Origin of the sequence: Adlercreutzia sp. ZJ138, assembly GCF_011038935.1 — a bacterium.
In the GTDB taxonomy this organism is placed as follows: domain Bacteria; phylum Actinomycetota; class Coriobacteriia; order Coriobacteriales; family Eggerthellaceae; genus ZJ141.
In genome coordinates, this window is record NZ_JAAKEA010000003.1 from 1 (window position 1) to 115,343 (window position 115,343).

Annotated in this window: 99 protein-coding genes, 1 rRNA gene, 1 CRISPR repeat array and 3 riboswitches (1 of these 104 running past the window's edge); of the genes, 15 read left to right on the plus strand and 85 right to left on the minus strand. The window is 56.1% G+C overall.

Annotation, left to right across the window (positions count from 1 at the left end):
• The 9 genes from G7Y43_RS01710 to rpsB all read right to left on the minus strand — a co-directional run.
• Nucleotides 1–79 (minus strand): 16S ribosomal RNA (locus tag G7Y43_RS01710); the annotation flags it as partial.
• A 760-nt stretch (nucleotides 80–839) separates the two neighbouring features.
• Complete coding sequence (locus tag G7Y43_RS01715) at nucleotides 840–1,220, minus strand: desulfoferrodoxin family protein (protein WP_165043435.1); 381 nt, start codon at nucleotides 1,218–1,220, stop codon at nucleotides 840–842.
• 38 nt (nucleotides 1,221–1,258) lie between these two features.
• Nucleotides 1,259–2,092: a prolipoprotein diacylglyceryl transferase gene (gene lgt, locus G7Y43_RS01720; RefSeq protein WP_165043437.1), complete on the minus strand. Its 834-nt coding sequence runs from the start codon at nucleotides 2,090–2,092 to the stop codon at nucleotides 1,259–1,261.
• An 11-nt stretch (nucleotides 2,093–2,103) separates the two neighbouring features.
• Nucleotides 2,104–2,394 carry a hypothetical protein gene (locus G7Y43_RS01725; protein ID WP_165043439.1) on the minus strand — a complete coding sequence of 97 codons (291 nt, stop codon included), beginning with the start codon at nucleotides 2,392–2,394 and terminating at the stop codon, nucleotides 2,104–2,106.
• A gap of 67 nt (nucleotides 2,395–2,461) precedes the next feature.
• Nucleotides 2,462–2,692, minus strand: coding sequence for a NifU family protein (locus G7Y43_RS01730; protein ID WP_165043441.1), 231 nt, complete (start codon nucleotides 2,690–2,692; stop codon nucleotides 2,462–2,464).
• A 57-nt stretch (nucleotides 2,693–2,749) separates the two neighbouring features.
• Complete coding sequence (locus G7Y43_RS01735) at nucleotides 2,750–4,117, minus strand: LCP family protein (RefSeq protein ID WP_241158104.1); 1,368 nt, start codon at nucleotides 4,115–4,117, stop codon at nucleotides 2,750–2,752.
• A 141-nt stretch (nucleotides 4,118–4,258) separates the two neighbouring features.
• Entirely contained in the window at nucleotides 4,259–5,539 is a 1,281-nt protein-coding gene (gene murA, locus G7Y43_RS01740) for a UDP-N-acetylglucosamine 1-carboxyvinyltransferase (RefSeq protein ID WP_165043445.1), read from the minus strand.
• Between the two features lie 182 nt (nucleotides 5,540–5,721).
• A complete protein-coding gene (tsf, locus tag G7Y43_RS01745; RefSeq protein WP_165043447.1) occupies nucleotides 5,722–6,582 on the minus strand; it encodes a translation elongation factor Ts in 861 nt (286 codons plus the stop codon).
• A 46-nt stretch (nucleotides 6,583–6,628) separates the two neighbouring features.
• A complete protein-coding gene (gene rpsB, locus G7Y43_RS01750; protein WP_165043449.1) occupies nucleotides 6,629–7,408 on the minus strand; it encodes a 30S ribosomal protein S2 in 780 nt (259 codons plus the stop codon).
• A 407-nt stretch (nucleotides 7,409–7,815) separates the two neighbouring features.
• Here rpsB and yihA point away from each other — a divergent pair, with 407 nt between their 5' ends.
• The gene (gene yihA, locus G7Y43_RS01755) at nucleotides 7,816–8,403 is read left to right on the plus strand and encodes a ribosome biogenesis GTP-binding protein YihA/YsxC (protein WP_165043451.1); all 588 of its coding nucleotides are present in this window, start codon (nucleotides 7,816–7,818) and stop codon (nucleotides 8,401–8,403) included.
• A gap of 162 nt (nucleotides 8,404–8,565) precedes the next feature.
• Here yihA and G7Y43_RS01760 read toward each other — a convergent pair whose 3' ends face one another.
• The 23 genes from G7Y43_RS01760 to G7Y43_RS01870 all read right to left on the minus strand — a co-directional run bounded on the left by G7Y43_RS01760 (nucleotide 8,566) and on the right by G7Y43_RS01870 (nucleotide 34,768).
• A complete protein-coding gene (locus G7Y43_RS01760) occupies nucleotides 8,566–9,732 on the minus strand; it encodes a C40 family peptidase (protein ID WP_165043453.1) in 1,167 nt (388 codons plus the stop codon).
• Between the two features lie 210 nt (nucleotides 9,733–9,942).
• Entirely contained in the window at nucleotides 9,943–11,097 is a 1,155-nt protein-coding gene (locus G7Y43_RS01765; RefSeq protein WP_165043454.1) for an NlpC/P60 family protein, read from the minus strand.
• Between the two features lie 98 nt (nucleotides 11,098–11,195).
• On the minus strand, nucleotides 11,196–11,675 hold the full coding sequence (gene rnhA, locus G7Y43_RS01770) for a ribonuclease HI (protein ID WP_165043456.1): 480 nt from the start codon (nucleotides 11,673–11,675) through the stop codon (nucleotides 11,196–11,198).
• Between the two features lie 2 nt (nucleotides 11,676–11,677).
• On the minus strand, nucleotides 11,678–13,729 hold the full coding sequence (locus G7Y43_RS01775) for a class I tRNA ligase family protein (RefSeq protein WP_165043458.1): 2,052 nt from the start codon (nucleotides 13,727–13,729) through the stop codon (nucleotides 11,678–11,680).
• On the minus strand, nucleotides 13,710–14,831 hold the full coding sequence (gene sppA, locus G7Y43_RS01780; protein WP_370514626.1) for a signal peptide peptidase SppA: 1,122 nt from the start codon (nucleotides 14,829–14,831) through the stop codon (nucleotides 13,710–13,712). The genes G7Y43_RS01775 and sppA overlap by 20 nt, the downstream gene beginning before the upstream one ends.
• A gap of 8 nt (nucleotides 14,832–14,839) precedes the next feature.
• On the minus strand, nucleotides 14,840–16,882 hold the full coding sequence (gene rho, locus G7Y43_RS01785; protein WP_241158105.1) for a transcription termination factor Rho: 2,043 nt from the start codon (nucleotides 16,880–16,882) through the stop codon (nucleotides 14,840–14,842).
• Nucleotides 16,883–16,931: 49 nt separating this feature from the next.
• Complete coding sequence (locus G7Y43_RS01790) at nucleotides 16,932–17,618, minus strand: transaldolase family protein (protein WP_165043460.1); 687 nt, start codon at nucleotides 17,616–17,618, stop codon at nucleotides 16,932–16,934.
• 339 nt (nucleotides 17,619–17,957) lie between these two features.
• Nucleotides 17,958–18,332, minus strand: a complete 375-nt coding sequence (gene hisI / locus G7Y43_RS01795; protein WP_165043462.1) for a phosphoribosyl-AMP cyclohydrolase — start codon at nucleotides 18,330–18,332, stop codon at nucleotides 17,958–17,960.
• A gap of 112 nt (nucleotides 18,333–18,444) precedes the next feature.
• Nucleotides 18,445–19,209 (minus strand): imidazole glycerol phosphate synthase subunit HisF, encoded by a 765-nt coding sequence (gene hisF, locus G7Y43_RS01800; RefSeq protein WP_165043464.1) that lies wholly within the window; start codon nucleotides 19,207–19,209, stop codon nucleotides 18,445–18,447.
• Entirely contained in the window at nucleotides 19,203–19,946 is a 744-nt protein-coding gene (gene hisA / locus G7Y43_RS01805) for a 1-(5-phosphoribosyl)-5-[(5-phosphoribosylamino)methylideneamino]imidazole-4-carboxamide isomerase (protein WP_165043466.1), read from the minus strand. The genes hisF and hisA overlap by 7 nt, the downstream gene beginning before the upstream one ends.
• Before the next feature lie 5 nt (nucleotides 19,947–19,951).
• Complete coding sequence (gene hisH, locus G7Y43_RS01810) at nucleotides 19,952–20,611, minus strand: imidazole glycerol phosphate synthase subunit HisH (protein WP_165043468.1); 660 nt, start codon at nucleotides 20,609–20,611, stop codon at nucleotides 19,952–19,954.
• Nucleotides 20,612–20,758: 147 nt separating this feature from the next.
• Entirely contained in the window at nucleotides 20,759–21,346 is a 588-nt protein-coding gene (hisB, locus tag G7Y43_RS01815) for an imidazoleglycerol-phosphate dehydratase HisB (protein ID WP_165043470.1), read from the minus strand.
• On the minus strand, nucleotides 21,343–22,455 hold the full coding sequence (gene hisC, locus G7Y43_RS01820) for a histidinol-phosphate transaminase (RefSeq protein ID WP_165043472.1): 1,113 nt from the start codon (nucleotides 22,453–22,455) through the stop codon (nucleotides 21,343–21,345). The genes hisB and hisC overlap by 4 nt, the downstream gene beginning before the upstream one ends.
• A gap of 3 nt (nucleotides 22,456–22,458) precedes the next feature.
• Entirely contained in the window at nucleotides 22,459–23,784 is a 1,326-nt protein-coding gene (gene hisD, locus G7Y43_RS01825) for a histidinol dehydrogenase (protein WP_165043474.1), read from the minus strand.
• Nucleotides 23,785–23,788: 4 nt separating this feature from the next.
• On the minus strand, nucleotides 23,789–25,504 hold the full coding sequence (hisG, locus tag G7Y43_RS01830; RefSeq protein ID WP_241158106.1) for an ATP phosphoribosyltransferase: 1,716 nt from the start codon (nucleotides 25,502–25,504) through the stop codon (nucleotides 23,789–23,791).
• A 322-nt stretch (nucleotides 25,505–25,826) separates the two neighbouring features.
• Complete coding sequence (locus G7Y43_RS01835; protein WP_165043476.1) at nucleotides 25,827–27,332, minus strand: sodium:alanine symporter family protein; 1,506 nt, start codon at nucleotides 27,330–27,332, stop codon at nucleotides 25,827–25,829.
• Nucleotides 27,333–27,413: 81 nt separating this feature from the next.
• Nucleotides 27,414–28,991, minus strand: a complete 1,578-nt coding sequence (gene gatB, locus G7Y43_RS01840; RefSeq protein WP_165043478.1) for an Asp-tRNA(Asn)/Glu-tRNA(Gln) amidotransferase subunit GatB — start codon at nucleotides 28,989–28,991, stop codon at nucleotides 27,414–27,416.
• Nucleotides 28,988–30,532 carry an Asp-tRNA(Asn)/Glu-tRNA(Gln) amidotransferase subunit GatA gene (gene gatA, locus G7Y43_RS01845; RefSeq protein ID WP_165043480.1) on the minus strand — a complete coding sequence of 515 codons (1,545 nt, stop codon included), beginning with the start codon at nucleotides 30,530–30,532 and terminating at the stop codon, nucleotides 28,988–28,990. The genes gatB and gatA overlap by 4 nt, the downstream gene beginning before the upstream one ends.
• Nucleotides 30,532–30,954, minus strand: a complete 423-nt coding sequence (gatC, locus tag G7Y43_RS01850; protein ID WP_241158107.1) for an Asp-tRNA(Asn)/Glu-tRNA(Gln) amidotransferase subunit GatC — start codon at nucleotides 30,952–30,954, stop codon at nucleotides 30,532–30,534. The genes gatA and gatC overlap by 1 nt, the downstream gene beginning before the upstream one ends.
• Before the next feature lie 170 nt (nucleotides 30,955–31,124).
• Nucleotides 31,125–31,565, minus strand: coding sequence for a PaaI family thioesterase (locus G7Y43_RS01855; RefSeq protein ID WP_165043482.1), 441 nt, complete (start codon nucleotides 31,563–31,565; stop codon nucleotides 31,125–31,127).
• A 37-nt stretch (nucleotides 31,566–31,602) separates the two neighbouring features.
• The gene (locus G7Y43_RS01860; RefSeq protein ID WP_165043483.1) at nucleotides 31,603–32,751 is read right to left on the minus strand and encodes an ATP-grasp domain-containing protein; all 1,149 of its coding nucleotides are present in this window, start codon (nucleotides 32,749–32,751) and stop codon (nucleotides 31,603–31,605) included.
• A 14-nt stretch (nucleotides 32,752–32,765) separates the two neighbouring features.
• A complete protein-coding gene (locus tag G7Y43_RS01865; RefSeq protein WP_165043485.1) occupies nucleotides 32,766–33,944 on the minus strand; it encodes a phosphoribosylaminoimidazolecarboxamide formyltransferase in 1,179 nt (392 codons plus the stop codon).
• Nucleotides 33,945–34,135: 191 nt separating this feature from the next.
• Nucleotides 34,136–34,768 carry an IMP cyclohydrolase gene (locus G7Y43_RS01870; RefSeq protein WP_165043487.1) on the minus strand — a complete coding sequence of 211 codons (633 nt, stop codon included), beginning with the start codon at nucleotides 34,766–34,768 and terminating at the stop codon, nucleotides 34,136–34,138.
• Nucleotides 34,769–34,855: 87 nt separating this feature from the next.
• A riboswitch (ZMP/ZTP riboswitch) is annotated at nucleotides 34,856–34,941 on the minus strand.
• Between the two features lie 378 nt (nucleotides 34,942–35,319).
• On the opposite strand from G7Y43_RS01870, the gene G7Y43_RS01875 reads away from it, so the two are divergent.
• Nucleotides 35,320–36,849, plus strand: coding sequence for an aminotransferase class I/II-fold pyridoxal phosphate-dependent enzyme (locus G7Y43_RS01875; RefSeq protein ID WP_304518532.1), 1,530 nt, complete (start codon nucleotides 35,320–35,322; stop codon nucleotides 36,847–36,849).
• A gap of 29 nt (nucleotides 36,850–36,878) precedes the next feature.
• Here G7Y43_RS01875 and G7Y43_RS01880 read toward each other — a convergent pair whose 3' ends face one another.
• The 20 genes from G7Y43_RS01880 to G7Y43_RS01975 all read right to left on the minus strand — a co-directional run bounded on the left by G7Y43_RS01880 (nucleotide 36,879) and on the right by G7Y43_RS01975 (nucleotide 58,579).
• Entirely contained in the window at nucleotides 36,879–37,868 is a 990-nt protein-coding gene (locus tag G7Y43_RS01880) for an XdhC family protein (protein ID WP_165043490.1), read from the minus strand.
• Between the two features lie 125 nt (nucleotides 37,869–37,993).
• Entirely contained in the window at nucleotides 37,994–38,608 is a 615-nt protein-coding gene (gene purN / locus G7Y43_RS01885) for a phosphoribosylglycinamide formyltransferase (RefSeq protein ID WP_165043492.1), read from the minus strand.
• A complete protein-coding gene (gene purM, locus G7Y43_RS01890) occupies nucleotides 38,592–39,680 on the minus strand; it encodes a phosphoribosylformylglycinamidine cyclo-ligase (RefSeq protein ID WP_165043494.1) in 1,089 nt (362 codons plus the stop codon). Before purM ends, purN begins: the two co-directional genes overlap by 17 nt.
• 43 nt (nucleotides 39,681–39,723) lie before the next feature.
• Nucleotides 39,724–40,767, minus strand: a complete 1,044-nt coding sequence (srtB, locus tag G7Y43_RS01895) for a class B sortase (RefSeq protein WP_165043496.1) — start codon at nucleotides 40,765–40,767, stop codon at nucleotides 39,724–39,726.
• Nucleotides 40,768–41,422: 655 nt separating this feature from the next.
• Nucleotides 41,423–42,367 (minus strand): tRNA pseudouridine(38-40) synthase TruA, encoded by a 945-nt coding sequence (gene truA / locus G7Y43_RS01900; protein ID WP_241158108.1) that lies wholly within the window; start codon nucleotides 42,365–42,367, stop codon nucleotides 41,423–41,425.
• A 17-nt stretch (nucleotides 42,368–42,384) separates the two neighbouring features.
• The gene (gene dnaE / locus G7Y43_RS01905) at nucleotides 42,385–45,840 is read right to left on the minus strand and encodes a DNA polymerase III subunit alpha (RefSeq protein WP_165043498.1); all 3,456 of its coding nucleotides are present in this window, start codon (nucleotides 45,838–45,840) and stop codon (nucleotides 42,385–42,387) included.
• Nucleotides 45,841–46,085: 245 nt separating this feature from the next.
• Complete coding sequence (gene atpC, locus G7Y43_RS01910; protein ID WP_165043500.1) at nucleotides 46,086–46,493, minus strand: ATP synthase F1 subunit epsilon; 408 nt, start codon at nucleotides 46,491–46,493, stop codon at nucleotides 46,086–46,088.
• Nucleotides 46,493–47,938, minus strand: a complete 1,446-nt coding sequence (gene atpD / locus G7Y43_RS01915; protein WP_165043502.1) for a F0F1 ATP synthase subunit beta — start codon at nucleotides 47,936–47,938, stop codon at nucleotides 46,493–46,495. The genes atpC and atpD overlap by 1 nt, the downstream gene beginning before the upstream one ends.
• Nucleotides 47,939–48,832 carry an ATP synthase F1 subunit gamma gene (gene atpG / locus G7Y43_RS01920; protein WP_165043504.1) on the minus strand — a complete coding sequence of 298 codons (894 nt, stop codon included), beginning with the start codon at nucleotides 48,830–48,832 and terminating at the stop codon, nucleotides 47,939–47,941.
• 12 nt (nucleotides 48,833–48,844) lie between these two features.
• Nucleotides 48,845–50,410, minus strand: a complete 1,566-nt coding sequence (gene atpA, locus G7Y43_RS01925) for a F0F1 ATP synthase subunit alpha (protein WP_165043506.1) — start codon at nucleotides 50,408–50,410, stop codon at nucleotides 48,845–48,847.
• A complete protein-coding gene (gene atpH / locus G7Y43_RS01930) occupies nucleotides 50,407–50,988 on the minus strand; it encodes an ATP synthase F1 subunit delta (RefSeq protein WP_165043508.1) in 582 nt (193 codons plus the stop codon). Before atpH ends, atpA begins: the two co-directional genes overlap by 4 nt.
• The gene (gene atpF, locus G7Y43_RS01935; RefSeq protein WP_370514627.1) at nucleotides 50,978–51,598 is read right to left on the minus strand and encodes a F0F1 ATP synthase subunit B; all 621 of its coding nucleotides are present in this window, start codon (nucleotides 51,596–51,598) and stop codon (nucleotides 50,978–50,980) included. Before atpF ends, atpH begins: the two co-directional genes overlap by 11 nt.
• A gap of 47 nt (nucleotides 51,599–51,645) precedes the next feature.
• Nucleotides 51,646–51,867 carry a F0F1 ATP synthase subunit C gene (locus tag G7Y43_RS01940; RefSeq protein ID WP_165043510.1) on the minus strand — a complete coding sequence of 74 codons (222 nt, stop codon included), beginning with the start codon at nucleotides 51,865–51,867 and terminating at the stop codon, nucleotides 51,646–51,648.
• A 142-nt stretch (nucleotides 51,868–52,009) separates the two neighbouring features.
• Nucleotides 52,010–52,807: a F0F1 ATP synthase subunit A gene (atpB, locus tag G7Y43_RS01945; protein ID WP_165043512.1), complete on the minus strand. Its 798-nt coding sequence runs from the start codon at nucleotides 52,805–52,807 to the stop codon at nucleotides 52,010–52,012.
• Nucleotides 52,808–52,821: 14 nt separating this feature from the next.
• Complete coding sequence (locus G7Y43_RS01950; RefSeq protein ID WP_165043514.1) at nucleotides 52,822–53,139, minus strand: hypothetical protein; 318 nt, start codon at nucleotides 53,137–53,139, stop codon at nucleotides 52,822–52,824.
• A 380-nt stretch (nucleotides 53,140–53,519) separates the two neighbouring features.
• The gene (locus tag G7Y43_RS01955) at nucleotides 53,520–53,975 is read right to left on the minus strand and encodes a cytidine/deoxycytidylate deaminase family protein (RefSeq protein WP_165043516.1); all 456 of its coding nucleotides are present in this window, start codon (nucleotides 53,973–53,975) and stop codon (nucleotides 53,520–53,522) included.
• 1 nt (nucleotide 53,976) lies between these two features.
• Nucleotides 53,977–55,230 carry a serine hydroxymethyltransferase gene (glyA, locus tag G7Y43_RS01960; RefSeq protein WP_165043518.1) on the minus strand — a complete coding sequence of 418 codons (1,254 nt, stop codon included), beginning with the start codon at nucleotides 55,228–55,230 and terminating at the stop codon, nucleotides 53,977–53,979.
• A gap of 6 nt (nucleotides 55,231–55,236) precedes the next feature.
• Entirely contained in the window at nucleotides 55,237–55,677 is a 441-nt protein-coding gene (rpiB, locus tag G7Y43_RS01965; protein WP_165043520.1) for a ribose 5-phosphate isomerase B, read from the minus strand.
• A 296-nt stretch (nucleotides 55,678–55,973) separates the two neighbouring features.
• On the minus strand, nucleotides 55,974–57,467 hold the full coding sequence (glpK, locus tag G7Y43_RS01970) for a glycerol kinase GlpK (RefSeq protein ID WP_165043522.1): 1,494 nt from the start codon (nucleotides 57,465–57,467) through the stop codon (nucleotides 55,974–55,976).
• Complete coding sequence (locus G7Y43_RS01975) at nucleotides 57,446–58,579, minus strand: alpha/beta fold hydrolase (RefSeq protein WP_165043524.1); 1,134 nt, start codon at nucleotides 58,577–58,579, stop codon at nucleotides 57,446–57,448. Before G7Y43_RS01975 ends, glpK begins: the two co-directional genes overlap by 22 nt.
• A 230-nt stretch (nucleotides 58,580–58,809) precedes the next feature.
• On the opposite strand from G7Y43_RS01975, the gene cas9 reads away from it, so the two are divergent.
• Nucleotides 58,810–61,884, plus strand: coding sequence for a type II CRISPR RNA-guided endonuclease Cas9 (gene cas9 / locus G7Y43_RS01980; protein WP_165043526.1), 3,075 nt, complete (start codon nucleotides 58,810–58,812; stop codon nucleotides 61,882–61,884).
• Here the strand turns inward: cas9 and cas2 are convergent.
• The 7 genes from cas2 to G7Y43_RS10585 all read right to left on the minus strand — a co-directional run bounded on the left by cas2 (nucleotide 61,873) and on the right by G7Y43_RS10585 (nucleotide 66,382).
• Nucleotides 61,873–62,184, minus strand: coding sequence for a CRISPR-associated endonuclease Cas2 (gene cas2, locus G7Y43_RS01985; protein ID WP_165043528.1), 312 nt, complete (start codon nucleotides 62,182–62,184; stop codon nucleotides 61,873–61,875). The two genes, cas9 and cas2, sit on opposite strands and share 12 nt — an antisense overlap.
• A gap of 5 nt (nucleotides 62,185–62,189) precedes the next feature.
• Entirely contained in the window at nucleotides 62,190–63,089 is a 900-nt protein-coding gene (gene cas1 / locus G7Y43_RS01990; protein ID WP_165043530.1) for a type II CRISPR-associated endonuclease Cas1, read from the minus strand.
• A gap of 256 nt (nucleotides 63,090–63,345) precedes the next feature.
• A CRISPR array of direct repeats spans nucleotides 63,346–63,973; the repeat unit is 36 nt; unit sequence ATTATACCAAATGGGGATTTGAGTGGGTGCCAAGAC.
• 208 nt (nucleotides 63,974–64,181) lie between these two features.
• Complete coding sequence (locus G7Y43_RS01995; RefSeq protein ID WP_241158109.1) at nucleotides 64,182–64,634, minus strand: HigA family addiction module antitoxin; 453 nt, start codon at nucleotides 64,632–64,634, stop codon at nucleotides 64,182–64,184.
• Complete coding sequence (locus G7Y43_RS02000; RefSeq protein ID WP_165043534.1) at nucleotides 64,546–64,827, minus strand: type II toxin-antitoxin system RelE/ParE family toxin; 282 nt, start codon at nucleotides 64,825–64,827, stop codon at nucleotides 64,546–64,548. The genes G7Y43_RS01995 and G7Y43_RS02000 overlap by 89 nt, the downstream gene beginning before the upstream one ends.
• Nucleotides 64,828–65,146: 319 nt before the next feature.
• A complete protein-coding gene (locus tag G7Y43_RS02005) occupies nucleotides 65,147–65,503 on the minus strand; it encodes a DUF1016 N-terminal domain-containing protein (protein ID WP_165043536.1) in 357 nt (118 codons plus the stop codon).
• Nucleotides 65,504–65,615: 112 nt separating this feature from the next.
• On the minus strand, nucleotides 65,616–66,026 hold the full coding sequence (locus G7Y43_RS02010; RefSeq protein ID WP_165043538.1) for a type II toxin-antitoxin system VapC family toxin: 411 nt from the start codon (nucleotides 66,024–66,026) through the stop codon (nucleotides 65,616–65,618).
• A complete protein-coding gene (locus G7Y43_RS10585) occupies nucleotides 66,023–66,382 on the minus strand; it encodes an argininosuccinate lyase (RefSeq protein ID WP_206215072.1) in 360 nt (119 codons plus the stop codon). Before G7Y43_RS10585 ends, G7Y43_RS02010 begins: the two co-directional genes overlap by 4 nt.
• Before the next feature lie 241 nt (nucleotides 66,383–66,623).
• Between G7Y43_RS10585 and G7Y43_RS02020 the strand changes: the two genes are divergently transcribed.
• Nucleotides 66,624–67,250 carry an L-threonylcarbamoyladenylate synthase gene (locus G7Y43_RS02020; RefSeq protein ID WP_165043540.1) on the plus strand — a complete coding sequence of 209 codons (627 nt, stop codon included), beginning with the start codon at nucleotides 66,624–66,626 and terminating at the stop codon, nucleotides 67,248–67,250.
• Nucleotides 67,251–67,313: 63 nt separating this feature from the next.
• On the opposite strand, the gene G7Y43_RS02025 is transcribed toward G7Y43_RS02020, so the two are convergent.
• The 9 genes from G7Y43_RS02025 to G7Y43_RS02065 all read right to left on the minus strand — a co-directional run bounded on the left by G7Y43_RS02025 (nucleotide 67,314) and on the right by G7Y43_RS02065 (nucleotide 81,522).
• Nucleotides 67,314–68,009, minus strand: a complete 696-nt coding sequence (locus G7Y43_RS02025) for an ECF transporter S component (RefSeq protein ID WP_241158110.1) — start codon at nucleotides 68,007–68,009, stop codon at nucleotides 67,314–67,316.
• Entirely contained in the window at nucleotides 68,006–69,877 is a 1,872-nt protein-coding gene (locus G7Y43_RS02030) for an ATP-binding cassette domain-containing protein (RefSeq protein ID WP_241158111.1), read from the minus strand. The genes G7Y43_RS02025 and G7Y43_RS02030 overlap by 4 nt, the downstream gene beginning before the upstream one ends.
• Nucleotides 69,874–70,782, minus strand: a complete 909-nt coding sequence (locus tag G7Y43_RS02035; RefSeq protein WP_165043542.1) for an energy-coupling factor transporter transmembrane protein EcfT — start codon at nucleotides 70,780–70,782, stop codon at nucleotides 69,874–69,876. Before G7Y43_RS02035 ends, G7Y43_RS02030 begins: the two co-directional genes overlap by 4 nt.
• 13 nt (nucleotides 70,783–70,795) lie before the next feature.
• Nucleotides 70,796–71,704 (minus strand): DUF4430 domain-containing protein, encoded by a 909-nt coding sequence (locus G7Y43_RS02040; RefSeq protein ID WP_165043544.1) that lies wholly within the window; start codon nucleotides 71,702–71,704, stop codon nucleotides 70,796–70,798.
• Nucleotides 71,705–71,716: 12 nt separating this feature from the next.
• A complete protein-coding gene (locus G7Y43_RS02045; RefSeq protein WP_165043546.1) occupies nucleotides 71,717–75,184 on the minus strand; it encodes a DUF4430 domain-containing protein in 3,468 nt (1,155 codons plus the stop codon).
• A gap of 13 nt (nucleotides 75,185–75,197) precedes the next feature.
• A riboswitch (cobalamin riboswitch) is annotated at nucleotides 75,198–75,372 on the minus strand.
• Between the two features lie 238 nt (nucleotides 75,373–75,610).
• Nucleotides 75,611–76,891, minus strand: coding sequence for an SLC13 family permease (locus G7Y43_RS02050; RefSeq protein WP_165043547.1), 1,281 nt, complete (start codon nucleotides 76,889–76,891; stop codon nucleotides 75,611–75,613).
• Nucleotides 76,879–78,654, minus strand: coding sequence for an NAD(P)/FAD-dependent oxidoreductase (locus G7Y43_RS02055; protein ID WP_370514628.1), 1,776 nt, complete (start codon nucleotides 78,652–78,654; stop codon nucleotides 76,879–76,881). The genes G7Y43_RS02050 and G7Y43_RS02055 overlap by 13 nt, the downstream gene beginning before the upstream one ends.
• The gene (locus G7Y43_RS02060; RefSeq protein ID WP_165043549.1) at nucleotides 78,648–79,952 is read right to left on the minus strand and encodes an aminoacetone oxidase family FAD-binding enzyme; all 1,305 of its coding nucleotides are present in this window, start codon (nucleotides 79,950–79,952) and stop codon (nucleotides 78,648–78,650) included. The genes G7Y43_RS02055 and G7Y43_RS02060 overlap by 7 nt, the downstream gene beginning before the upstream one ends.
• Before the next feature lie 178 nt (nucleotides 79,953–80,130).
• The gene (locus G7Y43_RS02065; RefSeq protein WP_165043790.1) at nucleotides 80,131–81,522 is read right to left on the minus strand and encodes a sodium:alanine symporter family protein; all 1,392 of its coding nucleotides are present in this window, start codon (nucleotides 81,520–81,522) and stop codon (nucleotides 80,131–80,133) included.
• 487 nt (nucleotides 81,523–82,009) lie between these two features.
• Nucleotides 82,010–82,207, plus strand: a riboswitch (FMN riboswitch).
• Nucleotides 82,208–82,372: 165 nt separating this feature from the next.
• Between G7Y43_RS02065 and G7Y43_RS02070 the strand changes: the two genes are divergently transcribed.
• The 4 genes from G7Y43_RS02070 to G7Y43_RS02085 are packed head-to-tail and all read left to right on the plus strand — an operon-like array spanning nucleotide 82,373 to nucleotide 86,160.
• Nucleotides 82,373–82,963 (plus strand): ECF transporter S component, encoded by a 591-nt coding sequence (locus G7Y43_RS02070; RefSeq protein WP_165043550.1) that lies wholly within the window; start codon nucleotides 82,373–82,375, stop codon nucleotides 82,961–82,963.
• Between the two features lie 3 nt (nucleotides 82,964–82,966).
• On the plus strand, nucleotides 82,967–84,874 hold the full coding sequence (locus G7Y43_RS02075) for an energy-coupling factor transporter ATPase (protein ID WP_165043552.1): 1,908 nt from the start codon (nucleotides 82,967–82,969) through the stop codon (nucleotides 84,872–84,874).
• Nucleotides 84,874–85,683 (plus strand): energy-coupling factor transporter transmembrane protein EcfT, encoded by an 810-nt coding sequence (locus G7Y43_RS02080; RefSeq protein ID WP_165043554.1) that lies wholly within the window; start codon nucleotides 84,874–84,876, stop codon nucleotides 85,681–85,683. Before G7Y43_RS02075 ends, G7Y43_RS02080 begins: the two co-directional genes overlap by 1 nt.
• 51 nt (nucleotides 85,684–85,734) lie before the next feature.
• The gene (locus tag G7Y43_RS02085) at nucleotides 85,735–86,160 is read left to right on the plus strand and encodes a pyridoxamine 5'-phosphate oxidase family protein (RefSeq protein WP_165043556.1); all 426 of its coding nucleotides are present in this window, start codon (nucleotides 85,735–85,737) and stop codon (nucleotides 86,158–86,160) included.
• A 233-nt stretch (nucleotides 86,161–86,393) separates the two neighbouring features.
• On the opposite strand, the gene G7Y43_RS02090 is transcribed toward G7Y43_RS02085, so the two are convergent.
• From G7Y43_RS02090 to G7Y43_RS02100, 3 genes are all read right to left on the minus strand, one after another.
• The gene (locus tag G7Y43_RS02090) at nucleotides 86,394–88,136 is read right to left on the minus strand and encodes a BCCT family transporter (protein ID WP_165043558.1); all 1,743 of its coding nucleotides are present in this window, start codon (nucleotides 88,134–88,136) and stop codon (nucleotides 86,394–86,396) included.
• A gap of 63 nt (nucleotides 88,137–88,199) precedes the next feature.
• Nucleotides 88,200–88,991, minus strand: coding sequence for a creatininase (locus G7Y43_RS02095; protein ID WP_165043560.1), 792 nt, complete (start codon nucleotides 88,989–88,991; stop codon nucleotides 88,200–88,202).
• 99 nt (nucleotides 88,992–89,090) lie between these two features.
• Complete coding sequence (locus G7Y43_RS02100) at nucleotides 89,091–90,239, minus strand: serine/threonine protein kinase (protein ID WP_165043563.1); 1,149 nt, start codon at nucleotides 90,237–90,239, stop codon at nucleotides 89,091–89,093.
• A gap of 329 nt (nucleotides 90,240–90,568) precedes the next feature.
• On the opposite strand from G7Y43_RS02100, the gene G7Y43_RS02105 reads away from it, so the two are divergent.
• Complete coding sequence (locus tag G7Y43_RS02105; protein WP_165043565.1) at nucleotides 90,569–91,159, plus strand: TetR/AcrR family transcriptional regulator; 591 nt, start codon at nucleotides 90,569–90,571, stop codon at nucleotides 91,157–91,159.
• Nucleotides 91,160–91,272: 113 nt separating this feature from the next.
• Here G7Y43_RS02105 and G7Y43_RS02110 read toward each other — a convergent pair whose 3' ends face one another.
• From G7Y43_RS02110 to G7Y43_RS02130, 5 genes are all read right to left on the minus strand, one after another.
• A complete protein-coding gene (locus tag G7Y43_RS02110; protein WP_165043568.1) occupies nucleotides 91,273–92,547 on the minus strand; it encodes an ArsB/NhaD family transporter in 1,275 nt (424 codons plus the stop codon).
• A gap of 278 nt (nucleotides 92,548–92,825) precedes the next feature.
• Complete coding sequence (locus G7Y43_RS02115; protein WP_165043570.1) at nucleotides 92,826–93,149, minus strand: DUF1292 domain-containing protein; 324 nt, start codon at nucleotides 93,147–93,149, stop codon at nucleotides 92,826–92,828.
• A 17-nt stretch (nucleotides 93,150–93,166) separates the two neighbouring features.
• The gene (gene secD, locus G7Y43_RS02120) at nucleotides 93,167–95,764 is read right to left on the minus strand and encodes a protein translocase subunit SecD (protein WP_165043792.1); all 2,598 of its coding nucleotides are present in this window, start codon (nucleotides 95,762–95,764) and stop codon (nucleotides 93,167–93,169) included.
• A 114-nt stretch (nucleotides 95,765–95,878) separates the two neighbouring features.
• Nucleotides 95,879–97,024, minus strand: a complete 1,146-nt coding sequence (tgt, locus tag G7Y43_RS02125) for a tRNA guanosine(34) transglycosylase Tgt (RefSeq protein ID WP_165043573.1) — start codon at nucleotides 97,022–97,024, stop codon at nucleotides 95,879–95,881.
• Nucleotides 97,025–97,027: 3 nt separating this feature from the next.
• Nucleotides 97,028–97,939 (minus strand): HAD family hydrolase, encoded by a 912-nt coding sequence (locus G7Y43_RS02130; RefSeq protein ID WP_165043575.1) that lies wholly within the window; start codon nucleotides 97,937–97,939, stop codon nucleotides 97,028–97,030.
• Nucleotides 97,940–98,004: 65 nt separating this feature from the next.
• Between G7Y43_RS02130 and G7Y43_RS10630 the strand changes: the two genes are divergently transcribed.
• From G7Y43_RS10630 to G7Y43_RS02155, 3 genes are all read left to right on the plus strand, one after another.
• Entirely contained in the window at nucleotides 98,005–100,014 is a 2,010-nt protein-coding gene (locus G7Y43_RS10630) for an epoxyqueuosine reductase QueH (RefSeq protein ID WP_241158112.1), read from the plus strand.
• Complete coding sequence (queA, locus tag G7Y43_RS02150; RefSeq protein WP_165043578.1) at nucleotides 100,011–101,183, plus strand: tRNA preQ1(34) S-adenosylmethionine ribosyltransferase-isomerase QueA; 1,173 nt, start codon at nucleotides 100,011–100,013, stop codon at nucleotides 101,181–101,183. Before G7Y43_RS10630 ends, queA begins: the two co-directional genes overlap by 4 nt.
• 235 nt (nucleotides 101,184–101,418) lie before the next feature.
• Entirely contained in the window at nucleotides 101,419–104,031 is a 2,613-nt protein-coding gene (locus tag G7Y43_RS02155) for an RNA helicase (protein ID WP_165043796.1), read from the plus strand.
• 141 nt (nucleotides 104,032–104,172) lie between these two features.
• Here the strand turns inward: G7Y43_RS02155 and G7Y43_RS02160 are convergent, their stop codons facing one another.
• From G7Y43_RS02160 to G7Y43_RS02190, 7 genes are all read right to left on the minus strand, one after another.
• Nucleotides 104,173–104,376 (minus strand): cold-shock protein, encoded by a 204-nt coding sequence (locus G7Y43_RS02160; protein ID WP_165043580.1) that lies wholly within the window; start codon nucleotides 104,374–104,376, stop codon nucleotides 104,173–104,175.
• Between the two features lie 224 nt (nucleotides 104,377–104,600).
• A complete protein-coding gene (locus G7Y43_RS02165; RefSeq protein ID WP_165043583.1) occupies nucleotides 104,601–105,002 on the minus strand; it encodes a hypothetical protein in 402 nt (133 codons plus the stop codon).
• 1 nt (nucleotide 105,003) lies between these two features.
• Nucleotides 105,004–106,101: a Holliday junction branch migration DNA helicase RuvB gene (ruvB, locus tag G7Y43_RS02170; protein ID WP_206215073.1), complete on the minus strand. Its 1,098-nt coding sequence runs from the start codon at nucleotides 106,099–106,101 to the stop codon at nucleotides 105,004–105,006.
• Between the two features lie 153 nt (nucleotides 106,102–106,254).
• Nucleotides 106,255–106,857 (minus strand): Holliday junction branch migration protein RuvA, encoded by a 603-nt coding sequence (ruvA, locus tag G7Y43_RS02175; RefSeq protein ID WP_165043585.1) that lies wholly within the window; start codon nucleotides 106,855–106,857, stop codon nucleotides 106,255–106,257.
• Between the two features lie 6 nt (nucleotides 106,858–106,863).
• Entirely contained in the window at nucleotides 106,864–107,460 is a 597-nt protein-coding gene (gene ruvC / locus G7Y43_RS02180) for a crossover junction endodeoxyribonuclease RuvC (protein WP_165043588.1), read from the minus strand.
• A gap of 124 nt (nucleotides 107,461–107,584) precedes the next feature.
• Nucleotides 107,585–108,736, minus strand: a complete 1,152-nt coding sequence (gene mnmA, locus G7Y43_RS02185) for a tRNA 2-thiouridine(34) synthase MnmA (protein WP_206215074.1) — start codon at nucleotides 108,734–108,736, stop codon at nucleotides 107,585–107,587.
• 135 nt (nucleotides 108,737–108,871) lie between these two features.
• Nucleotides 108,872–109,672, minus strand: a complete 801-nt coding sequence (locus G7Y43_RS02190; RefSeq protein ID WP_165043590.1) for a YebC/PmpR family DNA-binding transcriptional regulator — start codon at nucleotides 109,670–109,672, stop codon at nucleotides 108,872–108,874.
• Nucleotides 109,673–109,890: 218 nt separating this feature from the next.
• On the opposite strand from G7Y43_RS02190, the gene G7Y43_RS02195 reads away from it, so the two are divergent.
• Nucleotides 109,891–110,850: an AEC family transporter gene (locus G7Y43_RS02195; protein ID WP_241158113.1), complete on the plus strand. Its 960-nt coding sequence runs from the start codon at nucleotides 109,891–109,893 to the stop codon at nucleotides 110,848–110,850.
• A gap of 71 nt (nucleotides 110,851–110,921) precedes the next feature.
• Here G7Y43_RS02195 and G7Y43_RS02200 read toward each other — a convergent pair whose 3' ends face one another.
• Nucleotides 110,922–111,896, minus strand: a complete 975-nt coding sequence (locus G7Y43_RS02200; RefSeq protein ID WP_165043592.1) for an undecaprenyl-diphosphate phosphatase — start codon at nucleotides 111,894–111,896, stop codon at nucleotides 110,922–110,924.
• A 160-nt stretch (nucleotides 111,897–112,056) separates the two neighbouring features.
• The gene (locus G7Y43_RS02205) at nucleotides 112,057–112,206 is read right to left on the minus strand and encodes a hypothetical protein (RefSeq protein WP_165043595.1); all 150 of its coding nucleotides are present in this window, start codon (nucleotides 112,204–112,206) and stop codon (nucleotides 112,057–112,059) included.
• A gap of 86 nt (nucleotides 112,207–112,292) precedes the next feature.
• Between G7Y43_RS02205 and G7Y43_RS02210 the strand changes: the two genes are divergently transcribed.
• Together G7Y43_RS02210 and guaA are read left to right on the plus strand one after the other, a co-directional pair.
• Nucleotides 112,293–113,531 carry an MFS transporter gene (locus G7Y43_RS02210; protein ID WP_165043598.1) on the plus strand — a complete coding sequence of 413 codons (1,239 nt, stop codon included), beginning with the start codon at nucleotides 112,293–112,295 and terminating at the stop codon, nucleotides 113,529–113,531.
• 265 nt (nucleotides 113,532–113,796) lie between these two features.
• Nucleotides 113,797–115,343 carry the 5' portion of a glutamine-hydrolyzing GMP synthase gene (gene guaA, locus G7Y43_RS02215; RefSeq protein ID WP_165043600.1) on the plus strand. It continues 91 nt past the right edge of the window, so only the first 1,547 of its 1,638 coding nucleotides appear in the window; its start codon is at nucleotides 113,797–113,799; the stop codon falls past the right edge of the window.

The window sequence follows — 115,343 nt, forward strand, 5'->3', positions numbered from 1 at the left end:
AGCGCGTTTCCCGTTCGACTTGCATGTGTTAGGCACGCCGCCAGCGTTCATCCTGAGCCAGGATCAAACTCTCCGTTGAAAGAAAACGCATGAGTGTATGTGTATATATGCTCATGCGCCTGTTCATTTCTTTTCCCACGTACTGTTTGGTTGTATCCTTATATCATCTGGCGTCCGCAAACGAAGAACTTATTTATCGTCTTCGAAATGTCTGCCTCACAGTATCCGGTTCTCAAGGTCCCTAACCTGCATAAGACCTGCTCTCTTTGGTCTTATCAGGGCTTGTGTTTGCTTTCGAGGTCTCCCCCGAAGCGCAAGATAGAACTTTACCCTCCCTGCACCTCCCCGTCAAGGAAAAGTTTTGAAAGAAAGCTACCACTCGCACACTTTATCTCGATTTGAGCGTTATGCGGTCGTATTACCTGGGGATACGCTGCTCTTTGAAATGTTGGAGGAAATGTGAAGAATCGAATGCAATAGAACTGTGATTGACATGTACAACCAGAATTCCTGAATACACACACGTATTCATCTATACGCTTAATACTCTTATGAGTGCATGAATACGTGAGCCTGAATCTCTCGGATTTTAGAGCCTGATAAAACACTCATGAGGGCCGACCGCATAGCACGCGATCAGCCCTCATATTCATTTTAGACGGGGTGAAAAGTTTACGTTAGCTGGGTGCTACGTTTCCTTTTGATAATAGTCACCCCGTCAGCGCCGTCATTCTAGCACGTGATTGAGTCGCGTGATTGAATTCTCCCCAGAAGTCCAAAAACGATAGGCCGAGTGGTTCAATTGAGTCAATTTTCGACAACCCAAACGCAAATGGCTTCTATACCTCGGCTACCCACAGACCGTGCAGGTTGCAGTACTCGTACACACGCAGTGCACGATCACCCTCGGCCACAGCGAAATCAGCAACCGGCTCGCCGTCGGAAGACAGCTCAACAACCTGCCAGCCCTTTTCAGTAACTAAGCAAACGAAGGTGATGTAGTGCTCCGTAGTCATGGGATGAGTAACCTCACCCACCTGTACGTGCACGGCATTGCCTTCAACCGTCACGACAGGAACGTGCTTTTCAGTAGCTGCATCGGTGTCGTTAGCCTTGAGCTCGACCATTTTCTCGCCGCAGCACACCAACGAAACGCCAGCATCAAACGGCTTCACGGCGATGTTGCCGCAATGTATACACTTGAAGAACTTCACATTCATGATAACGCCTTTCTCTCGTCTATTGATCTTCCCATATGTTAGTTTGTTTGTATCATTTCAGGCAAACCCTGCTGCGGTTTCTTCATCACAAGCGCATACGCCAACACGCACGCACCCGCCACAATGAGCGGAACTGATAGAACCTGCCCCATGGTTAGCCAATCGCCCCACAAATACCCCAGTTGAGCGTCGGGTTGACGCACGAATTCGATTAAGAACCTGAAGCAACCGTACATAATGAGAAACACGCCCAAATACGTTCCGCGCGACTTCGGAGGATTTAACCGCGACAGTGCGAATAGCACCGCGAAGATAATCAGACCTTCGAGCACCGCCTCATATAGCTGCGACGGATGCCGTGGGATAGCTCCCGCCGCACCGCCAAACACCACGCCCCAAGCCGCATCAGTAGGAGCTCCCCACAGCTCGCCATTCACGAAGTTTGCGCAACGCCCGAAAAACAGCCCAATCGGTGCGCCGATAACACCCAAATCAGCAAGTGTGAGATACGGGATACCCGTGATCCGAGCCGTAACAACGCCCGACAGAAGCGCGCCGATAAGCCCACCATGAAAACTCATGCCCCCTTTGTTGAACGCGAGTATTTCTCCTGGATGCTGCCAGTAGTCGCCGTCACCATATACGACGACATACCCCAAGCGCCCTCCGACGATAACGCCCACCATGACCCCAAACACAATAGTGAGCAATGCATCTTCGTCAACGCGAATGCGCCAGCGCTTCGCCGTACACCAGATAATCAACGCAGCGAAAATGAACCCTAGAATGTATGCGATGCCGTACCATCGAACTGCAAAAGGCCCAATGACGAAAGCGACCGGATCGAGTGTCTGATACAAGTCGTTCAGCATAATCCCTCACATCAAAACAAGAAGCGGTTCGGGTTGCCCTGACGCGGTGATGCATCGGTTCGTTCGCTCACCGCTGGGCCATGCACCAAGAAGTGCTCGCATACCCGGCAGATTTCTTTCACCGACGCATCATAATCGCGCTCGGGGTTCAAAATAAGCGAGATATCTTCCGCCAGTACGTGAGTTGGTCTAAAACACGCCGCATAATGACAATCGGCCGGACACGGTTCACCCGGCACATTGTGCGGGCAGCGCGACATCATCTCGTCATCACATCCGCGCATCTCCCAACAAAGGGGCATAAAACCTCCCATCATGAAGGCGGCCTGGCCGCAATGCGTCCAGGCCGCCTTCTTTCCTCATAGTTGCTTACGCAGCGGGAACAACTCTCGTCACGCCCGGAATGCGCTCTTTCAGGATGCGCTCAACGCCGTTGGCGAGCGTCATCTGCGACATTGGGCAACCCTTGCAGGCACCCTGCAGCTCAACCGTCACCACACCATCCTCAGCGACATCGACAAGCTTCACGTCACCACCATCAGCCTGAAGTGAAGGGCGAATGAGGTCAAGTACCGCAGCCACATCATTCTTGTCAACCATGATCTGCTCCTATCTTCGATCGTAAACATTGCGAGCATTCTAACACAGCAACGAATACTAGCTCACCGGTGCCCAGTCGCTCCCAAGAACCACTAATACATCGGTGTTGAACTCATAGAACCCGGTGCCGTCTACCACACGCCCCATACCTAACGATTGCACGACCGATTCCGCAGCGTCAGCGTACGCTTCATCAAGGTAGATAACAAGCGTCTCTTTGTAAGCGTAGGTGTCGGTATTACCAGTTTCGGTGACATTGTAACCATAATTGGCCAGCGCTTTCGATATCTCAGCTGCACCACCAGTAACACCCGCTCCGTTGCGTACTGTAATGGTGAAGCTGCCCGGATCAACATTGACCGGTGCAGAATCCTCATTTACGAGCGTATCGCCCGCCTCCAGCCGTCCAATGAGCTCACTAGCATCGGACGATGAGGCTACATACAGCACGTTTCCGTCAATCTCACGTTCGTAACCGGGCACAATCGCGCCCTGAACGGATGCCGCATCAATCCCCCGCAACGCCGAAGCTATGTGCGCAGCGTCTTTCGCCGACACATCCGTAGCAAACGCACCGTTAAGAGAATCAAGGCCAAGCAGAAACGACCAGGTACTGTCTGACATGGCCTGAATGGCAAGAGCGACCATGAACTCGCGTTGGTTTTTCATCTGCAAGTCGATCCCACCCGACAGGTTGGACGCCCGAAGCAAGGTGAGCGCTTGATCCTTCCCAATATGCTGCTCTCCTGCGGGAATGTACTTGTCTCCCGCAGCAGGATCATCGATTTCCTCTTCGAGATTCATCGTAACGCCACCAAGCAGATCAGTCAGGTTGATGATGCCCGAAGCGTCGGTGGTCACGTAGTGAGCGATACTAACACCAGCAAAATTGGCAACGGCGGTGATCAGATCGGCATCACCAAGTGCCGCCACCTCTCGCAGCTGATGAGTTTTTCCATCGCTTCCGGTAACCGTGGTATTTGCCGGAAGAGACACAACGCCAACTTCTCGCTTCCCTTCACAGATTCGCACGAGGGCGAATGCATCAGATCCATCACCCAACGAAGGAGCGTCGCCTGAATCAAGATCGGCCGCCACCAACACGTAATATCCTTCGGCATCCTTCGCCGGCGCGACCAGGGCACGAGCGGCATCATCGGAGGGTAGCCCCATTTTCGAATCGAGAGAGGCATAGAACGCAGTCATACCCGCTAACCCCGCCACGCCAAAAACAAGCGCCACGCAAATGACAGCCACAGCAAGCATACGCACGAGAGAACGTCGCTTGACGTCGCGAGCGAATTCTCGACGAGTACGGCGGGCATTCACGCCATCGGCAGGCGCGACAACAATATTGCTGACATACCCCCGCGCCGCGCGTTTTTTTCGCCGTGTGCTTGAAAAGCCCACGGTGTCAGCGTTCATATGACGTCGTGACGTACTCCCTGCCTTTATCGTACGGGGCGCATGCGTTCCTAGTGTTGCCGTGCGAAGCCGCCGAGAAACGTCCTTCGCGTGAGCGGAGGTGATAGGATTGCGTTTCGTTACCATATGATACCGCCGCTATCACATAGGACCATTGCTGGCTACGCGACGTACCTGGGCCCCCAGCGTTGCAAGCTTGCCCGCATAGTCTTCGTAACCCCGATCGATATGCACGACCTTATGAACGCGAGTTTCCCCTTCCGCAACAATGCCCGCAAGCACAAGGGCTCCGCCAGCACGCAGGTCAGTCGATGACACATCAGCACCCTGCAGCCCCGACACACCGCGCACGAGCGCATGATGCCCGTCGATGGAGATATCGGCACCCATGCGCTTCAACTCAGAAGCGAACATGAAACGGTTCTCGAACACGTTCTCAGTGATGACTGACATGCCATCAGCAAGAGAAGCAAGCAACATAAACTGAGCTTGCAAATCGGTAGGAAAGCCTGGATGTGGAAGTGTCTGGATGTCGGTGGGACGCAGCGGCCTTGTGCGGGCAACCGAGATCCAATCGTCACCCGTTTCCACATCGCATCCCATAGCCGACAGTTTCATGAGCGCCACGCGCAGAAATGCCGGATCGATACTGCGCACGGTAAGAGGCCCGCCGGTCAGCGCGCCTCCTGCGAGGAACGTGCCAGCCTCAATGCGATCTCCTACCGTAACATGGTTGCACGGATGCATGCTCGCGAGAGAAACTCCGCAAACCTCGATGACCGACGTTCCGGCACCCCGCACGTGCGCGCCCATATCATTGAGCATGTTTGCCAAGTCGACGATCTCGGGTTCGCATGCTGCATTTGCGATAACCGTGCGACCGTGCGCCACAACCGAAGCCATGAGCAGGTTTTCTGTCGCTCCCACGCTCGGAAAGTCGAGGATCACCTCGGTGCCATGTAAGCCATGGGGTGTCGTCGCCTCGAGAAAACCATGATCAACGGAGAATTCGACGCCAAGCGCAGTAAGCCCCGCCAAATGCATGTCGATCTTTCGTGCCCCGATCTGACAACCACCCGGCATAGCCACACGCGCACGTCCAAAACGACCCACAAGAGGCCCGAGCACCGAAATACTCGCTCTCATCTTAGACACAAGCTCGTACGGTGTTTCCCATTTATCAACCTTCGATGTATCAACAGCAAGTGCATGGTCTGTTCGCTCAACCGTGGCACCAAGCCGGCGAAGGACTTCGGACATAATTTCGATATCGGAGATGAGTGGAACGTTATGAATAGTGCTTTTACCCTGACCAAGCAACGCTGCGGCGATAAGCTTTAACGCGGAGTTCTTCGCGCCGGATACGTGCACTTCACCCGCAAGCGTGCCGTTGCCTTCAACGACGATGATCTCTTCCGACATACGCATCCCTTTCTCGTTATGCTGTCTTCCATTATAAAAAACGCGGCACCAGCACACGGCGAACGCCCGGCGCTTCACACGATGGGCAAAAGGATGCAATCAGAGTACTCACACAAGAAACCTCCCACAGAGGGGAGGTTTCTTTAATTATGCGGTATGAGTCGACTGGTTTAAGACACGCGTTATTCACCCAGCATGAAGCGCTTGAAGTCGACAATCTTCAGCGTACCGCCCAGGTTCTTGGCAACCTCGTCGACGTACTGAGCCACAGTCTGATCGCCATTCTTGACAAATGCCTGTTCGGCAAGACAATTCTCCTTCAGGAACTTCTCCAGACGACCACTGGCCATCTTTTCCTGAATAGCCTCAGGTTTGCCAGATTCGGCGGCCTGTGCCATGTAGATGCTCTTCTCATGCTCGATGATTTCAGCAGGAACAGACTCACGGTTCGCAGCTACAGGGTTCATGGCCACGGCCTGCATCGCGACATCGCGTCCGCACCTGGCGAACTCAGCACTCGTAGGATCGATACCCTCGACGTCGAAGATAACGAGGGCAGCCTTCTTGCCGTCGGTGTGAATGTAGGAAGCCACGCCAGCGCCCTGCACGAAGGTGACGCGAGCAATCTGGATGTTCTCGCCAAGCACGTGAATAGCGTCGGTGAGGATAGCTTCCACCGTCTCGCCATCGATCTCGGCAGCTTTCAGGGTATCAACGTCGTTAGCCTGAGCGATGAGGGCGGCACGGGCGATACGCTCGGCATACGCCTTGAACTTGTCATTGATAGCCACGAAGTCGGTTTCGCAGTTGATCTCAACGATGGCACCGCAGGTACCCTTGTCGCAAACGACAGGCATGACGATGCCTTCGTTGGTAGCGCGGCCAGCCTTCTTCGCGACGGCAGCAAGGCCGCGGGTGCGAAGGATGTCGATAGCCTTCTCGATGTCGGCCTCGGCCTCGGTCAGCGCCTTCTTGCATTCCATCATGCCAGCGCCAGTGATCTCGCGAAGCTCTTTGACCATAGAAGCGGTGATAGCAGCCATGGGAATTCCTTTCTTAACAACGATGGAAAACTCAAATGAAAACGATTTACTCAGCAACAACCTCAGCGACAGGAGCTTCATCGGCAGCGGGCGCGGGAGCCTCGGCAGCTTCAGCGGTCTCCCCCATTTCATCGGCAGTTACCGGAGCAACACCGCCAGCCAACACAGCGTCGGCGATGAAGTCAGCCAGCAGACGCACCGAGCGAATGGCGTCGTCGTTAGCAGGGATGCCGTACTCGACATCATCGGGGTCACAGTTCGTATCGAGCGTGCCAACAACGGGCACGTTCAGGCGACGAGCCTCACGTACGGCCAACTGCTCACGGTTCGTATCGATAACGAACACTGCATCGGGCGTACGCTTCATGTTGCGAATACCGTTCAGGTTTGCCTGCAGCTTAGCGAGCTCTTTATGCAGCAGGATTTGCTCCTTCTTGGGCAGCAATGCCATGCGTCCGTCAGCATCCATAGCTTCGAGTTCTTCCATGTGCTGCACGCGACCGCGGATGGTGGTGAAATTGGTGAGCATACCGCCCAGCCAACGGGCATTCACATAGGGCATGCCGCAACGGTTGGCAGCATCAGCAACGGCTTCCTGGGCCTGCTTCTTCGTGCCAACGAACAACACCGTGCCGCCCTTGCGCGCGGTCTCAGAAACAAAGGTGTATGCCTCGTCAAGGCCGATGAGAGTTTGCTTGAGGTCGAGGATGTAGATGTCTCCGCGGTTGCCGAAGATATACGGCTTCATCTTGGGATTCCAACGGCGCGTCTGATGGCCGAAGTGGGCACCTGCTTCGAGCAGCGTGCTAATGCTGACTTTCGTCATAGCTCTCTCCATTCGTTAGTCCTCTGCCTGTGGTCATTCCTTAGGAGTCCGCAGCCTTTTTCGGGTGGCCACTGGCGGTCCAGGTCGCACAGACATGTGTGATATAGAAAACTTGTTTATCTTACCACCTAGTGCAAGAAACGCAAGGTGAATCTTTCCTTCCATTCTGTATTTCCTGTGGCGCTGTTTGAAGCTGTTCGGGTACCATGATTGAGCTGGTTTAAGGAAACACTGATTAAAGCCGTCTTGCCTTGCGCTGGCGAGGCGGATACCTGAGGGTTGAAGACCGAATGCGCGCTCTGACGTGCGAAAATGAGGTCTGAAATCCTCAGATACCGGTTCGTCAGTGCAAGGCTGGCGGAATTAATCAGTGTTTCCTTAAGTACCTTACCTTACAAGGAGCGGACATGAACTTCAACAACGTGACCTTTGAGCGGGCGTTCGGCGTGTCATCACAGCTGACACCCTCCACGCTGCCCGAGATCGCTTTCGCGGGACGCTCGAATGTGGGCAAGTCGTCACTCTTAAACAGGCTTTTCAACCGTAAGGGACTTGCGAAGGTATCACAAACGCCTGGAAAAACCGCCACTATCAACTTCTTCTCAACCGGCGATGCACGCTTCGTCGACTTACCGGGCTACGGTTACGCCAAGGTGGCAAAGTCGGAAAAGCACCGCTGGTCCGAACTGATCGAGGGGTATTTCAACCAAGACCGCGACATCGCGCTGGTGGTGTCGCTCATCGATATACGACACGCGCCCAGCGAGCTGGATGAGAACATGACCAGATTCCTGCAAGAAGCCGACTTGCCGTTCGCTATCGTGCTTACCAAAGCCGACAAGCTCAGCCGACAACAGCAGATGAAGCAGAAAGCGGCTATCAAACGCTGCTTGAATCTTGCCGCCGATGTACCCATCGTGGTGACCTCAAGCGAAAAGGGTACTGGTATTGATGAATTGCGAAGCCTGATCAAACGATGCGTCGGTGAACAGTAGCGCCGTGTGACTACCGAAATCGAAGCGCAAGAAGGGCGCGCCACTGCAATGATGCAGTCGGTGTGCCCTTCTTAATGTTGAGCTACAAATAGATTAGGGACAATACCATAAAGCTAAGCAGAGACACCACTGCGTGAGTGAAATAACTCAGCCGAGCCGTTCCTAGTAATACGGGCGAACGTAGACCATGCCTGCCTGAACGGAGGCCACGCACACTGTCTGGCCAGGCATAGGGGCGTGGATCATCTGGCCACCACCAATGTAGATACCCGTATGTTGCGCACCGTTCGGTTCATGTATGACGCAGATATCACCCGGTTGTGGATTCGACACCCGTGGCAGATTAATCAGAGCACCGGTGTAATGAGGAACCGACACGCCAGCCTGCGCATAGCAGTACTGCACCAGACCCGAACAGTCAAACGAATTCGGTCCACCAGCACCAAACACATACGGGCTACCGATCTTGCCACGCGCCACGTTTACCACCGTGTTTGCAACCGAACCACTATATGAAGGAGCGCTCGCCGGTGGTGCCGACGGAGTTGATGGTGCACTCGGAGTGCTCGGCGTTGACGGGGTTGACGGCGCGCTGGGCGACCCACCACCATTACCGCCGCCAGACGCTGTGCCACCTGCTCCGTTATTCGTCGTTCCGGCTGCGGCTTCAGCAGCTGCTTGTGCGGCGGCGGCTTGTGCAGCCTGTTCTTCAGCCAAAAGCTCAGCCGCTTCATCGCTTAAATTGTTGTACGTTTCGGTCATAGCGGCAACCGTGGTTTCGGCTTCGGCCTTCACCGATGCGGCTTCCTCAGCCTTTTCCGCAGCGCGCTGCGACTGCTCAACGTATTCGGCTTGTTCCTGCTCGATTTCAGCACGAAGATCCTTCGATTGCTGCACCAATTCCGCATCATTTTCGTTCATGGTGTTCAGCAAACTCAGACCCGTTGCAAATTCCTGAAACGACGTGGCACCCAACAGCAAGTCGACGAAGTTCGCTTGCCCTGAGCGATACATGGTGCGAGCGCGCGAACCCAAGCGACTCTGCAGACCGGCAATTTCATCGCTTGCTTCATCGATGCGCGTTTGTGCCTCATTGGCACGTTGTTCAGCCTGCGATTGTTCATCGAGCGCGGCATAATAGTTATTCGATGCGCGATCGAGCTCTTGTTGCATAGAATTCAGTGACGCCAGCGCCGCAGCAGCTTCAGCCTGCGCTTCAGATGCGGGTGACGCGACGGCAGTTGCAGGAGCCAACAGGGCCGCAACCAAGCTGATACTACAGAGCACACCTAATGCGTACCGGCTTCGTTTGATGTGCGTTTGACGCATTCAGAAAACCTCCCCAAAACGTTTGAAATCGCAATGCACTTTCCCGAGGGTAACAAACAGCACCGCAAACGGGGAACCTTCTTCGCCAAAAGCCCACGAACGCGTCACGACCTCACAAGAGAATAACCACAACTGCGCGGCGCGCAAACACTACACGGACAACTGCCTAATCTGATTCAGCTAAGGAATACTAATTGATCGGATGCTTACTTACGGACGCACGTAGATATATGACGAGCTGTTCATCCATCCGTCAATCGGCGTACACACCACGCCGATACCCGGACTTGAAGCGTGAATCATCTGACCGCCGCCAACATAGATACCGCAATGGCTGGCGTTGATCACGATATCACCCGGCTGAGGATCAGACACCTGCGGATAGATGCTCATAATATTACCTGTACCACCCAGGCGCGAATAGCTGCCCGTCACGCAATACGCCACGAAACCCGAGCAGTCAAACTGACCAGGACTGCAAGCGCCGTACACATACTGCGCCTTACCGATCCAATACTGGGCGCGATCGAGAATACCGCCGCCAACGTACGGATCGTACGACACGTTGCCGCCACCATTCGGTGACCAGCCACCAACAGCGCCGCCCGCATTGCCACCGTTATTACCGCCACCATTGCCAGCACCCTCGTTGCCACCGCCAGTATTCGCCGCACCATTATCGGTGGTTGCTTCAGCAGCTGCAGCCGCAGCTGCTGCTTGGGCAGCAGCTTGCGCCGCCTGCTCTTCGGCGAGTAGCGCTGCAGCTTCCTCGCTTAAGCTCTCGTATGTAGCCTGCATGGATGAAACGGTTGTCTCGGATTCCTGCTTAATACGCTCGGCTTTCGCGACAGCTTCGTCGGCCGCCGCGCGCTGCGCTTCGTACTCAGCCTGCTCGGCTTCGACAATCGCCCGCAGATCCTTCGACTCCTGCACAAGATCGGCGTCATTTTGGTTGAGAATGTTCAAAAGCGTCAAATTGTTGGAAAACTCCTGAAATGATGTGGCGCCCAGCAACAAGTCAATAAACGACGACGTACCGGTGCGATACATGCTGCACGCGCGGTTACCCAGACGATTCTGAAGCCCAGCAATTTTCTCGTTCGTCTCATCAATGCGCACCTGCGCCTCGTCGGCCTTCGCCTGCGCCTCGTCGCGATCATTCATAGCAACTTCGTAGTCATACGAAGCTTGACGCAGCTTCTCCTGCATGGAGTTCAATGACGCGAGTGCAGCATCAGCTTCCGCCTGCACTTCAGCCGCAGTATCGGCAAACGCAACCATCGGGCACAACAGCATCACGGCGAGCACGATACTGCACACACCCACAATCAGTCCATTTATTTGCGCTTTGGCATTGAATTGCATCCTGCAGCCTCCCTGCTCACGTCACATACACTGCGCAGTCGTCACACAACCGGTTCATTGTAGCAGACAAACACAAGGCGTCCCGCACGGCCCACTGCTTATCCGGAAAAACCCTCGTCTTCAAGCAGACTATCTCCATCAGCCGCCGCCGTGGCCAGCGCATCGCAGCGCTCGTTTTCGGTATGGCCTGCATGACCTCGCACCCACACGAACTCAACCTTGTGCGGCTTCTTCGCAGCAAGCAACCGTTGCCACAAATCGACGTTTTTTACCGGTTGTTTGCTCGCGCTTTTCCATCCTCGCTTTAGCCAACCGTCAACCCAGTGCTGATTGAATGCATTCACTACATACTGCGAATCGGAATGCAGTACAACAGCACACGGACGTCGTAGTGCCTCAAGCGCGACGATCGCCCCCAGAAGCTCCATGCGATTGTTCGTTGTGCGCCGGTACCCTTGCGACAGCTCAAGTTCATGAACCTGACCTGCCGCATCACGAAAGCGCAGCAGTGCGCCATAACCACCCCGGCCCGGGTTGCCCCGGGCCGATCCATCAGTATAGATATCAACATGCTGCATGATTAGCGATACTGACTCGGATGCTTTTTAAAGAAGTCAAAGCGCGGCGGCAGCTCGCGCACGCGATGACGGCCGTCTTCGATCTCACTGGCGCTACACAGCTCATCGTTGCCTTGGAAGTCATAATTCCAGCTGAAGAAATCGCCGAATTCGAAGCTCATGTAGTCGCAGATCTTCTCGCATCCCGACGGAACCACAGGATGCATAAGCAGCGTAGCCGTACGCAACAAGAAGAACGAGTCGAGCAGAACTTGACGGCGAAGCTCATTGTTGTCTTCGAGCTCAGCCGCACGAATGCCTTCGGTCCAATGCTTGTTAGCCCAGCGGATGAATTCATCCATGATCGACATGATGGTATGCAGCTCGACGCGGTGCATAGTGTCGTCATAGGCACGTAACACCTCGTTGACCTTGACTACCACCGCACTCGACGGAGTACCTAACGGCATGTAACCCTCGAAGTTCTTTTGTGCCTCGTAAAAGCAACTACGCGCCAAACGGTTGAAGACGTTGGTGAGCAGCGCACCTTCCTTTAGCACCGGATCGGCGACACGTGGGTCGTCTCGTTTCTTCTCGTCGGGATCGAAGGGCTTCGGCTTGAAGCCAACCGATCTCTGATCGAGACCGAGAGCCAGAAAATGCGCACGCAATTGGTCAACCGTGTAGTAATCGAGCAGTTGATCGGCTGTCGGCGGCTTGACCGCACCCGACGAAGACGCCTTTTTGTTCCCGAACAGGATATGATGGTTCGCAATAAGCTTCGTCTGACGGACGGGCGTATCGGTTTTACCAGGAGCGATGATATCACCGGGCTTCAGTGCCTCGATCATCGCAGGCTGGGCAACGCCGTAGAAGTACAGGTTATCCTGCCCGATGAACTGGTACACACACGCATCCTCATCACACCAGAAATCACGCCAGCTGCCGCGCGGCAAACCCATCTGGTCATTCACCGCCATGGTAAACGACATGGGTGCCCACAAACTTTCAGGCCAGCACCACACGGTCAGCCCCTCAAGCCCGTCGATAACCGGAGCACGCACACCCCATTCGATGTTGCCGGTAATGCGGAATGGCACGAGTGCTTTACCCGTACGGAAGCGAATACCAGCAGCGGCCAGCACGGTGCGGGCTGCGTCACGCGCATCAATGTCGGCAAACTCAATCTCGAAGCTCTGCTTACCCTTCTCGGCTTCGCGCAGCACATGTTCAGGCAAGCGGCTCGCTAGAGCTTCGTATGCTTCACGCGCATCGTTCTTGATAAAGATGATGGGGGCAGCCAAGAATTCCTTGATAGTTTGCGGCACCACTGCACGCACCGTAGGATCGGCTTCAAGGGCGGCCACATGCTGCTTTAAGAAATCAGAGAACGCCGGGAGGTTGAAGTACCAGTTGTCAACCGGACGCATCTCAGGTACCGTGCCAGTCAGTGACGACTTCGGCGCGATCAGATCTTCCGGCGCGTAGCTGTGCCCTAGATCACATTCGTCTGCGTACGCATGTTCCGACTTGCAGCCCTGTACAGGGCAACGCCCCTGCACTTGACGTCCGTTTAAGAACGTGTCGGCTTGGGTATCGTAGAATTGCAGTGTACTGCGACGCTCGAGCCAACCGTTTTCGTGCAGCTTCTGGATGAAGCGCTCGCTAATGAGCTGATGCACTTCGCCGCTGTGACCGATATTGGAACCCTCATAGATAGACAGGCTGATATCGTACGCATCGAGCGTCGCGTGTTGCGCGTCATGGTTACGCTGCACGTAATCGGCGATGGAGCCGCCAAACTCCCCTGCTTCGACCAGTTTTCGGTAGCCTTCGTTGATAGGCGAGCCGAAGCAGTCAGTACCGCAAATGAAGCGTACGTTCTCAGCACCGATTCGATCACGCAAAAAACGTGCGAATGCATCGGCGGGAACAAACACGCCGCCAATATGGCCGAAATGCAGGGGCTTATTCCCATACGGCATTCCTGCGGTGACCACGGCTCGCGCCGGCCACTCGCTTTTAATTACATCGCCCGCCTTGATGCTCGGTTCGTTATTCGGACAGGGTTCCATGTGATTCGAGCTCCTTTATAACCGCTGCAACGTCACCTTCATCGTAATTGTTTTGAGACAACAGCGACAACAAGTCGGTGAAGTCGCTTGAGTAACTGTCAAGCGAAACTGTGGTGTATTCAGCTATTCCTGCCAGCTCGGCAGCCTTCGCCACAGCATCTTCCTTCGTTCCAAAATCATCGGCCAAACCATTGTCAACCGCATCGATACCAGTGAACACCATTCCTGTGGCAAGCGCGCGTACCTCGTCAACTGGCATACCACGCCCTTCTGCCACCGTTTCGATGAATGTCTCATTGATCTGGTCAACCATGGCTTGATAGTAAGCGCGTTCCTCGTCGGTGAGTGGACGTGTGCCATAGCTAGAGTCCTTGCTGTCGGCTGAAGCGATGTTGTCGACGTTGATACCCAACTTGTCAAGCAGCCCCGAGTAATCCATGCTCTGCATGACGGTACCGATAGCACCGATCTCGGTGGTCTTCGCAACGTAGATGAAATCGGCCTGAGACGAGATCTCATAGGCAGCACTTGCGTTAAGGGACGCACTCGATACCACGACCGGCTTGCTGAAATCGCGCAGATAGGAAGCCATTTCCTCGCCAGCCGTCGCCGTGCCACCGCCAGAATCGACACGCAGCACAACAGCCTTAATATGGTCGTTTTCCTCGGCGCGATCAAGCTGTTCTTTCAATCCCTCAGGGCTGCATGTCGTACCGTCGTACTGGATGGTGCCCGACATGTCGATAATTCCGATAGCGTCCTCCGTGAGATAGTCGACGTCGCTATCGGTGGTGCCAAGTGCCCCCATGCCCGAAAATGCCTGCCCCATCGATGACGACACCGCATTCGAGCATGACACCACGCTCACCATAAGAAAAACGAACATCAGAACAACCGCCACCAGCGCAACAATCCATCCGCGGCTCTTCGGTTGTACAGGCACCGGTGTCGGCACCTGTGCAGGAGCGGCGTAAGCCTGCTGCGCGTACGCCTGCTGGTAGGCGCTTGGCTGCTGCCACTGCGCGGCTTGCTGCGGTTGTTGCGGTTGTTGTGGTTGTTGTGGTTGTTGCCACGCACCCGGGTTTCCGTCTTGCTGCATCATGAACCCCCTTAGAACTCAACGATCCCCTCGCCCTTGCTATGCTGGGCTTTCTTCGCAGTACGAATAAGGAATTCCTGATTGGTTTCGGTCTGTTTCAGCGACTTAATGAGCATATCCATAGCGCGTTCGGTGCTGCTCAGGTTTGCCAAAATGCGACGCACTGCCCAAATGAGTGGCGCCTCCTGCGGATCGAGCAACAGATCTTCCTTGCGCGTACCCGACGACACCGGATCGATAGCAGGGAAAATGCGACGATCAGCTAAGCTACGGTCGAGCTTGAGCTCCATATTGCCGGTACCCTTAAACTCTTCGAAAATAACCTCATCCATTTTCGATCCCGTTTCGATGAGCGCCGAGGCGAGGATGGTCAAGCTGCCGCCATGTTCAATGTTGCGCGCCGCACCGAGAAAGCGTTTGGGTGGGTAGAGCGCCGTAGAATCGACACCGCCCGACAGGATACGACCGCTCGCCGGCTGCGCCAGGTTATACGCGCGCGCCAATCTGGTGAGCGAGTCGAGTAGGATGACGACATCATGCCCTTCTTCAACCATGCGCTTCGCGCGCTCGATAACCAGCTCGGCTACAGCGATGTGGTTTTCGCTGGGCATATCAAACGTCGATGATATAACCTCCCCATGCACGGATCGCTGCATGTCGGTAACTTCTTCAGGACGCTCGTCAACAAGCAGACACATCAAATGCACTTCGGGGTTGTTCGCGGTAATGGACGCAGCGATGTCCTTCAAAATGGTGGTCTTACCCGCCTTCGGGGGCGATACGATAAGCCCGCGCTGGCCCTTGCCGATAGGTGCCGCAAGGTCGATGACGCGCGCGGTGATGGTGTTCTTCCCGTGTTCCATCCACAGACGCTCATCGGGATAAACTGGCGTCAGATCGGCGAAGCGTACGCGATTGCCGCATTCTTCGAGCGGCCGACCATTCACGGTGGCAATCTTCTGAATGGCAGCGTACTTCTCATTTTCACGAGCGGGGCGCGTCTGACCGGTAATCAGATCACCCTTACGCAAGCCGTTGCGACGGATGAGCGACAAACCCACATAGCAGTCGGTTTCACTGGGAAGATAGCCCTGTGTACGGAGAAAGCCATACCCATCAGCCATGATGTCGAGCACACCGCTGACTTCAATAAACCCTTCGGCCTTCATATTCGCTTCATACACAGCTTGAATGAGCTCAGCTTTCTTCAGCCCCGTGACGTCGAGTTCGAGTTCGGCTGCTTTGGCGCGCAGTTCGGCAACCTTCATCGCAGCAAGCTCTTCAAGCGTGACACTAGGCACGATCTCGCGACCCCTGTTGGTGCGGTCGCGCTTGCCGCGACGCTGGTTCTGCGTGTTTTGCTTAGCGCCCCTACTACTCTGACCGCCCGAAGTACCCTGGCTGCTTTGACGCTGCTGACCTTGGCCACCCGAACGCTGCGAGGAGGCATCGCGGGACCCTCCTGTACGCACAGATCGGCGTGGCCGACGAACGTTGGTCTCACCTTCGGCTTGCGCGAGCGCTTCGTCGGACGCGGGCTTATCAGGTGCGGTAAGTTTATCCGATGCAGTAGATTCATCAGAGAGAGAGTTATCGGATACAGCCTGATCAGATGTGACAGATGTGGCAGATGTGGCAGCCTTATCGGAAGAAGACACCTCACCCACACCGGTTGACTCATCAACGGAAACCCGCTTCTTACGCACAGTTCGCTTTGTGTGGGAAGCGTTTTCTTCGTCAGTCGATGAAGACGCAGGAGCAGACACTACCTCAGCATCGGCATCAGACACAACCCGCTTCGCACGAGACGAGCGGCTGGGTTTGGATGAAGCTGTAGGTACCTCGGCATCATCTGGCGCGTCGCCTCCACGAGTAGCGGCACGAGAAGACTCCTGAGTTTCGCCAGACGATGCAGCCCGACGGCGTTTGGGCGCTGCTTGCTCGGCGGTCGATTCGGCGTCGTCGCGCTTGACAGTGCGACGACGGGTAGAACGTTTGATTACAGGAGTCTCCCCGGTTGCCGGTGTCTCGCTCGTTGATTCGTTTTCAGTCATTGATCAGTTGCTTCTTTCTGTTTTATTTCGATTGCCACGTCTGGACACTCTATGCGTTGAGCACCTTTTTCCAATCCTTCATAAAGGATTCGAGGCCACGGTCGGTCAGCGGATGCTGCACCATTTTCTTCAGCACGCCGAACGGCACAGTGGCAATGTCGGCCCCCATAAGCGCACATTGCGTCACGTGATTGGCGCTTCGCACTGATGCAGCGATGATCTCGATCTGCTCACCACGCACCGTGTTTGCGGTAAAATCGTAGTTTCCGATGGCCCCAACAATGCTTTCTACTTGATCGAGGCCGTCTTCAGAAATATCGTCAAAACGGCCAATGAAGGGGCTAATGTAGCGCGCGCCGGCACGGGCGGCCAACAGCGCCTGGGGAACACTGAAGCACAGCGTCATGTTCACGCGCACGCCTTGGTCGGCAAGCGCACGCGTAGCAGCTAAACCTTCGACCATGGTGGGAATTTTCACGACGATATTGGGAGCAATTTCTGCAAGCTCAAGACCATCACGTACGATCTCGTCACGCGTCATGGCGACCGATTCGGCAGATACTGGACAATCCGGCCCAACGATCTCGCAGATACGCTTCATGTGAGCATGGAAGTCTTCCAGCTTGCCGCCGATCTTGGCATACAGCGACGGATTGGTGGTAACGCCCGCAAGCGCACCCCAGCTTGCAGCTTCTTCGATCTCGTTCAGATCAGCGGTGTCCAGAAAGAACTTCACCTGTGGCCTCCTTGATGATTTCAGAAATCCACCCCACGGCGCACCGCAGCAGGGGCAACCCACCAATGACACTGTTCACCATGAAGCTGCACAGGGATTCGAGGATTGCGGCGCCATTTGTTCACGCGGGTAAAGCTGAATGTACGCGGGGGATTTGACTCGCTCATACTAACGCATCAAACGCAAGCGCGCAAGAACACAACCAAGCAATATGCACAACTGGCTACCAGGGAGTTGCCTGAAAGTTGGTTGGACGTTGACCGTAATCACAATTCGCACACCGTAAAGCAAGAGGGCGGCCGATTTTCACCAAAGCTGATTACAAGCTGCTCAAATGCGTTATCGCTTCACAGATTCTGTGGACATCTTCTTTTGCTCGTGCGGCAGGCTGCGGAAAAAGCAGGTACGCGCACCGGTATGGCAGGCGGGGCCGGCAGGTTTTACGATCGCCAGTAGACAATCAGCGTCGCAATCGTAACGTATGTCGACCACACGCTGCGTGTTTCCGCTGGTCGCTCCTTTGTGCCACAACTCTTTGCGACTGCGACTCCAAAACACCGTCTCACCACATTCAAGCGTGAGCGCCAAGCTTTCCCGACTCATCCACGCCATCATGAGCACCGTGCCATCATGTGTATCCTGCACGATGCAGGGAATAAGCCCTCGCTCATTGAAGATAAGTTCGTCGATGCGTTCGATATCGGGTATATCCATGCTCGATACTCCTTCTCTTGCAACCGATCGCGCCGATTTCCACGCAGACGAAACATGCTGTGGCTTTCGGTACGTGGCAGCCACCGCCAGCCCATACGTCACCTGTGTGTTGTTACAGGCGCACGGGAATGCCTTGCTTGGCCATGTATTCTTTCACCTGACGAACGGACAACTCGCCGAAATGGAACACACTCGCGGCCAGTACGGCATCAGCTTCGCCGTCGATAATACCCTCGGCAAAGTGTTCGATGTTGCCGACGCCACCGCTCGCAATAACGGGAATATCGACCGCACGTGCCACCGCGCGAGTAAGCGCACAATCGAAACCGTCGCGACTGCCATCTCGGTCCATACTGGTGAGCAAGATTTCGCCCGCACCGCGCTTGGCAGCCTCACGCGCCCATTCGATGACGTCGATGCCGGTCGCGGTGCGCCCACCGGAAACATAAACCTCCCACTTATTGAACCCGCCACGCACCTTCTTCGCATCAATGGCAACCAGTATCGCCTGCGTACCAAACGCACGTGCTGCTTCCGAGATGAGCTTGGGGTTTTTCACAGCAGCAGAGTTCACCGACACCTTGTCGGCACCTGCCGCTATCATGGTTCGGATGTCGGCCACACTGCGAAACCCCCCGCCCACACAATACGGCAGATGCAGCTGCTCGCTTGCACGGCTGGCTAAATCTACCGTAGTAGCGCGATCGTCACTGGTGGCACAAATGTCGAGAAAGATAACTTCGTCGGCTTTCTGTAAGTCATAGGCACGAGCCAACTCGATAGGATCACCCGCATCACGCAGGTTCACGAAGTTCACGCCCTTCACCACACGACCGTCTTTGCAGTCCATGCAGGGGATTACTCGTTTAGTTAGCATCTTGTTCCTTCCGCCGCCATGCACGCCGCGACGCCTTCCTCCACCGTAAGCGAGCCTTCGTAGATGGCGCGTCCGGCAATAACGCCCTCAATGGCGTGCGCCGCTGGGGCAAGCGAACGAATATCATCGACGCTTGCAACGCCACCTGAGGCAACCACAGGGTACCCGAATGCCTCATACATCGCCACGTACGCCTGCGGATCAAGCCCGGTGCGCATGCCATCACGGGCAATGTCGGTGTACACCAGGTGCCGATAACCTTCATCTGCCATGCGACGGGCCAGTTCGAGCGCTGAGATGCCCGACCCTTCACACCAACCCGAAACCGCCACGTCGCCGCCTTTCGCGTCGATGCCCGCCACGAGCGCATCGCCACCAAACTCGCGTACCGCCTCACGGGCGAACGCCAGATCGCGCACGAGCGCCGTACCTAAGACCACACGCGTAACCCCCGCTTGCACAAGCCGTTCGATGGCAGCCATACTGCGCACGCCGCCACCAACCTCCACGTTTAAGTTGGTCTCCTTCAAAATACGTTCGATAACTTCCACGTTGTCAGGGGTACCCGACCGCGCGCCGTCAAGATCAACCACGTGAAGCCATGTGGCACCTTGACCGGCAAACGCACGCGCCTGCGACACAGGATCATCGTTATATACCGTCACAGCGTTGTAGTCGCCTTTCGCCAAGCGAACAGCTTTGCCGTCTAAGATGTCGATTGCAGGAAGCAGGAACATGACAATCACGCCTCTTTCACGATGCGGACGAAGTTACGCAGCACGCATGCGCCCGCATCTGAGCTCTTTTCGGGATGAAACTGCACGCCGAACGCGACGTCGCGATAGCGCACCACCGACGGGATAGCTATACTGTGCGAAGCGATGGCTACCGTGGCCTCGGTAGCTGGCGCGGCGTAGCTGTGCGTGAAGTAAAAGTACTCGCCGGGCTTCACGTCCGTAAGCAGCGCACAATCGAAATCGCTGCCACGCACCGGCTCGATGGAGTTCCATCCCACATGCGGGATCTTGTAGTTGCGACCGTCTTCACCCACGCGCGGCATGGCGTCGACCACGCCAGGAAGTATACCCAAACCGCGGTGTACACCACCCGATGTATCACCAGGATGCGTTTCTGTTCCTTCCTCGAACATGAGATGCATGCCTAAGCAAATGCCCAAAAAGGGTACGCCCGCCAGCACGCGCTCACGCACCACTTCCATCTGGCCCAAGCTTTCCATAGTTGAAGCCGCATCGGCAAACGCCCCCACACCGGGCAAGACAATGCCGTGCGCCGCCCCGATGACGTCGGGATTATCGGTTATACGAGCGTCAGCGCCCGCAGCTACCAGACCACGCTCGACGCTTTTCAGATTTCCCTTCTTGTAATCAACGACAGCTATCACGTTATTCCTCTCATAGCACACGGCACATAACCTACGACCGCAAACTCTACCCAGCCCGCCACGCAGCTCCTATAGCAGTGACTCGTATGACAATCTGCACCCACGCGGCCTTACAGCGTGCTCTCATCGGCGCATCCCATGCGGCTCCTACAATGCACCTTTCGTACTGGGCAGCACTCCTTCGATGCGCGAGTCGATAGCACACGCCTGCGCCATGGCGCGCGCGACAGCCTTGAACGCCGCCTCGATAATGTGATGTGCGTTTTCACCCGCAAAGCTGCGAACATGCAGCGTTACGCCAGCATTCGTTGCGAACGCAATGAAGAACTCCTTGGCAAGCGAGGTGTCGAACGACCCCAACATGCCCGACGGCACATCAAGTGCCCAATGCAGTTGGCCGCGGCCCGATATGTCGACAGCAGCCATCACACACACCTCATCCATAGGCAGAATGATAGAGCCGAAGCGCGTGATGCCGCGCTTGTCGCCGAGCGCACAGGAAAACAATTGCCCTAACACGATGCCCGCATCTTCCACCGTGTGGTGAGCGTCAACCTGTAAATCGCCTATCACCTGCGCGTCTAAGTCGAACAAGCCATGGCGCGCAAAGGCGGTAAGCATGTGATCGAAAAAACCCACACCTGTGTTCACGTTCGATGCACCCGATCCATCGAGGGAAAGACGCATGCGAATATCGGTTTCCTTCGTCGTACGAGTCAGTTCAGCAGTCCTCATACTCGTCTCCTTGCCTGCCGCGTGAGCATGAACGTCTTCAACTCGCGCACAAACGCGTCATTTTGCTCGGGAGTTCCCATGCTCACTCGTAAGCAGCCTTCAAGCATCGGTGAATGTGAGAAATCACGAACGAGAATCCCTTTGCCATAGAGCACCTGCCACGCCTCGGCAGCCGCTTCGCTCGCAGGGCTACCATCGTCATTAAGCAAACGCACTAAAATGTAGTTCGAATCGGACGGGTACGCCTTTACACCGGGTACGACGCGCAGAGCAACCTGCATGCGCTCGCGCTCGGCGATGAGCATTTGAATACCTGGCTCAAACTTCGCACGATTCGCGTACACCACCCGCGCGATAGCCTGTGACACCGCATCGACCGAATAGGGCTGGCGCACCTTAACCAGTTCGCGGATAACCTGCGCATCCCCCAACACGTAACCTATGCGGACACCTGCCAGGCAAAACGCTTTCGAGAATGTGCGCAGAATAACAAGGTTGCGATGCCGCTCCAAATGCATGCGCACCGTACGACGCGAAAACTCGAAGTACGCCTCGTCGGCAACCACCAGTGCGTCGGTCGATTCGAGCAACTGCGCGATGAATTCTTCGCGAGCCAGCCGACCGGTAGGGTTGTTTGGCGTGGTAACGACCACATAATCAATGTCGCCGCGCGCCACACGATCGAGCACTGCTTGCTCGTCGATGGAGAAGTCGGCGGCACGCGGGATGTCTACGACTTCAGTGCCCACAAGCCGCGCATTCGCGGCGTACACTGAAAACGTGGGCGGCAAGTTGATCATCGTACGGTGCGGCCCGCCCCACGCGAGTGCAATATCAAACAAAAGCTCATCGCCGCCGTTACCCAACAGCACCTGCTCGCGATCAAGCCCGTTCGCCTCGGCAATGAGATCACGCAGATCGTTGGCCAACGGATCGGGATAGCGATTGAAGGGGACGCGCTTCACCTCGCGCATGATGTCGTGCAAAAGGTCGTGATCGAGGGAAAGCGGACTTTCGTTCGCCGACATCATGGCACGCGCCGGCAGATATTTCGGATCGTAGGGCACCAATCCCGAAAGCTGCGGCGCCGATTCTCGAACCCTGTCCATAACCTATTCGCCGCCTTTAAACGAGTTTCCGAAGATGTCGCCGGTTTCTGCTAAGTTCTTCCGCAACTCGACGCTGCGTGCATGGGCCCACAGCCCCTCATGCGTGGCGATGGCAACCACGTCGGCGCCATCGTTTAGAATCGCCTCCGGTGTGTACTGAATAATGCTCGACTTCTTCACGAAATCATTGGTGGAAAGCGGACTGGAATAACGTGCGGTACCGCCTGTGGGAAGTGTGTGGTTAGGACCGGCAATGTAGTCGCCAATAGCCTCGGCCGTCCATTCGCCCAAGAAGATGGCACCAGCGTTGCGGATACTGCCGAGCAGCCCCATGGCACCGGCGACGTGTAGTTCCAAATGCTCGGGCGCAATGACGTTTACCACCTGCACCGCCTGCTTCATGTCGTTGCACACGACGATAAGTCCCTTGTCGCGCAAGCTCGCCGTAGTGATGTCGGCACGAGTAGTGTCTTTCATGTGCTCTTCGATGGCCCGTTCAACCCTGGTTGCGTACGCCTCGCTGAACGTAACCAAATAACACGCCGCCAGCGGATCGTGCTCGGCCTGAGCCATAAGATCGATGGCTACCATGCGCGGGTCGGCGGACTCGTCGGCCACCACGCACACTTCGGAAGGACCCGCGATCATATCGATACCAACGTCGCCCGACACCAGCTTTTTCGCCGCCGCCACAAACGCATTACCTGGACCGGTGATCTTACATACCGGCTCGATCGATTCGGTGCCATACGCCAGCGCGGCGATAGCCTGCGCACCACCCACGCTGTAGATTTCCGTGACACCAGCCAACCGGCATGCTTCGAGCACGCCAGCATCAAGCTCGCCAGTCTTGGTGGGTGGCGTGACACACACGATGCGTTTCACGCCGGCAACCGCTGCAGGCAACGCGTTCATCAGTACCGATGAAGGATACAGCGCTCGACCGCCCGGCACGTAGATACCCACGGAGTCAAGCGGGGTCACCTGCGCACCCACGATGGCACCGTCCGCACGCGACGCAAACCAGCTCTGCTCAACCTGACGAGCATGGAACTCGCGGATCTGCTTCGCGGCATGTGCGAGCGCTTTCACCGTCTGCCCAGGCAGGCGGTTTGCGGCAGACATCACCTGTTCAGCAGGTACGCGGAAGTCGCTCATACGCACGCCGTCGAACTTCTCCGTCAGGTCGCGCAGGGCAGCATCACCTCTGGTTCGCACGTCCTCGATGATGGTAGTGGCCGCCGCAAGCGCGTTCGCGTTGAACGCACCCGTCCGATCGATCTGCGAGCTTTCAAACCGCTCGCCCGGTTGCAGCACAACTCGGCGCATATTGTTACTTCCCTTCTCCGCCAGCAATGACGGTCGTGTTCCATTTCCCCGCGTCTACACCGGCTTGCAGCTTAGAAGCAAGCTGCGCGACACGTGCATCGGTGCGAAACGCGCTCACGTTCGCGAAGAAACGCGCGGTTGACGAAAGCACCTCGTCGGTGATGACCAGGTTGTTTTCCCGCAGTGTGGTGCCTGTTGCTGTAATGTCGACAATACATTCAGCCATACCCGTGAGCGGGGCGAGTTCAATGTTGCCGTGAAGCTTCACGATTTCCACCTGCGTACCGCGCCGCGCGAAATGCGCCGCCGTGATACGCGGGTACTTCGTAGCTACGCGCAGCGACCCCAACCTGCGGTAATGCTCGGCGTTGGCCTCGGCTGCACCAGCTGGCTCAGCCACAATGAAACGACACGCACCGAACTTGAGGTCGACTAACTCCACAATATCCGGATCAGTTTCCAACAGCGAATCCTCGCCGCAAATGCCGCAGTCAGCAGCACCCGACTCCACAAATGCCGGTGCGTCAGACGGGCGCACGATTACGTACTCGACGCCCGGATTGCGAATGATCAGTTGACGCCCCGGGTTGTCAAGCCCCGTCACATCAAGCCCACAGGCCTCAAGACACGCAACAGCATCGGCGTGAAGCGAGCCCTTCGGCACAGCGATGCGCAGTGGGCGTTCTTCACGTACGACATCGTTGCGCTCACAGCACGAAGCCAGTGCGTTTTCCAGATAGAATGCAAACCCTGCGGCAGGACGGCTCTCGCCATAGGCACCGAGCGTGCTGTCGTAGCGACCACCGCCGCCCAGGGGGGTGCCGAGCACTGGTGCATACGCCTTGAAGATGATGCCCGTATAGTAGTCAAACGAGCTCATCACCGAGAAATCAACCAACACGCGATCGGCCAAGCCTGCTGCGTCAAGCGCGTCGAGCACGCCCTCTAAGCTAACAAGGCCGCCTTCGCAACCAAGGGGACGCACCAAGTCACGCACGCGGGAAATAGCCTCACGCCCACCCCGAATGCGGGGAAGCTCGCGGATGGCGTTGGCGAACACCGGGGAAGCACCCGACGCTGATGCCACCGATTCGACCGTCAATGCGTCGAGATCAACAAAGTTCGATGCGTGATACGCCGCAAGTACATCGTCTTTCCACTGTGCGGTAGCTGATGTGGCCGCCAGCAGTGCCTGCAGCACACCCACCGTCGCGATAGCAATGCGATAATCGCCCACTCCTACCGCCTCGAGCGATTCAGCCAGAAGCTCAACGGCTTCAGCATCGGCCGCTACGCCCGCCTCGCCGATAAGTTCGACGCCGAGCTGTGTGGTTTCGCGGGCCTCAGCCTGCATCTGCCCTTCTGCTTCACGGAACACACGTTGAGTGTAGCGGAAACGGAAGGGACCAGGCTGTCCCGCAAGCCGCGTTGCACACATGCGCGCAACCTGCAACGTGACGTCAGGTCGCATGGCGAGCAAGTCGCCCCGAGAGTCGAAGAATTTGAACGGTGTACCGGGCAGACGCCCCCCCGACCGCATGACGTCCATAATCTCAAGCGTGGGGGTCTCAATGGGGGCATATCCCCGACTGGCGAGCAGCTGCTGCACATCACGTGTCGCCCGCTCACGAAGAAGCGCCTCGTCAACCAGCACATCACGAAAACCCGACGGAGTCACGTAATTCATATCGCGCGTTTCCTTACTTTGCATGGTTTCCATCCGCATGTCCTGTTCCAAATTTTGATATTTTAGCGGCTCTATCTCATCCGCATGTTAGAGAAGTCGCATCGCCACAAACTGAACGCGAAGCACACGCATGTATGACACGAATGCATACGTATCGTGTTACATCCAGCGCCGCACAGTGTCTCACTCTATGTCTAAGCGCAGAATCCCTCTTGCAGAGCCTTACTCTATCACAGTAGAGTAATAAAGCAACAAGAAACAGAAAAACGCCGGGAAGGGAACTCTTTTGCCCCCTTTCCGGCGTTTGAGCTATCTTCGCGATTCGTTCAAACCATACACGAAGCAAAATGAAACGCTACTCGCCTGCTTCCAGCACTTCTTCGACATACTCAACCACGGGCTGCTCGCCAACATGTTCAAGCTCAGCTTCCGGCACGTGCCAGCATTCGGTGGCGGGCAATCCCGGAATCGTTGATGCTACAAACACCGGATCTTTTCCGGCCTTGCGCTGCTCCTCGTAGTCCTTCAGGATGGCGATCGCCCACTTACCTAAAAGGAGGATGGCGATCAAGTTTACAATAGCCATGAATCCCATGAAGATATCAGCTAAGTTCCATGCCAGATCAAAACTCATGACCGCACCAAAGTAGATGACAACGAGGCATACAACACGGAACACCAGCAGTGCAGGCTTGTTCTTCGTAATAAACTTGAAGTTGCTCTCGGCATAGAAATAGTTACCAATAAGGCTGGAGAACGCAAATGCGAACACCGCAAACGTAATGAAGTGGATGCCAATAGCGCCGATGGAGTTGTTCACAGCCATCTGTACCAGCGGCATACCATTAAGTTCGGTTGCGGCAGCAGGATCCTGCACGTAGAACACCATAACCATCATGGCCGAACACGTGCAGATGAGCAATGTGTCAATGTACACCGACAAGCTCTGCACCAAGCCCTGCTTGGCTGGATGCGACACGCTAGCCGTAGCAGCGGCGTTCGGAGCCGAGCCCATGCCGGCCTCGTTCGAGTACAGGCCGCGCTTGATACCGAGCATGACTACCGATCCAGCGAAACCACCGGCAACGCTTTGGAAATCGAACGCCGAGGCGAAAATGGTGCCGAACACGACGGGTAGCCAGCTGATGTTCGCGAGGGTGGTCCATACGGCAAGAATAATGTAGGCAATCGCCATGACAGGCACGATAACCGACGTGATGACCGAAATGCGCTTCGCGCCACCGAAAATAACGAGCGCTGTCAGCACCGCAAGGGCAACACCTGAGAACACCGCAGCACCGTTGGTCAGATAGTCGGGGAAGTAGTACTCAAGCGTCGAAGTGGCATTGTATGACTGTAAGCCGTTGAAACCAAAAGCGAAGCACAATATGAGCAGTACTGAGAACAGCACGCCAGCCCAGCGCTTACCCAGCGCTTGCTCGATGTAGTACGCCGGACCACCACGGAACTCACCTTCCTCGCCGCGTACCTTCCACGTCTGCGCGAGCGTAGACTCAACGAACGCCGACGCAGATCCGATAATAGACATGAGCCACATCCAGAATACGGCACCCGGACCACCCGTGGCAATAGCTGTTGCCACACCGGCGATGTTGCCTGTGCCCACGCGCGAGGCGGTAGATACCATGAGCGCCTGGAACGACGAGGTGGAGCGCTCACCTTCCACGTGCTTTTTCTCCGTGAGCTGCGTGAACATGTCTTTAATGAAGCGGATTTGCACACCGCGAGTACGAATGGTGAAGTAAATGCCCACAAATACGAGCAGCGCCACCAGAATATAGGTGTACATAAAGCCGTCGATTTCGCCCGTCACATCAACGAGCATTTGGTTCCAATCCATGAAACCCTCCTTGTCCTTCCCTCCCCGTTTGTTACCCTACCACGAGGCCGCCCTTACCCGATGGCGGCCTCGACAGTTACCTTATTCGGCAAGCTTGCGCGCAAGCACCTGGTTGATAAGCTTCGGGTTACCTTGACCACGCATGGCTTTCATACACTGGCCCACGAAAAAGCCGATGATCTTGGTGTTGCCCCCCTTGTAGCTGGCAACCTCGTTGGGGTTGGCGGCGAGTACCTCCTCAACCACAGCCTCGATGGCACCAGCGTCGGACACCTGCTTCATACCGCGCTCTTCCACAACGACGTCGGGATCCTTGTCTTCTTCGAGCACAGCCGCGAACACTTCTTTCGCCTGCTTGGAGGATATCGCATCAGATACCAGCAGCTTCGCGAGACCGACGGCGCGCACAGGCGTCAACGGCGAATTCGTCACGTTGAAGCCCTCATGCGCGTTCACATACGCCGAAACGTCGTTGATGACCAGATTCGCAACCGGCTTCGCCAGTATGGCCGCCTCGGAGCCAGCTGCTGTCATGCACGACTCGAAGAACACCGACATATGCGCATCTGCTGCCAACTGCCGCGCATCGTACGCCGATAGACCATAGGCGCTCTCAAAACGTGTCGCTTTCTGGTCAGGCAGTTCGGGTAGCTTGGCGCGCACGTTGTCAATAAACTCGTCAGACAGATCAAACGGCACCATGTCAGGTTCGGGGAACAGGCGATAGTCATCGGCGGTTTCCTTCACGCGCATGACGATGGTCCGCTTCGTCGACGGGTCCCAGTGACGCGTTTCCTGGTAGATCTGGCCGCCTTCTTCTAGCACCTCGGCTTGACGACAAATCTCGTATGCCAGTCCGTCGTGAAGGTTCTTGAAGCTGTTCATGTTCTTGAGTTCGGTCTTCACACCGAATTTCTCGGTTCCGCGGCGGCGCAGCGAAACGTTGCCGTCGCAGCGCAAGCTTCCTTCTTCCATGGAGCAGTCGGAAATGCCAATGGCCAGGTAAATCTGACGCAACTTCTGCATGAACAAGCGCGCTTCCTCAGGTGTGCGAAGGTCGGGCTCGGTAACCAGCTCGATCAGCGGTGTGCCTGCGCGGTTGTAGTCCACGAGCGAATGCGTAGCGCCCGCGATGCGACCTTCGCCGCCGCCGATGTGCACCATCTTACCCGCGTCCTCTTCCATGTGGATGCGCGTGATGCCCACATGCGCGGTGTATCCGTCGTCGGTGCGCGTGATGTTGTCGCAGGATTCACCCACGGCAAGGTCGTTTAAGCGGTAGCGCTCGCGAGCAGCTGCGCCATCGACGGCAAGATCCAAGTGACCGCGCATACAGAACGCAACCGGACCTTGAGTGGTCTGGAAGTTCTTCGACATGTCGGGATACATGTAACCTTTGCGGTAGAACATCGAACGTTTTTCGATATCGCAATTCGTGGCCAAACCTGCCAACACGATGGATTCAATGGCCGCCTTATTTGGCACGGGAAGAGCACCAGGCAACCCCAAGCACACCGGGCAGGTGTGCGTATTCGGCTCGGCACCAAACTCTAGCTTACAGCCACAGAACATCTTTGTGGTAAGCGTGGTTAGTTCGGCATGAATCTCAAGGCCGATGACCGCCTCCCACGTCTCGAACACCTCTTCGAGCTTTTTCATCGCGCACCACCTGCCTTTTCAACCTTTTCGGCCTGCAGCTGACCGTCGCCTTCTGTGTCACCTTCCGCAAATGCTGGTGCCACCGGAGCACGCCCGTACGCAAGCTCGAGTGCCGCCGCAGCGCGTAGCATATTTTCGTCTTTGAACTGCGGAGATATGAGTTGAACACCAATGGGCAAGCCGGTGTCGGCGCCCAATCCTACCGGCATACTCATGCCGCCATTACCCGCAATATTAATGGATATGGTGAACATATCAGACAGGTGCATTTCGGTGGGATCCGATATTTCACCGAACTTGAATGCAGTACGCGGTGCCACCGGCGCCAAAATGACGTCACATTTCTCGTACGCTTCCGCATAATCGCGCGTGATGAGGGTGCGTACCTTTTGTGCCGCGTAGTAGTATTTCTCGTACACGCCAGAAGAAAGCAGGTAGCTTCCCAACATAATGCGGCGCTTCGCTTCCACGCCAAAGCCTGCGGCGCGGCTAGCTTCGTACTGCGCTCCGAGATCCTTGCTGTTTCCATCGCAGTAACCGTAGCGTACCGAATCGAAGCGAGCAAGGTTACTGAAAGCCTCGCACGGGCCAAGCACATAATAGGCACTCATGGCCGCTTGCGCGTGCGGCAGGTCGATCTCAACGATGTCGGCGCCCGCATCGCGCAGAGCACCAATAACTTCCTCGGTCTTCGCCTTCACCTCGGCCGTTAAACCGCGTGCCTCCATAAATGCGGGTACCACACCAATGCGCATGCCGCGTACCCCTTCGGCGAGGTTCGCCGTGAAGTCGGTGGTGATGTCCTGACTGGTGCAGTCGAGCGGATCGCGGCCAGAGAGCGCGTTTAAGGCAAGCGCCGCATCTTCGACGCTTCGTGCGAACGGGCCCACCTGGTCGAGCGAACTGCCGAATGCCACCACGCCATAGCGCGAAACTACGCCGTAGGTAGGCTTCACCGCCACCACGCCGCAGAAGCTGCCCGGCTGACGAATCGAACCACCCGTGTCAGACCCCAACGTGATGGTTGCCAAACCGGCAGCAACCGACGCCGCGCTTCCACCAGACGAACCACCGGGAACGCGCTCGAGATCCCACGGGTTGCACGTGCGGCCAAATGCGCTCGTTTCCGTTGACGAACCAAACGCGAACTCGTCCATGTTCAGCTTACCTAAGGGAATACCACCCGCATCAATAATATTTTGCACGCATGTTGCCGTATAGGGAGACACATAGCCTTCCAACATGCGCGACGAACACGTGGTGTGTGTGCCTATAAGGTTCATGTTGTCCTTGAAAGCAACCGGCACGCCCGCCAGCGGGCCGCATGACGCAAGGTCGTTTGCTGCCACTGCCGCATCAATGCGCGCGGTAGCCTCGTACGCCAGCGCTTCGGTGGTTTCCAGAAATGCATGCACTTTGGCATCGTTTGCTTCGATACGCGCAAACGACTGTTCGGCAATCTCGCGAGCGCTGAACTGCTTTGTGGCAAGGCCAGCCTGTAATTCACGCACGCCCATGGATGCGAAGGAGGTCTGCGTCATTACCGATCGCCCCCTTCACCAAGAATCGAGGGGATTAAGAAGCAGCCATCTTGCTGCTTCGGCGCATTCGCCAGCGCCTCTTGCTGAGTAAAGCCGGTCGTTTCCACATCGTCACGCATGACGTTCACAAGGCCCCCGATGGGATGAAATGTGGGTTCAACACCCTCAAGATCGTACTCTAGTATGGGGCTAAGGCTTTCGATGATGGCGTTGAGGTCAGCTGTCATCTGCGTCACCTCGCCATCGTCGAGACCGATGCGCGCGTACTCGGCGATATCGCGCACCTGACGCTCGGAAAGATGCTGGGCCATAGGTTCTGCTTTCTCTCTATCGAATGCCGCCGCGCCTGTAAGCGCATTGAAGCGGCGTAGACGTAACTTGCCTATGATAGCAGAACCAGCCCACAAAAGCTTGCCCAGCATGAATGCGCTCGGGAGTTATCCCCATTCAGTCTTCTTCAAGAAGAGGCTGCCTTCTTTCCGAAACAACCAGAAAAGCATTGTGGGTCCGCAACAATGCAGACCCACAATGCTTTTCTTCTCGGTGCCGCTCTGCCAAAAATACAATGTACGCCCAGTGTGCGACATTGTGCCTATTCTTTTGCTTGTACCTCCGAGGCGGCTTCGTGTTCGGCTTGTCGCTGCTCAAGGTAAGCTTTTGACACTACTTTTGTCATGATGACGCCACCCGACATAATGTCGCCCTCATCGTCATACGCAGCCACGTTCCAGAATTGCTTCGTGCCACCTCGACAAGGCTCTTCATGGTCGAGCTCAGCTACGCCCAACACATCACCATCGCGGCCGCTCTTATGATGGCGCACTTCGACCGTCACGCCGAATGGAAGCTCGGTGTCTGGATCGGCACGCAACTCCGCAGCGCGACTAGCCACAGTTTCCAACAACGAGATAGTGGCTCCCCCATGCAGAAAACCGTACGGCTGACGCCATTCATCGGTGATAGAGAACACCGCTTCTGTGCAGTCGGGTTCTTCTTTCGTGAAACGAATGCCCATAGTCTCAACGAGCGGCATCGCGACCCTTTCCCTTCTGTTTTACCTTCCCGAGTTTCTAGCCTACAAATTCACGCAGATCAACATGCAACAAATAGTCCAGCTCACCAGCTGTTTCCTCATTGGTTTCAAGGAACACAAACGCGTACGACCCCGTTTTCGCACCATCAAACTCAAGTACCCGCAGCGGATGACTAAAGTGCGCCATCAAACCCGCCAAATCGAACGGTTCATAGCCGCTGCATCCGTCCGGCACGCCCAACAACGACATGCAGTACGTCTTACCACGGCGCGACTCGAAGATGCGCGGGAAGCTGGGGGCTTCACCATCCAGAAACGCCTGATACGTGCGATATCCGTACGCATACCAGGCAATATCGGTGCCAGAGAGCCCCGCAAAGCGAAGTGGGTTGAACTCAATGGGACTCACGTGGCCATCCTTCACGCGCACCTCGACATGCATGGGGAAGTTGCGCGCTCCCACCACTTCGTTCACGCGGGCAAGCCATGCCAAAAACATCGGTGCTGTCTCTTCAATGATAGAAGGCGAGGTCACATACATGCGGTCACTCGTATCTTCTGAGCTGGCGAAGTCGTGGCGCAGCACATTCACCAGATGTGGCGCGCCGTCTTCATCGTAGTACGCATCGAGCGCGTACTCTTGTCCGTCTAAATAGCCTTCCAGCACGAACTCGTTTACACCCACCACGCTTTCTGGGTAGCGTTGTTGCCACACCGAAGCATTCTCGGCGATGTCAGCGAGTGCCACCTCCCAATCAGCGCGGCTGCTTACCACGTGCACGCCCATGCTACAAAAACCCACGCTCGGCTTCAGCACAAACGGCACAGGTAGCGTATCGAAATCAAGCGCTCGCAGCTCATCAACGGAGCACTTACGGAAGAATAGCTGCGGATCCAGCTCTGCGAGCGCGCGTCGCGTAGCGGCTTTATCCTTGAACAGGGCAACAGGTGCATTTACCGGAGCATCCGGCGCATGCTCAGCAATCCATGCGAGCGCGTTTTCCGAGTTAGTATACACGCGCTCGCCGGCAGTCAAACGGCGGATTGCTTCTGTCTCATCCACCAGATTGAGCGTGCGTTCGCCGGCAATCGACCGAACAAACGCATTGCCCAGCACCGGGTGCTGCGACTCGGCACACCAATCAAGCAGCACATCAGATGCGTAAGGGGCTTCGAGTATGATCATGAAGAGCCACCCTATCAGTGATGGAACAAGCGCATACCGGTAAAGGCGATAACCATGCCGTACTTGTTGGCGGTTTCGATAACGTTGTCGTCGCGAATGGAGCCACCCGGCTCTGCAACGTAAGCCACACCGCTCTTACGAGCACGCTCGATGTTATCACCAAACGGGAAGAATGCGTCGGAGCCCACCGATACATCGGTCTGCGTAGCAACCCATGCCTGCTTCTCTTCGCGCGTCAGCGGCTCGGGCTTTACCTTGAATACCTGCTGCCATTCGCCCTCACGCAGCACATCCTCGTACTCGTCGGAAATGTATACGTCAATGGCGTTGTCGCGATTCGGCCGACGTATGCCGTCGACAAACTGCAGTCCGAGGACTTTCGGATGCTGGCGCAAATACCACGTGTCGGCCTTGTTGCCAGCAAGACGTGTGCAATGGATACGACTCTGTTGGCCCGCACCCACGCCAATAGCCTGACCATCTTTCACGTAGCACACAGAGTTCGACTGCGTATATTTCAGCGTGATGAGCGCCACCACCAGATCGATCTTGGCGGATTCAGGCAGCTCCTTGTTCTCGGTTACCAGATTTCCCAGCAGGTCGGCATCAATGCGGAAGTTGTTGTGTCCCTGCTCAAAAGTGATACCGAACACATCTTTGCACTCCTGCTCGGCCGGCACGTAGTTCGGATCGATGCGAACCACGTTGTACTTACCCGACTTCTTAGTCTTCAGGATTTCGAGCGCCTCGTCGGTGTAGCCCGGTGCGATAATACCGTCCGACACCTCAGCCTTCAGGTAACGTGCGGTATCAGCGTCGCACACATCGGAAAGTGCTGCCCAGTCGCCGTACGAGCACAGACGATCGGCACCACGCGCGCGAATGTACGCACAGGCGATGGGGCTGAGCGGAGCATCATCTTCAACGAAATAGATCTGACGGTCGACATCGGATAACGGCAAACCAACTGCCGCGCCCGCCGGACTCACGTGCTTAAACGACGCAGCCGCAGGCAGACCCGTCGCCTCCTTCAACTCGCGCACCAGCTGCCACGAATTGAAGGCGTCTAAGAAGTTGATATAGCCAGGCTTGCCATTCAACACCTCAACGGGCAGGTCGGACCCGTCCTTCATAAAGATGCGCGACGGCTTCTGGTTTGGGTTGCACCCGTACTTGAGTTCCAGTTCGTTCATGGGTTCTCCTTTGTTGTTGCGGCTCACTGAGGTGTGGCATAGGATGATACTCCGTGCTCACACAATCCTCGCTTGGTGGAAATGTCCACAGGACATTTCCAGTCGCTGCGGAACTGCGCGCGGAGCACCATCCTATGCCACACCGCGCATTTCCTCAAACGAGATAACGTATAGTTGGTATTTCCGTAAGGTTAATCTCCCAGATTCTTGTTATACAGCGTCACAACGCCATTCACGTTGGCATAGAGGCTTACTTTGTTGTCGGCGTTCAGGGCAGCCCACACCTCATCAGCCTCGGGCAGCTTGACGAGCACCGGCTCGCCTGCGAACGTGGGCAGCGGATTGCCGTCGCCCTGATACGTGCTGATGAAGTAGCCGCATCCTTCGTCCACTCCTTCGTAGGCGAAGAACTCGCGAACGCAACGGCCGCCCTCGTGCTTTAAGATGGACAACTCAAACGTGCCGTCAGGGTTGATGATAGCGCTAATGCGCGGGGTGAAGTTGGGTGCGTCGGGTTCGTACTCGCGTGCCATGCAGCCATCGCGGAAACTACCCACTTCCACGATCGTGTCGGTCTGGTCGCCATTGGTAACCACGAGCGCGTCACCCATAGCGCGCACCGGATGGTAGATGATCAGACTCGGATCAGCCAAAAGCGCAGGGTCGTGTGCTTCGGTGCGAATACCGTCCTCGGTTTCCACGAACACGCGGTTACGGCTGTTCACGCTGCGACCCATAATGAAGTAGTACACGCGATCGGCGCCAACAACGATACCACGCCCAGGATACGGGTTTCCTCGAAGAATGTCGGCTAGGTTTTCCATGCTCGGTCTTCCTTCCTCACGATACGTCGCTGATACGGCTCTTAGCAGGTCTGCCCATGAAAAAGGCAAGCCTCCCTGAGAGCGGGTTCAGCTTGCCCAGACGGTCGGCATGTATGATGCGCACCACTCCCCCGTGGTCGTCCACGATGATTCCGTCAGTCGCAGCGCGCCGCTTGCACGCGTGCAGTGTAGCACATTCGGCGTCAAACAGCGGAGGCAAGCTGCTGATAAGGCGGCGAATGTCACGAAGGTCACGAAGGTCAACGGTTCAAATGCTGATCAAATGTTGACTCGACCGAATTCCTGCAAAAATGAACTATTTTCAAGAATTGAACTTTTTCTCAAACCCACATGCTATGATTCTTCAAACGTTGAACTTCTAGGCAAACATTGAACTATCAACGAAAAGTAATTGAACTTGACGGAGGTAACCGATGACAACATCATCGTTCTCAGACCGGCTTCGCCAGGCAATGGATGCCCGCGGACTTCGCCAAGCTGACATAGTACACAGAGCAGAGCGAAGCGGCGTGAAGTTGGGAAAGAGTCACATGAGCCAGTACGTCAGTGGCAAAACCGTTCCACGTGCCGACACCATGGCCTTTCTCGCACGAACGCTTGACGTAACCCCCGAATGGCTCACTACTGGTACCGTCACCACGAACGATGCACCTGACAGCAAAACAGCCGACACGTCCGCCGCAAGTACGAGCACAGAAGCGCTGTTGTGCTCGAACACCGAAATGCCCGCTCGTACAAGCGAAAACGCAGATACGAAAGCACACGCCAATAACGACACGTCCGCTCGCCGAGCAGGAACAACATCCAGCAATAACGACAACACCCTCACAGCAAGGAGCACAACCATGCGCGAATTCAAGAAGTCATCGAAGCTCAACGACGTTCTTTACGACGTTCGCGGCCCCGCACTCGACGAAGCACACCGCATGGAGAAAGCCGGCGCGCACATTTTGAAACTCAACATTGGAAACCCCGCCCCATTCGGTTTTCGCACACCCGACGAAGTGGTGTACGACATGGCAAGCCAGCTGACCGACTGCGAAGGCTATTCCGACTCTAAAGGCCTGTTCAGCGCCCGCAAAGCTATCATGCAGTACGCACAGCTAAAACACATTCCCAATGTGGGCATGGATGACATCTACACAGGCAATGGTGCAAGCGAACTGATTAACCTGTGTATGTCGGCGCTACTGAACGACGGTGACGAGATTCTTATCCCCTCCCCCGACTACCCGCTGTGGACGGCCTCGGCCACGCTCGCCGGCGGCAAGGTGGTGCATTACCTGTGTGACGAGCAGTCGGAATGGTATCCCGACCTGCAAGACATCCGTAGTAAAGTAACCGACCGCACCAAAGCCATCGTCATCATCAATCCCAATAATCCCACCGGTGCGTTGTACCCACGCGAAGTACTGCAGGGCATTGTAGACATTGCCCGTGAGCATCAGCTAATCATTTTCTCCGATGAAATCTACGATCGATTGGTCATGGATGGCCTCGAGCATGTATCTATTGCTTCAATGGCACCCGATTTGTTCTGCGTGACGTTCAGTGGCCTGTCGAAGTCGCACATGATCGCCGGCTACCGCATCGGCTGGATGATCCTCTCGGGAAACAAGCGCGTAGCGCGCGACTACATCGAAGGCATCGACATGCTGTCGAACATGCGCCTGTGCTCGAACGTTCCCGCGCAGTCCATCGTGCAGACCGCACTCGGTGGGCACCAGAGCGTAAACGACTACATTGTTCCTGGTGGACGTGTATATGAGCAGCGCGAATTCGTATACAACGCCTTAAAGAGCATTCCCGGTGTGAGCGTGGTGAAGCCGAAAGCCGCATTCTATATCTTCCCCAAACTCGATGTGAAGAAGTTCAACATCACCGACGACGAACGGTTTGCGTTTGACTTACTGCACGACAAGAAGATCCTCATCACGAAGGGTACCGGGTTCAATTGGCACGAACCCGATCACTTCCGCATCGTGTACCTGCCGCGCATCGAGGTGTTAAGCGAAGCAATGACAGACCTCGCCGACTTCCTGTCGTACTATCGGCAGTAGCGGCAGTAGCGTATGACGGCGCGCGAGATCTACCGGCCGAGACTGGCTTCGTGGCGATCGCGCGCCTCTTTGCTGTAGCGTTGACGGTAGCGCACGTCAACCAATTCGGCCACGATGGAAATAGCCAGTTCGGCAGGGGTTTTCGCGCCAAACTTCAACCCGATGGGCCGCTTGATACGTAGCCACCCTTCTTCCGTGCCACCCTTAGCAAGAACCAGATCGTGCACACGCTCGTTCTTGCCCGCACAACCCATCATACCCACGTAACTGACCTGATGCTTGAGCGCCCACACACACGCTTCAGGGTCGAACATGTGTCCACGCGTGAGCACACACACGTAATCGGCAGAATCGGCGGCATAATCGTCAAGCGTGTCGAACGTACCTCCAGGAAGCAGAATACGCCGCGCTAACGGAAAGCGCGTCTCGTTCAGGTACGCCGGATCGTAATCAACCACCGTCACCGCAAAGCCCACATGATCAGCAAGCGCCGCAACCTCACTCGATGCATCGGAGGCACCCAGCAACCACACGCGAACCTGGTCGAACAGCGCCACACTTGCCCAGGTGAGTCCCTCGAACTGATCGTTGTGCATTGACGGGCCGCGCGTTACATCTTTCATCTGGAACTTGTCGCGCTCGGAGTACGCGCGCGAGGCTACAATTGCCTTCGCGTCGTTGCAGAAGAACACAAGTGGTTCGCCATCCGCCGATCCCACGTCGCCGTATTTCTTCGTAACCTCATTGTCGACGTTTTCCTGCGCCTGCGTATCGTCGTAAACAAGCTTGAACCCGAGCCACGCGAGATCGCCCTCGTCCATAGCTCGCAACGCCCGCTGAAACGTCGGAATGTCCACCTGTGTGAGACTCTTAGCCAAGCGTTCGATACAAGCAGTACTCAGGTGCTCCTTACCTGCCAGCGCCTCATCGGAAAAGCACGGGAAATCAGCTGGATCGAAATGCGGGGTGCACCCTGCCCGAAGATCGGCGATAACACCTTCGAGAACTTCCCTTTTCATAGCGAGTTCCTTCCCTTTCGTGCATCCCTAGATGACTTATTTCATGTACCTCACAAAGCGAACACACGTCAGCGAGAGGACCGCAGCGTCGAGCAACTCCGCCTGCCCCGTTAGGGCAGACGGAACTAAAAGATGTGAACGATGCGGTTGTCGTCCATAGTCATGCGCCCTTCGGCAATGGCGCGCAGTACCTGGGGATACAGCGCATGCTCAACCTCATGAATGGCTGCCTCCAGATCGTCAATCGACCAACCTTCGCGCACTTCAACCGCTCGCTGAGCTACAATGGGGCCTTTATCGTAGTCCTCGTTTGCGAGATGAACCGTCACGCCTGTCACCTTCACGCCCGCTGCATACGCATCGGCAATAGCATGCGCCCCTTTAAACGACGGCAGCAGTGCTGGATGCAGGTTAAGCACGCGGTCAGGAAACGCACTCAGCATCACCGGCGTAAGCTTGCGCATGTAGCCTGCCATCACCACGTACTCAACACCCGCTTCCTTCATCTCCCGCGCGATGCGCTCGTCAGCAGCATGTGCATCGGCATACACCTCGCGGTTGAGCGCCGTGCAGGAAAGGCCCGCTGCCTTCGCGCGCTCGATACCGTATGCATCAGGACGCGACGACACCACATGCACGATCTCAACAGGCAAGGCGTCCTTTGCAATGGCGTCGATGATGGCTTGTAGGTTCGTACCGCTACCCGAAAGCAGTACACCGATCTTAAGCCTGGAATCCATACAGCCCCCCAGCATTTGCGTAACGCACCTTGCCTTCACCAGCCACAATGCGGCCCACACGATAGAACGTTTCGTTTTGCCGCGCGAGTGCCGCCTCAACATCTGTTACCTTGTTAGGATCGCAGATAAAGATCATTCCCGTGCCCATATTGAAGGTCTTCAGTGCTTCCTCATCGGTTAGTCCAGCCGCCGCGCAAGCATAATGAACAATAGGAGGAACAGGCCACGACCCAAGGCAGACCTCAGCATCCACATTGTCCGGAAGCGCACGGTTTAGGTTCTCGGTGATGCCGCCGCCGGTGATGTGCGCCAGGGCGCGAATGCCGCCCGGAACCTCTTGCATGACCGAACGAACAGGTTTCACGTAAATGCGCGTGGGGATAAGCAGCGCATCAGCCACGCTCATACCGCCAAGTTCGTCGCACGGAGCTGTCTGCTCATCGAAGGTCTTACCATCAAGACACACACGACGCGCCAACGAATAGCCGTTTGAATGCAATCCGGTCGATGGTAGCGCAATGAGAACATCGCCCTCGCGCACACTGAGCGGATCGAGCATTTTCGGGCGATCGACAATACCCACGCAGAAACCCGATAGATCATAATCATCCGGGTCCATCACGCCAGGATGCTCAGCCATTTCGCCACCAATCAGCGCACAGCCCGACTGTCGGCAACCTTCACCGATGCCGCCAACAATCTGCGCCATAGCTTCCGCCTTCAGCTTGCCAACCGCCACGTAGTCGAGGAAGAACAGTGGCTCGGCTCCTGTTGCCAGAATGTCGTTTACACACATGGCAACTAAATCGATACCTACGGTGTCGTGTTTACCTAAAAGCTGGGCGACTTTCAGCTTCGTTCCCACACCATCGGTGCCGCTTACCAGAAGCGGATCGGCCATGTCCTTCGCCGCAGCAATGCTGAACAAGCCACCAAAGCCGCCGATGTCGCCCACTACTTCAGGCCGATACGTACTATGCACCGTATCCTTAATGGCGTCGACCGCACGAGCACCCTCAACAATGTCGACGCCCGCCTGAGCATAGGTCATGCCCTGCTGGTTTTTTGTCATGTCCTTCTCGCTTTCCCTGGTTTTATCGGCGTATCGTACGCGCTTACGCCGCCACATCCTGCGCAGCCCCCGATATAGCCTCTTCATCGGCGGCACTTACCGCGTCTGCTGCATTGATGTCCTCTGCATTGCCATACGCATTCTGATCAGTTGCAACAGTACTCTCCGTCACATAGGCGAACAGTACCCAACGTCCGTTGCTTGCAAGATTGTCGCACGTGGAGAGCGTGAACGCCTTCTTCATATCGGACGCCTCAACAATATCGTCAGCTGAAACCACCGACCGGTCTATCTTGTCCTGAAGGTAGCGCTCGAATTCGTCCGGCGACGAAAACTCCGTCTGTGCCAACGGCTCGGTTCCCGAACAATGAACAAGCGAACACGTGAGCAGACGATAGTTTCCCTGCGGCGTAAGAATGTAGACCGTTCGAGACGCGTCAAACGCACCTTGATCCTCGAGGCCAGCGATGTCGGAGAACATAGACCCGTCGTTCATGTTGTGCCCATACACCACGTTGTTATCATCGGAGAAGTCGGCTGCGTTCTCGGCGGAAAGGAAGATGCAGCCGAACACGGCAAGCCATCCTTCCGAGCCCGTGAAATCGTGTGTAAGGTAGTAGTCATTATCTGAGCGATGCACGATAGGATAGTTGATGTTAGTGTTGGGAATGTAGATCCAACCCACCACGTCGGGATTGATCGCACGCAGCGCATCCCAGTCAACCTGTAAGTCAGATAACGACATCGCCGCCACATCGCTCGGTGGCATGAAGCCCTCGTTTGCGATGTCGTTGTAGGTCTGCCGACCCTGCCAATAGCTGAAAAGAATGGTGCCCAGCGCCAGTAAGGAAACCAGCAGCACAACAAGCGCCAGCACAATCACCACGCGCAGTACTTTCGAACCGCGCTTTTTCTGAGGGGGCATACTCATACCGCCACCCGATACAGTGGCAGGCATCATACCAGAAGCGGACTTCCGAGCAGCGCTGCCGTAATTCGCTCTGCCGTATTGCGAAGCGTCCATGTTTAGGTTTTGGCGCACAGGGCGGGCGAAATTTTGCGAATTCTGATGAGAACGGTTGTCCATCGCTACCTTTCAACATGCACACGTTGCGCTCAGTGCGGCTTTTCAAAACGAAACTATCATAGCAAACGCCCCCAAAGCGGGGGCGCGAGCCTGCAAAATCGCACGAACCGCCATACGGGCGGAGGATCAGTTTGCGTTGACTGACTGGTTCGCCAACCGGCCGGTCAATTCGCCAACTGGCTATTTCTTCATTTCCTCAAAGAAACCCTTTGCAATAAACGCAACAATAACGAGAACGATAATGGCAACGACTATCCAAACCGCCATCATGGGCACCTGAAAACCGAAAAGAGTCATGGTAATCTCCCCTTTTTTACGTACCTAATTACACATCAACTGTGAATCTATCATAAATTTCCTGGTGCAGGGTATCGCAAGCGTGAAATTTATGCAAGCGTGCCACCGACAATTGTCGGCAAAGGTAACCTTTCCGAAATAGTTTTAGGCAAAGCGCGATGCACAGACAGCGGTAAGGTGTCCGTTTTCATCCTGAAAAAGACACAAACGACCATCGCGACTCTCGTATACGCTGCTGAACAAAGCGGGTTGGCCTGATGCACTTGACGCGCTTTCGGTATTCGAAGCAGCCACGTTGCGATCTGCCGATGCCGCGCTCCTGTTACCCGCTGCATCTCGCGCGCTGGCGACAGCGACTCTATTTGTAGCTGACATGCCAGAACACCAGACCTTGCGCGGGCGCATTCTCTCCCGCCGCTGAACGATCGCGTGCCGCAAGCACACGCTTAACCCATTCTGGTTCTCGCTGTCCACGCCCCACCGCAACAAGCGTGCCTACAATCGTGCGCACCATGGAATGTAGGAACGCGTTTCCCACTACCGTGATACAAAGACAGCGCTCCCCCATGATCAACTCTTCGGAAAACGAGATCTTGTTCACGTTACGGCACGTCGGTTTACCAACTGCCGAAGCAGCGAGACAGAAACTCTTGAAATCGTGCTCGCCAATAAGACAACGCGATGCGAGTTCCATTGCGCGCACATCGAGCCCCTTCGGCTGATGCCAGCAGAAGTCGCGCATGAATAGCGGTTTCGTCTCATCAAGGCAGATAAAGTAGCGATACTCGCGGCAGATGGCGTCGAAACGGGCGGAAAATCCCGGTTCGCGAAGGGCAACCGACCTTACCGTAATGTCATCATGCACGAGCGCATTTAATGACCTACACAGGCTATTGAACGTTCGATCACGCAGTTCACCGGCAAGAAGATCGAAACTCACCACCTGCCCGCGGGCGTGCACACCCGCATCGGTGCGCCCCGCGCACGTTGTTTCCACCTTGCGACGAAAGAGCGTTTGCAGCGTCGATTCCAGCTCACCTTGCACGGTAAGCTGGCCCGGCTGCCGCGCGAACCCACAAAATGCTGCACCTTTATAGGCGACAGTCAGGGACAGCGTTATTACCTGCTCTTCTGGCGATACCGCGTCGCTCTGTAGCGCCTTGTCCACATCCGTCACATCATGCGCGTGTCGTGCCGCATCAGCCGCCGCCGCGCCAGCGCCAGCACCACCCGCACTGCCACCAACACCAGCGCTGCCCATACAGTCGCCAGCGTCCACGCAAGCCTTCCCGTTAACTACCATCACGCCCGCCTTCAATGCTAGGCAACTATCGCGGCATGACCGAACAACTCCTGCAGTTCGGAACGCATAACCCGATTCGACGCGTCAACCGATACCGGTAATTCAGCACGCAGCTTTGATCCGTTGTTTTGCTGCACAAACAGCACCACACCATCGCGCCCCGGATACGACTGCAAGATACGGTTCAAACGCAGCGTCTTCGCCTGATCAAACGTTGAACAGGGGACTCGTAATTCCAGGCGCGAGGGACGCTCATCTGACTCGTTGAGCTCGATAATCTCAAGCTCAAACGCCATGATCTGATTACCGCGATCGCTATGCTCGAACTTGCCCTTAATCTTCACGATCGAGTCTTCCTGGATAACCTCTGAGAAATCGTCGTATTTGAAGCAGATGCATTCGACGCTGCCCGTGGTGTCCTCAAGCTCGAAAGTAGCCATTTTGGTGCCACGCTTTGTGAGCTTCACCACAACGTTTGAGATCATACCCACAAACACCGCATTAGGAATCTCCTTCGTGCGCTCAGCCAAGTCGCCGAGCTGCCACTTTGTCATACGCGAAATGGCATGCTCGTATGGCCGCAGGGGATGGTCGGATACGTAGATCTTCATGATCTCCTTCTCGAAGGTGAGCAGCTGCCGCTTCGACCACTCCACACCATCGGGCGGCGGCACTTCCTCCTTGAATGAGTCGTCGACCTCCGCGAACATGCTGAACATGTCCATCTGACCCGAATCGCGGTCTTTCTGACGCTTCGCCGCACCCTCGAGCAACGGTGTCTCGTCAACGAAGTACATAAGTTGCTTTCGTGTGTAACCAGTCGAATCAAACGCGCCACCCTTTATGAGCGCTTCGAGGGTCTTTCGGTTGTAACACTTTGCATCCAAGCGGCTCACAAAGTCATGTAAGCTGGTAAAGGGGCCGTTTTCCTCTCGTTCAGCGATGATAGCGTCAGCGACGTTTTTCCCCACGCCACGCACACCCACCAAGCCGAAGCGAATACCTTCGTCAACCGGCGTGAACTCAGCGTTCGATGAGTTAATGTCGGGCGGCAGCACCGGCGTACCGTTGCGGTTGCAGCTGGCGATGTAACGAATGAGGCGATCGGTGTTTCCCATGTAGCTGGATAACACAGCAGCCATGAAGTCGTTCGGATAGTGCGCCTTCAAGTATGCCGTACGCATAACCAAAATGGCATACGCTGCCGAATGCGATTTATTGAACGCGTACTTCGCGAATTTTTCCGCATCGTTCCAAATTTGCTGGGCGATCTTGATGTCGTAGTTGTTTGCAACCGCTCCGGCATCCCAGTCGCCCTGCAGCTGTTTCATCACGTCGAGCTTCTTCTTGCCCATTGCCTTGCGCAGCTTGTCTGCCTTACCGGCAGAAAAGCCGCTCATAGCCATGGAAATCTGCATGATCTGCTCTTGGTAGACCATGGTGCCGTATGTTTCTTCCAAAATGGGCTTCAAGCGTTCATCGTAGTAGTGAATAGCTGTTTTACCACTGGCTACCTTCACGTAGTCATCGACCATGCCGGATTCCAGAGGACCCGGACGATTCAACGCGATAGAGGCCACCACGTCGGAGAATCGACTCGGGGGAAGTCGACTGAACAAACTCACATATAACGCGCCTTCAACCTGGAACAGGCCATCCATGTTACCCGAACGCATGAGCTCGAAGGCTTTTGGATCGTCGGTGGGTATTTCTTCAGGCACGATCTTTTCGCCGAAGCGTGCTTCGATGTTGCGGCATGCGCGCGACAACACACCCAAGGTGCGAAGCCCCAGAAAGTCCATCTTCAACAACCCTAGATCGGGTGTGTAGTGACCATCGTACTGGGTAATAATTCCGCCGCCCTTCGTGTCACGCTTCATGGGAACATGATCACTCATGGGGTCGCGGCAGATGATGGTGGCACATGCGTGCACGCCCTCACCGCGCACGTGCCCTTCGATTGATTGAGCGGCGTCAATAACCGCTTTCACTTCGCTTTCAGCGGCGTAGGCCTTCTTCAGGTCGGGATTAGTGTCGAGCGCCTTATCGATAGTGATGCCAAGCTCATCACCGATCATCTTGCAGATGCGGTCACCCACCGCATACGGATATCCCAACACGCGCGCCGCATCACGCACAGCGTTTTTCGCCTGCAGCTTACCGAAGGTGATAACGCCAGCCACATGATCTTCGCCGTACACGTCTTTAATATGTTCGATAACTTCACCGCGACGCTCATCTTCGAAGTCGACGTCAATATCGGGCATCTCAACACGCTCTGGGCTCAAAAAACGTTCGAACAGCAGGCCGTTTGATAGCGGGTCAAGGTCAGTGATACCCATGGCGTACGCCACAATGGCTCCTGCAGCAGAACCGCGGCCGGGACCAACGCCGATACCCTGACTACGTGCCCATTCGATGTATTCCTGCACAATGAGGAAGTACGCCGGGAAACCTTGCTGGATGATGACGCTCATTTCGTAATCAGCGCGCTCCTGCGCCTCGGGAGGCACCGGCGAACCATAGCGCTTAACCATGCCCTCGTTCACGCGTTTCCGAAACCAGCTTTCCTCGGTTTCACCCTCAGGCAAAGGGAAACGCGGAAGGATGGAATCTCGCTCAAGCACAACGTTGCACTTTTCCGCTACCTCGACCGTCGTATCACACGCCTCAGGGAAGTCGGCAAGCGCATCGCGCATTTCTTCCTCAGTCTTCATATAGAATTGGTCGTTAGCAAACTTCATGCGGTTGACTTCATCAACCGTAGCGCCCGTGCCGACGCACAGCATGATGTCCTGCGCGCGGGCATCTTCTTGCAGTAGATAATGGAAATCGTTCGTGGCAATGGTTTTGAGCCCTGCAGCACGCGCGACATCGGTGAGCATATGATTGAGCTCGGTTTGCGTGAAGCCGGCATCGGTGCGTATGCCCTGGTTTTGCAGCTCAATGTAAAAGTCACCTGGATCAAAGCAGCTCGCGAACTTACGAGCCCATTCCACCGCATCATCAAATTGTCGGTTGTCGAGCAGCTTCGGAATAATACCAGCAACGCACGCACTCGAACCGATAATGCCGTGCCCATACTTTTGCAGCATGCTGAATGTGGTGCGCGGCTTGTAGTAAAAGTTGTCAACGTGGCTTTCCGACACGAGCTTCAGCAAGTTATGGTAGCCTTCGTTCGTTTTTGCAAGAAGCAACAGGTGGTACAGGCGCGGTTTCACGTCCTTGCGAAGCTCTTCATCGGTGGTGAAATAAACTTCGCATCCGTAGATGGGTTTTACCACCTTGCCCGTTTCCTTTTCGACAGCAGTACATGCATCGCAGAGCTCAACGACGCCACTCATGACACCGTGGTCGGTAAGGGCGACGGCTGGCATGTCGAGATCGGCTGCTCGGCGCACCATATCCTTAATGTGCGTAAGCCCGTCAAGCAGCGAATACTCAGTGTGGTTATGCAAGTGAACGAATGCCATAGTGTATGCCTCGAATGCGTACGTTATGCGCCGGGGTACGTATTGGGAGAAGATGAGCGCAAGGTTGCTTTCACGGTTTCTTTCACATTCATTCTAACAGCTTCCCCGAAGTTTGATATCTCGAACCCCGCGAACAAACCGTGGGTTTTTTATGAAACGTATGTTCGAGTACCTCTCTACAAAAAGATCCCGCAGCTTTCGGCTGCGGGACCCTCACATAGGTACTGGTTTTGCGACACGTCGCCTTACGCTTCGGCCGCCTTAATGCGCACATTGCACCACGCAATGTCAGCGGGCAGCATAGTCTTTGCCAACTCGGCTTCATGCTTACCGGCGGCTTCATTCTGCAGCTCAGCCAGCTGATCACGCACTGCCTGCACGTCGATGTCCTCAACGGCCACCGCACGGTCGGCCAAAATGATGACTTTCTCCCCCGTCACTTCAACGTAACCGCCCTGCAAAGCGAACGCGCGAGGATTCGAGCCATCCTCGTTCTTCAGACGTACGACACCATCGGCCAAAACAGACACGGTGGGCGCATGGCCGGGCAAAAAACCCATCTCGCCCTCGACGCCCGGCACGATAACCATATAGGCTTCAGATGAGAACAACCGCTTTGCCGGTGTGACAATGTCGCATGCGAGAGCGGCCATTATTCGCCAGCTTTCTGCATCTCGTCGTACGCTGCATACACGTCCTCGATGGCCCCTTTGTACACGAAGCACTGCTCGGGAATGTGGTCGCACTTGCCGTCGAGAATCTCGGCGAAGGAGCGCACGGTGTCCTCAATCTTCACGTACTTACCCGGGTTGCCAGTGAACACCTCAGCAACATGGAAGGGCTGACCCAAGAACTTCTGGATCTTACGGGCGCGGTTAACGGTGAGTTTCTGCTCTTCTGACAGCTCGTCCATACCCAGAATGGCAATGATGTCCTGCAGGTCCTTGTAGTTTTGCAGGATCTGCTGCACACCAACGGCTACGCGGTAGTGCTCTTCACCAACAATCTCGGGATCGAGCGCGCGCGACGTGGAGTCGAGCGGATCCACCGCCGGGTAAATGCCCAGTTCAGCAATGGAGCGGGACAGAACCGTCTTGGCGTCCAAGTGGGTAAACGTCGTTGCCGGAGCCGGGTCGGTCAAGTCGTCGGCGGGCACGTAAACGGCCTGAACCGACGTAATGGACCCAACGTTGGTCGACGTGATGCGCTCCTGCAGGTCACCCATCTCAGTTGCCAGCGTGGGTTGGTAACCTACAGCGGATGGCATACGTCCAAGCAGAGCGGACACCTCAGAACCAGCCTGCGTGAAGCGGAAGATGTTGTCAATGAACAGCAGCACGTCCTGACCCTGATCGCGGAAGTATTCCGCCTCGGTCAGACCCGCCAGACCGACGCGCAGACGCGCTCCCGGCGGCTCGTTCATCTGTCCGTAGACCAAGCAGGTCTTCTCGATAACACCCGACTCGCTCATTTCCAGGAACAAGTCAGTACCCTCACGGGTACGCTCGCCAACGCCGGTGAACACCGACGTACCACCATGCTCCTGAGCCAGGTTGTTAATGAGCTCCTGAATACACACGGTCTTGCCAACGCCAGCGCCACCGAACAGGCCCGTTTTACCACCCTTAACGTAGGGCTCGATCAGGTCGATAACCTTAATGCCGGTCTCAAAGATCTCCGTCGTCGTGGTGAGCGTTGCGTACTCGGGAGACGGATGGTGGATGGGCATCCACTCGGTAATCTCCGGCATGGGCTTGCCATCAACAGGCTCGCCAATAACGTTCCAGATGCGACCGAGCGTATTCTGCCCAACAGGCATCATGATAGGAGAACCAGTGTCCTCCACCTCGATGCCGCGGGTCAGACCGTCGGTGGACGACATGGCGACAGTACGCACCAAGTCGCCCGGAAGATGCGTTTGCACCTCCAAGATAGTGTTGACCTCCCCAACGGGGGTCATGGCATTGACCGTAAGGGCGTTGTAGATAGCCGGCATCTGGTCCGGCGGAAACTCAACGTCCACAACAGCGCCAACGATTCGGACGATACGTCCCTTCGCACGCTGCTCGGCCGATGCGCTTGCATTCGTTTCAGCCATTTATTCCTCCAAAGCCGCAGCGCCGCCCACGATCTCCGAAATCTCGGTTGTGATGGCGCCCTGGCGGACACGGTTATATAGTCTGGTCAGCGTTTCGACCATTTCGTTGGCGTTGTCGGTCGCCGACTTCATGGCAGCGCGGCGAGCCGCCTGCTCAGCGGCAGCCGAATCGACAAGCGCATGGAAAATCGTCGTGCGAACATATGCGGGAAGCAACATGTCCAGCACAGCCTCAGCGCTCGGCTCGAACTCGACGTCACCGGGAAGAGAGGCCTCGCCAGAGGTGCCTTCGGCATCGCCTTGCAGGTCGTCGGCGTTGACCGGCAGCACCTGCTCGACACGAAGCACCTGCTCCGCCGCATTCTTCGCATGGTTGTACACAAGCACAACCTCGTCGATTTCGTTATTCACGTAACCGTCGATAGCGAAGGTGGCGATAGCAGACGCCTCTTCAACCGTAGGATCAGCAGAGAGATCCTTAAACTCCAAGACCGGCTTGACGTTGCGATAGTTGAAGTATCCAGCGGATTTCTTACCGCACGCCACGATCTGGCAAGAGGCCCCTGCAGCTTGATTCTCTCTCATAAGGCCCTCGGCGCGGCGCAGCACGTTGCTGTTGAACCCGCCCGCAAGGCCACGGTCCGACACGACAACCACGATAAGCACGTTCTTAATTTCCTCGTGCCTGCGGAGCAAGGCGCTCTGCCCGCCCTGCACGCGAGAGGCGACGCTTCCCAGCATTTCCATCATCGATTCGGAGTACGGGGTCGCAGCCTCCACGCGTTCCGTTGACTTGCGGATCTTCGCCGCAGCAACCATTTCCATGGTGCGCGTGATCTGCTTCGTCGACGATACGGAGCTGATGCGTCTTTCAATGTCGTGAAGGTTGGGCATGTTCTACCTGCCTTACGCCGTAACCGAGAACGTCTGCTTGAACGAGTCAAGCGCGGCGTTCAGGTCGGCTTCAATTGCGTCGGTGAACTTCTTCTCCTTCACAATGCTCTCCAGCACCTGAGGTGCCGAGGCACGCAGGTACGCGAGCATCTCCGTGCGGAAGCGCACGACGTCGCCAAGCGGAATATCATCGAGATATCCCTTGTTGCCAGCATAGATGGCCGCCGCCTGTTCGGATGCGGGCATGGGCATATAGCGACCCTGCTTCAGCAGCTCGGTCATGTGTGCACCGCGGTTCAGCTGATCCTGTGTTGCCTTGTCCAAGTCGCTGCCGAACTGGGTGAACGCCTGCAGCTCGCGATACGACGCGAGGTCGAGACGCAGTGAGCCAGCAACCTGCTTCATAGCCTTGATCTGCGCAGATCCTCCAACGCGGGACACAGAGATGCCCACGTCGACTGCAGGACGCTGACCCTGGAAGAACAGGTCGGTTTGCAGGAAGATCTGACCGTCGGTGATGGAGATGACGTTCGTGGGAATGTATGCGGAAACGTCGCCTGCCTGCGTCTCAATGATGGGCAGAGCGGTCATGGAACCCGCACCGTTCTCATCGGACATCTTCACAGCACGCTCGAGCAAGCGGCTATGCAGGTAGAAAACGTCACCCGGATATGCTTCGCGTCCCGGCGGACGACGCAGCGTCAGTGACATCTGGCGATATGCGACGGCCTGCTTCGACAGGTCGTCGTAGATGCAGAGCACGTGGCGTCCGGGGTTATCGGCACCTGCGGGTTTGCCGTCCTCGCCGTTGTACATAAAGTACTCGCCGATAGCAGCGCCAGCCATAGGCGCGATGTACTGCAGCGGGGCAGAGTCGGACGCCGTAGCGGAAACGACGATGGTGTAATCCATCGCGCCGTGACGCTCGAGTGTTTCGACGATCTGCGCGACCGTGGAGGCCTTCTGGCCGATTGCCACGTAGATGCAGATCATATCCTGACCCTTTTGGTTAATGATAGCGTCAACCGCAATAGCGGTCTTGCCCGTTTGACGGTCGCCAATGATCAACTCGCGCTGGCCTCGCCCGATGGGAATCATCGAGTCGATAGCCAAGATGCCAGTCTGCATCGGCTCATGCACCGGCTTACGGGCGATAACGCCAGGAGCCTTGAATTCGACAGGACGCATGCCGTCAGCCTTGATAGGGCCTTTGCCGTCGATAGGAATACCCAGCGGATTCACCACGCGGCCAAGCATTTCCTTGCCCGACGGAACCTCGACGATGCGACCGGTGGTGCGCACCTGGTCATTCTCCTTGATCGCGGTGACATCGCCAAGGAGCACGGCACCAACCTCATCCTCTTCGAGGTTCTGAGCCAGGCCGTACACGGTCTTGCCTTCGCCGCTGACAAACTCCAGCAGCTCACCTGCCATCGCGTCCTTCAGGCCATCAATGCGGGCAATGCCGTCGCCGATCTGAATGACGGTGCCAACCTCACGGGACTCGACACTGGTGCTCAGCGCATCAAGTTGCCTGCGCAGAGCCTCGTCAATGGACTGTGCGGTGATTTCTGTCACGAGCGTTCACCTCCATCTGTTGTGTCTTTGAGGACGGTACGCGCATTCTCTAACTGCGTGAGAATACTGGCATCGATCCTCTTGCCGTTTGCGTTCATGAGTATGCCGCCCAACAGGGATGGGTCGATATGCTCACGCAGCACGACCTTGGTTCCCAAATCGGTTTCGGCTTTCCGTACGATAACCTCTCGCAGGTGGTCATCGAGCTCTACGACCGTGGTCACATCGACAACGGTCATGTTCAGCTTGGCTTCGAGCTGTTGCCCATACGCCTCGCTCACGCGGGGAAGCAGATCCGTGTCGCCGCGCTCTGCCATAACGGCGAGAACATCAACGAGCACGGGATTGGCCGTGGCGAACACGCCGCGAGCCACCTCCGCACGCTGCTCAGCGGTATACGAGCTGTCGCCGATCGCGCTTGCAAGATCCATGTTCGACCGCATGATCCGCACAATGCTCTCAAGCTGATCGCGCACTTCGAGCACGTCGTTTTGGCCACCTGCCTCGTACACGCCATCCAAAAGGACAGCAGCGTACGTGGCTACCTGCTCTTTAACGATCTGGCGATTAATCGGCATTGAAACTGCCCGCCTCGTTCACATAGCGTTCGATGATCGCGCGATGCTCATCGTCGCTCAAATCCTGGCCGATCAAACGCGACGCCACCGCGATAGAGGTGTCTGCAACCGAACTCTGCAGCTCGGCGATCGCAGCCTTCTTCTCGCTCTCGATGGCAACGCGAGCTTTCTCAACCATGACCTCCGCCTCGCCTTGCGCCTTGGCCGTGATGTCGGCTTTCACCGACTCGCCGGTCTTCTTCGCATCAGCGATAATCTGCGCAGACTGGCTTTTCGCTTCCTCGAGCTGCTTGCGATACTCCTCGAGCAGGCGCTCGCTTTCAATGCGCGCCGCCTCCGACTTCTCAAGCGCATCCTTCACAGCAGCCTCGCGCTTCTCGATGATGTTGTCCACCACCGGCCAGCCAAACTTGGCCAACACGACGGCAATCACCAGGAAGGCGATGAGCATCGGAATGAACTCGTTCATGTCGGGAAGGATGAGGGCGATGCCCGTCTTCCCCCCTTCTTCGGAGGCAAACGCAGCCACCGGAAGAATAAACGAAGAGGCCGCGGACAAAGCAGCAGTGAAGCCGAGCGTACCCAGTATCTTCTTTGCTTTTGCTTTCACGTGCTCTCCTTTTCGGTTTCTTTAGAACGTATCTGCGCTCAAGCCGACTAGAAGATGAACGCGGCAACCAAGCCGATCAGGGCGAGCGCCTCTGCGAGAGCGCCGAAGATCAGGGCGTTGGTGAACAGCTTGCCGGCGAGCTCGGGCTGACGGGCGGAGCCGACGCACAGGCCGTAGCCGCACAGACCCAGACCAATGCCGGGGCCGATGGTGCCAAGGCCATAGCCGACAACCTTCAAGGCCGCGATGACGAGAGTGGTTTCTGCCATTGTTTCCTCCTTTTACCGTTTCCGGGCCCTTCCCAGAAACACCAGTACCTATGTTCATCCGGCGGGAGTTTGCCGGGACAAACCAAAATCAGCGTACCCACGAGGGGCATGCGGCGCAAAGCGCCACGTAAAGACAAACCTCTTAATGCTCCGACGTAGCCAGACCAATGTAGACAGCCGACAGAATAGTAAACACATAAGCCTGCAAGAATGCAACCAGGCACTCCAGCACGTACATGGCAATAAGGAACAGCATCCAGATGATAGAGGGAAGCGCCAGCACGGCGTTAGCTGCGTAGATGGCATCCTGAATAAACACCGTGGTTAACAGCGCGAAGATACCAAGCACCATGTGTCCCGCGAACATATTGCCGTAAAGTCGGACGGCCAACGTGAGCAGGCGAATGACCAGCGAGATAAACTCAAAGAACCAAATGATAGGAACCATTGGCTTCGGCAGGCCCGACGGGGCAATGGACTTGATGTAGCCCAAGCCGCCCTTGGCTTTGATGCCGTAGTAATTAAAGTACACGAACGCGATGAATGATAACGCCCAGGTGACACCCAACGTGCCCGTTGCAGCCTTCGCACCCGGAATCAAACCAATCACATTCGCGGTGAGAATGAAAAAGAAGAGTGTGGCCAAAAACGGTATGTGCTTCTTGTATCCATGCCCGATGGCGCCTTCACCCATGTTCCGCTTCACGGCGTCATAGCCCCACTCAACCATGCCGGCAAACTTGCCGTTCGGAACGACTCCGATCTTACGTACACCGATAAGCACCACCGCCAGAACCACCGCCAGCACGATAAACATCCACAGCGTGTACTGGGTGATGCCGAAGCCGCCGAAGTCGACGACGAACGCCGAATCGAACGAAGAACGAAGATGTTCGATCGGAGCGGCGATGTCCGCCAAAGGGTTACCCGTCAGTTCCATGTAGCTCTCCTCTACTATTGTCGCTTCGATATAAGACCGAAAGCAATAACCGCAACGATGAACGACACAACCTCGGCGAGCGCGTACGCAAGCAAAACGTCACGTGCAATCAAGCCGCACACAACGATACCAGCGCCGAGCATCACGAAGGAAACGGCGATGGCGGCGAAGAACAAACCTGCAAGGCTGCCCGTGTGCGTTGGGTTGATTGCACGCACGCGGACGGTGGCATACCGAAACGGCAGGCAGCTCACCACGCCTATCAGAACTCCTATGATGATCGCAATCGCCAAAACAACTGCTTCCCCTCCGCATGCCGTACGAATCGGCATGCATGAAACGTCATTTGAAAGTATAGTAGCGAAACGCGCGGAAAGCACCTATTTATATTTATTTTTTTGCCTCGCAATTCGGTAGATGATGCATAAACTCTCACTATTATGAATAATTTCTGATTAGTTTGATTTATTATCAAGATAATGTAAGTTCTGGAGCTTTTCCCAAGAATCGAAAAAAGAATTTTTTAACCTGATTACCCATACAGCTTGGGAAAAACGCATACCGCATCGCAAAAAAACAACCTTTTCACCATTTTTGCATGGAAGCTGTTTTGTACAAAAGTATTCGTCTGTCTCGATACACGCCACAGAAGCGTACAAGGGGCGCTGCGTGCAACCTACGCCGCCCCTTGTAGCACCGAAAAAGCCAGTGATTATTCGTACACTCGCAGCTTCATGCCCGACTCGCGCAGCATATCCATGGCAAGTTCGTCGGGATATGGGTTCTGATACACCACCTCGGTTATACCGGCGTTGATAAGCATCTTGGCACATACCACGCAAGGCTGCGTGTTCACGTAGATGCTTGCCCCCGAAATGTCGATGCCGTAGCGCGCCGCCTGGATGATGGCGTTTTGCTCCGCGTGTAGACCGCGGCAGATCTCATGACGCTGCCCACTGGGAACGCCCATCTGCTGACGCAGACACCCCGTCTCGCCGCAATGCGCAAGACCAGTGGGAACCCCGTTGTATCCTGTGGCCAAGATGCGGCGATCCTTCACAATGACGGCTCCCACCGCACGTCGCAAACACGTCGTGCGCGAGGCAACCTGGTTCGCCAATGTCATGAAGTATTCGTCCCATCCAGGACGATTATCCGGCGCGCCCATGCTAACCCAACTCCGGATACAGGGGATACTTCGCCAACAAGGCATCAACCCGTTCGCGTACCTCGGCAAGTTTCGTCGCGTCGTCGGCATTAAACACCGTTTCGGCAATACAGCAGCCCACTTCGCGGAAGTCGTCGGTGTCAAAGCCGCGCGTGGTAGCCGCGGCGGACCCCACGCGAATGCCACTCGTGACGAATGGGCTGAGTGGCTCGTTGGGAATCGAATTCTTGTTCACCGTAAGCCCCACTGATTCAAGCAGCGTCTCGGCGTCCTTGCCGGTCACGCCAGCTGGCGTGAGATCAACAAGGCACAGATGATTGTCGGTGCCACCCGACACCAGGCGCAGGCCCCCTTCGACCATAGCCTTTCCCATGGCAGCACAGTTGACTACTACGTTGTTTATGTAGTCGGCGTACGACGGCAGCAGCGCCTCGCCGAACGCCACAGCTTTGCCGGCGATAACGTGCATGAGCGGGCCTCCCTGCGTACCAGGGAATACCGCCTTGTTGATTTTTTTCGCCATGGCCTCATCGTTGGTGAGAATAAACCCGCCACGCGGGCCACGCAGCGTTTTGTGGCTGGTGGAGGTAACAATATCGGCGTACGGAACAGGGCTTGGGTGCGCTCCTGCGGCAACCAAACCGGCAATGTGCGCCATGTCCACCATGAACAGCGCACCCACCTCATGCGCAATGTCGGCCATGCGCTCAAAGTCGATAACGCGCGGATACGCGCTCGCTCCGCCAATAATGAGCTTCGGGCGCGTTTCCTTCGCCAATCGCTCCATGGCGTCATAATCAATAGTTTCGGTTTCAGGATCGAGACCATAATGAACCATGGTGAACCACTTGCCCGAGAAGTTCACCGGCGAGCCGTGCGTGAGATGTCCACCATGATCGAGACTCATACCCATAACGGTATCCCCTGGGTTTACTGCAGCCATGTACGCTGCTAAGTTCGCGCTTGCACCGGAATGCGGCTGTACGTTGGCGAATGTGCAGTCATACAGTTTACATACGCGCTCGATGGCAAGATCCTCAACCAGATCGACTTTTTCACACCCACCGTAATAGCGCTTCCCCGAATAGCCCTCAGCGTACTTATTGGTGAGCACGCTGCCCATGGCCTCCATGACGGAAGGCGACGTAAGGTTTTCGCTGGCTATAAGCTCAACGCAACCGCGCTGGCGGGCAAGCTCCTGTCCGATGATATCTGCGACCTCAGGGTCGGTCTGCGAAAGAAATGCGTGCGCCATACTATGCTAGCTCCTTTCCAACGCCATGATCTTCTGCACGCGACCAGCATGACGGCCACCGCCGAAATCGGTTGACAGAAACGCATCGAGAATAGCCTTATTCTCGTCAAGCGTAACGAAGCGGCCCGACAGCGTGAGCACGTTCGCATCGTTGTGTTCGCGGGCGAGCTGGGCAAATTGTGTGTTAACCGCGTTCACCGCACGAATGCCGCACACCTTGTTCGCGGCCACAGCCATGCCGATGCCCGTACCGCACACGAGCACACCGAAATCGGCGTCGCCAGCGGCTACATAGCGCGCGACACATGCAGCGAAATCGGGATAATCGACCCTCTCGTCGGTATCGGGCCCGCAGTCGATAACGTCGAAACCGCCTCGAACCAGGTAGTCAACGAGACTTTGCTTCTGCTCGAACCCCGCATGATCGCTTGCGATACTGATAATCACGGAAACACACCTTCCCTATTCTCGCCGTATCCTTGCGTTTGTTGCACCCGCCTTACAACTGCTTGGGTGCAACAGAAACACTATAGCGCCCAACGCGCCTGTGCCGCGTGAAATCTTGGTTAAGTTAGAGCGAGGAAGCGGCAAAGGCTGGCGAATGACGAGTGTCGAAACGGCGCGAACGGTGCAGGCAGCACAGGCAGCACAGGCAACGTAAACGGAAAGCAGCGAAGAGCACCACGAAAACCGAAGTGTCACCACCAGGATACGCGTATCCTGCAAACAAATGCACTATCCGATCACGCCCTTACCTTCCCCACTGCGCGTACCCATCCGTCAAGCAGCGCAGCGCGTTCATGGGCTTCCATAGTCGGATGAAAGCACGTATCAGTCGTGCGTAAGGCACGCAATGCGTCCGTACCACTCCAGAAACCGGTGGTAAGCCCCGCCAGGTACGCCGCACCAAGTGCGGTCGTTTCCGCATTTGCCGGGCGACGAATAACCGCATCAAGCACATCGCTTTGGAACTGCATGAGGAAATCGTTCGCCGACGCTCCCCCATCAACGGTAAGTGACGTCAGACTCTCGCAGGCGTCAGCTTCCATAGCACGCACCAAGTCGGAAACTTGATACGCGAGCGACTCGAGCGCCGCGCGCACCACATGCGCGCGAGACGTGCCGCGCGTAAGGCCGAGAATAGCGCCACGAGCTTGCGCGTCCCAATACGGCGCGCCAAGGCCCGTGAACGCAGGTACCACATACACGCCACCCGTATTTGGCACGCTGCGAGCGATGTCGCAGGTGTCAGCGGCTCGATCGATAAGCCCCAGATCGTCACGCAACCACTGAATGAGCGCGCCGGCCATAAACACACTGCCCTCAAGCGCGTATTCGGGCTGGGCAACACCTGGAGCGCTGGCGGCTACCGTGGTCACCAACCCATGTGACGACGTACACGCCTCATGCCCCGTGTGCATGAGCAGAAAGCAGCCCGTGCCGTACGTGTTCTTCGCTTGACCAGGCTCGAAGCAACACTGACCGAACAACGCCGCCTGCTGATCTCCCGCCACACCACAAATGGGAACCCCCGACAACACCGCAGAATTGGTAGTGTAGCCAAACGGCGACGACGAGGGTCGCACGTCGGGCAGCATGCTTGCGGGAATGCCGAACAGGTCGAGCAACCACGGATCCCAACGCATTTCGTGAATGTTGAACAACATGGTGCGACTGGCGTTGGTGGCGTCGGTGGCATGAACACGCCCTTGAGTGAGCGTCCATATAAGCCACGAGTCAACCGTTCCGAACACCAACTCCCCTGCCTCAGCGCGCTCGCGAGCGCCCGCAACGTTGTCAAGAATCCACGCAATCTTACTTGCGGAGAAGTATGGGTCGGGAATCAGGCCCGTCCGGCGCGTGATCTCGCGCGCGATGGATTCGTCGGTACACAATGTCTCAACCATGTCGGCCGTGCGGCGGCACTGCCACACGATGGCGTTTGTTACCGGCTCACCCGTGCGTCGATCCCACACGATGGTAGTTTCCCGTTGATTCGTGATGCCAATGCTGTCGATGTCGGCAGGCTCCAAGCCGTTCGACACCACAAGCTCGGTAAGCGCTCCGAGTTGTGAGCTTAGTATCTCGCGTGGATCGTGCTCAACCCAACCCGGCTGGGGGTAGATCTGACGAAACGGGTTCTGCACGCAGGAAACGACGTTTCCTTGCGCATCAATGAGCATAGCGCGTGACGAGGTGGTTCCCTGGTCGAGCGCTACGACATACGTTGCTGACATGCGTTGTCCTCCATCCAAACCGCTATATCTTCGAACACCTGGCGCCGACCAGGTTCGTTGAGTATCTCATGACGCATGCCTTCGTACAGACGCACGTCAACCTGACGTGAGCCAGCCCGCCGAGCCAGGTCGGCTGCGCGCTGCACACCCGCACCGAAATCACCCACCGGATCACACGCACCAGCAACGAATAACAGCGGCAGATTAGACGGCACCTTGCGCGCACAGGAACGCGATGCAACCTCGGCCGTAAGGCTGGTGAGCGCAGCATACCCACCCACCGAGAACATGACTCCGCACAAATCGTCGGCGCGGTAGGTGTCAACCACGGCGTCATCGGTACACAACCAGTCAAACGGCGTGCGCGCATCGGCAATTTGGTGAGCATAGGCACCCACCCCCAATCGGTCGAGCAGTGAGCTGCGGTAGTCGGCACCCTTTAGCGCCGCGAGCGCCCGGGCGAGCAGGTTGCCGGCACGCGAAACAATAATCGGCTGCTGCCCCGTGCCGCACAGCACCGCCGCCGCCACGCCCTGGCCATGGCGAGCAAGGTAAGCGCGAGCAATAAAGCTACCCATAGAATGCCCAAACAGGATATAAGGAACCTGCCGGGGATAACGCCCTTCTACGATACGACGAAGCTCGTGCACATCGCCGATGAGAATATCTTTGCCACAAACCGGCAGCACACCCAACTCATCGGCGCTGGCCACGCTTTTGCCATGCCCGATATGGTCGGCTGCACACACAACGAACCCACGAACTGCCAAAAAGCGCGCGAGCTCGTCATAGCGGCCCACATGCTCGGTCATGCCATGTGCAATCTGCACGATGCCGCGCGGGTGCTGCGACATGTGAGCGCGCGAACCCCGCGCGCCACGCACATCAACCGGTGTCCATATAAGCCCCTTGATGGCAGTTTTTTCATCGCACGATTGAAACCCCACCGGCGCAACGTTCACAGCGCTTTCGGCGTTTTCAGCACTCACAGCGCTTTCGGTACTCGCAGCACGCTCGGCACTTTCGGTACTCGCAGCTCGCTCGGCACTTTCGAAAACCCCAGCACTTTCGGCGCCTTCGACACTCAAAGCGCGCTCACTCTGATTCTCCATGGGAACCCCTCCGTCTTTATTTCACCCATTTGTCGTTCCCCATTATAACCAGGTCAACCCTTTGCTGCATGTTCATCCAAAACTGCGGAGTGGGCCGAACGTTCCCGAGACACCGACATCCGATGACAAAACTGCAAACCAACGCGAACTCTTATCGGCATTGGAAGGGATGCTAAGCCCCAGTTTTGCATGCGCCCCACAGAGAATTGGTGCCCCAGTAAGGAAGGATTGTGAACCAAAAGTGGACGATTCTTGTCATATCTCCGCATGTCAAGCGTTATCCTAAAAGAGCACTGATGCCAACCTTAGGAGACGCTATGGTTACCTCTATACCCCCTCTTACTATTCTTGGCTTAGATATCGGAATTGGAAGCTGCGGTTGGTCGCTACTCGACATGACGAACAAGAGAATCATTGCTTCAGGCGTCCGTCTCTGGGAAACGCCGCAAGAACCCAAAACAAAAGCAAGTACTGCGGCAACTCGCCGCGCCGCTCGATCAGCACGGCGCAATACCAAACGGAATGCAGATAGAAAGAAACACTGTCTCACCCTTCTCAAAAAGCACAAGCTTGTTCCTGCCGACGCTCAAGCCCAATGGCTCCAATCCGTGAAGAAAGACAAACCCGTCATAAAACTAAGGGCGGAAGGACTTGAAAGAGGCCTCACGGATCGCCAATGGGCCCAGGTTCTTTATTCTCTATGCGACCGAAGAGGGTACATTCCTCATGGTGACTCAACCTCTTCAGGCGACGAGGGTAAGGTACTTAAGGCAGTGAAGCAGAATGCCGAAAAACTACAGGCTGCAGGCATGAGGACAGTAGGCGAAATGCTCTCTCAAGAACCACGCTCCCGAAACAGAGGCGGAGACTACTCGTTATGCGTCACCCACAATGACCTCATCGTGGAGGTCAACGCTCTTTTCGAGGCCCAGAGAGAGCATGGGAACCCTCGAGCAACTTCGCAATTCGAAGAGGAATACTTGGATATCTTCTCTTGGCAGAAAGACGTGTCGGAAAACGATCGGCGAATATATGACCAGGTTGGGTGGTGTACATATTTTAAGAACGAGAAAAGGGCACCAAAATCAAGCCTTTCTTCTCAGATGTGTGAAGCGTTTGAACGCGTTTCACATGCCGTATGGATCGACGAAAAAGGCACCGAACACAAGTTACCACCCGAGATAAAGCAAAGAATAGTCGAAGTGCTTTTCAGCCCCGTTCCTCTGAAGGGAAATAAGAGCTGCAAGGTAACCTACAAGCGAATTCGCGAATGGATGGAGCTCGATTCGGATTTTACATTCAAAGGAGTCGAATCCGAAAAGGAAAAAACAGAGGAGATCTACATCCCTAAAGCATGGAAAGTGATGCGAGAGAATCTCCCCAACGATCTAACAGTGGAACTACGCGACAACCGGGAACTCGCAGATATCGTCGCAGGGTGTCTCACCTACGCCTCAAGCGAAAAGAACCTTGTTGCCGTCCTTAAGGAAAACTGTATCGATGACAAGGATATATCATCCTTGTGCAGCCTTCCTTTCACTGCGCAGGTTTTCACCGGCTATGGTTCCCGGAGCCTGCGCGCCCTCGATCTGCTGATAAGCTCATTCGAGGACTACGAAAACGTTACTACCTTAGCTCAAGCAGAAGAGGCATCGGGGCTTAAAGATATGCGCCTTGAACCAGGTGAACGACGCGACACATCACTACCACCATACAAACTTTACGACCCCACATGCAAGAATCCCGTAGTGCTGCGCGTTATGGGACAGGTCAGGAAAGTCGTCAATGCGATCATCAAAGAGTATGGCATGCCCAACGAGATTCATATCGAGCTGGCGCGCGAGCTCAAACAATCCAAACATGAGAAACAGGTAATCAGCGAAAGGAATCGCGCCACGAGAGACGCCCGCGAGGCACGAGTTGCAAAAATAACCGAAGAGCTTGGGGTAGTACCAAAGAAGAGCCTAATAAAAAAGGTTGAAGCCTGGGAAGAGCAAGGCGGTCGATGCGTTTACTGCGGAAACCCTATTTCTTACGAACGTCTCATTGCCGAAGATCATTTTGCCGAAATAGATCATGCCCTTCCTTTTTCTCGAACCTGTGATGACAGTCAGTCGAACAAAGTTCTTTCATGTAAAGCCTGTAATCAGAACAAGAAGAACCGCACTCCGTACGAATGGGCGCAAGATGGAGGAATCAACTGGGAAGACTTTTCTCTTCGCGTGACAAGGAACAAGAAGATAGGACAGAAAAAGCGCGCGAAACTCCTGTGTACCGATCTTTCGGCAGCAAAAGAGGGTGAGTTCATAAGCCGCAACCTTAACGACACCCGATACGCATCAAGAGCAGCCAAATCGTTTATAGAGAACTACTTGGCTTTCCCGGAAGACGGCCACAAACAGCACGTCTTCGCCGTTGCCGGCGGTGCAACGGCGCTTTTGCGAAGTGCCTGGGGAATTCGGAAGAACCGCGAGGAAGACCAAGTGCATCACGCCGTCGACGCCGCCGTTATTGCTGCCTGTACCCGCCAACAGGTAATCGATATCGCAAGGGCGAACGAGCGGAAGTTATACACTCCGAAAAGCGAGCGCAAAGATCTTTTTAAGGCGACCGAACCTTGGAAGGGTTTTTCTGAAGAAGTTGCAAAATGGAAGACAACCATAATCCCAACCCACATGGTCGATCACAAGATTGGCGGTCGCGTGTTCGAAGATACGGTGTATGCATACTGCGGCCTTCGAAAAGATGGCAAAGTGGGACTTCTGGGAAGCGGTCCGAAAGGCAAACTAGGGACAAAAGCCTCATCAAATTACATTGTTCGAGAGGACGGCTCAGCTCTTATTGTGGACGAACTGGCGTTCATCAACCTATGGCTCGATCCTGAAGCGAAGAAGGGGAAAGGACAGTTGCTGCTTGAGCCGATTTATCGGGCGGATATTCCATTTGAAAGCAAACCAGGGTATGTGAGAAAGTACATTCCACCTCAAAGCGATAAAAAGCCCCGAGAGTTTTGGGATCCAGTTCCGGAAAGGGCGCTTGCTTTGAAGCCCCTCACCCTTTTTCCACAAGATGTGATTCTCGTTAAGGGGGAGATTCGGAGATTTAAGACAATTAATATCGCTACATGTAGCTGGCAGCTCTCGGATCCAAGAGGTGAGCTGACTGACACAGAAGCAACCAAAGGACTCGCGTTTTTAACACTCGATAAAGAAAACCTGCCTGTTCACATTGAAGAAGACGTTCTGGGGCTTGTTTTTAAACGACTCTCGATCAAGCAACACCAAAAGAAAGAGTCAGAAGAATAACGTCATCTGAGCACCGTAGTCATTGGAATGGTTCTGCTTGCGTTTCCCAAGCAGAACCATTCTGTTCTCGAATTGCTTTTCGGTCATAGTAAACACCGTCACACTTCCTGCTGTGGGGATATGGTTCTTCAGACGAGCAACATGAACCTCTGTTGAATCGCGCCCCAGTGTTACCCGAGAATAAACACTGAACTGCTCCATGCTGTAGCCGTCTTTTACGAGGAATTTTCGAAATTCAGTGTAGGCTTTCCGCTCTGCTTTCGTTGCAACAGGCAAATCGAACATCACTATGATTCTCATCACCCTCACTTTTCCTCCAAACGAACAAACGAAACAGGCATAAGGGAAGGCAAGTTGAGTAAATAGGCATCCTTAGCTAAAACCGCCCGCTTGAGCGAGGCGACCTCTTCCTCAATTGCACTTTGAACCGAATGGCATTTCCCCTGAACGGAAACCGAACATTCAAACACCCTCGTAAGAAGACGCTTGTTGTCAGTTGAAAGACCCTCGGATACATCACAACATGCCACCAGCAAATCAACGACAGGCCGAAACGGTTCTATCAGATCATCAACTAAGTTAAATGCATTAAGATCACTGCAATGATGCAAACCTCGAGAGACGAGCCATCCACCGGAAACAGCACATCGAGCAATTCCCGCTCGTAACACCGCATAACCATAATCTAGAAGAGCTGCGTATGGCCCCTCCCTTCTGGTTCCTTCCTTCAAGTATTTCCGAAAGTATGCAGAAGCTGCGACAGACTCTCTACCAGAGGAATCCCCCGATTTCACCTCCTTGGCATACTTTCGAACATCTTCACAACCTTCCAGACCCAGTATTTCCAAGCATTGCGCTTGGTTGAGAATCTTTTGTTCTACGATCGCCTTCCACAGTTGCTTTGCGAGGGGTTTCGAAATAAGAAGCTGATCCTCCACAATAGCAGCATGTCTGGAATGAGCACCAAGAGGCAATTGAAGAGCGACGGGCATATGACCCCCATCACATACCAAAACCCCTATCCCTTCTTCTGCCATCGCTGCAAGCAGAGCGGTTGACACTACTACCTCATTGCTCTCTAAAACAAGAACCCAGATATCCTCCAGAGGAATGCTTGTCTGAACGCCTCGCTGGTCCACCAGCAATTGATTATTCTTGCAGAAAAGCTTGGCGGGATTCTGTAAACAAATGGTTCTTTTTGACATGGGGGACAACCTCTTTTCACTTGGGAATATCAATTGTATAATGTCCACCTAGGCATTTATACCAAATGGGGATTTGAGTGGACAACGCCTAGACAAGGGGCCTGCTTCGCAGGTACCCGCAAGGTAAAGCCCCGTTCGCGGGGCTTCCTTTTTCAAAAAACTTGAGATTAAGGATATTTTACAACCGTGTGTTATAGTTTTGCACGTACCACAACAATAAAAAACGCCCTTTCAAAGGGCGTTTTTTATTGTTGGCATTATACCAAATGGGGATTTGAGTGGGTGCCAAGACCAAGCTCATCGACCGGCTTTAGCGCAGCGGATTATACCAAATGGGGATTTGAGTGGGTGCCAAGACCGAGTCTGTAATATATTCAGTTTCACCAAAATTATACCAAATGGGGATTTGAGTGGGTGCCAAGACATACGCCGGACGTTTTTGATACCGCTGCAAATTATACCAAATGGGGATTTGAGTGGGTGCCAAGACCCCGTATTCATCTACGGACTTAACAGGACGATTATACCAAATGGGGATTTGAGTGGGTGCCAAGACCCTGACCCATCAGGCACCAGGCGACACGTCATTATACCAAATGGGGATTTGAGTGGGTGCCAAGACGGACGCTGATATTATCGCGTTGCCTGATGGATTATACCAAATGGGGATTTGAGTGGGTGCCAAGACAACGACGGAATAACAACGCCCATTTCCGTAATTATACCAAATGGGGATTTGAGTGGGTGCCAAGACTACCCATCAGTTATGTTTGCAGCACATGGATTATACCAAATGGGGATTTGAGTGGGTGCCAAGACGGGTGCGCATTCGATGATTAACGCGCGTAATTATACCAAATGGGGATTTGAGTGGGTGCCAAGACCGAGTCTGTTTGCAGCTGTGCAACCGGTACGTGCAGAGCAGCGCGAGAAATGTGCCCCCAGTTTCATTGGTATAAAACCGATACCACTCTATAAACCCAGCAAGTCCACGCGATCTAATTCACGTCAACCTGTAAGACGGAGACACCAGCCTTTCTGAAAGAGTCGAACCCCTGGAAGAACGGCAAACGCCCTTTGATGCAAAAGTAACTATCCCACAGCCTTTGCTAACTCGGGCACCTCCAGCGGCGCCACCTTTTTGATGTCTTCGCTGTGTAGTTCCATCGAGTTCCACAGATCAACCTTCTGCTGCATGTTCATCCAGAACTGCGGAGTGGTGCCGAACAACCGCCCTAGTCGTAGACACATCTCAGGACTCAGACCCCGCTTCTCACGAATGATCTCGTTCACCGTCTGACGCGTAACACCAAGCCGCTTTGCCAACCCTGCCACACTCAAACCAAGTTCCGGCATGTAATCTTCCCGAAGAAACTCGCCAGGATGAATAGGCGCACGACCGATGAGTAGGGCGTCTTCTCTTAGACATATTTCATCACACATAATGCCCCTCGATTCAGTGGTAATCGCAAACCTCAACGTCGTAAACACCATCGGACATAAAGCGGAAGCATATACGCCACTGATCGTTAATCGAAATGGCATGCTGTCCTTCCCTATTGCCCTTCAAAGCATGAAGCCTGTTTCCAGGAGGAAGTCGCAAATCCAGAAGAGCCACCGCATTGTCGACATACTCGAGCTTGCGCAACGCACGGCGCTGAATGTCCGGAGGCAGCTTTTGGCAAGAGCCCGTTTCAAACAATTCTCGAGAATCCGCGTCAGCAAACGTCCGAATCATAGCACCTCCTTGCAATGCAGTGTATCATGTCACGTGACGCTTTACAATATGCCATGAAGTCAACAACCCCGCTGAGTAATTCTGAGTTGTTGCAAATATTAATGCAACACTGGGGGTGCGGACGTTTTTCTGGACTTTGTAGAACGGGGGGGTGCGTATAATAGCTCAATCTATCCTCCTTTTCTGCACCAGGCTGGTGCAGTGTTTCATTATCTGGCACGCTGGCGACTTGATCCAGCTGCACAGAGGCCGCCGAATCCATTTCTCCACCAGGCTGGTGGAGTTTTTTCTTCGCTCCCACGCTGCCAACTTGTTCGAGCTAGGAAGGAGTCACGGCCTCTAATTCTCCAGCAAGCTGTTGGAGAAATGCGTCCCCAGTTCCATCGGAATAAAACCGATACCACTTTTTCATGTACCACAAGTTTGTAGTGCTGAATCCCTTGGCATGCGGAAACTCGCTTTGCAGATCGAGGCTCACCTGCTCGACAACGCCGGATCCCCAGCGCTCCTCGGCTCTTTGTGTGACAAGGTCTCGTCCCAGCTCCCAGTTGAACAGGAGCTGTTCGGAGTTGACTTTAACCGCTGCCTTTACCTGTGCGCCACGATAACGACGCTTGATCTCGCGAATCCATTTCGCGTATTCGGCGTCCAGTGACACGTCATGCGACCTGACCATTCGAGGCGTTCTATCGTTATTCTCAGACACAACATTATCAGTCGTGGCAGAGCTCCTTTATTTCACTCGCGATGCCGTCGCACATGCGCTTTGCATTTCTCTGCTTGTCTTCCTAGAATGCAGTATCCAACCAGAGACAATTCACACCGTTAGCGGTGCAGAGAGACTGAAGTTTTTTGTCAACCGTAAAGAGAGTGGCACCCAAACGACGCGCCAGTATGAAGTAGAACAGGTCATAGGATGAATGACCGAACCTGACCGACTCAGTCATAGCTTCGACCCAAAGGTTGCCATCGTCGTAGAAATCATCAACAAGAGCGACAGCATCCCGCCCGCAATCAATTGCTTCTTCAGGCGTCAGGTGTTTTCCGAGCACATATTTCGTAAGTGCATGCGTGACTTCGTTCACAAGCAGCGTTGGCGCTGCGATTCGCTCGTCTTTCAAACGCAGTATCTCGAGCGCTTCCCCGTATTCCGTTCCCATGACCATGGCAAGGGCGGCATTCGCATCCAGCACAATCATCGTTTTTCTCCTGCTACGTCTGCAGCGAGTTCACCAAACAGCGCATCGCGTTCCGTGCGAGCCTCGGCGAGCATGGTGGACGGTTCGGGAAGAGCGCCGCATAGTTTGCTTTGTCGCTCGCGGGCTCGTCGGAAAACTTCTTCACGCTTGGCATTGCGGGCCTCGCGCTCTACAAGGGGCTCTACGGTAAACGACCCTCGCCGCTCGGAGGCACACTGCGCCTGGTGGCACCCACGAATCGCTTGCTCAACCGAAGCGACGGTTTGTTGCGCGATGCTTCTATGATTGCGAGCTGCGAAAACACGCAACTCCTCGTAAAGGTCTTCAGGGAATTCTCTTACTTGCAAGGCCGGCATACTACACTCCTTATAATACATGCAATTTGCATGTATTATACCCTCCATATACGAGAGCACAAGACCTTATCCACCTTATCAACGAGACGAAGCTGTAGCTTCGTCTGCGGGACGGACAAGCATGATAACGCGACCGCACAGCCAAGCTCGAGGGCAAACCACGTTCAGAGAGGTGCGGGTGGTACAATCGTTTGACGCAAGTCCGCGAAACTGCTACCTGTAAAACTGCCAGGAGAGCCTGATGAGCAACGCTTTAAACCCACAAGTGAACACATTTGACGAAACCGTGCAGTGGCTGCGTGCCGGCAAGGCAGCGGTGTTTCCTACCGACACCGTATATGGGTTGGGTGTTTCAGTGATGCATGCGCACGGCCTTAGCGCGCTCTACGACCTGAAGCAACGCGATGCGGGCAAGCCTATCGCGTGGTTAGTGGGAGGTGTTTTCGACCTTAACCGCTACGGACTCGACATTCCCGATTACGCGCATGACCTAGCGCAACGTTTTTGGCCCGGAGCCTTAACGCTCATTGTGCGCGCATCGGATGCGGTACCACGTGCGTTTGTTTCTCCATCGGGCAGCGTTGGCCTGCGCATGCCCGCAAGCGACATTACCCTCGCGCTCATTGACGCCGTAGGATCGCCTCTTGCCACCACCAGCGCGAACCTGTCGGGATACGCCGACACAGGAAAGTTTGACGATTTAGATACCACCCTGCTTCAACAAGTAGGATGCGCTTTGTGCGACGCTGCGCCGAAAAGCGGCTTGGCCTCAACCGTGGTCGACTGCACAGGAGAAAAGCCTGTGGTGCTGCGTGCAGGCGGCGTTGATGTAAGCTCTGGGAACTCGGATTCTTCTATTGGGTCATGAGGGACAATAGCCTACGTCCCCGTTGTCCTGTTATGAGGGACACTAGCCTACGTCCCCATTGTCCTACATGAGCGCGTACTTCCGCTTGATCCGCTCGAGCTTGGCACGCCACGGCACGTAGAGTGCCGCCAAAAACGCAACCGTAGCCGCACCGTGAATGCAATCGAAGGGAACGGCTGCCACAAACGCCGCAACAACCGCCGGCCACGTGATGGGATGCACGTAGCCAATAACATACCACCCGTTCAGCAGCATCCCGTACAACAGCGCCGACGCGAAGCCGTACACCAGCACAACGGACGTTCGGTTAAACGCACCCGTACGTGCCAGTACGCCAGCCACGTACCCAACAAGACCCCACGCGTACATCTGCCAAGGAGTCCACGGGCCTTGCCCAAAGAAGAAGTTCGACACCAGCGCCGCGAGCGCGCCTACCATAAAGCCGCATCGTCGGCCGAACACCGCTCCGGCCACAATACAAATAGCCGACACCGGTTTCACGTCGGGCACCGGCGCGAACAGCACCCGACCAGCAGCAGCGAGCGCCGCGAGTACCACCGTAGGCATGATCTGCCGCAACGCAGGACGGCTTACCTCAAACCCCGCAAAGAAGAGTCCCACCGCTGCGACAACAATACATAGAGTGAGCGCCGCCGTCTGATCAATCTGCGCATACGCGCACGCAACCAGAGATACAGGCACGAAGCCAAGTACCACAGGCTCAGCGGCGCGCATACAGAAGCGGAAAGTGCGGTTCATGGGCGCTCCTTTTCGCGATTCCCCGCGCACCCGCACATTGACACACGCTCACACGTGGTCGCATGCTCTTCCGCAAGCCTGCTTTCCTCCTCAACCACCTGTGCGTCATCGGCCGCCGACGCTCGATCTTCCACGCCGTCGGCTGCCGTGTGATCTTCCGCACCGTCAGCTGCTGCATGATCTTCCGTACCGTCAGCTACTGCTGCGGCCGCTGTGCGAGCATCCCACAGACGTGCGAACTCATCGACAGGCAGACGGTAGAACAGATTGTCGGAAAAGAACTCGTCGGCGCGCTGGGTGCATGCGCTCTGTCCGTCAAACAACAGCGTTACCTTATCGGCAACGCGCGCCGCAAACGACAAGTCGTGTGTGGCCAGAAGCACCGTAGCGCCCGCACGAGCATAGTTGGTAACAAGCGTGGCCACAAGTAGCTTTGACGGAGCATCGAGACCCTTTGTCGGCTCATCGAGCAGTAGCAGGCTGGGGTTCGTGAGCAGCAGTTTCGCCAAGGCGAGCAGCTGCTGCTGTCCGCCGGATAGATCATACGGGTGGGCACTCACGCGATGGGTTAAACCAATGGAGGCAAGCATCTTGTCAATGGCGGCATCGCTGTATCCTGCACCACGCTGCCATTCACGCAGCTCATCGAGCACGGTGTCGCACACGAACAGCGCTTTCGGGTTCTGCGGAAGTAGCGCCTGGGAATCATGCAGGCGGTTTTCCACTCGTCCGCGCACTGGACGCACGATGTGTGCAACAGTATGAAGCAGCGTTGTCTTACCGCATCCGTTGCCGCCGATGAGTGCATGCACCGACCCTTCTAAAACCCGCAGGTCAAGCCCACGTAGCACAAAATCGGACTGATCGTAGCGCATGTACACATCGCGACAGATGATGGCGTCAGCATCGGCGTGGGTGGCGTGGGCGTGGGCTCGGCTGGCGACATCGGTGTGGGTGGTGACGCCGACGGCGTGGGTGGTAGCGACGTCGGTGGCGTCAGTATCGGCGTGGGTGGCAACGACAACTCGGGTGGCTGCCAAAGGCGCAGAAACAGCCGACGCCGCAGCAGTGTAGGCGGTTTCCGGACAGTTGCCGAATGCGCCATGCAGGCCTTTCGACACCGAGCCTTCCGCACGCTGGACACAAACACGTCCGTCGGCCAAATGAGCCAGGTGTGTGGCATACGGCAGCATAGCCTCAGGCGAGTGCGTCGCAGCAACCACGGTCATACCAAGCTCGCGGTTTACACGGAAGAGCGCATGAAGAAATGTCTTCTCGGCTATAGGATCAAGCTGAGATGTAGGCTCATCGAGCAACAGCACGCTCGGTCGCAGCGCCAGGGTACTAGCGAGCGCAAGCACTTGTTGCTGACCGCCGGACAGCTCGTCAACACGGCGGCGAAACCACGGCTCGATACCAAAAAAGTGCGCCACTTCGGCAATGCGGCGGTGCATAACGTCGGGTGCAACCCCTACGTTCTCCAGTCCGAACGCCATCTCACGCCACACCGTATCGCACACCATCTGGCTTTCGGGGCTCTGCGCCACATACCCAATGCGAGCCGCCGCTTCAAAGCAACTCAAATGCTCGATCGGCTGCCCCAAAACCAACAAGTCGCCCGACCGGCGACCCATAGGCGCAATCGAGGGCTTGCAGCTACGCAAAAGCGTCGTCTTGCCACTACCCGTGCCGCCCGTTAGCACGTGAAACTCGCCGTGTGACACACACCAATTAATGGGGCCAACACCAGCTGTTTCCAGCCGTTCGCCCGCGCCTTTCCGCAGGTCAGACAACCCGTCTTGATCATCGGGCGGTTCGGGATACGAGAAGCAAAACTCCCGCAGTTCAAGCGCCAATTCACTGCTCATAGCGCACGCTCCTTCGCCTTCACGCCCGCAACCCACAAAAACGGTAGCGCTCCATACAACGCAAACAGCACGCAATACCACACTGGCTCGATCCCAGAAACAACCGGATAGAACGAAAACGCGCGACATACCTGCCAACACATCAGCGCCGCTGCAGCGGCTACTATCAGAAGTGCGACAAGCACCAGCGCATCAACAGTGCGGAAGCGTTCGCGCACGTACGCTGTGCGCCGTTTTGCAGCACCCCACCCGCGCGCTTTCATAGCGTCAGCCGTAGTAAGCGAGTCTTCCATACTCCATCCCAAAAGAACGCTCGACAAACGAAATGCATCGCGCATGCGCTCGCGTCGACTGAGCGTGCGGTGCGGACGCGCCGACGTACACGCTCGCTGCGCCGAGTCGATAACGCGACCTTGACGAACGAGCTGGGGAACAAGTTTCATGGTCATCGACAGCATAAGCCCAACAACAGGGGCAACGCCGCCAAACAGCTGCATAACCTTATCGGCCGACAGCACGCGCGCGGCGTTCGCAAACGTGATGAGCATGCCAACGAGAGCGAACCCCATACACGTGCCATAGAGCAAGCTTTCCGCATAGACCGCACGAAATCCAATGCGGAAAAGCTCCGTTGAACCCGATGCGGAAAAAAGCGGATTTGCAACCGCAATAACGGCCACCAGGGAAAGCTGCCATGCGAGCGAACGAGCTACTTCCCTTCCGTCCCTGATTAACGCGCCTTGGGCAAGGGAAATGGCGAAGAACAACGCCGTGACAACCGGTTGGAAGGCAAGCATACCAACGAGCAGTAGCACCAGCCAATACACAAGCAAAACAACAGGATGAAGCACGTCGAAGCACGCGCACGCACCCCGACCGGCGTCGGAAAAAGCACCGCGTTGCATATCGCGCGCACCGCTAGGCAACGTAGCGCCACTGTACAACATCGCCGTCGGCGAGCACGTATGCGCTGCACGACATTGCAGGCTCCACGCCGTTGACGGAATACACCCAGCCACTGGTACCGCCATGCTCCTTCTCGGCCAAACCACCGATGGCACTCACGTACACGCCATACTGGCTCTGTGACGCATTCACCGACAACCCACACGCCATAAGCGCGTCGTATGCGGTGGCACCTCGCTCGAACGTGAAGGTACCACCTCCAGACACGTTGCCGTACCCCGACCCGCTCACACCGACCGACACAGTAACAGTTGCCGACTGATTGGGTGCTGCGGGAGCACCACCCGCCGTAGATGGCGTACCGCCAGATGACGAAGAAGTCGCACCAGATGCGCCGGACGAACCCGCTCCTGTGGATGCGCCCGCACCCACAGGCACATCCGATGAAGATGCAGCGCCGCCGTTTGTATCGTCTGCGGTGTCGGTAGCATCGACGTCGGCATCGTTGGCATTGGGGTCTGTCTCACCATTATCGTCTGCGACATCGCTACCAGCGTCTACCGCGTCGGAGTCGGCAGATAAGCGCGCTGCTGCTTTGCTTTGTTCCGGCATGTCGGCAGCACCGGGCGAATCAGGCACCTGGAATAAAAACGCTGATGACAGCCCAATGACAGCAACCGACAAAACCGCCACGACAACGGCGGCCACCGTTCGCGAGCGCCTACCGCGCTTTGACGCTGAGACACTTCGGGACACATCGTGCGACCCACCTGCGTCGACAGCAGCGTTTGCCGACGTTACCGCGTTACGTAGCGCATTGTCTGTTGAAGTCGCGATGTCACGCAACACTTCGCCTTCGATAATGGTGCTAGCAGGCAAGTTTTTCTCGTGTGGGATGGCATCCTTTTTTTCGTCGACCATGCGCGCGCCTTCCTATTTCTGTTCTTCGTCGTCTTTGCGGCGACAACCCAACAGGAACACGAGCGCGCCGCCCAAGCCTGCCAATCCGGCAAGCAACGTAGCAAGCGCAACCGGATTGAGCTCACGCGTAACACCCGTTTCGTTTCCTTCATTCAGCACGCTTGCCCCAACGGCAGCATCGGCAGACTTCTCCTTAGCAGCCGTACCTGACCGCGCATGCTCAGATGCGACATCTTTACCGGCCTCATCGGCAGCTTCAACACCAGCATCGTCTTCGGCATCCTTCAACGCCGCCGCCTGATCGGGCGTCAGCGGAGCACGCAATGCCGGCACGTGTCCGCCACCAAGCGACCCCACGCCGCCATTCGAGTCACCACCAACATCACCCGGCGTGCTGGGCGGTGTTCCGCCCGGCGCATCATCGGAAGCATTAGCGACCCATTTCGCGTACAGCTTTTGCCCCTCGTTAAGCGACGTCGAAAAGTCCCACGGAGCCTCGCATTTTTCATCCGAGAACCACCCGCCAAACGTGTAGCCGGTGCGCGTTGGATCACCTGGTTTCACCAACTTACCACCCAGCGCAACATAGCACGAAGCAACGTATGATCCACCCCGAGAATCAAAGTCTACTCGCACGCCAGGTTTCGCTGTCAAAGCAAACAAATGCCCCGAGTCGTTCGTGTAGTAGAGATTTCCTTTTTCGTCGGCAACTACCGATGACATACAGTAGTTCTGCTTGTCAACATCGGGTTCATAGAGCTTGTAGGCCGCATCGGATCCCACCTTGTAACCATACACCGCACCAGGCAACGCATTGCAGGTGAAATATACATACGTACCATCACCTTGAACCGATACGAGCGGAGCGCTTTGCGATAACCCTTCGCCAGCGCGCACCGTTTTCTCAACAGCCATTGTCGCTAGGTCTATGATAAAGAGAGCGCCATAACCTTCGGCATCTTTAGAACACACGAATGCTTTACCGTTAGAAACCGCCGGAGTTGACGTTGCGTATGATGCGAATTTCACCTTGCCGGAAACTGTCAGTTTGTCATTCGACCGAACAATCTTATGCAGCACGCCATCGTAAGAAACAACTAAGAAGGCTCCTTCTTCTCCAGAAACAGGAATCACGCTCGACCGACATTTTGCCCCAACCGATACTGTCGACTTCACGTCACCTTTACCGCCATCAATGAGGCTGACATCGCCGTTTTCGTCACCGATCACGATATCGGATCCGGATACCGCACCGCCCGCCCAGTAGTACCCTGCCGCGCCGCCTTCGTCAGCGCAAACTGTCTTCGACCATATCTTCGAGCCATCGGACAATCGCACGCACACCCTTGTTCCCACCGTGCCAGAATAATCAGCTCCAAGCATGGTGAATCCCGCATACACACAGCCATTCGACACCGTTAACGAGGAAAGAGCCTGATAATTCAACGAGAAACCTTCTGTAGGAAGCGGGGATGTTTTCCATACACATGTGAGCGTGTCGGCGGTAAACGCAGCTAAACTACCATTGTCTAAAGGAACGATAATGATACCCTCAGAGTACACTGGACGACAGAAGTAACCGTTCGTTGCACCCAATTTCGCACGCAGCTCTTTCCCGTTCGCAACTTTGACTGCCCCTGTGGTAGTGTCAATAACTCGCAGTTCACCTGACACAACCAAGTACACATCGCCATTGACGATGAGAGGATCCGACGCGCTCGGGTATTGCTCGTCACCCTTATAGTTATATGCCCAAGAAAGCTCCGCAGACTCTGTAGGTGTTGGGCGATTGGAAACCGTACCACCCGCAAGACCATTGGCAAACCCTGGCCATGCGGATTCGAAGCTCGGACGAGAAGCGGAAGGGTCAACGACGATTTCGTCAGAGTCGGACAACTCGCTACCATACGTGGAATAGCACCAAACAATACTGTCGCCTTGATGTAACTCGTAACCACTTGCTCCGTCACCGGACGGCTTGCCATTCACGAACAGCTGCCAATAACGATACGGGGCGACGCTTTCTTCAAACAGCGTTACGTTCTCATCGAAGGGAGATTTAATCCCGATCAAATGGAACCCCCACTGGCTATATTCCACCGTAGGATTCAACCCATTCGTAAAGAAAACCTGCTCGGAAAGATCGGCAGCAGTGGCCCCTTCTGTCATGACATAGTTTTTCTCAGGAACCCACACTTGCGTATTGCCGCTGGCATCAAGCCCAATAACCTTACATGAAGCGGAAACTTGATTGGGAAGAACCCCGTCTGACCCATAGCAAAACGAAACAGTATCGCCCGGCTTGAGCTCGTAGCTCGCAGCTCCCACGCTGGCTAAGCTTCCATTGGTGAAGAACTGCCAGTAACTCCAAAGCCCGCTCGAGAGTTCCTTGCTGCCAAGCTCCTTTCCTGTATAGGGAGATGTAATGGAGTTCAAAAACCACCCATCGCCGATATTCGCCGTTAACCCCACCTGTTCAAATAACGCTTTGAACGCATCGGAAGCCATTGAACCTGCAGGCAACGTCAAACGCACAGGAGCTGCCCACGTCTGGGGACTCCCCTGATCGTCTTGGCCAACTACTTCACACGTAATGCTCATTTGATCGACGGGTGCCGTCGAACCCCAGCTGGAGTAATACCAAACCACGTTATCGCCCGGCTGCAGGTTGACTGCATCAGCAGCAACGCCACTAACCACACCGTTCACGAACAGCTGCCAGTACTTGCCCGACGAAGCGTCGTAGCCAAGCGTCACACCAGCATCGAACGGAGACGTGATTGTTTCGAGATAGAAACCATACTGTCCCATGGAGTAATCCGCATCGATTTTATGTTGTTTGAACAGCGCCTTGGTTAGATCGGCAGCATTTGAGCCCTGTTCTAGCGCATACGACTCCGAAGCGGCCCAAACCTGCTCGTTCCCACCAGCGTCAGCGCCAATCACCGAGCATGTTGCGACAATGCTTGAGACGCGCGCAGACTGCGCTTCGCCTTCAGCCACTTCGTCGGTTGCGCCAACGCTCAGCTGCGTCATGTCTTTTGACACATCATTGTCGTTGGTGGCAACAGGTGTTGAGCCATCTACAGAAGCCTGCTCGCTGTCCTGTGTGGTCTGCGTATCACCAAATCCCGAGGCGACATCATCACCATTTTGGGCGCTGTCATCTTGCGAGTTTTCGCTGGCGGCCACCCTATCGCGTGACACGCTTTCATCATCGGCGGCAGGGGTGTTCGAGCTGCCGCTACCTGCTTCGCTAGCGTTTTGCGCGGTGAGCAGTGCCGTAGTTGCGGCTGTTGCAGCAACATCATCAGTCGCACTGCGGGCGAACTCTTCGTCGGTGCTTTCTGCCCATGCCGTGCTCGGCGTCATCGACACCGCAAGCACAAGGGCCATGAACAGCGCAATTGCTTTGCGGAAAACAGTACAGGGATGCGTGCTGTGCTCGTTTGAGCGCACACAGACAGAGCCGATACTCATCGGGACCTCTCTTCCAGGGCTACGTACGATGGGCAGGTATTCCGACTTCGCCTTCGCTGAAGCGGCTGCGTGCCCGCAGCTTGTCGTCTCATCGGCTCTTACGGTTACTGGTATAGCGCGGGATTCTCACCCGCATTCCCCTGAATGCCCTTCGAAAGCGTCCGCATACGTAAACACGCCTCAAAACGGCACCTGCTCCGCGCCCGGAGCATCCCATCATGCCATCATTACAACTGCGACCGATTCTACCACCGCATCACGCAGCAGAGTTCGCAAATCGGGTGAAACAGATCTAGAGCACGGCACGGCATGATTGATTACTTCCCATGGGCCAGCCAATAACAGGCAGTGTATTCGGCCGCACGCAGATGAAGCTGGCAAATCACCACACGCAAGAATTTCGTTATGATTATCGAAGAGTAGCCATTAGCTCAGCAGCAGCCAAAGGGCACAATTGGCAGCGAGAAGTGCGGCGTTCGCCAACAAAAATGCGCGCAGAAACCGTGCAGTGGAGCCGCAACCCTCTTTTCGATAGATCCCTAAGGTGATTAGGCTCGCAAGCGACGCAACTGGCGTTCCCAGCCCACCGATGTCGACCCCTAGCACCAGCTGTTGCCACGAGGTAGCAAACGGCATGAGCAGCGCCGCTGCGGGAACATTGCTGATCACCTGACTCGCTGCAAGCGGAATGAGGAACGGGTGCTCGGAAAGCGCACCGGACAACACCTGCCGCACAGCGTCGGAGGCCGCAAGTGTTCCCGAGAACACGAAGAAGCACGCAAACGTGAGCAACAACGCATAATCAATGCGCGCGATAATGAGCGTGCTACCACTCACAACGTCACCGCACTCTCGTTTTCGCAGCGGTCCACCACCATCACTGCTTACAGTTTCGTTTTGCTCCCGACCTCGACCTTGCAACGGTTTGCCACCTTTATCACTCATGACAACCAAACACTCTCGACTTCGCAGCAGCTCGATGCCGTCACACGCCAACGCGAACACGACTGCACAAACAAGCGTCATGCTAAGCGGCACCACATCGAACACGGTTGCCACACACAACGCAAACAGTACACCAGCAGCGGCTGTTTTGCGAACATCTACGAGCGGAAGCTGCCCGCAAAATGGTTTCACCGCACGGTATCTTCCCGCTACCAAGCAAAACACAACGATAAGCACAAACGATAGCCCCACATACGGAATAACCACGACGAAAAACTCTGCCGCGTCTAAACCGAACCCCTTAAACAGTAGCAGGTTTTGCGGGTTGCCGAACGGCGTAGCCATGCTACCCATATTCGCCGCAAGCGTTTGCAGCACCAACACGGGAACAACCAGTCGCTGCTCACCGCTGGCGCGCAGTACCGCACACGCGAACGGAACGAACGCCAGCAGCGCAACGTCATTTGTCACCACCATGGACGCAAAAAATGGTAGCAGCACCAGCGACAACATGAGCGTACTGAGCGACATGTCGCCCCTCACCAGACGAAATGCCAGCCACGAAAGTGCGTTGGCCTGTTGCAGCGCCGCCGTACACACCATAAAGCACGCAAGCAGACCTATCACCTGCCAATCAATGAGCCCAGCAACCTGCGCACCTTGGGGAGAAACCACTTGCGACAGAACAGCCGCCGCAAACGCGCAACACAGCACCGGCTGACTGCGCACGAAGCCTGCGGCGCGCGATGCTAGCCGACGCATGCGCACACAGCCTCGGCTACGCGCAGCCCATCACATGCAGCACTCATGATGCCGCCCGCATAGCCCGCACCCTCGCCGCAAGGATACAGCCCCGCAACCGATACCGATTGAAGCGTGTTTGCGTCGCGCACGATACGCACAGGGCTCGAACTTCGGGCTTCGACCGCCGTCATTAATGCATTGGGGTTCGCGAAGCCGGGTAGCTTCGCGTCGAGCAGCGGCAGCGCCTCGGCAATGGCATCACATATGAGCTTCGGCAACACATTATGCAAGTCACACAGCACCACACCGCGCGGGTACGTGGGAGAAACGTCCCCCTCCGACAGATGAACTTCCTGCTCAGGGAAACGACCGCGAGATGCAGCCGCCCGATGCGCGTGCAGGAAGTCGCCCACCGTTTGAGCCGGCGCAGTGTACGGTGCGCCACCTGCGCGCACCGCCGCCTCGTAAGCAGCGCGCTCCACGCGCCGCTGTAGCTCCACACCTGCAAGCACACACTCGCCGGGCACGTCGTCGGGACGCACCTCCACCAAAAGCGCACTGTTGCAGTTAGCTCCATCGCGCGCAAAGCGGCTCATGCCGTTCACACACACGCCACCACGCTCGCTGGCTGCTGCAACAACTTCCCCACCAGGGCACATGCAGAAGGTGTACACTCCCCGGCCGTCAAGCGCACGAGTATCTTCGGCAGATTTCCCAGCAGCTACCCCACCGTCTTTTTCTCTCTTCGCGACCACCGCATGACCGCTCGGCAAGTGAACCGCAAGCTTGTAGTCGGCCGCTCCCAGCGCCGGATGCGCAGCTGCCTGACCATACTGCGCAGTATTCAGCCATGACTGCGCATGCTCAATACGCACGCCCATGGCGAACGGTTTGCGTTCCATGCACACGCCTGCATCGTGCAGCACGTCGAACGTGTCGCGCGCCGAATGTCCACATGCGAGCACAACCGCGCTTGTGGGAATTACCTCGCGGGAACCCGTCGCAGTGTGAGCAACCTCAATTGAGGCAAGCGCACCACCTTCCTCGCGCATACCAATCAGCTGCGTATCGAAACGAACGCACCCACCTGCTGCGATGATGCGCTGCCGCAAGTTGCGAACGACGCTGGGCAAAATGTCGGTGCCAATATGGGGCTTCGCCTGCCAGAGAATCTCTTTTGGAGCACCCGCGCTGGCAAACGTTTGCAGCACATGACGGATGTGCGGACTTTTCGTTCCCGTAGTCAGCTTGCCGTCGGAAAACGCACCAGCACCTCCCTCTCCGAATTGGATGTTGGTCTGCTCGTCAAGCTCGCCGCCTGCCGCAAACGCGCTTACCGCCGCCTGACGGCGCTCAACACACGCTCCGCGTTCAATAACAAGCGGACGCAACCCAGCTTCAGCCAAATACAGCGCCGCAAAGAGCCCCGCCGGCCCCATACCAACAACCACCGGAGAGCAAAACCCTAGCGCATCAGCAACCGTCGAGCAATCGGGTGCGCGCAGCAAAGGCGTGGGCTCGTGTCGTTTCACGTTCACACCCCGTGCAGGGTGCACAGCAGCAATATCGTCTGCGCACACGTCCACGAGCAGCGTTGCCACAAAATGAACGTCACGCTTCTTGCGAGCGTCCACACTGCGCTTCAGTACGCGAACCGAACGAATAGCGTCCTGTGGCATACCAACCGCCCGCGCGCAAGCCATATTCAGCGCTCGCTCACCCGACCGACCGGAAAGGCCAGCATCGAGCGGTAACGCCACATTCGACGCTTCAATCAGCATGACGCACCTTTCTCACCACGTGAAGCACCCAATGTCGAACGCGCGGCAGCGCACCCCGCCAAAAGCCCGCTTGCCCACGCCCAGTGCAAGTTGAAGCCACCACAGGGCGCGTCCGTATCGAGCGCTTCACCAGCAACATACAGCCCCGGCAACCCTTGTACCTGCAAGCTTTTGTCATCCACCGCAGAAACTAGCACGCCCCCGCGATGCACCTGGCATTGGCGCGCATCACCAATGCCGCGCACAGTGAGCCGAAATCCCTTGAGCACATAAGCGAGCGCACGCAGGTGCTCACCGGAGACCTGATCGCGTTCATCAACTCCAGCGCTGTGCAGCAACACGTCTGCCACCTGCGGCAACAGCATGCCACAGAGCAACTGCCCCATGTGTGCGCCATCTTCCCCGAAGGTTTCGCGCAAGCGCCGAGCACGTGCAACCAAAAACGCCTCACAGTCTTCAGTAGGAACCTGCGGCAGAAAGTCGAGAACAAGTTCGTCTTTCGGCTCAGCAACGCGCGACACGTTGAACACGGCGATACCCGACACGCCATACTTTCGAAACAACACCTCGCCCGTCTCACGCGCTTTCACGCGCCCATCTGCGCCGTGCAGCTCTATCACACATTTCACACGGATGTTGTCGAGGCTTTTCACCGGACCGTCGGTAGCCAGCGGACCGAGCACCGGTACTGCATCGCACATAGGCACACTTTTGGGAAGCAGCCCGCGCGCCAGCGCGCCGCCACACGCCACAATAACAGCATCGGCGTGTTCAACGCGCCCATCATCGAAGCGCACATGGTAGCGCCCGCCCTTCCGGTCGGGCACATCGATGCGTACGGCACGCTGTGATGGTGCTTCCTGCACGCCCAAGGCACGCATGGCGTCGCGCAGCACAGAAAGCACGCTTGTCGCTTTGTTCGCCATTGGATACAGGCGTCCCTCGGATTCTTCACGCCATAAAAGCCCCAAGCCGTCGAAGAAACGCAGCACTGCGTTTTGAGAAAAACCCCCAGACAAGGTAACGTTTCCGCCCTCTGTATACTCTCGCTCAACGGCTTCAAACACCGCGCCCACAAACGAAGCGTTATGATAGAACGCAGCATCGGGATTCGCATTCGAGAAGTTACACCGCCCGTTGCCTGTGGCCAAAATGGAGCGGCCTACGCGGTCATCCCGCTCAAACACGACTACGTCTGCGGGCACACCCCTTCGCTTTGCCTCCCGCGCGGCGGCAATGGATGTCGCCAAACCGGCAGCTCCCCCACCTATGATCGCGATCTTTTTCGTATCGGCCATCGCATGCACCGAACCTTTGCTTTCGTTTCTACTCACGCGATAAGCCCAAGCCGAACCTAAGCTTCGCGCCATTTCGCACACAGCATAACAAACGCCCGGAGCCGTGTGCCCCGGGCGTTTGAAAGATCAGATAAGGCAAAGCTGTCTGTCTGATTGTTTGCGTACAGTTGCCGAGCAGCTACTTGCTCTCGATAACGGGGATTTCTACGTCGTAGACCTCTTCGATATTACCGTCATACACATAGTGTTTCGTTTCCTTGGCGATGACACCGGAAAGAGCAAGCACAGCGATGAGGTTCGGAATGGCCATAAGCGCATTCGTGATGTCGGCGATGTCCCACACAAAACCCGACACACCAACAGCACCGGCGAAGCAGATGCAGCAGAAGATAACCTGGTACGGCTTGATGGCATGCTTGCCAAACAGGTACGTGACGCAACGATTGCCGTAGTAGCTCCATCCCAGCGACGTGGAGTACGCAAACATTGCCAAACCCAAGCACAAGATGATGGTGCCGACAACCGGAATCTGGTCGAACACAGCCGTAACCAGCATCGATGAGGTGAGGTCGCCATTGTTCAGGTACATGTCCATAATGGCGGGGTTCGCCAAAATCGACGACACGAGCGCGATACCCGTGATAGCGCACACCACCACGGTGTCCCAGAAGGTGCCCGTCATGGAAATGAGCGCCTGCTTAGCGGGGTTTTTCGTCACCGCTGCGGAAGCAACAAGCGGCGAGGAACCCAAGCCAGACTCGTTAGAGAACAAACCGCGCGCGCAGCCCTTCTGCAATGCAACAACAACAGCCGAGCCGAACGCACCACCCATGGCCGCCTGCGGGCTAAACGCACACTGCACGATAAGGGCGACAGCGGACAGGAAGTATGCGCCGTTCATAACGATAACAATCAGGCAGCCTGCCACATAGAAGATAGTCATGAAGGGGATAAGCTTCTCGCACACCTGCGAGATAACCTTAATACCACCAAGCACCACGATAGCAATGAGGATGGTCACGCAAATAGCGATGATCAGCTGCATGGGCGAAGTCTGAAGCCCGAACAAGTTCATGGTGTCGGTTTCGCCCACAGTGTCCTTAATGGTGCTGGCAAGCGAGTTCGTTTGCACCGCAGCACCAATACCGAACGCGGCGATAGCGGCAAACACAGCAAACAGCACGCCTAAGAACTTGCCGAGCGCCTTGTTCTTCAACCCGCGCTCGAGCGCGTACATAGCACCGCCGAGCATATTGCCGTTGTGATCCTTCACGCGGTACTTCACAGCAATAAACGTTTCGGAGTACTTCGTTGCAATACCGAACACGCCGGTGATCCACATCCAGAAGATAGCACCCGGGCCACCAGCGATAAGCGCCGTACCTACGCCGATGATGTTACCAGTACCAATGGTGGCCGCAAGCGACGTGGTGAGCGCCTGGAAGGGGCTCACGTCGCCAGCGCCTTCGTCCTTGGTCAGCGACATCTTAATGCCCTGGGGAATCTTGCGCTGGATACCACGCGTGCGGAACGTCATGAATACGTGCGTGCCCAAAAGCAACATGATCATGATAGGGCCCCACACAAAACCGTCGATAGCCGACACCACATCGGCCGCGCCGGTTGCCTCGGCCAACCCCGAGCCTAAGCTCGTGAATGGCTCAACGAAAAACGAATACAGGAAATCCACTCCTTGCGCCTCCTTGCAAAAACATGAACGCGGGGCTTATCGGCAGCGCGCTCGGCTAACACACGCCAAAAGCGTTCGCGCGAGCACTCATCTTTCATCGAAGGGCGCTCCCCCAAACGCTTCAGGCAGTTTCAATATCCTTCCGCATTATAGGGACCAACACCGCCTGTTATTGTTAACAATTGAGAAATTTTCATTAACGGCATGAATTTTCGTCATGCAACCGCATACAGAAGGAAACACCCTCTAGCAGACAAGAAAATTTGAGATAGAGCGCATACATACAACCCCGGCTAGTGCTCGGATTATGCTCATCAAGAAGCTGCTTGCGCGCAACAAGGGAAGCAACTACAATGGCGGTGCATGAGTTCTGTTTCAGGGCGGGGCGAAAATCCCCACTGGCGGTAACTGATGAGTCGACAATGTACTGGCTACACATCAGAAGTCCGCGACCCTGCTGCGATTCGTGCCCGGTTCGAATTCTCGAGTTAGGCGCGATGTACAGCAGGCTGATCCGGTGAAAATCCGGAACCAACGGTCATAGTCCGGATGGAAGAGGCAGAAGTTCGCGCATGGCTCGAAACGCGCCCCGGCAAAAGCCAGGTGCCGAATCTGATAGCAACGCGAATGACAAGCCCGAATGAAGGAATTCATACGGGCTTGTTTCTTTTCGAGCGAGGCGAAGAAACACCCTCATCTTATTGCTGCCTCGCGAGAAAGAAGGTGCCTTATGGCTTCCCCTTACAACGAGAATCTCGATTTTCAAAACACAAACCGCTGGTCAACACGTCAGATGGTCACCATGGCCCTTATGTGCGCTATATCGGCCTTGTTGCAGTTCGCCCAAATTCCCCTGCTGCCCGCTGCACCTTTTCTAAGTTATGACCCGTCATTTGTACCCGCTATGGTGAGCGGATTTGCGTACGGACCTACGTCGGGTGTGGTTATTGGCGTTCTCGCGTCTGTTATCCACGGCCTTATCACCGGCGAATGGGTGGGCGCACTTATGAACTCCGTTGCCTGCGTGGCGTACGTTGTGCCTGCGGCGCTTATCTACTCGAAAGTGCGCACCATGCGTGGTGCCATCATCGGCCTGATTGTCGGTATCGTATGCGTGGTATTGGCAGCTATCGCCTCGAACCTCACCATCGGCGTGTGGTTCTGGTATGGCAGCCCCGATGTTATCATGCCACTCATGTTGCCCGCTGTACTGCCCTTTAACCTGATCAAAGCTACCCTGAACTCCGTTTTGACCATTGTCGTGTACAAGGCGGTATCAAACATGATCACCCCAAAGAAAAACCAGGTGAAAGGCCGTTAGAGCATGGAACCCCTCATTGAGTGCACCGACGTTGTCTTTTCCTACGACGGCGAGCGTAATGCGCTTGACGGCGTAACTTTGCGTATCCGTGCCGGCGAGTTCGTTTGTGTGCTCGGCGGAAACGGTAGCGGCAAGTCGACGTTCGCCAAGCACCTGAACGCCCTGCTTATTCCCGATACAGGCACGGTTCTCATCGACGGAAATGACACGCGTGACCCTCGCAAGACCTACGTCGTGCGGTCGACGTGTGGCATGGTTTTTCAAAACCCCGACGATCAACTGGTGGCAAACCTCGTTGAAGACGACGTAGCCTTCGGACCCGAAAACTTAGGAGTTGTCACCAACGAGCTGCGCGAAAGGGTTACATCGGCCCTGCGTGAAGTGGGGCTTTCCGGATTCGAACAACATGAGACACATGCATTGTCCGGTGGACAGAAGCAGCGTGTCGCCATCGCGGGGGTGCTCGCTATGCACCCCCGTATCCTCGTACTCGACGAAGCGTCCGCAATGCTCGACCCTCGCGGACGATCGGGCCTTATGCGAGTTTGCAAAGAACTGAACGCCGCCGGCATGACCATCGTCATGATCACGCATTTCATGGAGGAAGCCGCCGAAGCCGACCGGGTTGTCGTACTTGATGCCGGGCGCATCGTACTGGAAGGAACGCCTGATGATGTGCTCTCGCGCACCGATGTACTAGGGAAGCTGAACCTCGATGCCCCTTTCGCGTGCGACATGTCACAAACCCTGCAACATCTTGGTGTACCCGTGCCCACGTGCGTAGGAGAAGCCGAACTGGCCGATAGCCTGGCCGCTTTGCTGCCCCACAACCCCTCGCTGACAACGATTGACAGCACAACGCACGACGACGCCCCGAGTGCATCCCCCACAAACGCCCTCTTCAGCGTCGAAAGCGAGTTCACAAACGCCGAGCTATCGCCATCAGGTAGCCCTGCCGAATCCAACGACCCTGCTCTTGCGGCTAACACGATTGCCGATATCGAGCACGTGTCGTTCGCCTACGATGCCCCCAAGGCCAAGCGGAAGCGGAAGTCCAACAACACGCATGAAAAACTCGCCGACTGGGGCAACAGCCCCGATGCCGTATGGGCCCTGAAAAACGTTAGCCTTACCGTTTCCGAAGGCGAGTTTCTGGGACTTGCCGGACATACCGGATCGGGAAAATCAACCCTCATCCAACACCTGAATGGCATCTTGCATCCTACACTCGGCCGAGTGATGGTGATGGGCACCGACGTCAGCAATAAGAAAGCTGCTGCCAGCGTGCGCGCAAACGTTGGCGTGGTGTTCCAATATCCCGAACATCAGCTGTTCGCGGAATCGGTGTACGCCGACGTCGCATTCGGCCCACGCAATTTAGGCCTTTCCGAAACTGACGTCGACAATCGCGTGCAAGAGGCACTTGAGCGAGTGGGCCTAAACTATGACGAACTGCGAGCGACTAGCCCTTTCGAACTGTCCGGCGGCCAACAACGTCGCGTAGCGTTCGCAGGCGTGCTGGCCATGCGACCACGCGTACTCGTACTCGATGAGCCCGTAGCCGGCCTCGACCCAGCATCGCGTCGCGATTTCCTGCAACTGATACGCACTCTACATGAGCAGGGTCTAACGATTGTCATGGTGTCTCACAGCATGGACGATCTCGCCGCCTGCTGCGATCGCATCGCTGTAATGAAAGAAGGCGAACTCTTCTGTCTTGGCACGCCAGCGCACGTGTTCGCAGACGCCGACCGCATGAACAACGTGGGCTTAGGCGTTCCCGCCGCACAACGCCTGGCCAACACCTTGCGCACTCGTGGCGTGCCTCTGCGCGATGACGTGTTGTACAACAAAGCTACGATCGCAAACGCTTTAGCACACCTGGCAAACTCCAACAGGGCAGGTGCCTGATGGGAAACGCATTCTCATTCGGAAGCTACTACCCTGCATCAAGCGCGCTCCATCGAGTCGACCCCCGCATAAAACTTGCCTTAGGGTTTGCCTTCATCGTTATTATCTTGCTGGCGAAATGCGCGCTGGCGCTGATTGCTATAGCTGCGTTCGTGGCGATGCTGTACGCGATCGCGCGCGTTCCCGCAGTCAATGCAGTGAAATCACTCGCCCCGCTCATGATTATCGTTGTGTTCGCGTCGGTGTTGAACCTCTTCATGATCGACGGCGGAGCCACGCTCGTTCAGGTGGGGTTCATCCATATCACTGAAGAGGGTGTACGTCGGTTTCTGTTTGTCGCCTGCAGGCTCGCCCTTATGATGATGGGCATGAGCCTTATTACGCTGACCACCACCACCCTTGATCTTACCGAGGCGTTCGAACGGCTGTTTTCACCCCTTGCACGCATCGGCGTACCTGCACATGAGCTGGGCATGATCTTAGGAATCGCGCTACGCTTTATGCCGCAGTTCGCAAGCGAGCTCGTTTGGACCTACCATGCGCAGGTAAGCCGCGGTGCCACATTGGGAAGCAGCCCCGTGCGCGGCGTGCGCATGTTGTCGTCGCTCATGGTTCCGCTGTTCGCCAGCGTGTTTCGCCATGCGGAAACCCTGGCGCAGGCCATGGATGCGCGCTGTTATCACGGTGGTGCCGGCCGCACGAAACTCCATCCGCTCGCCTTCGCACCGCGCGATGGCGTAGCTGTGGTAATGACAGCCTTGTTGCTTGTCTGCGTGTTGGTCGCAAACGCATTCATGGCTGCAGCGTAACGCGCAGCTTCGTACTATGAAAAGGACTCTACAAGGAGATAGGAAACCACCATGACCACACCCCCTACCGGAAACGAGCTTATTCTGCAGTACTTAACCAGCGTACCCGCCTGGTACCTGGCAACCAGCGTGTGCGATCAGCCACATGTGCGTCCTTTCAGCTTCGCCGCCGAACAAGACGGCAAAATCTGGTTTTGCACCGCCACCACGAAAGACGTTTGGGAAGAATTGCAGGAAAACCAGCGGTTTGAAGCAACCAGCTGGTGGCCAGGGCACGGCTGGCTTATTCTGCGCGGCATAGCTGGACTGAAAGACTGCGCAAATGACAACATCCGCCAAGCGGGATACGAGCACTTAACCGCGCTCGGTGAGCACTACAACGGTCCGAACGACCCTACGCTCACGTTTTTTTCGGTGGAGAGTCCGCAAGCATGGATCTGCAATCACGACGAATGGGTTCCGGTTCCGCTGCCGTAAGTACGAACAAAACAAACTTACGCATCGCCACATACCACAAGCAACGCTCTATACGCCATATATACTACATAGCGTAAAAGCGGGTGGTGGGACGCATGGGGTGCATCCCACCACCCGCTTGTTTCGGGGCAGTACGAACCTTATGTAATCGGGCGGGCGGCCTGTCAACATGACCCCTTCAGCCTGCGCTGTAAGAGCCCGGACATAACCGCCCGCGAACGGACAGATGAGGGCTACTTCGCCGCCGCTGCCGCCGCTGCCGCCTCGCGTGCAGCACGAGCTTCAACGGTGTTTGCTTCCCACTCGCGCAGTTCACGCGCTTCACGCGAGTCCTCGGCAAACGGAGTTGCCTCGCCCAGCTCTACCAGCTGCGGGTCATGACGCACCCACTTGAAGAACTGCACGCCCATGAGCACGACCACAACACTAAACGGAACGCCACCAGCAACGGTTGCGAACTGAATGGTGGTCAAGAAGCCCTGGCCGGCGGTGAGCACGAACGCAGCAGCGAGCGCGGTGATGCACAGTGCCAACACGGCCTTAAATGTACGGCTTTCCTTCGCAGCAGGCGACACGAAGCTGGTCAGTGCCATAACGCCAGAGTCAACAGAGGTAACCATGTAGCCGCCGATAAGCACGATGGCGATAACAGCCAGGATACTCGTGACGTTCGGGATCGAGTTGATGGTAGCGAACAGACCCATAGAGCTGTCGGCCATAGTAGCCTCGATCATAGACGGGTTAGTCATGGAAGCCCACACACCAGAACCACCAACGATGACAGTCCACACGATGCAGATCGATGCGCCCACAACCACAACGCCGATCAAGAACTCGCGCAGCGAACGCCCGAGAGAAATCGTGGAAATAAAGCCCGCGGTAAACGTGGCAAACGCGAAGCACCAGCAGAAGATGAAGAACGACCAGAATGCCTGCCACGACTCGCCGAAGGAAGCAATACCATCGGCCAAGTTTACGGCTTCGGTGTAGCCACTCATCATGAAGAACTGGTCAACGAACACAGCCAGCGACTCAGGCAGCACGCCTAGGATGTAAAGCGTCGGGCCAAAGATGAACACCAGGATCATGAACACGATGGACAGAATAGCATTCATATTCGAGATGTTCTTGATGCCCTTCACCACACCAAGCCACACCGACAGCGTGGCTAAGCCACCGAACAAGCAGACGGTGCCAACCAACAGACCCGTGCTCGACGTAAGGCCAAACACCTGACCCAGACCAGTAACGAACTGATACGAAGCACAACCAATGGAGGTGGTCAGGCCAAAGATGGTTGCCAAAACCACCAGAACCTCGACGATGATGCCCACAACGCGGCTTAGGGCCCCTTCGCCGAACAGGTTCTCGATGGAGCCGCGGAAGGTATTGTCCTTCTTCATGTTGTAACGGCTATACGACAAGAACAGCGACACCACAGCATAGATTGCCCATGCCGGAAGTGCCCAGTGGAAGTACGTCCATGCAAGCGCCATGTCGCCAGCAAACACAGAATCCTGCAGCTCATAGGCCATGCCGCCCATCATCCACAGCGGCTCAGCAACGGCCCAAAACACCAGGCCTACACCCTGGCCGGTGGCAAACAGCATCGTAATCCACGAGAAGTACGAAAACGCCGGGCGAGCATCCTTGCCACCCAGACGAATCTTGCCGTACTTCGAGAATGCAACAAACACGCATACTGCAAAGCAAAGGAACGTCATAAGAACGATCCACCAGCTGCAGTACTGTGTTACGAAGGTACGGATGTTGTCCACTGCGACAATAAATCCCTCAGGACTTACGATGGCCACCAGAAGCGATGCTGCAACAACCGCCACAGCAATGCCGCGGATGATGAAGTCATGGCTTACTTTACGGCCGAGACGGTTTGCTTGGTCCTGTTTTGCCTCAGGATCAATTTCACCCGTCTCGTTATCTTGTTTTTTAATATCGGTATACTCTTTATCACTCATAGTTTCCCCTTAAGCGTGTGATGGTGGGTTGTCGGTTCGCACGCCGCCCCCCGAAGCAGGCGCTTACTTAGATAGCCCGAATTCCTTCTCAATTGCCGCTACCATGTTCTTTACGGCAACATCACGAAGAATGACCCCTTTTTCGCGAGTCGATGCACCGGGATGAGACAAACAGCCCGATGGGGGTGTGTACTCAGGAACAATGGGAAGCATGTCGTAGTTGGGAAGTACTGCCGGCAAGCCTGTGTAGAGCTCAGGGTCAATGCGATCCATGTCTACCAAGTCGGGATAAAGCAAAAGCATGAGCGATGTTTCCATAACACCTGCATGCTCCAGATCCCAGCCGGTAAATCCTTCGGGATAGAGCTCTTCGATGGTCTTGTCATCAACGAAGTCCCAATATGACATGAGCATGACCCGTGCGTCTTCGATGCCTTTTGCACGCAAATCGCGCAGAGCTAGATCGACGCCTTCAAACACGAACTGGTAGTTCTCGTAGTGTCCGTTCATGAACACTACCTTGCGGGCACCATCTTCCACCAGGTTGCGAGCAATATCGCGCACGATGGCGATAAGCGTCGAACCATCAAGGCTTGTGGTACCTGTCAGATGGAAGCCACCACCTGAGCGCTGCTGCGACTTGTAGCCATAGATGATAGGTTCTGCACAAATGCCACCCACCCGCTCGGCGGTAGCACCAGCCATAGCCTTGGTCAGGTACGCATCAACACACATCGCCATATGCGAGCCGTGCTGCTCAAGCGCGCCTACCGGTACGAACACGACGGGGTTTTCAGCGAGCTTCTCCCGATAGGTAAAAGCATCCATCTCCGCCATGTACACTGATTTCTTCATATCTTTAAACCTCGACTCTCTTCAATCGGCGAAGGCCCCGCAGCCCGGAGCGGGCCACAGGGCCTTCCTCGTAAATCGACGAGCTTCGCGCTCACGCGATTAGTCGTTCCACATCTCCGGGTGGATCAGCGTCGGGTCGGCAACGCGGTTCGGGAAGTAGTCGAGGCACTCGCCCTCGCGGTAAACGTCAGCCGTGGAGCAATGCAGGCCGCCGCCGAAGGCGTAGGCACCGCGCAGGTCAACGGGGATGACGTTCTGACCGAGCTGGTCGGCCTGCTCCTGCTGATACTTCTCGGAAGCCTCGATGATGGTGGTGTCGGGGTCGAGCACCAGCACGTTCATGGACAGCCACACAGAGGAGTAGCACAGCTCGGGCGGCTCGGTGTGAGCCGGCTGGGCGGCGTCGATGATCTGCCAGTCGTTGGCCTCAAAGATGGCACGCTGCTCAACGGGCAAATGACGAACCGGGTTGTTGGTGATCAGGCCCGGCTTGTAAGGCACGAAGGTGGCGTCAATGTGGATCGGATAGGGGTCGCCCGGGAAGTTAACCGCATGGATGCGGTACTCGGGGTAGTAGCGCTGGAACCACTCCATAGCGGTACGGTTGGTGGTCAGGCCATGCTGGATGAAGAAGTCCTTGCCCATACGCATGATGTCAGCAGCGTCCCACATCGGCTCGACCTCAGTGGTCACGAAGTCCTTGTTGGCGGTGCGCTCCAGGCGCTCTTCCAGCGAGATCTTCTCGTCGTAGTAGTTGTGCTTATAGGAAGCATCAGTCAGACGCGGACGCGGAGCCTGGGTCCACTTGAACTCGGGATCCTCGTCGAAGTACTGCTTCATGAGCGGCCAGTAGGCCAGATACTCAAAGTAGCGGCAACGGAAGGAGTTCGCCGAAGCCATGATCTCGTTACCAACCGTGAGCAGGATGTCACGCGGAGGCATGCAAGTCATCATGGCATCGTTGCGGAAATCAGGTGTACCAATGGGCTGATTCCACTGCAGAGGCGTCGGGCGGTCAACAACCACGCCGCGCTCTTCGAGAGCAGAAACCAGGTTCTCGAGGCAGGCGTTGCCAACCTCAACGGTGCGCAGCGGGCGCAGGCCCCACATGCCGCGCATGTCGGAGTCCACAGGAACCTTCTCAGAGGTTGCAGGCTCCTCAGGAACGATCACGGAGTTGTCGCAGCGGCCAACAATGACGCGCTTCAACGGATCCCAGTCGTTCCAAGACTTGACTATCTTCGCCATGACAGTGTCCTTTCGTCGGCGTTCGAAGGGCAGCGTTTCTGCTCTTCGTCTTGAGTATCAAGCACGGCGAAAATTGCTTCAAAACACAATGAGTAGCTTCTGACCTGGTTTTGGAGCAGTAACTCATGGTTTGTCACGCATTTGCTACAAACTATACGGTTTAACCTGATCGTGGGTTCATCAAATGAGAAACGTTGCTCGCCGACATTTTGCGATCTACCGCAGAATGGGTCATTACATGTCGAAAGTTGTCGAGAAATGCCCGGAGCAGCTAGCTTATGTTACACTGATAGTAACATATCGGCTGTTGCACGGACGGGGAGGACGCAATGCCGAACAATAACCGCAAGGACTTTGATGTATTCAACGCCCAAGAACTACGTATTAGAATGGGCATTTTGCACGCGGTCGACAAGTCGCTTGACCGCATGACCGTTTCGGAGATATGCAAGAACGCCGGCGTGTCCCGGCAAACATTCTATCGCTACTTCGAAAGTAAGTACGATATTCCCTGCTGGCACACTATTTACTGTCGGCAGTTCTACTTAAACGAGATCGGGCGCACCATTGGCTGGGAAACCGGCTACTATCATCATATTCGCCTGATCTTTCAGGAGTACGACTTCTACAGCAAGTCGATACAGTACAGCGTGAACACGCCATTTGGGCGTTCCATCCTGCCTGAGGATCGCAAGAAGGTACTGCTTGAAACGCTGGAGAAGTATCGACACGAGCCAATCAATCGCAACATGCTCTTCATTGTGGAAACGTTTGCTCGCCTGGAATGCGAAGTGATGAATGACTGGCTGCGCAGTAGCCGTCCAGCCGACCTTGAGTCGTGGACCGAAGACCTTGTTAGTATCGTGCCCACGCGCTTGTTCCGAGCGCTCGATCTCAAGGATCCCAAAGGATTGTCGTAGCTCTGAATGTCTTAACTCTGCGAATACAAAAGGTTATGACGAAGGGGATGGGCGACTCAATGAGTCGCCCATCCCCTTTCTGTGCAGTGCAAAGCTGACTACATGAGCCTCTCTTACATCGGCGGGAAGCGCAGCACCAGGTACACGCCGGCAACAGCAATGGTAAACAGCATGACTGGGAAGCCGGTCTTTAAGAACTGCATGAAGGTGATCTCATGGCCGTTCTTCCTGGCAATATCGGAGAGCACCACATTGGCCGAAGCACCGATAAGGGTACCATTACCACCCAAGCAGGCACCAAGGGATACCGCCCACCACAAAGGCGTTACGTCCATGCCAGTGGACTCCATGGTCAAAAGAATCGGAATCATGGTGGCAACAAACGGGATGTTGTCCAAGAAGCTGGAGATGACAGCTGAGCCCACCAGCAACACGAGCATGGTGACAAATACGTCGCCGCCGGTTGCAGAGATAAGCGCGTTGGCAAGCATCTCGATAACGCCGGTTTCAGCCATGGCGCCCACGATGATGAACAAGCCTGCAAAGAACGTGAGTGTAGTCCACTCCACCTCGTACAGTGCACGCTCGATGCTCTCGCCCGAAATGAGCAGCAGCACGCCAGCAGCCGTAAGTGCAATGACGCTCGATTCAACATGAAGCGCACCGTGGGCCATAAAGCCAATGACCACAAACACCATCACCACAACGCTTTGCTTCAGCAGGCGCATGCTCTTCACCTGATCGTACTCATTGAGCTCCATAATGCGCTGACGCTTTTCGTCATCAACGTGCATCTTCTTGCCGTACATGATGTAGAACAGCCCAATGCTCAGAGCAAGGATCACCACAGCGATGGGCGCATCAATCATAATGAAGTCGGCAAACGAGTAGCCTGCAGCCGAACCAATCATGATGTTCGGCGGGTCACCGATAAGCGTAGCGGTGCCACCAATGTTCGACGAAAGAATCTCAACCATGAAGTACGGAAACGGATTAACCTCGAGCAGCTTACACACCGTCACCGTCATCGGTCCGATGAGTAGCACCGTGGTCACGTTGTCAAGAAAGGCCGATAACACTGCGGTCAACAGCACGAACAGCACCATAATGAGCCACGGGTTGCCCTTCGCAGCACGGGCACACTTAATGGCCAAAAACTCGAACAAGCCCGACTGCTTCACCACTCCCACGAACAGCATCATGCCAAACAGCACGCCAAGCGTGTTCATGTCCACGTGCTCGATCGCTGCGTCGAACGGCAAAATGCCGATCAGCATGACGAGCGCCGCACCCGCGATAGCTGCAAGCGAGCGGTGCAGCTTCTCCGACATGATGAACGCCATAACCACGACGAACACCACAACGGATACGATTTGTGATATTTCCATAGGGTTCCCTTCTGCTAGCCTCCCATTTCAAGCGACGGCTTCATACTTGGCGCGCCGTAGCGCGCATGACCACGCATGATGCACGTCATGTAGATGAGGTATTAGAATACCGTGGCCGCATCACGCGTGGGTAGAATCACCGTAACTGTTCTGTTTCAAATTGGGTTACAAAACAGGCGCACTGTCACGCCTTGACAACAGAATGTGCAGGTCGAAGGGTAAAACAACAGAAACGCCGCGCCCGCAGCTCATGTACTGCGCACGCGGCGTTTTTCGTCCTATTCGAAATCGTAGAGGTCCTTGGTGGCAACCTTAAAGTCCTCAAACACTTCGGCGGCGATGTTCACGTCGTCCACCAGTTCGAAAGCCGCTGGCTGACCCTCGTCGTCAAGCTCAGTCACCTCAAGGATAATCACTTCCCCGCTACCGGAACCCACCTCATCAGCTTCCTCAAACGGGAAAAAGAAACCGTAGCTGCGATCGTTGTGCAGGATGATCCCCAAAAACTCAAGATCAATACAATCGCCCTTCTCGTCTTCAAACGTCAGCGTCATGCCCTCCTGAACGGGCGGGCAGTAGTTGGGGGCACTTCCTTCACGCATGGGCATGAGCTCCTTCCCTATCGCTTTGCAGAGCGCTTGGATTTCTTCTTCGCCTTGGAAGACGACTGCTTACTGCTCTGCTCTGTACCATCTGTGGCATCTGCGTCAGACGCGAGTTCGGCAGAAGCCTGATCGATAGGCTGCGGGTTACCAAACGCGAATATGCCAACATTCGTGCCGTAGCGGCGGACCAGCTTTGCGTAGCGGGGCTCGCGTGTCTTCCACATGGCATAGAGCGGCGAGGCAACGGCAATAGACGAGTACACGCCCACAGCAAGACCCACCGACATGGCAAGCGCGAAGTCTTTCAGCGTCTCACCGCCGAACAGTAGCATGGCGACCACCGGCACAAGCGATGTGATAGACGTGTTAATGGAGCGCACGAACACCTGGTTCACCGAATGGTTCGCCATAGTCATGAACGTACACTTGATGTCGCCTGACTGCATGTTGTCGTTGATACGATGGAACACCACCACCGTGTCGTATAGCGAGTAACCCAAGATGGTGAGCAACGCCGCAATGGTGTTCGGCGTAACCTCGCGCCCCACCAGCGCGTACACGCCAATCACAATGATCAGGTCATGCAGCAGCGTTACCACGGCCACAATACCCATCTTGTAATCCCTAAAGCGAATGCCAATGTAGGCAATAATAAGCAGCAGCGACACAACAAACGCAATAAGCGACGAGCGTACCACACTCGCACCCCAGTCAGGACCAATGGTGGACACCTGGAAGTTCTCCGTCGGAATACCCAGCTGCTCGGCAGCGTCGGTCGCGTGTGCCGTCGCTTCTTCGGCATCGGTGGTTGAGGTGCGAACGAGAAAGCCATTTTCGCCATTCGTCTGCGTCGTTTGAATGACAGCATCGGGCTCGCCAGCCTGTGCCATGGCATCACGCATCTGATCGATGGTAATGTCGCCCGTCTGCGTGAACGTCACCGATGTGCCACCCACGAACTCAATGCCGAAGTTGAGTCCGCGCACGCCCATAAACGCAATCGACAGCGCCACGAGTACCGCCGATACACTCAAAAGCACCTTGCGCGCGCCGAGGAAGTTGATGTCAAGTTTAATGAAGCGACCTTTGAGCTTGCGTGCGGCTTCAACGGTAAACGATTTCGTGGTACATGAACCCGGCGTATCCCCCGTCTCGCGCGCGGCCTCTTGCACGGCCGCCGCTGCATCCTGGCTTGCCTTGATATTCCAGAACTTCGGATGCTTACGCATGACATGCGGCGCAAGCACACGAATCAGTGGCGCCTTAAACAGCAGCATCATAATAATGTCGCACATGATGCCAAGCGCCAAGGTAAGGCCAAAGCCCTTTACGCTCGCACTTGCCAAGAAGAACAGCGTAAGCGCCGACACCATGGATACAAGGTCAGCGTCAATGGAGGTCAGAATCGCATGACGCACGCCTGTCATAGATGCCGCACGAACGCTTCTGCCCATGCGTATTTCCTCACAGAAACGCTCAAGCGTAAGGATGGATGAGTCAGCCGCCATACCAATAGTTAGCACGATACCTGCCACACCCGCAAGCGACAGACTAAACAAATCAAAGTGCGAAAGCAACGCCAGAATACCTAAATAGATTACTGCGAATACCACCATGGCCGCCGCTGCGATAAGACCAAGGCCGTTGTAGAAGAACAGCAAATACACCAATACCAGCAAAAGGCCGATGCCAGCAACAACAACACCGCTGCGCAACGCATCCTGACCAAGCGTAGGACCAACCGACTGGCTTTGTTCGTATTCGAAGCTCACCGGCAGCGAACCGCTCTCGAGCACAGCCTGCAGAGCCTGCGCGTCCTCAAGGTCGTAACCACCCGTGATGGACACCTCTCCGTTGGGAATCTCGCTCTGTACGGCAGGTGCCGAATGAACCTCACCGTCAAGAATAATAACGATCTTACCTTTGATGGGTGCGAGCTCCGCCGTAGCGTCGGCAAACGCCTTTGTGCCCTCAGCATCAAGGCGCAGCGCCACCGCATAGTAGGCCGACGTGTCGGATTCCTTCTCCACGGTCACACGCTCAATGTTCTCACCAGTGATAAGCGGAGTGTAGGTGCCCTCTTCGACCTCCATATACTCGACCGCCGAATCAGTGGCGAAGGTATTACCGAAATCGTCGGTCACCGTTCCACCGGTTACGTAACCACCCCTATCAATGGTGGAACGAACAGTCTCATCGGTGAATGAGTCGAGTCGCGCGAACTCGAGCTTGCCTGTACGCCCGATTGCCTCAAGTGCCGCTTCGGTGTCGGATAAACCAGGAATTTGCACGAGAATCTGGTTGTCGCCCTGCACCTGCACTACCGCCTCGGACGCACCAAGCGCGTCCACTCGGCTTTCTATGATAGAGCGGCTGCTTTCCATCTGCTCGTCGGTGATGGCACTACCGTCGGTGCTCTCCGCCGACAATACAACCGACAAGCCGCCTTGGATGTCGAGACCCTGGTTGATCTTTTCCTGCGGAGGCATGAAGAGCGCCACCGACGCCACTAGCAAGAGCGCGGTTGCCACCAGCAGCCACACATTGCGGCGATCGGTGCCGCCGTCGAGCTTCTTTTTTCCCCGGCTTTTTTGCTTACCCAGCTCAGGCATAACGCTTGCTCCTTGACGCGCATCGGGCGCCCCGCATTTGTGTATCATGCGGAGTGCCCCTTCATCATTTCTCAAACTTGTCTATTATGCCACAACAGTCTGTGAAACGGGTACCTAGTAATCCTTCGCTGCAGGAGATGCCATCCATTCCGCATAGAATTCCTCGTACGCATCGGCGCAGACGGCCTCGCGCGCGCGACGCATGAGATCAATGAGGTAGTGCAGGTTGTGAATGGACAACAAAATTCCGCCGAGCATTTCACCTTGCTTCACCAGATGACGAATATAGGCGCGTGTGTGGTTGCGACACGTTGGACAGGTGCACTGCGCATCGAGCGGCGTGAAGTCACGCGCGTACTTGGCGTTTCGCATGTTCATGCGGCCCGTGCTGGAAAACGCCGTGCCCATGCGGGCCGTGCGTGTGGGCAGCACGCAGTCGCACATGTCAACTCCTTCGCGCACCGCGCGCACAAGCGTGGTAGGATTGCCCACGCCCATCAGGTAACGCGGACGATCTTCCGGCAAGGCACGGGCGACCTGGCCGAGCGTCTCGAACATAACCTCATGACTTTCGCCTACCGAATAGCCGCCAATACCGAACCCGCCGAAGCGCCGACCACCGTCCGCCACACTCTCGCACTCAATATCGAGGAGTCGACGTACGCTTTCCATGCGCAGGTCGAGCTCCATGCCACCCTGCACGATGCCGAATAGCGTTTGATCAGGCCGCGTGTGCGCTGATAAGCAGCGGCGCGCCCAGTTCGCCGACAAATCGACAGCGTGCGCCACGAAGTCGCGACTAGCCGGATACGGCGTACACTGGTCGAGCTGCATGATAATGTCGGCACCCAGCTGCTCTTGAATACGCATGTTGTCTTCGGGGGTCCAGCGAACCTTCGCACCGTCGTAGATAGACCGAAACGTCACCCCATCAGCGTCAAGCTTGCGCGTGTCAGCCAGCGAGAATATCTGGAAGCCGCCCGAATCGGTGAGCATAGGGCCATCATAGTTCATAAAGCGATGCACACCACCCGCCTGCGCCACAATATCAGCGCCGGGACGCATAGCCAGGTGGTACGTGTTGGCAAGCACCACCTGCGAGTCAAGCTCGCGGAGCTGCTCTACCGTGACACCCTTCACCGTGGCGCTCGTGCCCACCGGCATGAACATGGGCGTGCGAAATTCGCCGTGCGCTGTCTGATACACACCGGCGCGTGCATGCCCGCTGGTTGCGGTAACGGTGTAGTCGAACAATGCCATTATCTATGCCTCCTGCCCGGCCGCATCAGCAACCCACGACGCGCCCGTCCGCGGCGTGTACGAAGCAGCGAACGCCGCCATGACGCGCTGCTCGTCTTCGACAGCAAGCCGGTAGTTCGCTGCAAGCGCTACCTTCGTGTCGGCGGGTGCCACCGCAGCGGGATTGATACCCACAGCGGGATTTACGCACACAGGCAGCGCCTCGGCCCACGCAGCGAAATCGGCACGCATGCCGTGCTTCACGGTTTCAAGCGGGAAAGAAACCGGATCGAGCAGATTGTCGGTAACGATGTACATGTCGCAGCCAAGACCCGCAAATGACATGTCCTCGAGCGTGTTATTGCCCACCATGAGTACGTCTTTACCGGAAAGACCACACGCAGCAAGATTCTCGGCGCAGTAGGCGGGTTTGGGCTTTACCGACGTCGAGTTGTCGTAGGTGGTAATGCGCACGAAATCGTTCGCATCGAGCCCTGCCCATTGCAGGCGCCACACAACAGCACGTGGCGGAAACAGCGGCATCGTGGCAACTACCAGCGGGTAGCCCTTATTCACAAGCGCTCGCACCGCACGGGCAACATTGGGATCGTTTCCACAGGTCGCGCCCAGCTTGCCGAACTCGGTTTCGTAATAATTTTCCAAAAGCGCAGCCCAGTTGGCAGCATCGCGATCGACAAACGAGAAGAACGTTTCCCAAAACGCCTGGTCATTCGTTTGATCCGACGGACTTTTTATCATCGCCTTGACACCAGCAGACACCGCCGCCGAAAACGTTTGAGCATCAAACCCGCGAGCAGCCACGAAAGCAGCAAGCGACGTAAAGTACCCTTTAAGGAATTCCTCAATCTCCATCGGCAACAATGTGCCATCTAAATCAAAGAAGATGGCGCGATAGGCGCGTTCGGTTGTTTCCATGCAAGCTCCTTTGCGAGCGCGTCGTGCATTTGCATCATGTTAGTATAGGAAACATGCGTAAACCCATGGAAAACACTACGGAAAAACCCTGCACGGAACGCGTGCTGCTGCATGCATGCTGTGGCCCATGCTCGACCGAGCCAACCCGGCTTTTGCGAACGCGCGGCATCGAGCCGACCATCTTTTTCGCCAATTCAAACATCCACCCAAAAAACGAGTACGAACGCCGCTTAGATACCATTCGCACCTTTGCTGAAAATGAGGGAATCAGCCTGATCGAAGGTACCTACGACGCGTCAGCTTGGGAGCGCACCGCGGGGCGTGTAGGTGACGCAGCACATGAACGCTTTGGGCTCATCGCCGATGAACACGCCGCCGAATTCGCCCGAACCAAAGACACCGAACGGGCCCACATGAGCAATGTGGCCGTCTCGCGCGACGAGAGCAGCTCGCACGCTAAGGGGCACGATGGAAGACGCACTGAGGAGCGTGACGCAACCATCGCAGATTGCTCACGCGGAACGGAAGGCGCAGACGATGTCGGTGGCGCTAACGTGCCCGACATATTCCCCAACCCGCTTGACGACGTGCCAAACGTAGGCGCAACCTCAAGCAGCGCCCGGGAAGCGCGTGCGGCGCGATGCCGAGCGTGCTACCGGATGCGCTTCGAGGAAGCGGCGCACTACGCCGCAGCGCACGGATTCGACGCGCTGGGAACTACGCTATCGGTAAGCCCCTACCAGCACACGCAGATCATCCGCGAAGAGCTTGAACGTGCCGCATCGAGCGCTGGCATACGGGCACTGTTTGAGGACTACCGCCCAAGCTATGATGACACCGTGCGTCGCAGCAAGGACGCGGGCATGTACCGGCAGAACTACTGCGGCTGCCGCTTTTCCGAGGAGGAAGCCCGCGCCGAGCGCACCTACCGCAAGGTCGAGCGGAAAGCGCACCGTATTGCGGAAAAGCTCGCCGAAGCCGAGCAGAAGGCGGCATGTGCAAACGAGCCCTACGTTGATCCTGCCTCCCCCAACGGCGCCTTCGTAGCTGACCCTCTGCCCGCGAAAAGCCTTCCGCGCATACAACAGATGGAAGCTTCTAACGGAGCGCGTCGCTGCAACTTCAAAGCCTTCGATACCGTAATCGAGCTTATTACCTACGGCAACGCCGCCACGTGCGAACACGCGTTTTTCGATGCAGTTGACGCATGCCGAGCCTTCGAACGACGGCTTTCCCCGTATCTTCCACATTCTGACATTGCACGCCTGAACAAAAGTGCCGGTGAACCGTGTACCATTCACGAACAAACAGCTGAACTGCTGCTCGCGTCAAAGCGCTATTGTGCGAAAAGCAACGGCACGTTCGATATCACCATGGGGCCGGTTATCAGCCTGTGGGATTTTCACACTGGCCTCGTTGCTGACGAGCGTGCGTGCGCACGTGCGCTCGAGCATGTGAACTGGCGCAAACTAAACGTGTTTCGCCTTGGCGGGCAATGGTTTGCCCACCTGGCCGATCCGCATGCATCGGTAAACCTAGGCGGCATCGCGAAAGGCTGGATAGCCGACCGCCTGGCCGACATCATGATGCGAGAAACAGAAGATGTGCAGGGCATAAGCGTGAACCTCGGCGGCAACGTGCTCGTGCGCGGAGACAAACCTGACGGCAGCGCGTGGCGCATCGGTATCCGCGACCCACGCGATACGCGCCGCCTGATAGGCGCTGTGCCCGTGCGCAACATGTCGCTCGTAACCAGCGGCACCTATGAGCGCTGCTTTAAGCGCGATGGCGTTCTGTATCATCACATTTTAAGTACAGAAGACGGCAAGCCCGTGGCCACCGACATCGCTGGAGCAACCGTGGTGGCGCGCGACTCCATAGACGCCGAAGGGTTTTCCACCACGCTCTTAGCACTGGGGTCTGAACGCGCGTCCCAGTTTGCTCAACGCGAGCCTGCAATTATCGCCGCGTTCCTGATAGGCTTCGACGGCTCTGTCATCTCCATCGAAAAAGACGCGCTTGTTCCAAGCGCGCACCCCACCCCACGTACCGAAAAGGACCCCTTGCGAGCATGAAAACCGAAGACTTCAACTATAACCTGCCCGAAGAGCTGATCGCCCAAGAGCCTACGTCCGTGCGCGACCTGTGCCGCATGCTGGTTATGGATCGCAAAACCGGTGCGCTTAAAGACCACATCTTCCGCGACATCGCAGACTACCTACGCCCCGGTGACCTGCTTGTTGCGAACGAAACCCGCGTCATGCCCGCCCGCTTGCTGGGTACAAAACGCGGCACGGGAGGAGCAGCTGAGGTGTTTCTCTTGCGTCAGCTGTTCGGAGCACAGGCAGCTCACTACGACCCTTCCGCCGACACAAGCGCGGCCGGTTCGAACCAAACCGCCATCTGGGAGGTACTCGTTCGGCCTGGCAAGCGTTTAAAGCCGGGAAGCGGCGCGGTGGTCGACTTTATGAGCGACACAGGAGTCGTGGTGCTGTCGGCAGAGGTGATCGATTGGGCAGCCGGTGCGCAGCGCGGCGAGCGCGTGGCGCGCCTGAGTACACCACTTCCCTCGCTTGACGAAGCTCTACACGCGGTCGGACACACGCCACTGCCGCCCTATATTAAAAACTACGCCGGTGACGAAGAGCTCTACCAAACCGTTTACTCGCGCCGCGAGAGCAGCGCCGCCGCGCCAACTGCCGGCTTGCATTTCACACCCGAGCTCATTGATCAGCTGCAGAGAAACGGCGTGCGCTGGGAAACCGTAGAGCTGGAAGTGGGCCTTGACACGTTTCGTGTCATTGACGAGGACGATCCTGAACAGCACGTCATCCACACCGAGTTTTTCCACGTACCACAGCGCACCGTGGACGCCATTGCTGAAACACGCTCGCGCGGCGGACGCGTCGTAGCAGTGGGTACCACCAGCGTACGTAGCTTAGAAAGCGCCTGGGATACCACTGCGGCCCCGAACGGCACAGCGCGCCCTGCAAGCGATGCAGCCCGCACAGGATGCGGTGCTGTAACAGCGCGCGAACGCGAGGCAACGAGCCTCTATATTCTGCCCGGGTTTGAATTCAACGTGGTCGACGCTCTCATCACGAACTTCCACGTGCCGAAGAGCACACTCATGATGCTGGTGAGCGCTTTCAGTAGCCGGGAAAACCTGCTTGCCGCCTACGAACACGCCGTGCGCGAGCGATACCGCCTGCTGTCGTTCGGCGACGCCATGTTCATCTGTTAGCGGCAGCTCGAATCCACCACACGCCCGAGCACCCAAGCACGCCGAGACCCGAGCACCCGAACACATCGCATACCCGAGCACGACTCTTTCAAGGAGTGCATTCATGAGCACCGAAACGAATATCGACTACGTTGCCTCCGCCATAAGCGCCTTGGCCGACGCCACCACACATACCCCCGACGAAGAGGTCAGCGCGGCAAACGACACCGATCCTTTTGCTCCTGGATCGCTCGGCATGCTGGCCCCCAGCTGGTGGGAAGACGCTGAGGACACCGTGCCCGACGAGGCCAGCGCACCCGATAACTCACAGGCATCGAGTACGAACAGACCTTCCCCACTCGATGCGACCGATCCGTGGCTTACCCCCGACGAGGCGCTCGAACGCTTCCTCGATTGGACGTCTCAACGCAAAATCGAGCTGTGGCCCCATCAGGAAGACGCATTGATGAACCTGGCGGTGGGCGACCACGTGATCTTGGGAACGCCAACCGGGTCGGGCAAATCGCTCGTCGCGCAGGGGCTGTGCTTTATCGGCATGGCGACAGGCCGACGTACCTATTACACCGCCCCCATCAAGGCGCTCGTTAGCGAGAAGTTCTTCGACATGGTTGACATCTTCGGGCGCGACAACATGGGCATGATCACAGGCGACTCTACTATTAACACGCAAGCGCCCATTATCTGCTGCACTGCCGAAATCTTGGCGAACCAGGCGCTACGTGAAGGAGAAACGGCTGATGTGGGCTGCGTAGTAATGGACGAGTTTCACTACTATGGCGAACCCGACCGCGGCTGGGCGTGGCAAGTGCCGCTGCTTGCCTTGCCGCGCGCGCAGTTTTTACTGATGAGCGCAACGCTGGGCGACGTGAGCGCCATCGCAGCATCGCTTGAGACACGAACAATGCGCCCCGTGGATGTGGTAGCCGACGCGCCACGACCCGTACCCCTTTCTTACGAGTACTCGCTCACACCGCTCGAAGGTGCTGTTGAACTCGCACTTCGGCGCGGCGATGCCCCCATCTACGTTGTTCACTTCTCACAAGATGCCGCCGTGGCAAGCGCGCAGTCGCTCGCCAGCTACGGCGTGGCCACCAAAGAACAGCGCGAGGCGGCGAAAGCCGCCATGAAGGGAACGGCGTTTACCACGGCGTTCGGTAAAATCCTGCGCCGACTCCTGGAATGCGGCGTGGGCGTACACCATGCTGGCATGCTGCCCCGCTACCGCCTGCTGGTGGAAAAACTGGCACAACAGGGGCTGCTTCCCGTTATCTGCGGAACCGACACGCTGGGTGTGGGTATCAACGTGCCCATTCACACGGTACTGCTCACGCAGCTGACGAAGTACGACGGCTACAAAATGCGCCGGCTGCGCGCACGCGAGTTCCATCAGATTGCCGGACGCGCCGGACGCAGCGGATTCGACACCGAGGGCCTGGTAATCGCCGAAGCACCTGAACATGAGATAGAAAACGCCAAGTTGGTGGCAAAGGCCGCAGGCGATCCGAAAAAGCTGCGCAAGATAAAGAAGAAGAAACCACCCGAGGGTTTCGTCGCCTGGAACGAGCAAACGTTCACTCGCCTGCGCGAGTCATCTCCTGAAAAGCTAACACCGCGCATGCGTATCACCCATTCCATAGTACTGGCCGTGATATCACGTGGAGGCGACGCACACGCCAACGTTTGCGAGCTTATCGAGCTCTCCGCCCAAACCGACGAGCAGAAAGTGAAGTTGCTCGCACGCACCGATGAGATTTTCACCACACTCATCGACACCGGCGTGGTGGAGCGCATGGTGGACGAAAACGGTGCTGCTGAATACGTAACCACGGTCGATGTGCCAGATGACTTTGCACTCGATCAACCACTGTCGCCCTTCATGCTGGCAGCCTTGGAGCTGCTCGACCCCGAAAGCGAAACCTATGCGCTCGACGTAATATCGCTCGCAGAGGCCACACTGGAAAACCCCCGTCAGGTGCTGCGTGCCCAAGAGCGCGCCGCCCGGGAGGCAGCCATGGCCGAGATGAAAGCCGACGGCATCGAATACGAAGAGCGGATGGAGCGACTGGCCGAAATAACCTATCCCCGTCCGCTCGAAGAGCTCTTGAACGCAGCATTTGCGGAATACTGCCGTGCCGTACCATGGGCACGCGATCACGAACTAGCGCCGAAGAGCGTGCTTCGCGACATGCTGGAAACCGCATCGGACTTCAAAACCTACGTGGGCCGCTATAACATCGCGCGCTCGGAAGGCACGTTGCTCCGCTATTTGTCGGACGCCTACCGCGTACTCGACCGAACCATCCCACCAAGCGCACGCGACGAGCGCCTGCAAGACGTGATCGCATGGCTGCGCTTCATCGTGCACACCACCGATTCGAGCTTGGTTGACGAATGGGAATCGGCCGGCATGCAGCTGCCATCGGATGTATGCGTGCCGCAATTGGCCGACGAAGTGGTTGCCGACCGTCATGGCCTTACCGTGCTGGTGAGAAATGCGCTGTTCGCGCGCATTCGGCTCGCGGCAGCGGATCGCGCGGACAGGCTCGGCGAGCTCGATGGCGAATGGGGATTCGGAGCGCGCTTGTGGCGTGAAGCGCTCGATGCGTACTACAGCGAACACGAAGACATACTACTCGATGCCAATGCTCGATCGTCGAAGTTTTTCGTACTCGACGAATCGCCTGAGAAGAGCGAGCGCACTTGGCTTGTTCGGCAGATTTTTTGCGATCCCGAAGGCGACTGCGATTTCGCCATAGCGGCCCGCGTCGACCTAGACGCAACACAGGAGCAAGGCGAAGTAGTGTTCTCGCGCTACCGCGTAGGGTTCGCGGAAGACCTCGCCGAGTAGGTGGCGCGAAACAACAGGTCAACGCCAATCGCATAACCACGCTATAGGCGCAGCTCGCTCGGTGCGCCCGCACCATGCCCATGAAGAAAGCGGCTTCCGCCTTGTGCGGAAGCCGCTTTGCGTGTGTGCGATAAAAACCGCTTACAGCTTCGTTACGTTGCTCGCCTGAAGCTTGCCGTTCTGCCCCTCAGTCACATCGAAGGAAACGGCCTGACCCTCGTCGAGCGTCCTAAAACCATCCATCTTGATCTCGCTGAAGTGGACGAACAGATCCTCGCCGTCTTTCTGGGAGATGAATCCGTAGCCTTTTTCGGGGTTAAACCACTTGACAGTACCTTCCGCCATTTCAAATCCTCTTTCCTCTCCCCAGCGACCCGGGGAGGTATTGCTGCGTGCTGCATGGCGACAGCACTCACCCTCACCTCGAGGGTACGCATTCACTATACGCTATTCCATCCCAAAAACCATTTGGAAAAAACCAGAATGCCTTCTTTGGCTGTGCCCCACACAGAAAGCCCTTGAGAAATGTGTGTATTTGGTTGACGGCCTCTGCTCCTACAGATCAACGACTACTCTTCGGCACCACATGCTTCGTCAATCAGCTCGTTAACGCTATTCTCGCCAAGCTCGAACCCGTACGCTTCCGCAATCGCATACGCCTGCCCCGACCGCACAGCGGCAAGCGCGTGATCTCCAGCCTCACACAAGTAACGGGCCTCAAGCAAAAGTCCGCGCGCCACATAGCCTGTCACCTGCGGATCAACCCCCGACACCTTCATGACCGCCGCAATCGACTCGGGAGCAAGCGACAGCAGAACCGCAGCGTCGATGTCGGTCGCTTCACCAATGGCAGTCTCAAGCGATTCGGCAGCCCGCTTCGGATCGCGCTCGTCAGTCGACACGCGCATGCTGCGGGCTATCGCCGCAAAGAACTGCGTGATCAAACGCATCAGGTAATCTTGCTCGAACATACTACTCCCCCTGCCGCGCAATTCCCAAATGGTCGTAGGCTCTATCCGTAGCCTGACGGCCCTTCGGCGTGCGGATCATCAGACCCTGCTGCATGAGATACGGCTCGTATACATCCTCCAGCGTGTCGGTACTTTCCGACAGTGCTGAAGCTAGCGTGGTTAGGCCAACTGGCCTCCCTCCGAACTGCACGCACAAGAGCTCGAGCACGCGATTGTCCATGGCGTCAAGCCCTAACGAGTCAACTTCGAAAAAGCTTAAAGCTAAAGCGGCCACATCTTCGTCAATAACACCGTCACCACGAACCTGCGCCCAATCGCGTACGCGCTTCAGCAGGCGATTTGCTAAACGCGGCGTCCCGCGACTTCTGCGTGCAATCTCAAGTGCACCGCTTTCACAAATGGGCACATCAAGAATAGAGGCAGAACGCAGCACGATGTCGGCCAACTCTTCGGGTTCGTAGTACTGCAAGCGAAACACAATGCCAAAACGATCGCGCAACGGCCCGGTGAGCAAACCCGTACGCGTGGTTGCTCCAATCAGCGTAAACCGAGGAAGGTCGATTCTGATAGAACGGGCAGCGGGCCCCTTGCCCACTACGATGTCGAGTGCGAAGTCCTCAAGTGCGGGATACAGCACCTCTTCCACCATGCGGTTCATGCGGTGTATTTCGTCGATGAACAGCACATCGCCCTCTTCGAGGTTTGTGAGTATCGCAGCAAGATCACCCGTACGTTCAATAGCAGGGCCGCTGGTGGTGCGAATGTTTGACCCCATTTCGTTGGCGACAACGGTGGCAAGCGTGGTTTTGCCCAACCCCGGAGGTCCGGAGAACAGGATATGGTCGGCTACATCACCGCGCTCCTTTGCAGCTTCGATAAGGATAGACAGCGACTCCTTGATCTTCGTCTGTCCCAAATAGTCGCCCAAGCGCTTCGGGCGCAAACTGCGATCAAACGCCAGATCGTTTTCCTGTAATTCGGCCGACACGATACGCGAGCAGGCGGCAGTTGCGTTGCCCTGCACCCCACCGCCGATGGGCGCGCAAGCGCTTTGCGCCTCGAATACCATGCCTTCTATCTCAACGCCATGCTCTGTCATAGCCTCAACTTCTAACATCAACCGAACCGATTACAGCCAATTATGCACCGCACTACCTTACCCGCACGCTATTCCATGAGGAACCCAGAGGATGTGCGCAGCACAGCACATGTACCACTTCGGATGCGCGCGCAGCGCACCACAATACACCTACTACTTCGAGCCGAGTCGCTTAAGCGCGTACCGCACAAGCGCACCCTCGTCTGCATCGTGCGGCGCGCCTTTGAGCGCAAGCTCGGCTTCTGCCGAACTGAAACCCATTGACAACAGCGCCTCACCTGCCGAACGCATCGAGACATCAGCATCATCCGAGCCACCCGCAGCATCGGATTCGCCAAACAGACTCTCTTCTACCTGATCAAACGAGCCTTTCAACTCCAAGATAATGCGAGATGCCGTTTTTTTGCCCACGCCGGGAATGCGTTGCACAGCGGCAACATCCTGCGCCGATATAGCCCTTGCCAGCTGGGCGGGAGAGTAGAGCGACAATGCGGCGAGCGCCATTTTCGGTCCAATACCAGAAACGCTGATAAGCTTGCCAAAGAGTGCTTTTTCCTCAAGCGACAAAAATCCAAACAGTGACGCGCCATCATCGCGCACCTGCAAATGCGTATGAATCAAGATGGCATTCCCCTTATCGGGAAGCTTCGCAAGCGCCGACTGACTCATGTTTACCTCGTAGCCAACGCCGGCAACGTCGATATAGGCGCACGTTGAACCTTTCCCCGCCACCGTACCGTTCAAAAACGCAATCATTGTTTGCTATGCACCTTTCCAGCTTGAATACTGTTCCTGCCTCACGTGATCGCGCGCAAGTGCCCGAGCAACAGCAGCATCGAAGCCAGTCGCCGATCCTTCGTCGCACGGCTCGCATACGCCCGCATGCGTCGTGTAGCAGATGGCTGCCGCCAACGCGTCGGCCGCATGGTCGGGCCGAGGCACGCCATCCAAGCCGAGCAACTGTCGAACCATGTATTGCACCTGTTCCTTCTCGGCTGAACCCGTGCCCACTACGGCCAGCTTGATCTGCCGCGGCGTGAACTCTCCCACGTCGATGCCCCCTTCAGCACACGCCACCAATGCCGCACCGCGTGCCTGACCAGTAGCAAACGCAGCCGTAATGTTCTGGCCGAACCACACCGTTTCTATCCCCACACATGACGGGGAAAAGCGATCGATAACGGCACCCACTTGCTCGTGGATCTTTTGTAAGCGGCGCGCAAGCGGCATGCCCGCATCAGTTGACACGCACCCGTAAGCAACGCACGACAGCCGCGGCCCTTCTTGGCGCACGACACCCCACCCCGTATTTGCCAAGCCGGGATCAATACCGAGCACCGTTCGTAGCGCTTGAGCCATGCCATCCTTTCCGTGCACTGAAACGCAATGTGTTATTCATTTTACAAACGTTTGTTCGCTTATGATAACACACTTTGCCCGAGCAGAACGAAAACCTACCGATCCTTTCTCGCTTATCCTGCCCTTACCCCGCGCAAGCAACGGCGCCAGCGAGCACCAGGCCTTCTTCGTCGTAGAGTACGACCGCCTGACCGTAAGCACATGCTCGCTGTGGCTTATCGAACACGACCCGCAGCATATCACCCGTCACTTCAGCAATCGCCGGCTGAGGTTCTTGTCGATAGCTTGTCTTACACATCACCCGAACCGCACCGTCAAAATGCGGCACGGCAACGTAGTTCACGTCGCACGCCGTTACCGTACGAGAAAGCAGCTCATCGGAAAAGCCAATGATCAGCTGGTTCTTTTCGACATTCTTACCAATCACGTAATACGGCTCGCTCGCTGCGATGCCAATACCCTTGCGTTGGCCGATCGTGTAGCGCAGCAAGCCTGCATGTCGACCACGCACAACTCCCTGCGTATCAACAATGTCGCCCACATCGCAGCACGAGCCCCGTTGCCGTTCGATGAAGCCTACGTAATCACCATCTGCGACAAAGCAGATGTCTTGACTCTCGGCCTTTTCCGCTGTTGCAAACCCAGCCTGTTCAGCAACAGCTCTCACAGTCGCTTTGTCCAGGTCACCTAAGGGAAATAGCATGTGCGCTAGCTGGTCTTGCGTGACGTTAGCCAACACGTAGCTTTGGTCTTTGCTCGTGTCACATGCCCGCCGAAGCGCGAACCGACCCGTTTCGGCGCAGAACTCGCGACGGACGTAGTGACCTGTGGAAACGTAGTCGAACCCGAGCTCGCGCCGACGCTGCTGCAATGCCTCGAACTTCAGGTACCGGTTGCAGTCGATGCAGGGATTCGGCGTGCATCCCGACAAGTAGCCATCACAGAAACGGTCAATCACCTGACTACGGAATCGGGCACAGTAATTGAATGTGTGATGTGGAATTCCCAAACGGCGGCATACCTGCTTGGCATCCTGCACGTCGTCAAGCGAGCAGCAGCCCACCTCGGAGTCTGCATCCAAGCCCGCCATACCTTCCCCATCAAACAGGCGCATGGTAACGCCTGCTGCTTCGTACCCCGCGTCACACACGAGCTTTGCCGCAACAGAGCTGTCAACCCCACCGCTCATGGCAACCATCACCTTGCCCAACCCTGAGTCGCCTAAGCTGCCCGGAGTACCCGTGGTATCCAAAGCACCGCATCCATCCAACTGCATTACCATCACCTCCCCTGCTTTTTCCTTGAGTCAGCCACCGCAACAGCCGCGGCCACCGCAACAGCCGAGCACGAAAGAAGGCTGCAGCCCTGTAAAGCCACAGCCTTCCGATACGTACGCATTTAAACCGCGCGCTTACTCGTCAAGCGCAGCAGCAATCTCATCGGTGATATCCATGGTGTGATACACGTTCTGTAGATCTTCAAGCTCTTCCAGCTTGTCAATCAGGCGGAACACTTTCTTCGCCTCATCAACGGAAACCACCGTAGGCGTGGTCGCCTCCATGGTGAGCTCAGCGCCCTTTACCTCAACGCCCTGCTCTTCAAGACCCTTCTTCACCGCCATCAGGTCGGCAGGCGCGGTGTAGACCACCCATTCATCCTCGGCGTCATCGTAGTCGTCGCCGCCAGCCTCGGCGACCGCCATCATGAACTCTTCTTCATCGGCAGCGGCACCGTTCGGTTTCATCGGGTTCTTCTTATCACCCGTTTCAACCTCTTTGGCAACTACCACCTGACCCTTGCGCTCGAACATGTACGACACCGAGCCAGACGTACCCAGATTGCCGCCATGATGATTAAATGCAGCGCGCACGTCGGCGGCGGTGCGGTTGCGGTTGTCGGTTAGCGCCTCACAATACACAGCAATGCCGCAAGGGCCGTAACCCTCGTAGACGACCGTTTCGTAATTGGCGGCATCCTTGCCCGACCCGAACGCCTTGTCAATGGCTGTTTTAATCTTGTCCTTGGGCATGGACTGAGCCTTTGCCTTTTCGATAGCCGCGGCAAGGGAAGCGTTGTTTTCGGGATTCGGGTCGCCGCCCTCTTTCGCAGCTACGGTGATGTTGCGAGCCAGCTTAGAGAACAAGGCCGAACGCTTAGCGTCCTGAGCAGCCTTGCGATGCTTCGTGGTTGCCCACTTAGAATGTCCAGACATGTACGACGTCCCTTCAGAATTACTGCAATACCAGCCGAGCATGATACCACAGACAGAAAACTCCCTGTTGGCATTCGTAGAGTCTTCATCAAACACGGCTCCAAACGCAACCCCGCGCGTCCGATAAGTCACCACGAAACAACTCGGCAACCCATAAATTCATAAGGTACGCTAGACTTGCTCAACGAGGGAGGAACCCGTGCAGAAGTGCGCGGTACATGGGAAAGGATCGGTGGCAGCTTATGCCAGAAGGGTTCGCAAGTATTATCCAACAGATGGCCGTACTGTTCTCGATCATTGCCGTTGGCTACATCGCGAACAAGACGGGGCTTATGGGGCGCGAATTCGATAAGCACATATCGAAGCTGGTGTTAAACGTATCGCTTCCCGCTATGATTTTGGCTTCAGTGCTCGATGTTAGCGAGATTCCTTCCCGATCCGACATTCTGACCACCGTCGTCCTAGCGTTTTTCGCATACCTCGTGCTTATCGCCATTGCGTTTGTCTTCTGCTTTGTTGTGCGTTGTCGCAAGGGGATGCGTGGCGTATATCGTTTCATGCTCGTCTTCGGCAACACGGGCTTTCTAGGGTTTCCCGTGGTGGCTGCTATCTTCGGCAACGAGGCGATCATTTATGCCTCTATTTGCAACCTGCCCTTCAATCTGCTGGTATTTACCATAGGAGCTTGGTTCATCTCGTCGGACAGCGAAGAAGCGACGCCGGTTCGTGTGAGCGTGCGCACGTTTGCCACGCCCGCTCTCATCGCGTGTCTTGTCACCATCGCATTCGCACTCGCAGGCGTGTGTGCCGTGCCCTTCGCAGGCCCCGCTTTGAGCACGCTTGGTAGTTTCACCACGCCCGCCGCCATGCTCATCGTGGGATCAGCCATGGCAAACATGCCCGTGCGTGACCTGCTCGGTAACCCCCGGCTATTCGCTATGGCCGTCGTGCGACTGCTGGTTACCCCGGCCATCATTTATCTGACGCTCCATGCCTTTGTGAGCAATGCCGTATTGCTAGGCGTTTTGGTGGTGACATGCGGCATGCCAGTGGCAACCAACGGCACTATGCTCTGCTACGAATACGGTGGCAACAGCAAGGTTATGGCGCAGGGAACGTTCATCACCACAGTGGCGTCGCTCGTTAGCGTACCGCTGCTGGTGTTGCTTTTGGGGTAGGGAAAAAGACGCCAGGTCCGACGTATCATGCGGCAAGCGCGCTACGGCAAAAGTGTTACGGCAAAAGCCCCTTACGGCAAAAGCCCCATGGTTTCCAGTACGAAGTAACCAAGCACAAGCGCGCCTACCACAATACGATACCAACCAAACACCGTGAAGTCGTTCTTTTTGATGTAACCCATAAGGAACTTAATCGACACCACCGACATCACGAAAGCGGTGACAACACCCACCACCAACACGACAACTTCCGTAGTGGTCATGGCGATTCCCGCCAGCACGAACTTGACAGCCTTCAGGCATCCCCACCCAAACATAACAGGAATAGCCAAGAAGAACGTGAACTCGGCCGCCGCCGTGCGCGAGCAGCCACACAACATGCCACCGATGATGGTGGAGCCGCTGCGGCTGGTTCCAGGGATAATGGCGAGCACTTGGAAAAGACCAATCTTGAGTGCGGTCTTCCAATCGATGTCATCGACAGTGGCAACCTTGAACAGCTGCCGCTCGGCCGCCGCTTCAAGTTCGGCGTCCGACATTGCTACAGGATCACCGATGCGTGCATGCTTGCCGCGCGGACGCGTCATGCTTTGGGCTTCGGCGGAAAGCATCGACTTTACCTCGTTTAAGCGACGGCGATTGCGGCGTTCAAGCACAATAAAGATAACACCGTACAGCACAAGCATAGCCGCCACAGTCACCTTGTTGTAGAAATGCTCGTTCACCCAATCATCCAGCGCGAAACCAAAAACGGCGGCAGGAATACAGCCAACCACCACCATGCCCCACAGCCGCCAGGTCCTGCGGCGCTCATCAGGCGTCTTACGCGGACTAAACGGGTTGAGCTTATGGAAGTACAAAATGAGTACCGCCATAATGGCACCCAACTGGATAACCACCAGAAACAGCGCCAGAAACTCATCAGACACCTGCAGCTTCACGAACTCGTCAACCAAGATCATATGCCCGGTCGATGAAATGGGAAGCCACTCGGTAATACCCTCAACAATGCCGATGAGCATCGATTTCAATGCTTCGATAATCATAGTCGCGCACCTTTGCGATCGGTTTTGAGCGAAAACACCCACGCAGTATACCAATGCTCGCTTACAAGCCGCCGCCCATGCGAGCGAAACGCTGCGTTTATCCGCATTCCTTGCGTATTCTTCTTTCCCTGGCTCTTCCTCTGCCACCTTCCTTCTCTGGTCATTTCTCTTCCTCCGGATCATCCCCTTTTCCCTTGACTTTTCCCTTCTTCCCCTCCCCTTCTTTTCCCTTGACTTTTCCCTTCTTCCCCTCCCCTTCTTTTCCCTTCTCGTTTACTCCCCATGCATTTTCAAAATGACGAATTCTCATGCGCCATTTCGTGCGCAGACGGCGAAGTGCGCGGTATTATGCGCTGCAACAGGTAACTCCGATTAAGAAAGCGACGTGAAACCGGCATGGAAAACGCGATCCGTGCAACCAACAACAGCCGTGCAGGATTCGCCGTAGCGACCATAACCTTCGTGGTTGCTTTCGTGAGCAGCAACGTTCCCGTACCCCTGTACGCAACCATTCAGGCGGCCAACCCCTCCATCACCGACGCGCACGTGTCGCTCACTATGTTCACCTATCTTCTGGGCGTGACAGTGATGCTACTGTTCTCGGGCAGACTGTCCGATGCCATCGGCCGAAAAGCGCCCACCGTGGCCTGCATGCTGTTCGGGGCTATCGGCTGCGCAATGTTCCTGCGCATCGATGGGGCCGCATCGCTACTGACAGCTCGACTGATGCAAGGCATCGCCTGCGGGCTTGCCATGGGACCGGTAAGCGCGCTGATTATCGACTTAGCTGACGAACGACACGAGGCATTGGCGCGCACCATCGTCGGCACGTTCGCCATGCTGGGCGTATCAATCGGCTCGGTAAGCATCGGACTGTGGAACTTGGTGGTGACTGACTACGCTCCTGTACTGATTGCCGTCATCGTGCTGCAGGTTATCTGTGCGGCAGCCGTGCTCGTGGTACCCGAGACAGTGCCAAAAGACGAGCGGATCCCCTTGGCAAGCGTCGTGCGCGCTCCTATTTCTATCCCCAAGAACGTACGATCGGTGTTTCCCGTAGCCGCCATCGCATACGTGTCGGCATGGGGCATGGGAACCTATTACCAGGCGTTTAGCTCACTAGTCGCAGCTGACACATTCGGTAATATGAGCACATTGCTCGCGGCGATAGTCCTGTCGCTTGCCATGTGCCCAAGCTGCTTGGGTGGTCCTCTTGAAGCCCGTCTGCCGAAGGGAGTATCGCTTCGGGTGGGAATGTGGTTGTTTTTAGCATCGACCATTGCCATGTGCGTTTTCATGAGCACGACAATGCTCGTGCCGTTTTTGGCGTCGGTAGGCGTGTTCAGCTTGTCAATGGGAATCTCTCTGTCAGGCAGCTTGCGCATCCTGTTCGCCGCCGATCCTCATGCAGGCAGCGCGTCGATCATATCGTCCATCAACTTGGCGGCATACGTGGGGTGCAGCGTACTTAACGCCGGCATGAGCGCGATCGTGAACGACATCGGACTCTTCGGCACGCTGCTCGCAGTGTCGGCGCTCTGTGTGGCAAGCGTGTTTATGTGCGTGTTCTTGAGTAAGCGGATGGAGAAGCGCGAACAGCAAGTGGCGGCAAGCGTCAGCGGGCATGCGGCGTAGCGAAAGCCGCAGGCGAGCATGCTGGTTGCGGCAGGCGACCGCGAGCGCGCAGGTTATGGCAACAGGCGACTCCGAGCGCGCAGGTTATGGCAACAGGAACTGTGAGCGTGCGGCAAGCGCTAGCGAGTAAACCCGACGTCACACACCGACAGATGGTCTGCGCATTTCCGTGCCTTCCCGTATATTTCCGCGCCCTCTTTTCCGTATTTGTGTAAGATGGTCACGTTTGAATTATCTTGTTCCGCAGCAACCGAAGGAGCATTTCGTGGCCAGCACAGCACCCGATCAGAAAGTACTCGTTTTCGACTTCGGAGCCCAATACGGACAGCTCATCGCGCGGCGCGTGCGCGATCTGGGCGTATACTCGGAAATCGTTGCGTGCGACACCACCGCCGACGAAGTGCGCGCGGCGGCACCAGCGGCTATCATCTTAAGCGGCGGCCCGGCGAGCGTGTACGCCGAAGACGCCCCGCAAATCGACCCCGACGTGCTGGCACTCGGCATACCCGTGCTGGGATTTTGCTACGGACAACAGATTATGGCCGCGACGCTCGGCGGCAAAGTAGGCAAAACCGAGAAGGGCGAGTACGGCCCCGCGCCACTGTTCCGCTGCGCGGGTTCAGCGCTCTACGAAGGCACACCCGAGAAGCAGACAGTATGGATGAGCCATCGCGACGCCGTAACCGAAGCACCTGCAGGCTTCGTAGTAACAGCTACGACCGATGTGTGTCCGGTGGCTTCGATGGAATGCGCTGAGCGCAAGCTGTACGCCACACAGTTCCACCCCGAAGTGCGCCATACGCCGCATGGTAACAAGCTGCTGGAGAATTTCCTCTTCGGCATCTGCGGTCTTGAGCGAAACTGGAGCATGGATTCCATCATCGAGGACAGCGTAACAGCCATCCGCGAGCGCGTGGGAGAAGGCCGCGTGATTCTAGGGCTTTCGGGCGGTGTTGATTCAAGTGTGGTAGCCGCGCTGTGTGCCCGCGCCATTGGCAAGCAGTTGACCTGCGTGTTCGTAAATCACGGACTGCTGCGCAAGAACGAGCCCGAAGAGGTTGAAGCGGTGTTTACCGAGCAATTCGACGTGGATTTCGTACACGTGCACGCCGAAGAGCGCTACACACAGCTGCTGGCGGGCGTATGCGATCCGGAAGAAAAACGCCGGATCATTGGTACGCAGTTCTGGAACGAGTTCTTCGCCGTAGCAAAGAACCTTGCTGAAGACGGCAGGCCGGTGAAGTTTTTGGCGCAAGGCACTATCTACCCCGACATCATCGAAAGCGGCGCGCGCAAGACCGGCGGCAAAGCGTCTACCATCAAGAGTCACCACAACCTGATCCCGTTCCCCGAGGGTGTTCATTTCGATCTCATTGAACCGCTAGACCACTTCTTTAAAGACGAGGTGCGCGCACTCGGCACAGCGCTTGGGCTTCCCGATCACATCGTGCAGCGTCAGCCGTTCCCTGGCCCGGGTTTGGCCATCCGCATCATTGGCGAGGTGACGCCCGAAAAGCTGGAAATCTTGAAGAGCGCCGATGCTATTGTGCGTGAAGAACTGGACGCATACAATAAACAGCTGTTTGCCCAGATGGGCGCGCGTGATGGCGAGGTGAGGCGCGAAGCGGCGGGCGGCCCCGAAGTGGAGCGCCCCGTATGGCAGTATTTCGCCGTGCTGCCCGATATTCGCAGCGTCGGCGTGATGGGTGACGAGCGCACGTACGCGCGCCCCATTATTTTGCGTGCGGTAGAGAGCACCGATGCCATGACCGCCGACTGGGCACGCCTGCCCTACGACGTGCTCGCGCGCGT

Coding starts and splice junctions, on each gene's coding strand:
- G7Y43_RS01715 (WP_165043435.1), bottom strand. CDS start 1,220: ATGAATGTGAAGTTCTTCAAGTGTATACATTGCGGCAACATCGCCGTG.
- lgt (WP_165043437.1), bottom strand. CDS start 2,092: ATGCTGAACGACTTGTATCAGACACTCGATCCGGTCGCTTTCGTCATT.
- G7Y43_RS01725 (WP_165043439.1), bottom strand. CDS start 2,394: ATGCCCCTTTGTTGGGAGATGCGCGGATGTGATGACGAGATGATGTCG.
- G7Y43_RS01730 (WP_165043441.1), bottom strand. CDS start 2,692: ATGGTTGACAAGAATGATGTGGCTGCGGTACTTGACCTCATTCGCCCT.
- G7Y43_RS01735 (WP_241158104.1), bottom strand. CDS start 4,117: ATGAACGCTGACACCGTGGGCTTTTCAAGCACACGGCGAAAAAAACGC.
- murA (WP_165043445.1), bottom strand. CDS start 5,539: ATGTCGGAAGAGATCATCGTCGTTGAAGGCAACGGCACGCTTGCGGGT.
- tsf (WP_165043447.1), bottom strand. CDS start 6,582: ATGGCTGCTATCACCGCTTCTATGGTCAAAGAGCTTCGCGAGATCACT.
- rpsB (WP_165043449.1), bottom strand. CDS start 7,408: ATGACGAAAGTCAGCATTAGCACGCTGCTCGAAGCAGGTGCCCACTTC.
- yihA (WP_165043451.1), top strand. CDS start 7,816: ATGAACTTCAACAACGTGACCTTTGAGCGGGCGTTCGGCGTGTCATCA.
- G7Y43_RS01760 (WP_165043453.1), bottom strand. CDS start 9,732: ATGCGTCAAACGCACATCAAACGAAGCCGGTACGCATTAGGTGTGCTC.
- G7Y43_RS01765 (WP_165043454.1), bottom strand. CDS start 11,097: ATGCAATTCAATGCCAAAGCGCAAATAAATGGACTGATTGTGGGTGTG.
- rnhA (WP_165043456.1), bottom strand. CDS start 11,675: ATGCAGCATGTTGATATCTATACTGATGGATCGGCCCGGGGCAACCCG.
- G7Y43_RS01775 (WP_165043458.1), bottom strand. CDS start 13,729: ATGGAACCCTGTCCGAATAACGAACCGAGCATCAAGGCGGGCGATGTA.
- sppA (WP_370514626.1), bottom strand. CDS start 14,831: ATGATGCAGCAAGACGGAAACCCGGGTGCGTGGCAACAACCACAACAA.
- rho (WP_241158105.1), bottom strand. CDS start 16,882: ATGACTGAAAACGAATCAACGAGCGAGACACCGGCAACCGGGGAGACT.
- hisI (WP_165043462.1), bottom strand. CDS start 18,332: ATGGATATACCCGATATCGAACGCATCGACGAACTTATCTTCAATGAG.
- hisF (WP_165043464.1), bottom strand. CDS start 19,209: ATGCTAACTAAACGAGTAATCCCCTGCATGGACTGCAAAGACGGTCGT.
- hisA (WP_165043466.1), bottom strand. CDS start 19,946: ATGTTCCTGCTTCCTGCAATCGACATCTTAGACGGCAAAGCTGTTCGC.
- hisB (WP_165043470.1), bottom strand. CDS start 21,346: ATGAGGACTGCTGAACTGACTCGTACGACGAAGGAAACCGATATTCGC.
- hisC (WP_165043472.1), bottom strand. CDS start 22,455: ATGGACAGGGTTCGAGAATCGGCGCCGCAGCTTTCGGGATTGGTGCCC.
- hisD (WP_165043474.1), bottom strand. CDS start 23,784: ATGCGCCGAGTTGTGCTGCAACCGGGCGAGCGGTTTGAAAGCTCGCAG.
- hisG (WP_241158106.1), bottom strand. CDS start 25,504: ATGGAAACCATGCAAAGTAAGGAAACGCGCGATATGAATTACGTGACT.
- G7Y43_RS01835 (WP_165043476.1), bottom strand. CDS start 27,332: ATGGATTGGAACCAAATGCTCGTTGATGTGACGGGCGAAATCGACGGC.
- gatB (WP_165043478.1), bottom strand. CDS start 28,991: ATGAAAAAGCTCGAAGAGGTGTTCGAGACGTGGGAGGCGGTCATCGGC.
- gatA (WP_165043480.1), bottom strand. CDS start 30,532: ATGACGCAGACCTCCTTCGCATCCATGGGCGTGCGTGAATTACAGGCT.
- gatC (WP_241158107.1), bottom strand. CDS start 30,954: ATGCTGGGCAAGCTTTTGTGGGCTGGTTCTGCTATCATAGGCAAGTTA.
- G7Y43_RS01855 (WP_165043482.1), bottom strand. CDS start 31,565: ATGCCGCTCGTTGAGACTATGGGCATTCGTTTCACGAAAGAAGAACCC.
- G7Y43_RS01860 (WP_165043483.1), bottom strand. CDS start 32,751: ATGATCATACTCGAAGCCCCTTACGCATCTGATGTGCTGCTTGATTGG.
- G7Y43_RS01865 (WP_165043485.1), bottom strand. CDS start 33,944: ATGAACGAACTGGAACTCAAGTACGGGTGCAACCCAAACCAGAAGCCG.
- G7Y43_RS01870 (WP_165043487.1), bottom strand. CDS start 34,768: ATGGAAAACCTAGCCGACATTCTTCGAGGAAACCCGTATCCTGGGCGT.
- G7Y43_RS01875 (WP_304518532.1), top strand. CDS start 35,320: ATGAGCCAGTACGTCAGTGGCAAAACCGTTCCACGTGCCGACACCATG.
- G7Y43_RS01880 (WP_165043490.1), bottom strand. CDS start 37,868: ATGAAAAGGGAAGTTCTCGAAGGTGTTATCGCCGATCTTCGGGCAGGG.
- purN (WP_165043492.1), bottom strand. CDS start 38,608: ATGGATTCCAGGCTTAAGATCGGTGTACTGCTTTCGGGTAGCGGTACG.
- purM (WP_165043494.1), bottom strand. CDS start 39,680: ATGACAAAAAACCAGCAGGGCATGACCTATGCTCAGGCGGGCGTCGAC.
- srtB (WP_165043496.1), bottom strand. CDS start 40,767: ATGGACAACCGTTCTCATCAGAATTCGCAAAATTTCGCCCGCCCTGTG.
- truA (WP_241158108.1), bottom strand. CDS start 42,367: ATGGTAGTTAACGGGAAGGCTTGCGTGGACGCTGGCGACTGTATGGGC.
- dnaE (WP_165043498.1), bottom strand. CDS start 45,840: ATGGCATTCGTTCACTTGCATAACCACACTGAGTATTCGCTGCTTGAC.
- atpC (WP_165043500.1), bottom strand. CDS start 46,493: ATGGCCGCTCTCGCATGCGACATTGTCACACCGGCAAAGCGGTTGTTC.
- atpD (WP_165043502.1), bottom strand. CDS start 47,938: ATGGCTGAAACGAATGCAAGCGCATCGGCCGAGCAGCGTGCGAAGGGA.
- atpG (WP_165043504.1), bottom strand. CDS start 48,832: ATGCCCAACCTTCACGACATTGAAAGACGCATCAGCTCCGTATCGTCG.
- atpH (WP_165043508.1), bottom strand. CDS start 50,988: ATGCCGATTAATCGCCAGATCGTTAAAGAGCAGGTAGCCACGTACGCT.
- G7Y43_RS01940 (WP_165043510.1), bottom strand. CDS start 51,867: ATGGCAGAAACCACTCTCGTCATCGCGGCCTTGAAGGTTGTCGGCTAT.
- atpB (WP_165043512.1), bottom strand. CDS start 52,807: ATGGAACTGACGGGTAACCCTTTGGCGGACATCGCCGCTCCGATCGAA.
- G7Y43_RS01950 (WP_165043514.1), bottom strand. CDS start 53,139: ATGCCGATTCGTACGGCATGCGGAGGGGAAGCAGTTGTTTTGGCGATT.
- G7Y43_RS01955 (WP_165043516.1), bottom strand. CDS start 53,975: ATGGGCGCGCCGGATAATCGTCCTGGATGGGACGAATACTTCATGACA.
- glyA (WP_165043518.1), bottom strand. CDS start 55,230: ATGGCGCACGCATTTCTTTCGCAGACCGACCCTGAGGTCGCAGATATC.
- glpK (WP_165043522.1), bottom strand. CDS start 57,467: ATGTCAGCAACGTATGTCGTAGCGCTCGACCAGGGAACCACCTCGTCA.
- G7Y43_RS01975 (WP_165043524.1), bottom strand. CDS start 58,579: ATGGAGAATCAGAGTGAGCGCGCTTTGAGTGTCGAAGGCGCCGAAAGT.
- cas2 (WP_165043528.1), bottom strand. CDS start 62,184: ATGAGAATCATAGTGATGTTCGATTTGCCTGTTGCAACGAAAGCAGAG.
- cas1 (WP_165043530.1), bottom strand. CDS start 63,089: ATGTCAAAAAGAACCATTTGTTTACAGAATCCCGCCAAGCTTTTCTGC.
- G7Y43_RS01995 (WP_241158109.1), bottom strand. CDS start 64,634: ATGCCATTTCGATTAACGATCAGTGGCGTATATGCTTCCGCTTTATGT.
- G7Y43_RS02000 (WP_165043534.1), bottom strand. CDS start 64,827: ATGATTCGGACGTTTGCTGACGCGGATTCTCGAGAATTGTTTGAAACG.
- G7Y43_RS02005 (WP_165043536.1), bottom strand. CDS start 65,503: ATGGTCAGGTCGCATGACGTGTCACTGGACGCCGAATACGCGAAATGG.
- G7Y43_RS02010 (WP_165043538.1), bottom strand. CDS start 66,026: ATGATTGTGCTGGATGCGAATGCCGCCCTTGCCATGGTCATGGGAACG.
- G7Y43_RS10585 (WP_206215072.1), bottom strand. CDS start 66,382: ATGCCGGCCTTGCAAGTAAGAGAATTCCCTGAAGACCTTTACGAGGAG.
- G7Y43_RS02020 (WP_165043540.1), top strand. CDS start 66,624: ATGAGCAACGCTTTAAACCCACAAGTGAACACATTTGACGAAACCGTG.
- G7Y43_RS02025 (WP_241158110.1), bottom strand. CDS start 68,009: ATGAACCGCACTTTCCGCTTCTGTATGCGCGCCGCTGAGCCTGTGGTA.
- G7Y43_RS02030 (WP_241158111.1), bottom strand. CDS start 69,877: ATGAGCAGTGAATTGGCGCTTGAACTGCGGGAGTTTTGCTTCTCGTAT.
- G7Y43_RS02035 (WP_165043542.1), bottom strand. CDS start 70,782: ATGCAACGCGGTGCTTTTTCCGACGCCGGTCGGGGTGCGTGCGCGTGC.
- G7Y43_RS02040 (WP_165043544.1), bottom strand. CDS start 71,704: ATGGTCGACGAAAAAAAGGATGCCATCCCACACGAGAAAAACTTGCCT.
- G7Y43_RS02045 (WP_165043546.1), bottom strand. CDS start 75,184: ATGAGTATCGGCTCTGTCTGTGTGCGCTCAAACGAGCACAGCACGCAT.
- G7Y43_RS02050 (WP_165043547.1), bottom strand. CDS start 76,891: ATGCGTCGGCTAGCATCGCGCGCCGCAGGCTTCGTGCGCAGTCAGCCG.
- G7Y43_RS02055 (WP_370514628.1), bottom strand. CDS start 78,654: ATGCTGATTGAAGCGTCGAATGTGGCGTTACCGCTCGATGCTGGCCTT.
- G7Y43_RS02060 (WP_165043549.1), bottom strand. CDS start 79,952: ATGGCCGATACGAAAAAGATCGCGATCATAGGTGGGGGAGCTGCCGGT.
- G7Y43_RS02065 (WP_165043790.1), bottom strand. CDS start 81,522: ATGATCATGTTGCTTTTGGGCACGCACGTATTCATGACGTTCCGCACG.
- G7Y43_RS02070 (WP_165043550.1), top strand. CDS start 82,373: ATGGCTTCCCCTTACAACGAGAATCTCGATTTTCAAAACACAAACCGC.
- G7Y43_RS02075 (WP_165043552.1), top strand. CDS start 82,967: ATGGAACCCCTCATTGAGTGCACCGACGTTGTCTTTTCCTACGACGGC.
- G7Y43_RS02080 (WP_165043554.1), top strand. CDS start 84,874: ATGGGAAACGCATTCTCATTCGGAAGCTACTACCCTGCATCAAGCGCG.
- G7Y43_RS02085 (WP_165043556.1), top strand. CDS start 85,735: ATGACCACACCCCCTACCGGAAACGAGCTTATTCTGCAGTACTTAACC.
- G7Y43_RS02090 (WP_165043558.1), bottom strand. CDS start 88,136: ATGAGTGATAAAGAGTATACCGATATTAAAAAACAAGATAACGAGACG.
- G7Y43_RS02095 (WP_165043560.1), bottom strand. CDS start 88,991: ATGAAGAAATCAGTGTACATGGCGGAGATGGATGCTTTTACCTATCGG.
- G7Y43_RS02100 (WP_165043563.1), bottom strand. CDS start 90,239: ATGGCGAAGATAGTCAAGTCTTGGAACGACTGGGATCCGTTGAAGCGC.
- G7Y43_RS02105 (WP_165043565.1), top strand. CDS start 90,569: ATGCCGAACAATAACCGCAAGGACTTTGATGTATTCAACGCCCAAGAA.
- G7Y43_RS02110 (WP_165043568.1), bottom strand. CDS start 92,547: ATGGAAATATCACAAATCGTATCCGTTGTGGTGTTCGTCGTGGTTATG.
- G7Y43_RS02115 (WP_165043570.1), bottom strand. CDS start 93,149: ATGCGTGAAGGAAGTGCCCCCAACTACTGCCCGCCCGTTCAGGAGGGC.
- secD (WP_165043792.1), bottom strand. CDS start 95,764: ATGCCTGAGCTGGGTAAGCAAAAAAGCCGGGGAAAAAAGAAGCTCGAC.
- tgt (WP_165043573.1), bottom strand. CDS start 97,024: ATGGCATTGTTCGACTACACCGTTACCGCAACCAGCGGGCATGCACGC.
- G7Y43_RS02130 (WP_165043575.1), bottom strand. CDS start 97,939: ATGGAAACAACCGAACGCGCCTATCGCGCCATCTTCTTTGATTTAGAT.
- G7Y43_RS10630 (WP_241158112.1), top strand. CDS start 98,005: ATGGAAAACACTACGGAAAAACCCTGCACGGAACGCGTGCTGCTGCAT.
- queA (WP_165043578.1), top strand. CDS start 100,011: ATGAAAACCGAAGACTTCAACTATAACCTGCCCGAAGAGCTGATCGCC.
- G7Y43_RS02155 (WP_165043796.1), top strand. CDS start 101,419: ATGCTGGCCCCCAGCTGGTGGGAAGACGCTGAGGACACCGTGCCCGAC.
- G7Y43_RS02160 (WP_165043580.1), bottom strand. CDS start 104,376: ATGGCGGAAGGTACTGTCAAGTGGTTTAACCCCGAAAAAGGCTACGGA.
- G7Y43_RS02165 (WP_165043583.1), bottom strand. CDS start 105,002: ATGTTCGAGCAAGATTACCTGATGCGTTTGATCACGCAGTTCTTTGCG.
- ruvB (WP_206215073.1), bottom strand. CDS start 106,101: ATGACAGAGCATGGCGTTGAGATAGAAGGCATGGTATTCGAGGCGCAA.
- ruvA (WP_165043585.1), bottom strand. CDS start 106,857: ATGATTGCGTTTTTGAACGGTACGGTGGCGGGGAAAGGTTCAACGTGC.
- ruvC (WP_165043588.1), bottom strand. CDS start 107,460: ATGGCTCAAGCGCTACGAACGGTGCTCGGTATTGATCCCGGCTTGGCA.
- mnmA (WP_206215074.1), bottom strand. CDS start 108,736: ATGCAGTTGGATGGATGCGGTGCTTTGGATACCACGGGTACTCCGGGC.
- G7Y43_RS02190 (WP_165043590.1), bottom strand. CDS start 109,672: ATGTCTGGACATTCTAAGTGGGCAACCACGAAGCATCGCAAGGCTGCT.
- G7Y43_RS02195 (WP_241158113.1), top strand. CDS start 109,891: ATGGGAAAGGATCGGTGGCAGCTTATGCCAGAAGGGTTCGCAAGTATT.
- G7Y43_RS02200 (WP_165043592.1), bottom strand. CDS start 111,896: ATGATTATCGAAGCATTGAAATCGATGCTCATCGGCATTGTTGAGGGT.
- G7Y43_RS02205 (WP_165043595.1), bottom strand. CDS start 112,206: ATGAGAATTCGTCATTTTGAAAATGCATGGGGAGTAAACGAGAAGGGA.
- G7Y43_RS02210 (WP_165043598.1), top strand. CDS start 112,293: ATGGAAAACGCGATCCGTGCAACCAACAACAGCCGTGCAGGATTCGCC.